Annotated in this window: 80 protein-coding genes and 4 pseudogenes; 19 read left to right on the top strand and 65 right to left on the bottom strand. The window is 60.7% G+C overall.

The genetic code is table 11. The features are described 5' to 3' along the window. The 5 genes from FXB40_RS42315 to FXB40_RS42295 all read right to left on the bottom strand — a co-directional run. Window positions 1–384: electron transfer flavoprotein subunit beta/FixA family protein (locus FXB40_RS42315; protein ID WP_148778177.1), on the bottom strand; the 384-nt coding region annotated here is incomplete at its 3' end. A 269-nt stretch (window positions 385–653) separates the two neighbouring features. Continuing rightward, window positions 654–1,973: an MFS transporter gene (locus FXB40_RS42310; RefSeq protein WP_148778176.1), complete on the bottom strand. Its 1,320-nt coding sequence runs from the start codon at window positions 1,971–1,973 to the stop codon at window positions 654–656. 73 nt (window positions 1,974–2,046) lie between these two features. Beyond that, on the bottom strand, window positions 2,047–2,709 hold the full coding sequence (locus FXB40_RS42305) for a ribbon-helix-helix domain-containing protein (RefSeq protein ID WP_148778175.1): 663 nt from the start codon (window positions 2,707–2,709) through the stop codon (window positions 2,047–2,049). 388 nt (window positions 2,710–3,097) lie between these two features. Next, window positions 3,098–3,520: a CopG family transcriptional regulator gene (locus FXB40_RS42300; protein WP_148778174.1), complete on the bottom strand. Its 423-nt coding sequence runs from the start codon at window positions 3,518–3,520 to the stop codon at window positions 3,098–3,100. Between the two features lie 10 nt (window positions 3,521–3,530). Continuing rightward, a complete protein-coding gene (locus FXB40_RS42295; RefSeq protein ID WP_148778173.1) occupies window positions 3,531–5,507 on the bottom strand; it encodes a conjugal transfer protein TraG in 1,977 nt (658 codons plus the stop codon). A gap of 657 nt (window positions 5,508–6,164) precedes the next feature. Here FXB40_RS42295 and FXB40_RS42290 point away from each other — a divergent pair. Next, window positions 6,165–6,434 (top strand): hypothetical protein, encoded by a 270-nt coding sequence (locus FXB40_RS42290; protein WP_148778172.1) that lies wholly within the window; start codon window positions 6,165–6,167, stop codon window positions 6,432–6,434. Between the two features lie 43 nt (window positions 6,435–6,477). On the opposite strand, the gene FXB40_RS42285 is transcribed toward FXB40_RS42290, so the two are convergent. From FXB40_RS42285 to FXB40_RS42270, 4 genes are all read right to left on the bottom strand, one after another. Then, window positions 6,478–8,205, bottom strand: a complete 1,728-nt coding sequence (locus tag FXB40_RS42285) for a relaxase/mobilization nuclease domain-containing protein (protein ID WP_148778171.1) — start codon at window positions 8,203–8,205, stop codon at window positions 6,478–6,480. A gap of 241 nt (window positions 8,206–8,446) precedes the next feature. Next, window positions 8,447–9,040, bottom strand: coding sequence for a lytic transglycosylase domain-containing protein (locus FXB40_RS42280; protein WP_246208298.1), 594 nt, complete (start codon window positions 9,038–9,040; stop codon window positions 8,447–8,449). Window positions 9,041–9,346: 306 nt separating this feature from the next. Next, the gene (locus FXB40_RS42275; protein ID WP_148778169.1) at window positions 9,347–9,853 is read right to left on the bottom strand and encodes a S26 family signal peptidase; all 507 of its coding nucleotides are present in this window, start codon (window positions 9,851–9,853) and stop codon (window positions 9,347–9,349) included. Beyond that, window positions 9,853–10,317 (bottom strand): DUF2840 domain-containing protein, encoded by a 465-nt coding sequence (locus FXB40_RS42270; RefSeq protein WP_148778184.1) that lies wholly within the window; start codon window positions 10,315–10,317, stop codon window positions 9,853–9,855. The genes FXB40_RS42275 and FXB40_RS42270 overlap by 1 nt, the downstream gene beginning before the upstream one ends. A 543-nt stretch (window positions 10,318–10,860) precedes the next feature. On the opposite strand from FXB40_RS42270, the gene FXB40_RS42265 reads away from it, so the two are divergent. Continuing rightward, window positions 10,861–11,619, top strand: a complete 759-nt coding sequence (locus FXB40_RS42265; RefSeq protein ID WP_246208296.1) for a transposase — start codon at window positions 10,861–10,863, stop codon at window positions 11,617–11,619. A gap of 482 nt (window positions 11,620–12,101) precedes the next feature. On the opposite strand, the gene FXB40_RS42260 is transcribed toward FXB40_RS42265, so the two are convergent. The 5 genes from FXB40_RS42260 to FXB40_RS42240 all read right to left on the bottom strand — a co-directional run bounded on the left by FXB40_RS42260 (window position 12,102) and on the right by FXB40_RS42240 (window position 14,610). Beyond that, window positions 12,102–13,004 (bottom strand): replication initiator protein A, encoded by a 903-nt coding sequence (locus FXB40_RS42260; protein WP_148778168.1) that lies wholly within the window; start codon window positions 13,002–13,004, stop codon window positions 12,102–12,104. A gap of 3 nt (window positions 13,005–13,007) precedes the next feature. Next, a complete protein-coding gene (locus FXB40_RS42255) occupies window positions 13,008–13,286 on the bottom strand; it encodes a helix-turn-helix transcriptional regulator (protein WP_007605953.1) in 279 nt (92 codons plus the stop codon). Window positions 13,287–13,410: 124 nt separating this feature from the next. After that, window positions 13,411–13,932: a DUF2285 domain-containing protein gene (locus FXB40_RS42250; RefSeq protein ID WP_246208295.1), complete on the bottom strand. Its 522-nt coding sequence runs from the start codon at window positions 13,930–13,932 to the stop codon at window positions 13,411–13,413. 58 nt (window positions 13,933–13,990) lie between these two features. Then, a complete protein-coding gene (locus tag FXB40_RS42245) occupies window positions 13,991–14,173 on the bottom strand; it encodes a transcriptional regulator domain-containing protein (protein ID WP_007605951.1) in 183 nt (60 codons plus the stop codon). 158 nt (window positions 14,174–14,331) lie between these two features. Next, on the bottom strand, window positions 14,332–14,610 hold the full coding sequence (locus tag FXB40_RS42240; RefSeq protein WP_148778166.1) for a DNA -binding domain-containing protein: 279 nt from the start codon (window positions 14,608–14,610) through the stop codon (window positions 14,332–14,334). A gap of 107 nt (window positions 14,611–14,717) precedes the next feature. Between FXB40_RS42240 and FXB40_RS42235 the strand changes: the two genes are divergently transcribed. Continuing rightward, window positions 14,718–14,999: a helix-turn-helix domain-containing protein gene (locus tag FXB40_RS42235; RefSeq protein WP_148778165.1), complete on the top strand. Its 282-nt coding sequence runs from the start codon at window positions 14,718–14,720 to the stop codon at window positions 14,997–14,999. Window positions 15,000–15,161: 162 nt separating this feature from the next. On the opposite strand, the gene FXB40_RS42230 is transcribed toward FXB40_RS42235, so the two are convergent. After that, a complete protein-coding gene (locus tag FXB40_RS42230) occupies window positions 15,162–15,482 on the bottom strand; it encodes a DUF736 domain-containing protein (RefSeq protein WP_148778164.1) in 321 nt (106 codons plus the stop codon). A 395-nt stretch (window positions 15,483–15,877) separates the two neighbouring features. Between FXB40_RS42230 and FXB40_RS49635 the strand changes: the two are divergent. Next, a pseudogene (locus tag FXB40_RS49635) lies at window positions 15,878–16,021 on the top strand (DUF736 family protein); the annotation flags it as partial. A 12-nt stretch (window positions 16,022–16,033) separates the two neighbouring features. On the opposite strand, the gene FXB40_RS49630 reads toward FXB40_RS49635, so the two are convergent. The 15 genes and pseudogenes from FXB40_RS49630 to FXB40_RS42155 form a co-directional block, all read right to left on the bottom strand. After that, window positions 16,034–16,516, bottom strand: coding sequence for a hypothetical protein (locus tag FXB40_RS49630; protein WP_246208294.1), 483 nt, complete (start codon window positions 16,514–16,516; stop codon window positions 16,034–16,036). A gap of 136 nt (window positions 16,517–16,652) precedes the next feature. Next, window positions 16,653–17,576 carry a DUF2493 domain-containing protein gene (locus FXB40_RS42215; protein WP_148778162.1) on the bottom strand — a complete coding sequence of 308 codons (924 nt, stop codon included), beginning with the start codon at window positions 17,574–17,576 and terminating at the stop codon, window positions 16,653–16,655. Between the two features lie 330 nt (window positions 17,577–17,906). Beyond that, complete coding sequence (locus FXB40_RS42210; RefSeq protein WP_148778161.1) at window positions 17,907–18,968, bottom strand: DUF7146 domain-containing protein; 1,062 nt, start codon at window positions 18,966–18,968, stop codon at window positions 17,907–17,909. Continuing rightward, window positions 18,968–23,290, bottom strand: a complete 4,323-nt coding sequence (locus FXB40_RS42205; protein ID WP_148778160.1) for a strawberry notch-like NTP hydrolase domain-containing protein — start codon at window positions 23,288–23,290, stop codon at window positions 18,968–18,970. Before FXB40_RS42205 ends, FXB40_RS42210 begins: the two co-directional genes overlap by 1 nt. A 184-nt stretch (window positions 23,291–23,474) precedes the next feature. Continuing rightward, window positions 23,475–25,199: a ParB/RepB/Spo0J family partition protein gene (locus tag FXB40_RS42200; RefSeq protein ID WP_148778159.1), complete on the bottom strand. Its 1,725-nt coding sequence runs from the start codon at window positions 25,197–25,199 to the stop codon at window positions 23,475–23,477. A 151-nt stretch (window positions 25,200–25,350) separates the two neighbouring features. Beyond that, window positions 25,351–26,001 (bottom strand): IS1096 element passenger TnpR family protein, encoded by a 651-nt coding sequence (locus FXB40_RS42195; RefSeq protein WP_187437511.1) that lies wholly within the window; start codon window positions 25,999–26,001, stop codon window positions 25,351–25,353. Window positions 26,002–26,088: 87 nt separating this feature from the next. Continuing rightward, a complete protein-coding gene (locus tag FXB40_RS42190) occupies window positions 26,089–26,571 on the bottom strand; it encodes a hypothetical protein (protein WP_148778157.1) in 483 nt (160 codons plus the stop codon). Further along, complete coding sequence (locus tag FXB40_RS42185) at window positions 26,568–28,118, bottom strand: site-specific integrase (RefSeq protein ID WP_210352236.1); 1,551 nt, start codon at window positions 28,116–28,118, stop codon at window positions 26,568–26,570. The genes FXB40_RS42190 and FXB40_RS42185 overlap by 4 nt, the downstream gene beginning before the upstream one ends. Then, window positions 28,119–28,436: a hypothetical protein gene (locus tag FXB40_RS48815; RefSeq protein ID WP_210352235.1), complete on the bottom strand. Its 318-nt coding sequence runs from the start codon at window positions 28,434–28,436 to the stop codon at window positions 28,119–28,121. It abuts the gene before it with no gap. 3 nt (window positions 28,437–28,439) lie between these two features. Further along, complete coding sequence (locus FXB40_RS42180) at window positions 28,440–30,197, bottom strand: hypothetical protein (RefSeq protein WP_246208293.1); 1,758 nt, start codon at window positions 30,195–30,197, stop codon at window positions 28,440–28,442. A gap of 43 nt (window positions 30,198–30,240) precedes the next feature. Beyond that, window positions 30,241–31,323 carry a tyrosine-type recombinase/integrase gene (locus FXB40_RS42175; RefSeq protein ID WP_246208292.1) on the bottom strand — a complete coding sequence of 361 codons (1,083 nt, stop codon included), beginning with the start codon at window positions 31,321–31,323 and terminating at the stop codon, window positions 30,241–30,243. A 450-nt stretch (window positions 31,324–31,773) separates the two neighbouring features. Then, window positions 31,774–32,133, bottom strand: a pseudogene (locus tag FXB40_RS42170) (ParB/Srx family N-terminal domain-containing protein); the annotation flags it as partial. 107 nt (window positions 32,134–32,240) lie between these two features. Beyond that, the gene (locus FXB40_RS42165; protein ID WP_148778153.1) at window positions 32,241–33,197 is read right to left on the bottom strand and encodes an ArdC family protein; all 957 of its coding nucleotides are present in this window, start codon (window positions 33,195–33,197) and stop codon (window positions 32,241–32,243) included. Window positions 33,198–33,697: 500 nt separating this feature from the next. Continuing rightward, window positions 33,698–33,880: a hypothetical protein gene (locus FXB40_RS42160; RefSeq protein WP_148778152.1), complete on the bottom strand. Its 183-nt coding sequence runs from the start codon at window positions 33,878–33,880 to the stop codon at window positions 33,698–33,700. 134 nt (window positions 33,881–34,014) lie between these two features. After that, window positions 34,015–34,536, bottom strand: coding sequence for a thermonuclease family protein (locus FXB40_RS42155; protein WP_148778151.1), 522 nt, complete (start codon window positions 34,534–34,536; stop codon window positions 34,015–34,017). Between the two features lie 502 nt (window positions 34,537–35,038). Between FXB40_RS42155 and FXB40_RS42150 the strand changes: the two genes are divergently transcribed. Next, the gene (locus FXB40_RS42150) at window positions 35,039–35,305 is read left to right on the top strand and encodes a hypothetical protein (protein ID WP_148778150.1); all 267 of its coding nucleotides are present in this window, start codon (window positions 35,039–35,041) and stop codon (window positions 35,303–35,305) included. 135 nt (window positions 35,306–35,440) lie between these two features. Here FXB40_RS42150 and FXB40_RS42140 read toward each other — a convergent pair whose 3' ends face one another. Further along, window positions 35,441–35,629 (bottom strand): DUF3606 domain-containing protein, encoded by a 189-nt coding sequence (locus FXB40_RS42140; protein WP_148778148.1) that lies wholly within the window; start codon window positions 35,627–35,629, stop codon window positions 35,441–35,443. Between the two features lie 108 nt (window positions 35,630–35,737). Here FXB40_RS42140 and ligD (FXB40_RS42135) point away from each other — a divergent pair, with 108 nt between their 5' ends. Beyond that, a complete protein-coding gene (gene ligD, locus FXB40_RS42135) occupies window positions 35,738–36,658 on the top strand; it encodes a non-homologous end-joining DNA ligase (protein ID WP_148778147.1) in 921 nt (306 codons plus the stop codon). Window positions 36,659–36,833: 175 nt separating this feature from the next. Here ligD (FXB40_RS42135) and FXB40_RS42125 read toward each other — a convergent pair whose 3' ends face one another. Further along, window positions 36,834–38,042 carry a sensor histidine kinase gene (locus FXB40_RS42125; RefSeq protein ID WP_148778145.1) on the bottom strand — a complete coding sequence of 403 codons (1,209 nt, stop codon included), beginning with the start codon at window positions 38,040–38,042 and terminating at the stop codon, window positions 36,834–36,836. 171 nt (window positions 38,043–38,213) lie between these two features. On the opposite strand from FXB40_RS42125, the pseudogene FXB40_RS49625 reads away from it, so the two are divergent. Both FXB40_RS49625 and FXB40_RS42115 read left to right on the top strand, forming a co-directional pair. Further along, a pseudogene (locus FXB40_RS49625) lies at window positions 38,214–38,589 on the top strand (response regulator). A gap of 295 nt (window positions 38,590–38,884) precedes the next feature. Further along, window positions 38,885–39,733 carry a hypothetical protein gene (locus FXB40_RS42115; RefSeq protein WP_148778144.1) on the top strand — a complete coding sequence of 283 codons (849 nt, stop codon included), beginning with the start codon at window positions 38,885–38,887 and terminating at the stop codon, window positions 39,731–39,733. A gap of 1,260 nt (window positions 39,734–40,993) precedes the next feature. On the opposite strand, the gene FXB40_RS42100 is transcribed toward FXB40_RS42115, so the two are convergent. The 3 genes from FXB40_RS42100 to FXB40_RS42090 all read right to left on the bottom strand — a co-directional run bounded on the left by FXB40_RS42100 (window position 40,994) and on the right by FXB40_RS42090 (window position 42,699). Beyond that, entirely contained in the window at window positions 40,994–41,317 is a 324-nt protein-coding gene (locus FXB40_RS42100) for a hypothetical protein (RefSeq protein WP_148778143.1), read from the bottom strand. A 71-nt stretch (window positions 41,318–41,388) separates the two neighbouring features. Continuing rightward, window positions 41,389–41,847, bottom strand: coding sequence for a small heat shock protein HspD (hspD, locus tag FXB40_RS42095; protein WP_148778142.1), 459 nt, complete (start codon window positions 41,845–41,847; stop codon window positions 41,389–41,391). A gap of 276 nt (window positions 41,848–42,123) precedes the next feature. Beyond that, window positions 42,124–42,699, bottom strand: coding sequence for a cell envelope biogenesis protein TolA (locus tag FXB40_RS42090; protein ID WP_148778141.1), 576 nt, complete (start codon window positions 42,697–42,699; stop codon window positions 42,124–42,126). Window positions 42,700–42,842: 143 nt separating this feature from the next. Here FXB40_RS42090 and ligD (FXB40_RS42085) point away from each other — a divergent pair, with 143 nt between their 5' ends. The 4 genes from ligD (FXB40_RS42085) (at window position 42,843) to FXB40_RS42075 (ending at window position 44,761) form a co-directional block, all read left to right on the top strand. Beyond that, a complete protein-coding gene (gene ligD, locus FXB40_RS42085; protein WP_148778140.1) occupies window positions 42,843–43,790 on the top strand; it encodes a non-homologous end-joining DNA ligase in 948 nt (315 codons plus the stop codon). 330 nt (window positions 43,791–44,120) lie between these two features. Next, complete coding sequence (locus FXB40_RS48465; RefSeq protein ID WP_187437507.1) at window positions 44,121–44,285, top strand: hypothetical protein; 165 nt, start codon at window positions 44,121–44,123, stop codon at window positions 44,283–44,285. A 67-nt stretch (window positions 44,286–44,352) separates the two neighbouring features. Then, a complete protein-coding gene (locus FXB40_RS42080; protein WP_007605915.1) occupies window positions 44,353–44,541 on the top strand; it encodes a hypothetical protein in 189 nt (62 codons plus the stop codon). Beyond that, window positions 44,528–44,761 (top strand): hypothetical protein, encoded by a 234-nt coding sequence (locus FXB40_RS42075; protein WP_092117218.1) that lies wholly within the window; start codon window positions 44,528–44,530, stop codon window positions 44,759–44,761. The genes FXB40_RS42080 and FXB40_RS42075 overlap by 14 nt, the downstream gene beginning before the upstream one ends. Before the next feature lie 226 nt (window positions 44,762–44,987). On the opposite strand, the gene FXB40_RS42070 is transcribed toward FXB40_RS42075, so the two are convergent. From FXB40_RS42070 to ku, 3 genes are all read right to left on the bottom strand, one after another. Next, window positions 44,988–45,452, bottom strand: coding sequence for a metallophosphoesterase family protein (locus tag FXB40_RS42070; protein WP_148778139.1), 465 nt, complete (start codon window positions 45,450–45,452; stop codon window positions 44,988–44,990). Further along, window positions 45,449–45,952, bottom strand: a complete 504-nt coding sequence (locus FXB40_RS42065) for an NUDIX hydrolase (RefSeq protein WP_148778138.1) — start codon at window positions 45,950–45,952, stop codon at window positions 45,449–45,451. The genes FXB40_RS42070 and FXB40_RS42065 overlap by 4 nt, the downstream gene beginning before the upstream one ends. Window positions 45,953–46,016: 64 nt before the next feature. Next, window positions 46,017–46,949, bottom strand: a complete 933-nt coding sequence (gene ku / locus FXB40_RS42060) for a non-homologous end joining protein Ku (protein ID WP_148778137.1) — start codon at window positions 46,947–46,949, stop codon at window positions 46,017–46,019. Between the two features lie 145 nt (window positions 46,950–47,094). Between ku and FXB40_RS42055 the strand changes: the two genes are divergently transcribed. From FXB40_RS42055 to FXB40_RS42040, 4 genes are all read left to right on the top strand, one after another. Continuing rightward, window positions 47,095–47,490 carry a hypothetical protein gene (locus FXB40_RS42055; protein ID WP_187437510.1) on the top strand — a complete coding sequence of 132 codons (396 nt, stop codon included), beginning with the start codon at window positions 47,095–47,097 and terminating at the stop codon, window positions 47,488–47,490. 47 nt (window positions 47,491–47,537) lie between these two features. Further along, entirely contained in the window at window positions 47,538–47,987 is a 450-nt protein-coding gene (locus FXB40_RS42050) for a hypothetical protein (protein ID WP_148778182.1), read from the top strand. An 83-nt stretch (window positions 47,988–48,070) separates the two neighbouring features. Then, window positions 48,071–49,099: an IS110 family RNA-guided transposase gene (locus FXB40_RS42045; RefSeq protein WP_148778135.1), complete on the top strand. Its 1,029-nt coding sequence runs from the start codon at window positions 48,071–48,073 to the stop codon at window positions 49,097–49,099. Between the two features lie 271 nt (window positions 49,100–49,370). Then, on the top strand, window positions 49,371–50,096 hold the full coding sequence (locus FXB40_RS42040) for an SOS response-associated peptidase (RefSeq protein WP_148778134.1): 726 nt from the start codon (window positions 49,371–49,373) through the stop codon (window positions 50,094–50,096). A gap of 129 nt (window positions 50,097–50,225) precedes the next feature. Here the strand turns inward: FXB40_RS42040 and FXB40_RS42035 are convergent, their stop codons facing one another. The 11 genes from FXB40_RS42035 to FXB40_RS41985 all read right to left on the bottom strand — a co-directional run bounded on the left by FXB40_RS42035 (window position 50,226) and on the right by FXB40_RS41985 (window position 70,861). Further along, the gene (locus tag FXB40_RS42035) at window positions 50,226–50,771 is read right to left on the bottom strand and encodes a hypothetical protein (RefSeq protein ID WP_148778133.1); all 546 of its coding nucleotides are present in this window, start codon (window positions 50,769–50,771) and stop codon (window positions 50,226–50,228) included. A 231-nt stretch (window positions 50,772–51,002) separates the two neighbouring features. Beyond that, a complete protein-coding gene (locus FXB40_RS42030; RefSeq protein WP_148778132.1) occupies window positions 51,003–52,076 on the bottom strand; it encodes a hypothetical protein in 1,074 nt (357 codons plus the stop codon). A gap of 165 nt (window positions 52,077–52,241) precedes the next feature. After that, complete coding sequence (locus tag FXB40_RS42025) at window positions 52,242–54,581, bottom strand: S8 family peptidase (protein ID WP_246208291.1); 2,340 nt, start codon at window positions 54,579–54,581, stop codon at window positions 52,242–52,244. A gap of 6 nt (window positions 54,582–54,587) precedes the next feature. Continuing rightward, on the bottom strand, window positions 54,588–55,562 hold the full coding sequence (locus FXB40_RS42020) for an AAA family ATPase (protein ID WP_246208290.1): 975 nt from the start codon (window positions 55,560–55,562) through the stop codon (window positions 54,588–54,590). 975 nt (window positions 55,563–56,537) lie between these two features. Continuing rightward, complete coding sequence (locus FXB40_RS42015; protein ID WP_148778131.1) at window positions 56,538–61,541, bottom strand: AAA domain-containing protein; 5,004 nt, start codon at window positions 61,539–61,541, stop codon at window positions 56,538–56,540. A gap of 190 nt (window positions 61,542–61,731) precedes the next feature. Beyond that, entirely contained in the window at window positions 61,732–64,407 is a 2,676-nt protein-coding gene (locus FXB40_RS42010; protein ID WP_148778130.1) for an AAA family ATPase, read from the bottom strand. Beyond that, complete coding sequence (locus tag FXB40_RS42005; protein ID WP_148778129.1) at window positions 64,404–65,570, bottom strand: metallophosphoesterase family protein; 1,167 nt, start codon at window positions 65,568–65,570, stop codon at window positions 64,404–64,406. Before FXB40_RS42005 ends, FXB40_RS42010 begins: the two co-directional genes overlap by 4 nt. A gap of 149 nt (window positions 65,571–65,719) precedes the next feature. Then, window positions 65,720–65,905, bottom strand: coding sequence for a hypothetical protein (locus tag FXB40_RS42000; protein WP_085401592.1), 186 nt, complete (start codon window positions 65,903–65,905; stop codon window positions 65,720–65,722). A gap of 151 nt (window positions 65,906–66,056) precedes the next feature. Continuing rightward, complete coding sequence (locus FXB40_RS41995; RefSeq protein ID WP_148778128.1) at window positions 66,057–69,473, bottom strand: ATP-dependent helicase; 3,417 nt, start codon at window positions 69,471–69,473, stop codon at window positions 66,057–66,059. Beyond that, a complete protein-coding gene (locus FXB40_RS41990; protein ID WP_148778127.1) occupies window positions 69,474–70,064 on the bottom strand; it encodes a hypothetical protein in 591 nt (196 codons plus the stop codon). Further along, on the bottom strand, window positions 70,061–70,861 hold the full coding sequence (locus FXB40_RS41985) for an RNA polymerase sigma factor (protein WP_148778126.1): 801 nt from the start codon (window positions 70,859–70,861) through the stop codon (window positions 70,061–70,063). The genes FXB40_RS41990 and FXB40_RS41985 overlap by 4 nt, the downstream gene beginning before the upstream one ends. Before the next feature lie 569 nt (window positions 70,862–71,430). On the opposite strand from FXB40_RS41985, the gene FXB40_RS41980 reads away from it, so the two are divergent. Continuing rightward, the gene (locus tag FXB40_RS41980) at window positions 71,431–71,991 is read left to right on the top strand and encodes a hypothetical protein (protein WP_148778125.1); all 561 of its coding nucleotides are present in this window, start codon (window positions 71,431–71,433) and stop codon (window positions 71,989–71,991) included. A gap of 655 nt (window positions 71,992–72,646) precedes the next feature. Here the strand turns inward: FXB40_RS41980 and FXB40_RS41975 are convergent. The 3 genes from FXB40_RS41975 to FXB40_RS41965 all read right to left on the bottom strand — a co-directional run bounded on the left by FXB40_RS41975 (window position 72,647) and on the right by FXB40_RS41965 (window position 74,086). Continuing rightward, on the bottom strand, window positions 72,647–73,300 hold the full coding sequence (locus tag FXB40_RS41975) for a hypothetical protein (RefSeq protein ID WP_148778124.1): 654 nt from the start codon (window positions 73,298–73,300) through the stop codon (window positions 72,647–72,649). 276 nt (window positions 73,301–73,576) lie between these two features. Next, window positions 73,577–73,819 carry a hypothetical protein gene (locus FXB40_RS41970; RefSeq protein WP_148778123.1) on the bottom strand — a complete coding sequence of 81 codons (243 nt, stop codon included), beginning with the start codon at window positions 73,817–73,819 and terminating at the stop codon, window positions 73,577–73,579. An 18-nt stretch (window positions 73,820–73,837) separates the two neighbouring features. Then, a complete protein-coding gene (locus FXB40_RS41965) occupies window positions 73,838–74,086 on the bottom strand; it encodes a hypothetical protein (protein ID WP_148778122.1) in 249 nt (82 codons plus the stop codon). A 332-nt stretch (window positions 74,087–74,418) separates the two neighbouring features. Between FXB40_RS41965 and FXB40_RS41960 the strand changes: the two genes are divergently transcribed. Beyond that, window positions 74,419–76,272: a patatin-like phospholipase family protein gene (locus tag FXB40_RS41960; RefSeq protein WP_148778121.1), complete on the top strand. Its 1,854-nt coding sequence runs from the start codon at window positions 74,419–74,421 to the stop codon at window positions 76,270–76,272. A 437-nt stretch (window positions 76,273–76,709) separates the two neighbouring features. Here FXB40_RS41960 and FXB40_RS41955 read toward each other — a convergent pair whose 3' ends face one another. Both FXB40_RS41955 and FXB40_RS50620 read right to left on the bottom strand, forming a co-directional pair. Then, window positions 76,710–76,910 carry a hypothetical protein gene (locus FXB40_RS41955; protein ID WP_148778120.1) on the bottom strand — a complete coding sequence of 67 codons (201 nt, stop codon included), beginning with the start codon at window positions 76,908–76,910 and terminating at the stop codon, window positions 76,710–76,712. A 270-nt stretch (window positions 76,911–77,180) separates the two neighbouring features. Then, a complete protein-coding gene (locus tag FXB40_RS50620; protein WP_148778179.1) occupies window positions 77,181–77,363 on the bottom strand; it encodes a helix-turn-helix domain-containing protein in 183 nt (60 codons plus the stop codon). Window positions 77,364–77,809: 446 nt separating this feature from the next. Here FXB40_RS50620 and FXB40_RS41945 point away from each other — a divergent pair, with 446 nt between their 5' ends. Further along, window positions 77,810–78,709, top strand: a complete 900-nt coding sequence (locus FXB40_RS41945; protein WP_148778119.1) for a hypothetical protein — start codon at window positions 77,810–77,812, stop codon at window positions 78,707–78,709. On the opposite strand, the gene FXB40_RS41940 is transcribed toward FXB40_RS41945, so the two are convergent. From FXB40_RS41940 to FXB40_RS41890, 11 genes and pseudogenes are all read right to left on the bottom strand, one after another. Continuing rightward, complete coding sequence (locus tag FXB40_RS41940) at window positions 78,703–79,500, bottom strand: hypothetical protein (RefSeq protein ID WP_148778118.1); 798 nt, start codon at window positions 79,498–79,500, stop codon at window positions 78,703–78,705. The two genes, FXB40_RS41945 and FXB40_RS41940, sit on opposite strands and share 7 nt — an antisense overlap. Window positions 79,501–79,543: 43 nt before the next feature. Continuing rightward, a complete protein-coding gene (locus tag FXB40_RS41935) occupies window positions 79,544–80,020 on the bottom strand; it encodes a hypothetical protein (protein WP_148778117.1) in 477 nt (158 codons plus the stop codon). Between the two features lie 22 nt (window positions 80,021–80,042). After that, window positions 80,043–80,540, bottom strand: coding sequence for a hypothetical protein (locus FXB40_RS41930; protein ID WP_148778116.1), 498 nt, complete (start codon window positions 80,538–80,540; stop codon window positions 80,043–80,045). Continuing rightward, window positions 80,537–81,214 (bottom strand): AbiU2 domain-containing protein, encoded by a 678-nt coding sequence (locus tag FXB40_RS41925; RefSeq protein WP_148778115.1) that lies wholly within the window; start codon window positions 81,212–81,214, stop codon window positions 80,537–80,539. The genes FXB40_RS41930 and FXB40_RS41925 overlap by 4 nt, the downstream gene beginning before the upstream one ends. Before the next feature lie 54 nt (window positions 81,215–81,268). Further along, window positions 81,269–81,544 (bottom strand): hypothetical protein, encoded by a 276-nt coding sequence (locus tag FXB40_RS41920; protein ID WP_148778114.1) that lies wholly within the window; start codon window positions 81,542–81,544, stop codon window positions 81,269–81,271. A 564-nt stretch (window positions 81,545–82,108) separates the two neighbouring features. Beyond that, complete coding sequence (locus tag FXB40_RS41915; protein ID WP_148778113.1) at window positions 82,109–83,440, bottom strand: LLM class flavin-dependent oxidoreductase; 1,332 nt, start codon at window positions 83,438–83,440, stop codon at window positions 82,109–82,111. A 3-nt stretch (window positions 83,441–83,443) separates the two neighbouring features. Further along, complete coding sequence (locus FXB40_RS41910; protein ID WP_246208289.1) at window positions 83,444–83,872, bottom strand: OsmC family protein; 429 nt, start codon at window positions 83,870–83,872, stop codon at window positions 83,444–83,446. Between the two features lie 32 nt (window positions 83,873–83,904). Further along, window positions 83,905–84,987 (bottom strand): ABC transporter substrate-binding protein, encoded by a 1,083-nt coding sequence (locus tag FXB40_RS41905; protein ID WP_148778112.1) that lies wholly within the window; start codon window positions 84,985–84,987, stop codon window positions 83,905–83,907. Between the two features lie 20 nt (window positions 84,988–85,007). Continuing rightward, the gene (locus tag FXB40_RS41900; RefSeq protein ID WP_148778111.1) at window positions 85,008–85,736 is read right to left on the bottom strand and encodes an ABC transporter ATP-binding protein; all 729 of its coding nucleotides are present in this window, start codon (window positions 85,734–85,736) and stop codon (window positions 85,008–85,010) included. Beyond that, window positions 85,733–86,422, bottom strand: coding sequence for an ABC transporter permease subunit (locus tag FXB40_RS41895; RefSeq protein ID WP_246208287.1), 690 nt, complete (start codon window positions 86,420–86,422; stop codon window positions 85,733–85,735). The genes FXB40_RS41900 and FXB40_RS41895 overlap by 4 nt, the downstream gene beginning before the upstream one ends. A 468-nt stretch (window positions 86,423–86,890) precedes the next feature. Continuing rightward, window positions 86,891–87,106 (bottom strand): annotated as a pseudogene (locus FXB40_RS41890) (ParB/RepB/Spo0J family partition protein); the annotation flags it as partial. Between the last annotated feature and the right edge of the window lie 10 nt (window positions 87,107–87,116).

The raw sequence follows: 87,116 nt of genomic DNA, 5'->3' as shown, positions 1-87,116 counted from the left end.
GCCGGTCTGATTGCTGTCGTCGTCGATCGCCTGCTTGCCGAGAATGATCAGACCGGGCTGCTCTTCTTCAGCGATCTTCTTCAGGATCTTGGCGACCGCGAGCGGCTCGACGATGCCGTCGGCCTTCACCAGGATGCCGCGATCGGCGCCCATGGCGAGACCGGTGCGGATCGTCTCCGACGCCTGCGCCGGTCCGATGGAGACCACCACGACTTCGGTGGCCTTGCCGGCTTCCTTCAGGCGCAGCGCTTCCTCGACCGCGATTTCGTCGAACGGGTTCATCGACATCTTGACGTTGGCGAGTTCAACGCCCGATCCATCGCTCTTGACGCGGACCTTGACGTTGTAATCGACCACCCGCTTTACCGGCACTAAGACCTTCATCGATCCTCTTTCACTCAATTTGGGGAGGAGTTATCACGAAAGGATTGAGCCAATTCGTATGGATCGCGACCAACGTGCAGGATTTATGCACGAGAGATGATTCGGACGCCGCAAAGCGCCTACACCCATATAAACATTCCATTGAGGGTGGCTGTGCGGAGGTGCGCAGACGGATCGTAGTCTGGCGTGGAAGAAGAAAGATTAGGGACGATCGCTTCTGACGCGCCGAACATCATGAACCGGGACATCAGCCCGGCGACAGGCTGGCTTCACCACTCCGCATGGTCGTCCGCCTCCAGGATGGCGAGCTCGGCTGGTGGAATAACGACCTCAACCGAGTTCCAGCCTCCCGCCGGTTGACGTGTGACCGGACCGCCGGCCTTCCGTTTCCGGCGCTCGAGCCAGGGGACGGCGGCGAACCAGACCAACGCTGCCACCTGCAGCAAAACGTTCACACCGAACGCGGTCTGATAGGCCGTTAAAGGATAATGCCCCGCCTCCAGAGGCCATTGCTCCAGAATCAGTCCCGTCCCGTACTGCACGACGAAAGCCCAGCCAAACTGCAGGACATTCAGACCGCCATTGGCGCGCGCAACCAGCTCGGCCGGGAAATAATCCGCTATGATGGCGTAGGTCAGAGCAGTGGCTGATCCGGCCATCGACAGCACGCACCACGGCAGGAGTGATGGCCAGGGCGGATGCAGGATCAGCACAAGCTCCGCCACAATCAACATCGCCGCGACCAAGCCAAACAGAGCCTCGCTCTTCTTAGCCCGGCGGCGCACCCAGTTGGCAAGGACGCCCAGGACCAGAGCGCCGAGACTCAGAGCGACCGCCATCACGAACAATTCGTTGACGAGCCTCGTTCGATCCAGCCGCTCCACATCGGAAAGCCAGGGCGCCGCCCATAAGGATTGCAGTGCCCAAGCGGACCCGATGCAGGTCGCCGATAAGGGCGCCATTCTCCAGAACCGCGCATCCGAGTAGACGGTTTTCAGAGTGGCGGGTGTCCTGGTGCCCTGTGGCCCAGTGGTTCGTTCGGGAACCACGAGATAGATCAAAATGGCAGCAAGCGCGCTTGCGGCGGCCAGCACGCCGAATAGACCCCGCCATCCGATCCAGTCCAGCAGCACCTCGGCAGGAGCCGTTGCCGTAACGGCCCCCAATGAGCCCAGCATAATCATGTAGCCATTGATCAGCGCCATTCGTTCTCTTGGAAACCACAGGACAATGATTTTCAGCCCGGACATCAGGGCTGCTGCACTCCCAAGTCCGACAATCGCGCGAGCAAAAAGAAGCGACAGGAATCCCGTCGATAGCCCAAAGAGCGCGGCACCCCCTGCAGCAACAGCCAAGAGCACGCTCTGGACCCGGCGCGGCCCAAAGCGATCAAGCAACATGCCGATCGGAATCTGGGCCGCCATAACGACCAGAAAATAGATTGACGTGAGCAGCCCGATATCGGCAGCGCCAAGCCCGAGATCAGAGGCGAGGCGGCCAGCAATGAGTGTATTGATGGTCCGGAACAGGTACGAAAGGTAGTACCCGGCCGCGAAGGGAAGAAACACGCACGCGATCAGCCGCCACACAGGAACTGGCTCAACTCGTGCCACCGGCAATATTTGCGGCCCAAGCTCCTTCCGCACGCTTGTGGCGGCCGGCCTAACAAAAGGAGTTGGGCAGGTTTCGAAAGTTTGGAGCGCTGCCGCCCTCCACGGCGGCAGCGTTCGGCTCGGAGTTTCCATCCGCCGCGACTGCTGACAGACCTTCCTGACTCGACTGTTGCTCTGCCGCGCGCTGTGACGCGCCGCCAAGAGCTTCACCGCCCGGTCGACTGCCTTTGCCCAGCCGATCAATCGTCTCCCGGATCAATGGCTGACCGAGCCGTACCCGCCGTTCGACCTGCTCCGCCAATACCTTGAAACGCTGCTGCCCAAGCAGGCACGCCTCCCGCTGCCCGGATGGCAGCATGGGCGGCGTCACGGTGAGGTGATAGCGCGCATGCAGGGCTACGGTCTCGGCGATGATCGCGATCTCGTGCTCGAGCCTGGCCATCTGGCCACTTATCCGGTCCAGAGCCTCATGAACGCGCCCCTCGATGGGCGGTGCAGGATTCAGGAATCGTTCAAGCGCCGTCTCGACGACCATGCTCTTGCCGACCCCCGGGCGTTCGGTCGCAACTTCAAGCCGCTGAAACATGCTCTCGGAGAGCTGAACGGTAACCTTTTTGGTTCGCGCTCCTTCGTTCGGGCTCGGCTGCGCATCGCTGTCGGCTTGATTCACAATCGAGTTGGGCTGGCCTCCAAGCTCTCCATCGACTTGCACTGCTTGTTCACTCCCAATTTGCGGCCGCGACCTGTCCGCGCACCGCGGCCCGCGCGGCGTCGATTTCGGAATCGAAACGGCTGTATCGCCCCCAGCGATGATGGACTTGACACAAGGGCCAATCCGAACGTCACTTCAACCGCACCGACATCTGCGTCGTAGTCTGGCGTAGCCAAAGAAAGACAAGGCGGTCTCAAGAAGAGCGGGATTTGTAAGCCTGTGTCATTCGCGGGCAGCTAACGGTCTGTTGCAGCGGGCCGGGCGCCTTGAGTGACGCGCCCATCGCTTGTTGCTTCGTGGCGTACTGCCGACCTGCAGTCTGCTTATCTGATTCAGCGCCGCACCCATCGCCAGGGGCTGCCAGGGCGCATTGGGGCGCCCGCACTGATTACTCGGGCTTCTCAGAGGCGTGCATGTCGATGCTCACCTCTTTCAGGACGGTGGATCCGCTTGCAAGCCGCCGTCCGAGCGCCTCAACAAAGCGATCGTAACGTTCCGCGCCCTTGGCGCGCGCGGCGGGCGTCGAATGTTCGGGGAGCGCCGGCGTTGAGGTCAGCCAGAAACGGATGAAGAGCGCGATGGTCTCAAGCGTGATGCCATCATTGCGCTCGAGACGCTCAAGCAGGCGCGCGACCCGGTCCAGCCGCTTGGCGATCGCGGCCTCGCGCCGATCGGAATCATCGGGAGAAAGAAAGGCGGCAATCGCGGCCTCGGCGACCAGGGACTTGGGCTGACCCCGGCGTTGTGCGAAGGCCTCGAGGGTTTTGAAGGTTTCCGGATCGAGATAGATACTGAGCTGAATCTTTTTCACGCTGCCCCGATCATAGGTCCATCCCATCGTCCGCGTCGAGGCTGACGGTCCGCGCAACGCCCTGCATCGAGCGGCTTAGAGCTTGTGCCTGGACGGCATCGGCATCACCCTCATCGAGGTCGGCGTCGAACTCGTGTTCGCCGAGCGGCGCCTTGACCTCGATCTCCTCATGTTTCGGCAATTCCGGCTCGCGACGCAAACCACCGTTCGCCTCATCACTCCTGCGCTTGCGTCTGGTCAGCAGCTCGACTGATGGCGGAATTGGAGCGCCGGCCGACCAGTCATCCGGTCCTGCGGACAAGGTACGCGGTTCGAAGCGGGGCGGCTTCAACACACGTCGCTGGAACTGCGGATCCTCATAGTAGCGGACTTTGGTGGCGCGGACCGGGTGCACCCCGGAAATCATCACCACTGCGTCTTTCGGCGAAAGTTGCATGACCTCGCCTGGCGTCAGCAGCGGCCGGGAGGTCTCCTGACGGCTCACCATGAGATGTCCAAGCCAGGGGCTTAAACGGTGCCCGGCATAGTTCTTCATGGCGCGCAACTCGGTCGCGGTTCCGAGCGCGTCGGATACGCGCTTGGCGGTACGCTCATCATTGGTCGAGAAGGCGATCCGGACGTGGCAATTGTCGAGGATGGCATGGTTCGGCCCATAGGCGCGTTCGAGCTGATTGAGGCTCTGGGTGATCAGAAAGCTGCGGATGCCGTAGCCTGCCATGAAGGCGAGCTGGCTCTCGAAGAAGTCGAGCCGGCCGAGTGCTGCAAACTCATCGAGCATCAGAAGGAGTTTTCGCCGGCGCCGGTCTGGATCCAGGCTTTCGGTCAACCGCCGCCCGATCTGGTTGAGGATGAGCCGCATCAAGGGTTTGGTGCGAACGATGTCGGATGGAGGCACCACGAGATAGAGCGAGACGGGCTCGGCACCGTCGACAAGATCGCGGATGCGCCAATCGCTTCGCGCGGTGATCTTGGCAACCACCGGATCGCGATAGAGCCCCAGGAAGCTCATCGCGGTTGAGAGCACACCGGAGCGCTCGTTCTCGCTCTTGTTGAGAAGCTCGCGCGCGGCCGAAGCGACAACGGGATGAACGCTGCCTCCAAGATGCGGGGTTGCGAGCATTGCGTTGAGCGTAGCGTCGATCGGGCGGGAGGGATCGGACAGGAAATTGGCGACGCCCGCGAGGGTCTTGTCGGCCTCGGCGTACAGGACATGCAGGATTGCGCCGACCAGGAGAGAGTGGCTGGTCTTTTCCCAGTGGTTACGGCGTTCGAGTGCCCCTTCCGGGTCGACAAGGATGTCGGCGATATTTTGGGCATCTCGCACCTCGCAATCACCACGACGGATCTCGAGAAGCGGGTTGTAGGCAGCGCTGGCCGGATTGGTCGGGTCGAATAAGAGCACTGGCCCAAATCGCGCGCGCCAGCCGGAAGTCAACTGGAAGTTCTCGCCCTTGATGTCATGAACAATCGTGGAGGCCGGCCAGGTCAGAAGAGTCGGGATGACAAGGCCCACGCCCTTGCCAGAGCGCGTCGGAGCAAAGCAGAGCACATGCTCCGGTCCGTCATGCCGTAGATAACGCCCCTCAAAACGTCCGAGCACGACGCCATTAGGCCCCAACAGCCCTGCGCGCCTGACCTCGCGCGAATCGGCCCAGCGCGCTGAGCCGTAGGTGGTGACGTCCCTCGCCTCATGGGCCCGGAGCACCGAGAGCATCATTGCCAGCGCGATTGCCGCAATTCCGCCGCTTGCGGCGATGGCGCCGCCCTCAAGGAAGATCACAGGCGCGTAAGCATCGAATTTGAACCACCAGGCGAAGAAGGCAGCCGGCTGATAGATCGGCCAACCCCCGAGGCTGAACCAGGCGGGTCCAAGCTGCGGCTGGAAGGCAAGCCGCCAAGCCGTCCATTCGGTCGCCGCCCACAGGAAGGCGAGCACGACCAGACAGACCAGGATGACCTGATGCCAAATGATCTTTGTCGCGGACATGGTGGAGATCTGGACGGCATCCACGAGCTGCGCGCAACCACAGCGCCGGGATGTCGCAGTCCCGCGCATAAACTGTGGCGATCGGCGAGTCGGGGTGAAACGTGTTCGGAGCTGACCTCTGGGCGAGCGACTGGGAGGACACAAGTCCAGACCAGAAGCTAAGAAACGTGATCGAGCGGCTAGAGTCTGCAAGAACGTCATTCTGTTGCACGATGCCCAGGCCTGGACCGCCGCTTTGATACGGCGCTTCCTGCGTCACCTGCATGGCAAGGGCTCTCGGGTTGTGCATTTGGCACCGGTGGCCTCGGCCGGGACGAACGCCGAGATGGCTCGTTGGTCGCGGCCCCGGGGTCGCGGTGGCGCGCACACCGCGCCACCGAATTAGCGCGTCAAAGTGAAAAGGCCGCTCCTGCCTGAGCTGGCGATCGCCATCTCTGCACGATCGTTTGTTGATCTTGGTGTCCTCGCTCGATGCGACGACGGCTCTCGCTCTGGCGGAGCAGAAGCAGCGGCTCCAGCCGACGTTCCTGGTGCGTGCTTTGTGCCGCAGCAGGAGTTCCAAAAATGGCCCGCATCTTGCTTCGACCGCATATGAAACGGGACTCGTGAAGGCGACCACCGCACCCAAAGCGCATGTCTTGCAGCACGGAGACGATAATGAATGATGCAATGGCCGATCTGTTGTTTTTGGCCGCGTCGCGCGAAGACGAGGTGGCTAACCCGATTCCGGACAAAAATCTGAATCGTCTTGCTGCCAAGGAGCGCGCGCTGAGGAAAGGCTGGATCGTGCTCAAGAGCAAGATGAGAGATCCGGCTTGTGGTGGGCAGGTTGAGGTCTTCCGCGTGACCGACGCCGGCAGAGCGCGCCTGGAGGAGCTTGGTGCTCGCACTGGTGCCATCGAGCGCTTCAAAGCGATGTTAAACTGAGCGATTGGCCGCCAGATCGCGGATCCCCGCAGAGATCGACGGATCAAATCGAAAGTCCGCGCTTCCGACCAAAGCTCCAGTCCACCCCTCCGGGACCAGCGATACCGTTTACCTGGCGACCTAGTTCGCGCTCTAGCGTGGGCACCCAGGGCACGAGCTGAAAGCCGAGGCCGTTGTCGATCATGGCAAAGCGGCCCGACGCAAGCGATAACCTCCGGCGATAGATTCCCGAAACGGATTCGCCTGCCTCCGCAGGCAAGTGCGGCAGCCCCGTCTCGGAGGCCAAACGCCGGCCTGCCCCATCGAGTTCGCGGCGGCGGAGTGTCTCGATCAAGTTGCGGCCGAGCGTCACCTTGTCTCCCGCCCGGCGTGCCAGCCCCTGTCCTGCCAGCACGTCGATGCGCCGATCAAGCGCATGCCGCACCTCGGCACCAAAACCGGCGCGCGAGAAATCGGCAGATTGGCGCGCCACAAGCTGCCGGTCGAGCCACGTCGCGCCTTCCGCTGCGACCTGCTGGTTAATGGCGAGTTCGGAGCGTACCGCGAGCGCGATCCGTGTTCGGCCACGCGCGTCCTCGAACCGCCGAAGCTCCACAATCCCACCGATTGGCCCATCGCCGGCCGCCTCGATCTCCGAAAGCTTCAGGTGATGCACGCGACCGTCGACACCGTCGACGATGGCAAACGCTGAGCCCTTCAGCTCGTCGTCGTGGCCGCGTGCGAGGAGACGGCCGACAATGGGCTCGCCGTGGCGTTCGGCTTCAAGTGCCCAGGATGATGGTGCGCGCGCGGCGCCGTCTTTCGCGAGGCTCTTGTGAAGCCGCTTGATGATATCGCCGCGCTCGCCCAGATTACGCAAACGCGGTTCCACGTCCCCGGGGAGTACCCAGCGTGCAGGCCCCGCAGGCTCCGCCAAGCCGAGCCGCTCGAGTGTCCGCAACCGCCCGATCCGAATCTCCCGTAACGGGTCGCCCCCGGCATCCCGGTCTGGCCTCAAATCAATCACTCCGTCCGCCGCGCCAGCTTCCCGAGCCAGCGCCCGGTCGAGCCTGGTCCAGCGTTCGGCCGTCACCTCCGCTTCAAGGACTTGGCGGATCTCGAGCTCCGATCGCGGGCCAAGCTCGCGCGTGACGAGATCGCCAGCGCGGGCGCGCAAGCCGGTTGCGATATAGTCGCGGCTGATCACGAGGTCTTCTCCATCATCGGCGCGTCCGCGTACGAGAAGATGGATGTGCGGATGCTCGGTGTTCCAATGATCGACCGCAACCCAATCAAGGCCAGTACCGAGGTCGCGAGAGGCCTGATCCATGAGCTCACGCGTGAAGCTGCGCAAATTGGCGAGCTCGCCCGCATCGTCGGGCGAGACGATGAACCGGAAGTGATGCCGGTCGCCCTCGCAGCGCTCGGCGAACGCGCGGCCATCGGCGTCATCGCCCGCTGCGTCAAAGAGCTTGCCCGGTGTCCCATCGCGGGTGACCCCGTCGCGCTGGAGATAACCGATATGCGCGCGCAGCGCGCCCGGCGAACGCATCCGGCGCACGACCCGCGCCTTGACCATGGCGGATCGCGCACGGTTGTTGAGGAGCCGCGTCGCGGTAACGCTCGCCGCGCGACCACGCCCAAACTTGCTGCCACGGCTGGGGCTACCCCGCGACAGACCGCCGGCCTTCTGAGCAGCCTTGAGCGCCTGCGCCAAGAACGGCTTTGTCCGAGGCGCGCGCGTCGAACGGATGCGGCCTGGGCGGATGCGGAAATCGTCGTGACCAGTCATCTTGCCCGCCGGAACGTGTCGAAAACCGAACGAGAGCAGGGAGTTGCCGCAAATCGCAAGTTGTGTCGGCCATTCGCAATGTTTTCCGGATCATTGAAATCGATGCAGTTTCGCCCACAACCGACCGGCCGCACCTTGCGGCTTTTATCCTGCCCTCCCCGGTCGCTCACTCCCGGCTCTCTGCCGACCACTCTCAAAGTTGCGACTAGCTTCGACATCATGCGACGAAATGCGATTGCGATCATGGGGACTGCACCTCGTCTGATCGCCGCACAAACAGGCCCGTCGCGCGAGGGACGAGTGCAGTTGCTCCCGCCCTAGGCGCTGCTTTCGACGAATTCATTGAGCGGATACCGGATGCCGAGTCGGTGTCAGCTGATAAGCTCTTGGACCGCTCAACAAGGAGTGGCGCTTGCTGCCACGCGGCGAAGGGTCTGGCAGCCGAACCTCCGCTGTTGCGCTGCTCAATACCGATCAATGGTGCCAGTGTAGCGATGTAGATCTGTGTTTCATCCGGAAGCGCTCGACCGGTGGCCAGGTGCTCCTCGTACCGTTTTGGTCCGGCATTGTAGGCTGCGAGAAGCCCTTCCGATCCGAAACGATCGAGCATCTCGCGAAGGTACGCTGCCCCAGCCATAATGTTATCGTGAGGATCAAACGGATCGATACCGAGATCGTAACGAACGCTAAGCTCGACCCAGGTCGCGGGCATGATTTGCATCAACCCGAGCGCTCCGCGAGGTGATATGGAGTGCGCATTACCACCGCTTTCGGCCTGCATGACAGCACGGATCCAACGCTCCGGGATCTCGAACCGATGTGAGGCTTTGGTCACGAACGCGGCATATGCACGGCCTGGAAGCAGGTTTGAAGAGCGCGCAGCTTGTGCGCGCGATCCAACCTCCGCTGTGCCGGCCGATGGCGCTCCGAACGTCAGTAGAATTGCCAAAAAGCAAGCAGCGGCTCGAGATAGCAATGTGCGTACAGCCGCCAAGGACAGAGCTCTTCCCGGCCGGCACTGAGCCGGCGCGAGACGGCGACGACGCCAGCCGATTGCCGACAATTCGGCCGGGATGGAGGAATGACGGTGCGATCGGTCGAATAGAGAAACCGCACCCCAGTGGAGCAATACCGGCATTTGTCAGTCCTCCCTGGTCCACACCGGTACCGCTTGCCCTAAGACGGAGGATGTCGGGAGCGGTCCGAAATATCTGCCGTCCAAGGACTCCGCCGACTGCCAGTTCATGAGAAACACTTGGTCCTCAGCGACGACCCGGCAGCCCTGCCAGGCCGGCAACGGCCTGCCACGGCGGTCGCGCTCACGTGCCTGGCCCATTTCGATGCCGTCGACGACGATTGTGAGTCCCGTTCTGCAGACGGTTTGTCCGGGCAACGCCAGCACGCGCTTGAGCATCGGAAGACCGCTCGGCAAATAGCCGTTGAAGTCGAGGAAGCTCGCAAGCGGCTCTGGTGGCCGAACGGCCACGAGCTCAGTGATGTGCAATCGTGCGGTCCCTTGCAAACGGTAGAGGCCGATCGGCACACTTTCGGAAGCGTTCCAGATGTACGACAGTGAGGTGTCGGTGACCGGCCAAAGCGCGAGCGTTGTGGCCCCACATATCGCAAGGATGATCCTTAGCCGTCCCATCAGAACACCATCCTGCGCCGGCGGAGCCACGCCTGGTGGCGCGCACGCGTATAAGGTCGTGGCGTTTCGTTGACGGAAAGACGGTTGTGGACGTGATGCCAGTATTCGGGGGCTGCATCGGCAGGATCGATGCCGAGTGACTCCACGGCGTCGATCAACTGGAGAACGCGCTCGACCCTTGGCCAGCCAGCTAGCCGCAGCAGGCTTTCGCCGCCGGGGCTAACCCAAGGCACGGTCGAATACCGCTGCCCCGGCGTGATCGCGCGCAGAATGTCGATGCGAGACAGGATGGTTCCGAAATCATTGGACGTCCAGCGCACGAACGCAAAGATGCTGCCGGGCACAAACGAGAGAATGCGCCGGTGCTGGTCAATGATCTTCTCCGATACAGGCTTGCCAAAGCGGATTCGGTTCTCGATCCGCTTCTCGAGCCACAAGAGTTCAACAGTTGTGAGGTCGCTCACCTGGCCACTCCATAGTTCTGAGAGGAATTTTGGACATGCCAACGGGTGCGCTGTCGCCTGCGCATCGACGTCAGAGCCTTGGTTTCGGCAGAACGGTTGTGATGATGCGCCGATGATCGGCTTGTCCAAGCGTTGCAGCGCTCCTGCTGCTGTCAAGGATCGGAGCCGAGTGCTCCAATTCGTTAGAAGGAATCCGAAGGATTCCAGGTTTGCCGGGGTACTGACCGGTGCCCCATCGCCGGTCGCATTGCGACGATGATGCCTCGCGACGGTTCGCGAACGGAACGCACGGTGCCTTCCGGCGGTCGGCAATGGAGGCGCATGATGGACTTCTATGCAGAGCTGGACGTGTCGCTGGAGGCGACGAACATTTGTGTGGTCGACGGCGACGGCAATGTCGCCTGAGAGGCGAAGCTGGACACCGATCCGGACGCGATCGAACTGTTGCTGGCGGAATGAGGAATTCATCTCAAGCGCGTCGGCCTGGAAGCGTTCGCGTTCGGCACCTGGCTGTTCACGGCACCTGCCGAAAAGGAGCTCCCGATGATCTGCATCGAGAACCGGCACGCCAAGGCGGCGATGAACGCGATGCTGAACAAGACCGCCCGCAACGACGCAAACGGCATTGCGCAGATGATGCGCACTGGCTGGTTCCGCGCAGTTCATGTCAAGTCGGAGAGCGCACAGACGTCGCGGCCGCTGCTGGTTGCGCGCAAGGCGATGCTCGGCAAGGTGCTGGACATGGAGAACATGATCCGCGGCCTGTTGCGCCCGTTCGGCTTCAAAGTCCGCGAGATCTCGGTCGGTCGTTTTGACGCGCGGGTGCGCGATCTCTTGGCCGGGAAGAAGGAATTGAAAGCGATCGTCGCGCCGCTGTTGGACGCCCGCAGCGCCATGCGGCAGCAGTTGGCAAAACTGCACCGCGTGGCGCTGACTTTTCGCGCCGACGTCGATGATCCGGCACGATTCAAGAAATCGACCAATGTCGGCGCCCGTTTCGGGCTGACGCCGCGGCGCTATCAATCCGGCCAGACCAACCGGATCGGCAGCATCTCCAAATGCGGCGACGAGCTGACGCGGGCAATGCTGTACGAGGCGGCGATCGCGATCCTCACGCGCATTCCGAAGAACTTTAAGCTGCGGCTGTGGGACGTGCGGCTGGCCAGGAAGAACGGTCTGATGCGCGCGGCGACCGCAGTGGCGCGCGCGCTCGCCGTGCAGCCGCACAAGATCTGGACCAGTGGCACCACCTTCCGGTTTGGCGCCGGCGGCAAGCGCGACCGGGTCGCTGCGGCGGCTTAAGGGCCTCCGCGATCGTGCCGCTTCCACGCGCGCATGCACGACGCTGGTTAGCCTGACCGCCCATTCTCCAGATTCCGGGATGTGGTGGCCGTCGGGCCAACCAGGGACGCTAGCGATTTCTCCTCGACGAGCGAGCTGCCGCAAAGGAAGGCGACGAGCGTGATGCGGTGCTGCCGATGCTGGTGATCGCGTGATTTTGCGCGCGATCGCGCACGCGCGCGCATCTTGGAGAACGGATTCGCATTGCAGGAAGGTCTTGCGCGTGACAGAGTAAGCGCATGAGGCATCCTCGTTGCACGCACGACCGACTTGTTCACAACGCCCTGATTCACAACAAGAAGTTAGTGTCAGTACGTTAGTAAAGTTACGGGAGCAGGAAGTCTTGGCACCGCAGAACCTTAGCTCTGATTCCGGTCCTCGATAGCACGAGCATCGCGTCCCCGATGGCACGAGCGTTCTGGTCCCTGATAGCACGAGCGAATTCACAGCTTATCCCCAGCAGGAAGGACGAGGCCGCGCTTGAGCAGTCGCTTGCTCAACGGGCCGATGGGGACTGGTGCGAAATTCAATCGCTCTGCGCCATTCGGATGATGCGTGATGATGAGCCGATAGCCTGGCAATGTCTGACGACGGACGATCTGACGCAGGTCGTAGGCAAAGTGTTTAAACGGCGACAGGCTCCCGGACTTCGCATGCAAGTGCACGAGATCGAAGCTCCAGCCGCCATTCTGACGGCCGCCGTGCTTGCGGACGAGGCGATAGAGCCAACGCTCCAATCCACCGGTCAGATCGAAATAGGCGCGGTCAATCGTCAGCACGAGCGCTTCATCGAGAACGCCCGTGTAGAACCAATCGGGCAGGATCAGCTCGATTCCACGGGCATGCCCGTGCAGATCGGCTGTCTCTTTCCATTCGTTGATCCAGGAGAAGCGATGCCGCCGCCGTTCGCTCGGCTGCCGGATCGATGTCATCACAGTGGTCGATTGCAGCCGGTCGAGCGCAGCCTTCAGGCGGTCGTAGTCGCGCACGCTGGTGCCGCGGCCGACGAAGGTCAGGATCTCGTAAGGGGTCGCTGCCATCAGCCGGGACGTTTTCAGGCCGGCATCACGGGCTTCGACAATTTGCGAGGCAGCCCAGATCAGAACGTCCGCGTCCCAGATCGTCGCCATGCCGTGTTCCGGCACGGCTTCGACACGAATGGTGATGGTGCCTGCGCGGAAATCGATGGGAACAATGCGCCTCGACTTTGCCAGCGAAAAGAACGGATACGCCATCAGGTCTTGCGCGTCCCGTGTCGCCAGATCGCCCGGGAGGGCGCGAAACAGATCGAGTTGGTCGCGCTCTGATCGCCGCATCCTGCTTGTAGTGGAGTTGCTGTCCGGCATGGGTCAGCGCCGCTCCTTGCCGGCATACGGAATGGGTGTGTGCCGCTTCGCGGGCAGGACCGTGCCTGTGCCGGGATCGCTGGTGGACGTTTTGGCGCCACGGTCAACCCACGCCTTCAGGTCCTCGATCGCATACACAACGCGACCCCCGAGCTTGCGGTAGGTCGGGCCTGTCCCATAGGTGCGGTGCTTTTCCAGGGTTCGGCCGGAAAGTCCGAGAAAGCGCGCCGCTTCGGGCGTGCGCAGGTATCGCGGCGGCAGGCCGGCGTTCGGATCGGGCATTTGCGAGGCTCCGTGGTCGTCTGGAGCGCGGCCGGCTCGGCCCGCGCGTCGACGGTCACGATGGCGCAGTCAGCGTGCTTAGAGGGATGCCGAAGATCGAGCGACGATTTTCGGCACCCCTGCTCTACTCCTTGCGAGATGAAGGACGTAGCAATGCGCGATAGCCGCCGCGCATCAGAGCCAAGCCAGCCTGCACGAGGCGGATGGTCCGGCTGCGCAATTCGTGGGTTTTCCAGGCGCGCTCAGGGATGCGTTTTCGGCCGAACAGCACCTCGGCGATGACGCGATAGGAAACACCCTCCATGTGTCCATCGAGCGCTCGCAGCACCAAGACGAGTCGTTCGCGCCGCTGCGCCGAAAGCTGATGAAGGGGAGGTCCCGGCGGGCGGCCGTTGATTGCGCGCCACAGCCGATGTGAGGCGTGGGCGCGGATCTCAAAGTCCGCATCGAGCGGCAGTTCGGCCGCATAAGAGACACCAAACTGCGGCGCCTCTTTTAGCCAAAGATGATGTTGTGCCCCTTGAAGGCGCAATACGGCATGCCAGCCGTCAGATGCCTGTCTGATGGCGCCCGATGAAAGGTCGGCAAGCAGTAGCCCCGCGCCGACCGCTTTTGAGCCGGACGCGCTGCGAACGACCGGCACCACCGTCGGCAACGCCTCAGGAGCCCAGAAGATAGTCTGTTGGTGAAAGGACCCCTGCGGGTCATGGGCGAAAGCAGATGCCCCATCTCCTTCGGAATTCGGAAGTCATCTGCGATCGATTTTCACGATAGGAAGCCCGATAGTTGGAGCTGCGCCGCAGTGACTCCCAGGCGAAATCCGCCATCTCGCCCGACTTGATAGCGTGCTGATACGCCTCTGGTGAGCGCCAGTCGAACTCGGACATTGCTGTGATCCCCTGCTGTAAGACGATTGCGGCGCAATGTCTATGAAGCTTGGGATTGTTGTGGAAGTCGCCAATTATGCATTGCGTGATGCCTGCAGGCGATCACGCGTCAGCGGGGAAATCTGTTCTCGGGTGCGAATTCTTCATGACAGATTTTGCTATTTAGGCGCGCCGCCGCGAAGCAAGTCGCGGTAGCCGTGGTCTGCCATCCATTTTGCGCGGGCCAGATGACTATCAAACGCATTGCGAGCGCGATCCGGTTCACGATCGGGATCGATGTGCAACACGATCCGGGTCACTTCTTTCCAGTCCGCGCCATCGGCTTCGGCATCAAGAAGTCGCCAATACGTCACGAGGTGCTGCTCATCATAGGTCGTCAGCACCGGCTCATGCGGCGCGACATCGGCGACATCAGGATCTAACGGTGGCTTCGTCATGTAGGCTTATGCGCGCACTTCGCTAATCTGCATTGTAAGCGAAACTTACCAAAATAGTTCGGTTATAGCCAGTGGTTTGATGGTCTGCCTAATGGCTGTTTGAGCGCATGAAAGCTCGCGCGCTCGTGGCCTGGAATGTGCGCCGGATCCGCGTGGATCGCGGTATTCCGCAAGAGCAACTGGCCTACGATGCCGGGATTGACCGATCATATATGAGCGGCCTTGAGCGGCAATCTGAGAATCCGACAATTGATCTTCTCGACCGACTCGCCGAGACGCTGGGTGTTCATTTATCTGAATTCTTTGTTCAGCCACCCAAGGGAGCGGCGACACCCAAGACGTTGCCTAAGGGTCGCAAGTCAGCGCGTCCACGTTCCAAGAAGCAATAGCATTGGGCGAGTTCGCCACGCGGACAAGCGCCACGTAAGTGCGTGTCTTAAACTTGAAAATCAACTGACCAAGCCGGTCTAGCTGCAGCTTTGGTCAGTCGACTTTCCTCCAAGAGGAAGCCCCGCCCGAGCAGTTCGGGCGGGGCTTGGCGCTAATGAGTCTCACTCTCCGTTCTTGCGCGGCCGCGACCAGAGCAAGGTGTAGCCTTCGCCGCCTTCCTCATCGAACAGGTTCGCGTAGATCGGCGCGTTGAACGAGGGGTCGTCGAGCTTGAGCGAGAGGTAGTCGCGTCCCTCTTCGGAGCGCTTCGACCACGCTGCCCCGATCTCCGCCCGGCCCACATAGATGCGGTGGCTGGGAGCGTTGTCGTTGGAGCGGTTGGTCTCGGCGACGATGCGGACGCCCTTGGCCTGCAAGCTCAGGGTGATGATCTCGCCCTGCAAATCGTTGCCGACTTTCTTGAAAGAACCGATGTTAGCCATGTCACTTCTCCTGTTGTGTTTCGAGCCCGCGACCACCGCGGCCTCGATGGCGATCTAAAGGCCGAAGACGATCGGCGACGCACCCGCTCGCGGGCCGAAGCGCAGCGGAGGACGTCGTTGTGGCGACTTTCTTGTCTCGCGAGGAATGGGCGAAGCCCAGGGGAAGAAAGTCGCATCAACGGCGTTGCGGCTCAGACGATCGAGGCGCAGCCGGTCTTCGGCCAGATCAAGCCATCAAAGAGGCCACGTGGTCCGCGTGCTGAACCGCAATCTTAAGGAGAAGTCTGGCGAATCTCGGTTCTGCTGAACAAGGGGTTGGTACGGTTCGGCGCAGAAAGAGAAACAATCTGCCGCAAAGGGCGGTATCGTCCTGAAAGGAAATGATCGAGCGTGGCGCGCCGCTCCACCGCAGCTATGTGGGCCAGACAGAGATCGGTAGGGCTTGCTTAAAGCGCTCCGAGGAGGAGCGCTGTTACTTCTCGCTCAAGCTCGACGACCCCTCGTTCAACGTGGCGCGCTGTGCGGTCTTGCTCGATGATTGCGACGAAGCCTCATCGTTCGTGCGTGGCGGCTGTAAGAACGGGTTGAGGGATATTCTCCACCAGCCCGCCCGACTCCAACGGGCGGGTCTCCACGAAAACGGTCAAGCGCGCCCATGCCGTGCAGCCGATGCAAACCGCACCTCCGCAAGCGAAGGCCTCGCGCCAAGCCAGCGAAGGCACCCCGATCTGCGAGAGGGCAAACACCACATGATAGCCAGCGATTGCCGCGGGGATCGCGAATGCGGTTGCGATCGCGACGCGCAAGGTCAAGGACCGACTAACGGCGACGATGACCTGACCAGCGGCAAGCGTCAGCGCGCCAGATGCAATTCCGATAAGCAGTGCGCCGAAGACGCCCGCGCCATCACGAAATGCCAACATTCCGACGCTGATTGCGACGAAAAACGGCAGGGCATACACAGCGAGCGCAAAGATCGCCCAACAGAACAAGCCAATGCCGAGTGTGTTGAGAACAAGCCCAAGCGCGAGCATGGTGGTGGCTCCATATGCATAGATATGCCAGTCGCGCCTTCCACCACCACCACGGCGCAGTTTTGGATGTAAAAACGAAACGAGGCGGAGTTGCGGCGTGCAACTCCCCTTGTCTTCGAGGCGAGCACGACGGCGTTCACGCGCCGCCGAAGCTCCAGACGGGGATGCCGAGCCGCTTCGCCTTGTCGGCGAGGTTGTCCTGGATTCCCGTGCCCGGGAAATGCATGACGCCGATCGGCAGAAGCTCGAGCAGGGCATCGTTGCGCTTGAACGGCGCCGCCTTGGCGTGTTTCGTCCAGTCGGGCTTGAAGGCGATCTGCGGCACCTTGCGGCTGGTCGCCCATTTCGAAGCGATCAGTTCAGCGCCCTTCGGGGAGCCGCCATGGAGGAGGACCATGTCGGGGTGCTTGGCATGAACCTTGTCGAGACGATCCCAGATTAGGTTGTGGTCATTGAAGTCGAGGCCACCGGTGAGTGCGATTTTCGATCCTGATGGCAACAAGACCTCGGTCTCGGCGCGACGCTTGGCGGCGATGAAGTCACGGGAGTCAATCATTGCCGCGGTGAGCGTTCGGTGATTGACCAATGATCCCGACCGCGGGCGCCAGGACGAGCCGGTATGGACATCAAATCGTTCAATCGCTTGCTCGCGGAAGAGCTCCAGGCAGTTGCGGCGCTCGATCAGCGTGATGCCTTCGGCCGTCAGGCGCTCGAGTTCGACCGATCGCACTTCGGAGCCGTTCTGCTCGCGCTGGCTCTTGTGCTGAGCCTGCTCGTTGTCGTCGAGGTGGCGTTCGATGCGTTCGAGGGCCCGATGGAACAAGTTGACGGTCGACCAGAGCAGATCGTCAAGGTCCGGTTCAAGCCGCGTGTCGTTCAGGGTCGCAACAAGGGCGTCAAAGATATCCACCACGGCGCCGGCGATCATCTTGCCCTCCGGGAGCGGCCGTGGATCGGGCTGGTCGTCGAAGGGACGGTAGCCGAAGAGTTGCAATTCGGTGAGGACGTGGTCGGTTGGGGAAGAGGCATGCGGCGGTTCGATGTCGTCATGGTCGGTCATGGGAAGAGGTCCTTTGCCGGATCGGCCGCGACCATCGCGGCCTTCGTGGCGATCCTCTGACGGCAGGAGGAACGGGCCAGAACCCGAAAGGGCCGCAGCGACAGCGGAGGATGGCGGAGGCCGGCTATTTTGCTTCGCGATGCAAAGCGCGCCGCCAAACGCATGATGTGTCTTCTCATCGCCGGCGCGCGGCGGAAAATAGCCGGACGCAGCCATTGCCGGCCCGGGCCGCTTGCCGTCCGATCGCCCTCTAGAAGGCCGAGGTCGCGTCCTCTTCCGGTATTGGCCTCGCCTATGACCGGCTTATCAACGTCGATCGAAGACCGGGAGCTATTCCGCGACCACCGTCGACGAATGCAGGAAGCGAACGACGTCCTCCGGCACAAGCTGAAGCCGCAAGGCTGCCCGTAGGGAATCGAGGCCGAAAACGTGCAGATCTTCGTTGAAGTCGCCCAGCCGCGGCGACAGCGCGATGGCTTCAATGCCGGCGTCTGCTGCGCGCTGGGTGAGAATAGCCTGTACGGCATCGCCGGCAGCATCAGCGTCGCGCGCAATATAGAGACGACGCAGACCAGACGGCAGCAGCATGGCCGAGAGGTGATTGGCCGAAAGCGCAGCTGCCATCGGCATGCTCGGCAGCACGTAACGCAACGACAGCATGGTTTCGATACCCTCGCCGGCAGCGAGCACGTCGTCCACCACGCCGAAGCGAACAGCGTTGCCGAGAAGGTCGCCCATGGCCCGTCGTGGCGTATCGATCGGAGCCTTGCCGAGCCGAACACGATCGAATCCGTCCGGATCGAGCCAGGTCCGGTGCACGCCAGTGACCTGTCCGTCGAGGTCCGTGACGCGGGCAATCATCGCCGGCCACGTTTCAGTCGGCAAATGGTCGTCGGGCCGATAGTAGCAGCGTGGGTGGAAGCGCAGGCTGCCACCATGGTGGATACGGGTTATACCGCGGCGATGCAAATATGCTTCGGCTATGGTCCCATCGATCGGACTGGATATCGCAAAGAGCCGACTAGCGGCTTGCTGCGATCCGGGCGCTACGACTGAGGGAATAGGTCTCGGTGCGGGTTGCTGCTCAGAACGTGGAAGTTTGAGAAAGCGCCTCGCCTCTTCGGCAACGTCACGAAAGTCTCGCAAGGCCAGACTTTCGCGGATGATGTCGAGGAGATCGCCATGGCCTCCTGTTGCGGCATCGGTCCACTTGCCCGCCGGCCCCCTCGGCGAGTCCTGGAGCCGCACAAATAACGAGCGACCCGGGGTGTTGTGGACGTCGCCGACCAGCCAGTACCGCCCCGCCCGCTTGCCATTGGAGAGATAATGTCGGCACACCGCCTCCGTCTCGCGCGCGAGGCGGCGTGCCAATTCGGAAGCATCGCGGGACATCACGCGGCCTCTCGCTCACCGATGCGCGCAACCGGATAGGTGTCGAGCACCTTCGACAGGATCTCGACGCCGCTTGCGTCCGTGGGCACAAACATGCGCAGCTTCCAGGAAATGATCTCTCCAAAGAGGCCGTAAGCCCGCAAGCGATCGCGCATCGTGTCGACGAAGCCCGACAGCTCGATTCGGTACGCGCCCATTACCCGGGCGCGGCGAAGCTGGAGCCCCTCCGCAAGCTCGAGGACGGTCCGTCCCTCCATGAGCGCGGCGAAGGCAGCGTCCGGCGTCAACGTCGGCGCGTCCGCCGCAAGGGCGTTCGCCACCCAGGTAGTCGAGACCTTGCGGCCGATGACCCGCTCGCCCGTGTCGGTCTGCAGCCGATAGACGCGGGTCGATTCGTTCGGCAGACGTTTCCAGATCGGCAGCAGCAAGCCGGCCACGATGTGGATCGTGCTTTCCGTGAATTCGGGCACGTCGGCAAGCTCCGCCAGCCAAGCCGCGGCGAAGCGTTCGCGGTCGGCCTCGACCCAATGGCTTTCCACCATCATGTTGAGGGGGATGCTGTGCTGCTCCATCGGCCGGATCAGGCGGACGCGCCGCTCGATCTCGCCGTCATCAAGCATGAAGCTCGGAGCTGGGATCTGTACGGCGGCACGGCCCGAGCGCTCATTGATCAGTCGGACGGCGGCACGATCGGAAAGACGACCAAGAGCATCATCCAAGCTGACTGGATGATTACGCTGGCGCTGGGTGATCGTGAGAAGCCGGGATTCGGCGCCAGTGCCGGGATGAACGTAAATCGTGCGCCGGTCGGTGACGACAAAGCTCTCGGCGCGGAGCGTTTCCAGCCCGACGTCATAGGTGCCCGAGGCAACCGCGCCTTCGATCCGAGCCGTCAGGAGCTGCTCGAAGACGGTGAACAGGATGTTCTGAAGCTCGATCGTGAGCGCCAGCAACCGGTTCAGGAACGTCGTGATCGGCGGCAGGTCATCCCTGAGACCATTGGCATCCGTCAGCTTCAGGCCGGTCGCATCCTCAAACCGCTCCAGCGAGCAGCCCTCGACCTTGCCGCGGGCGAGCAGCGTGTAGAGCTGGCGCAAAGCGTCGCGGCCGTACTGGCTTTCCAAATTGTCCTCGGGCCGGAACAGACCCTGCCCTCCGGTCTGGCGCTGGCCGCGCGTGATGGCCCCCAATGTGTCGAGCCGGCGGGCAATGGTGCTCAAAAAACGCTTTTCGGCCTTCACATCGGTTGCGATCGGGCGAAACAGCGGCGGTTGCGCCTGGTTGGTCCGGTTGGTGCGGCCGAGCCCCTGGATCGCGGCGTCCGCCTTCCAGCCGGGCTCGAGCAGGTAATGGACACGGAGGCGACGATTCCGCGCCGACAGTTCGGCATGGTAGCTCCTGCCCGTGCCGCCGGCGTCGGAGAACACGAGGATCCGCTTGATGTCGTCCATGAAGGCCGACGTCTCGGCGAGGTTGGCCGAACCGGCCCGGTTTTCGACGACCATCCGGTCGCCCTTGCGAACGATGCGGCGCGAGCGCCCGGTCACCTCGGCGACCATGTCGGTGCCGAAGCGCTGGACGACCTGGTCCAGCGCCCCAGGCACCGGCGGCAGCGAGGCGAGCTTCTCGATGAGGCGGTCGCGGCGAGCGACTGCCTCCCGGCTCTCGACCGGTTGGCCGTCGCGATAGACAGGCCGGGAGCAGAGATTGCCCTCCGAATCCGTGAACGGCTCGTAGAGCTGGACCGGAAAGGAATGGGCGAGATAATCGAGGACATACTCGCGTGGGGTAATGTCGACCTGGACGTCACCCCACTCCTCGGTCGGGATCTCGGCGAGCCGACGCTCCATCAACGCTTCGCCCGTCGAGACAATCTGGATGACGGCGGCATGGCCGGAGTCGAGATCACGCTCGATCGAGCGGATCAACGACGGCGTTTTCGTTGAGGTCAGGAGGTGGCCAAAAAAGCGCTGCTTGGCGCTCTCGAAGGCTGATCGCGCGGCCGATTTGGCCTGGCCGTTCAGCGTACCGGTCTCGCCCGTGATATTCGCGGCGCGCATCGCGGCATCGAGATTGTTATGGATGACGCTGAACGCGCGGGCGTAGGCGTCGTAGATGCGAACCTGCTCTGGCGTGAGCTGGTGCTCGATGAGCTCGTACGCGACGCCCCCGTAAGATAGAGACCTCGCCGCGTAGAGACCGAGCGCCTTGAGGTCGCGCGCGAGCACCTCCATCGCCGCGACGCCGCCCTCCTCGATCGCCTCGACGAACTCGGCGCGGGTAGCGAACGGGAAGTCGGCGCCGCCCCACAATCCCAACCGCTGGGCGTAGGCGAGATTGTGGACCGTCGTGGCACCGGTCGCCGAGACGTAGACGACGCGGGCATTCGGCAAGGCGTGCTGGAGCCTGAGCCCCGCACGCCCCTGCTGGGACGCCGCCTGATCACCGCGCTCGCCCTTCTGGCCTGCCGCGTTCTGCATGGCGTGGCTCTCGTCGAAGACCATCACTCCGTCGAAGTCGGAGCCCAACCATTGGACGATCTGCCGCACGCGCGAAAGCTTCTCGCCACGCTCGTCGGTGCGCAGCGTAGCGTAGGTGGTGAATAGGACGCCTTCCGCGAGCCGGATCGGTGTGCCCTGCCGGAACCGGGAGAGCGGCGTCACGAGCAGGCGCTCCATGCCGAGCGCGGACCAATCGCGCTGCGCGTCTTCGATCAGCTTGTCGGACTTGCTGATCCAGACCGCGCGGCGGCAGCCCTTGAGCCAATTGTCGACAAGGATGCCTGCGACCTGCCGACCCTTGCCCGCGCCGGTGCCGTCGCCCAAGAACCAGCCGCGGCGAAAGCGCACGGCATTTTCTGCATCATCGCGTGCGGCCGTCACAACATCAAAGGTCGCATCCACTGTCCAGGAGCCCGCAAGAAACTCGGAATGCGCCTCGCCGGCATAGACGACGCTCTCGAGTTGGGCGTCGGACAGGATGCCATCCGCCACGACATTGGCCGACAGATGTGGCTGATATGACGGCTTCGGCGGCGCGACCGACGCCATCGCGGCGGACTGCACGAGTTTGGTCGGATGCGCATGCGCGCCCGGAATACGGATCGCCTGCAGCACGTATTCCTCATAAAGCGCATCGGTGAGCCGGATACCTTCCGGCGGCGACCATTCGACTGTCTCGTAAGAAAGTTCTACGCCTTCTGGCGCTGCGCCGCTCGAAGTAGACGATGCGCGTGGCGCAGAAGCGCCGACGGATCGTGATATCGCAGGGCGCCTGATGACGTCGACCACGACCGGTGCGACAACAGGCAGCCTCGGAGGCACATGTTGGGTCACCCAGTCAAGCAAGGTGGCGACATCGCCGGCCATGCCAAGTGAAGCGGGAAGGACGTTCGGGTCTGCGGCAGGCTGCTTGTCGATCACGAGCAGCCTGGTGTCGGTGTGCGTTCCGTGTTTCGCATAGACCGCGCCATCGATGGCGGCAGAAAACACCACCCGCCCGCGTTGCTGGAGGCGAACGAAGGCATCTCGCCATGCCGGGTTATCCGGCGCAAGGCTCGCGCCGGTTATGGCAACCAGACGCCCACCGTCGCAAAGACGCGCCAAGGCTGAGGCGATATGCCGGAAAGCCGCGTCCGGCATCCGTCGATCGACGTTCGCCAATGCCGAGAACGGCGGGTTCATCAAGACGACGCTCGGTACGACATCGGCATCGAGGTGATCATCGATCTGGGCCGCGTCGAACCGCGTGACTTTGACTTTGGCAAACAATTGATCGAGCAACGCCGCGCGGCTCTCGGCCAGCTCGTTCAACACAAAGGCGCCGCCGGCGAGCTCGGCAAAGATGGCGAGCAAGCCGGTCCCAGCGGAGGGCTCCAAGACCCGGTCGGATGGCGCGATGCCGGCCGCGGTGCATGCGGCAAGCCCAAGCGGGATCGGCGTCGAGAATTGTTGAAGGGCCTGGCTGTCCTGGGACCGCCGCGTGTGGGTCGGCAGACAGCGCGTGATTTTCGCGAGCATCGGCAGCATCGCGGCCGTCGAGCCGGCCTTGACACGGATAGCCGGGCCAAACTTGCGAAGGAACAGAACGGTTGCCGCCTCGCAAACATCACAGGCTGTCTTCCAGTTCCAGACGCCGGTAGCGTCGGAAGCGCCGAAAGCAGCTTCCATGGCGCCGCGCAGGACAGCGGCATCGATGCGACGGCCGCGCTCGAGATCAATCGCGAGCTGTCGCGCGGCCCTGACGGTAGCGGAGGTGAGAGTTGCAGCGGCGCGCATCGAGAGCGGCACGGCGGCAGCGCCGCCGGCGAGAGATTCGGTCATGACAGGGTTCTTTCGGAGAGCAGGAAACGGGTCGAACCATCCGGCGCTCTCCTTAAGACCCGACGGCTCAAACCCTTCCCGGCCCGGCTCTCCCTCTCATTCCTCGCCCATAAGAATGGGGACCGGTGCGGCACACCAGTCCCCAAGCAATTGCCGGACGGCCGGAGCCGTCCCTTCTACGATGTCACTCAGCTGCGTCGAGCTGTTGCGGATCATCTTCGCCGGCGTTCTCCCGATCCTCATCGTCGGCGAGGAATTCGGGCAGCGGGCCTGCTTCACTCTCCTGCTCCCCTGACGCCGCATTGGGATCGACGAGACGCAGCGGCTCCGGCAACCAGCCCGAACCATCGAGCAGACGCTCAGCCTCCTTGGCCATGTCCGCCTCCTTCAGGTGGTCGATCAACTGCGCAGACGACTCGCCCTTGGCTTCCCGCACTGCCTCCAGAATGCGAGGCTTGGTGACCCGGCCGAGATAGTTGTCGACGGAGGGCTTCCAGCCCGCTCGAACCATGTCGAGGCCGACGGCACGTGCCAGGACTTCGGCCTGGTCCAGTCGGGTGCGAACGCCGTGGGCGGAGACGCGGCCCTGATTATAGCGGTTGGCCGGCTCATGGACGGCGTTGACCGCGAATGATGCACAGTGAGCGAACAGGGACGCCTGCGCGGCGCCATCAAGGGCCGTGAGCGCGTCCCAAAGATCGCTCTCACTGTTCGGCAACCGTGCCTTCCAGGATTCATGCCGCGCCTCGACGGCCTTCGCGGACGCGCTTTCCCTCAAGCCAGGCGCTTGAGCCGGAAAGGTCGGCGTGCGAAGCCCGATCTCAAGGCAGCTTCCGGACGATGCAAAGCGGTAAAAGGCCGTCAGCACGAAGTTATGCAGCACCGCCTGGAACGCGATCGGAGGATCTTGTGCCAGCGCATCCCGCAACGCCAGCGTGCGATGCGCCGTCAGCTCGGTGATGAGGCGATCCGGCAGAGGTTTTGTTCCGTCCTCATCATCTTCTTCGGAATCAGTAGCGCCGCCAGCCACCGCGATGACCGAGCGCTGGACGGAAGTACCAGCCGCCTTCCCCTCGATCGACTGGGTGTCATCGGCATGTCCGACCTCAGGATCGTCTGCCGACAAATCGTCCTCCGGCCGGACGTAACCCCGATCCACCGAGAGGCGCCCCTCGGAATCGATGCTGACGAAGACGCCAGCGCGGGCGATCTCGGCCGGATCGTAAATCATCGGCCGGTTTTCGAACGCGATCAGTGCCGCCTCGATTTCGCCGAGACGCTGATCGACCTCATCGGGCAGCTCGTCGGCATCCTGATAGTCGGATTCAAGCTTGGCCTGCTCGGCGCTGAGGGCGTCGATGGTGGCCTGCTCCTCTGGGGAGAGATCAATAGATTTGCCCTCGATTTCGCGAAGGCCCCCGGTGTGGCCGTAGGGGAATTCGACGGCGAGCGAAATCCACTTCCAGCCCTGCGCAGCGATCGTCTCGGCCTCGGCCTTGAGCTTTTCTGTCACGAGACGATCAAGCAAAGCAACGTCCTGCAGCCAGCCGCCATCATCGTGCTCGAACAGATCCCGCAAAACGCCGCCACCAGCCTGCTCGTAAGCATCCAGCCCAATGAACTGAACGCGGCGATCGGACGCGCGCACGGTATTTTCCGTGAGCATTCGCCGGATCTGATAGGGCTCGTCATAGCCCGACCGGCTGACGTTCTCCCAGACCTGCTCCTGGCGCGCGTGGTCGGCTGTCACAGAGAAGGCCATGAGTTGCTCGAGAGCCATGCCGTCTTCGGCGTAGACGTCGTGCAGCTTTGGCGAAACGGACGCCAGCCGGAGTCGTTGCTTCACGACAGCCGGTGTCACGAAGTGCCGGGCAGCGATATCCTCGTCGGATAATCCGGCGCCACTCAAGGTCTGGAATGCCCGGAACTGATCGAGCGGATGGAGCGCTTAGGTTATGCGTCAACTGTCCTGTTAGCTGTATGGCGTTGATTCTTTTACCTTTCTGGTTACGCCTTGGATTTTGGGTGTATCTTTGGCGCTGAAGCGTTGCCGTTTGGCGTCAATCACGATGGCTTTCTCGACGGAAGCGATAGTCGCCCTTTGATAAGCGTAGTGCTTTGGCGATAGCCTTGTTGATGTCGTCGAGATTGCAGGACTCCGGGTGGAACTTGCCGCCAGCCCATCGATGCATGGCTTTGTGTTCTTCATGGTCGGGGGCGAGCCAGGCCTCGAGGAAGTTGGCATAGCCGGAAGGCCCACCAGCGTCTTCGGGAGGTCCTGAGCGTGCGGCGGCGATACAGCGAGGATATTTGGCGCTCTCCTCGCGTGCGACGCGCTCCAAGCGCAGCAGATGACGCCAATTATCGCCAAAGTCGTATTCGTAGAGGATCGTGAGAGGGTTTTCCTCGGCATCGTAGGGAAAGTGAAGGTCGATCATCCTGACCTCGGTTGCCTCGAAGGTCCGGCTGTCGGACAGACCGTCCTCATCGAACTCCGGGGCTCCATAGATAAGACCGCCAATATTGAAGTGATGCAAATGGCTGTCGGTCCAGCCAAAGGCGGCCTGCAGCACCTCGTGGAGTTGGGCGAGGTTGAGAGTGATTGGCAATTCGAGAGTGCGGCTGATCTTGGGCTCGATGCCAAGGATATGAACCTCGGCGCGCACAATGAAGCTATCTGGATCGAAGGGGTCAAGCATGCCGCAGATCATGCCGCGCATGATTGTCGCAGGCAATGGATGGGGCGACAATTGTCCTTCGACGAGCGCAGCGACACGAACCGGCAATCGTAAACGACGTCAGGATTTTGGCCCACGCGGGAGGGCCACCGGCTTCATGGCGCGATCGCGCTCAGTGATCAGGCGGGCATTGTGACGCTTCTGCCGCTCAACCTCCGTTTCGGCTTCGAGGATGCGCTTCAGCAGGACGGCATTTTCCGTCACCATACGCCGCTCCTCGATCTGCAAGACCTGGATCAGAGCGCGCTGCTGGGCGAGTTTGTCTTCCCAGGCCGCCAGCTTCTCGGGGACGATCCTGCGATCGCTGGCGCGACGCAACTCGTCGATCATCGAACGATGATTGGTGTAGATCGCGTTGCGGCCGACACGCGCCTCACGTGCGAGCGTGGCAACGGTCAGACGGTAGGACCGCTTTTGTAGGTCGGGGTGTGTGGGCAGTCCCTTCACCAGGCGCTCCAGAGCCTCCCGCAGCTTGCGGTCCGTGTTGCGCAGCCGTTTTTCGTGCGGCGTCAGCGCTAGCATTTTGCCGGTTTTACGCGTCATCGCGTGCATCCTTTCCATGATCGAGATCGCCGAGGATGCGGTCGCATTCGGCAATCCGTGTCTCGGCAAGCTCGCGACTGACCGGGTCGAGGCCAGGATGAGCGAGAAGATCGGCATTGCGATCGCGGCGCGCCTGCCAGACCGGTCGGTTGCTTGGCCGTAACGGCAAAGTTGGCGCAGGTGAGACACGTGCTTTCAGTCCTCAGCACGGGGTTCGGCCCTTTTTCATCGCCGAAGCAGGCCGCCGTTTCGACGCGATAGACGCAATAGCCCCAGTCGCAGACCCCGAGGCGGAGATCAGTCTCTTCCATCAGGAAGCGAACGTAGGCCTGGGCATCGCCGTCACGCGTGCGTCCCCGGAACTGCGAGCGAGCGGCAATCATCCGCCCGCTCTTGCCGCCAAGCGCTGTCGCCGTCAGCACCTCTTCGAGGGCGGCGCGCGTTTCCTCCTGAGCATGGCGATCGATAAGGTCGTCGAGAGCGAAGTCGGTCCCAACATAACCGCGATCGGTCATCGCACGGGTGACATGACCGAAGTGCGCCTGAAGCGCATGCAGGCCGGTCCGGTCGCGCTTGCCGACGAAGCGGGCGAAGGTCTTTCGGCCCTGATGCGTGTTCAGATGCCAGGGCTCACCCTGATGATGCGGCAGAGCGATGAACGGCGCGAACTGGTTGTTCAACCGCGATATGATCGTGGAGACGACGGGCAAATTAATCCGGGCCGCGGGACCAATAAGGCCGTTGCTGGCCATCGCCAGAAAGAGATCGGGCCGCCCGCTTTGGGCGCGCAAGCGGGCCGACAGCCGTTCCATGACCAGGATGGCGCGTTCGACCGGCGGCGGCGCGACCCAGCGATGGGCCTCGCCGTCAGCGCCGCGTGCTGTCTTGTAGATCCGGCCGACGAGATAGGCGAAGCGTTCGCTGCCATCACCTGAGGGATGCTGTTCGATGCAGCCGACTTGAAGCCCGATAATCTCCGAGACCCGAGCGCCGATCAGATAGGCAATGACGACGAAGCAGGCGTCGTAGATACGATCGATAAGATACCGCACTTGCTTGGTGCTGCTGACAGGTGCGGCATGCCATGGCGCGTCCTCGCTGGGTAACGTCGAGAATGTGAACGCGGCGATCGCGTCGGTCACGATGAAGCCAGCCTTCGTCTGGCTGATCCCCTGCGCAAGCGCATCGTCATAAACGGTCTGCGCCAGCGTCTGCAACACGATGACATCGTCAGCCGGGGCTCCGATCAGTCGCAACGCCGCCGCGACCAGCGGGACGGCGATTTCATCGGGCGTATAGGGCAGCCAACCGCGATCGTGATGGAGCACAGGCTTCCCAATGCCCGGGAACGGATCAGCGATCGCCACGTCCGGCAACTTCGCCCCCTGCAGGTAAAGACGTGTCAGCAGGTTGGCGTATTTTTGCAACGTCCCGGACTTCAGGGGCTTATCCGTCTCTTTGCCCGGGCGCGTCGCCATCGATGCTAAGAACCGCTCGCAAGCGTCGCGACCGAGATCGACGAAGCGCCGATATCCTTGCGCTGCCATCTAGCGGATCAGTATCCGCAAATCCTTGAAGACGGAGACGATGGTTGCCTCATGGACATTGCGACGGCCGGGCGGCGGGTCCAGCTTCAGGCTCCACAGGAACAGCTTTGCCGCCTCTCGCCAATCTGTCCATTGCGGATCGCTGAACCGGCTGTCATCAGCAAGGATAAAGCCCCAGTCGAGCGAGAAGTCACTTCGGTTGCTGCCAGGGCGATGCCCGTCGAGATGCCAGATCTGATCCGACCACAGCGAGCGTGTCGAGATCCGAGGCGGCGAACGTGTCGCGGCGGGAAGAGCGAATGCCGTGGAAGTCGCCATCGTTCACTCCAGCGCCGGAAGTGTTGGCAGCGTCATCATTCGACTTTCGGCCTTCGCGCGCAGGGATTGCGGGAAGTCCGGCAGGATGTCGTCGACCAGAATGCGCAAGCTCGATGCGTACAGAAGCTCGAAGCGGCGCGGATCGAGGCGTTCACGCGCACGCTCCAGTTCGCTCTTCGCCTGAAGAATGCGCGCCATGTGTTCCGCGTCGATCGGGATGACCAGTCCAGGGCAGCGCAGACATCCGCCGAAGTGCCGGCAGACCCTGCCAGCCGTCGAACCGGATGCCGTCCCCGCAATCGGATTGAGACAATCATGGCTGAACGGGGCTATCGCGTTGGCGCCCAGGGCAATCCGCTCTCGCGCCGTATGATCCCCAGCGTCGATCTCCGTACCGATAATCCAGCCGAGCATCAGGTCCTGCAATCTGGCGATGGCCTCGCGCTGCACACGGCGCGTCTGCGGCCCCTTGATGTAAAGTTCGGTCGTGTCGACGCGAGCGTGATTGAGCACGTCCTGTGTCACGACGATATCGCCGCCGGACGCCTTGTAATATTCGGTGGCGACGCTGCCTCGCAGCAGCACGGCGGCAAAATCCGGCAGCAAAGGCCGTGCCCGTTCGGGTGCCGCCTTATTCCAGATGGCGATCCGAACGTTCGAACGGCTGACGAACGGTTTCAGGGCATGCGACAATGTCGCCTCGGGAATGAGCGCGACTGTATCCTTCTTCTCGCTCTTCACCAGGAATAAACGGTTTCGATCCTGTCGGCTGCCTCGAGATACAAGTGGCGCCGTCATCGCCAACAGCCTGTCGATCAGGTTCGGCGCGGCATACCGGCGACGGCGATCGAAGGATCGTCTTTGCGCGCGCTTGATCATCCGTCCGGCCCGGGGCTTGGCCCACTCGATGATGACGCGATGCTCATCGAGTGGATGCGCCACCTGGCAATCGCGTGTGATCAACCGCAGCGCGTCCGGATTGCCTGCGGTCTGGATCGCAAGGGCAATGAAGAAGGCAACGACCGTTTCTCCGGTCAGGTGAAGATAGCCTCCGAGATGACGCAGCCCCCCATGACGTGCGACTGCCGATATGTTGACCTGGCTCCGGATCGCGAGAGTGCGCGAAGGCAGGACCCCGTCATTCACCCCGGCGAGCGCCCGGATCAGGTCGCAAAGTTCGGGATCGACACCATCAACCGGTCCGCTCGTGGCGAGGATCCTTCGCCCCGTTTCGAAGCGCTCCCAAGCCTCGTCGATCTCCTCGTAACAGGCCCGAAGGATGGCTTTGAGGTCGTCTCCGCCGAGGCGCGTGCGGGGATCGGCATGGCGGTTCGGCCAGGACCGCCAGGGGAAGTCGATACGCGCGGGCAACCGGGATGGATGCCGACGCTTGGTCCAGTCGATCATCTGACGCAGCTGCATCAGCACATTCGCCCGCGACCCCTTCGACCAGGGCTTGTTCGTCTGTCCCGCGATCTGTTGATCCAGCCAGCCGACATAGCGCCCGACCATTGCGGTGGTCAGATCCCCTGCAGAAAGAACATGCCTGTCCTCCACCGCAAAGCGCGCGAAGACGCGCAGCGCCATCCAGCAATGACGCAGCGTGTCGGAGCTCGATGCGGCATGATGATTGCGGAAGGCGTCTGCCAGAAGCATCGCAATGTCTGTCGGCAAACCAAGCTTGCCGAGATCGTAGCGCCTTGCGACCTCGCCCCAACCGTCACGAAAGACGGCGACGGTATCGACCAGCTGGTCCAGCACGATCGGTGACGCAGCCGATAGACGCCGGTCGATACGCTCACGCTTACCGACCATCGGGGATCAACTCGCCATAGAGATAGTCGATGCTGTCGGCGAGTACCCGGGCATTGAGCTCGACGCAGCGCAGGTAGATCGCCGTGCTCTGGATCGAACTGTGCCCGAGCAGGACCTGGACGATCTTCAGCGGATTGAGGTCAGGCGTGATTGATGCCTGTCGCTGCAATCGCACCAGCATGGTCATCGCAAAGGTATGGCGCAACCAATGCAGCGAACCCGCCACGCCGGCGGCTCGGAAAGCTTCCGCAAACACCGCCGTCAATCGTTTCTTGCTGACCGCATTCCCCTGCAGATTGAGGAAGAGCGCCGATGGTGGCCGATAATCCGACCGTTGGCGACGCAATGCCCGGACCTGCGGCGTGCGCACTTCGTCGATATAGCGTTGCGCGCGATCGACCAGGCCGATCGGTGGGTAGATCGTGCGAGGCTTGTCGCCCTTGGTGATCGTCAAGGGCACGCCGACCAGCGGACGATCCTCGTCATCAAGATGTGCTGTCTCCGGGACCTGGAAGACGGCTAAGCCGCAAAGCTCCTTGCGCCGTAATCCCGTTGCGAGCGCCCATTCCGCCATCAGGCGGTAGGGCATCTCCAACTGGGCGAAGACCCGGCGCAACTGATCGACCCGCAACGGTCGCGGCAAGCGCTCATGCTCGGCAACAGTCAGGATGTTCGCCGCCACGACACCGGGGCGCGCGTTGACATGCGCAAGGAACGATTGTCGGCGGCCAGGGCCCACCCGCACGTCGACAAAGTGGAACGGCAAGGCCTCGATCCAGCCGCGTCCCTGCGCCCAGACATAAAACCGGCAGACCGTGCGAACCCGATCATTCACCGTCGACCGCGCGTATGGCCGCTTCGTATGTGGGCTCGGCTGCGACAGCATGCGATTGCGCCAGGCCGCAATCTCCGCCTCGCTCACCGCGCGCCAGTCGAGACCAGATTGCTCCAGACTGTCGAACCAATCATGCAGGTGCTCGCAGTAGGTCCGTATCGTTTCAGCCGCATGGCTGCGGCCCGGTATGGTCGCCAACTCCATCAGCCAGGCAAACGCCGGCTCGATGATCGCCATCCGCTCCGCCACCAGAATCGGAAAGCCTGCCGGGATTGCGGCATAGCCCATCGCCGCCTTGATGATCCGCGCCATACTGTCCTCTTTGGTCCTCGCCGTCCGAAACGGCAAAAGACGCCGAGCTCGGCGCAACTCCCTGTACGGCAACAAAGAAGACAGCTTCCCGAACCGGCTTTTATTAAGCGGAGCGCCTGCGGCGCACTCTTTTGTTTAGGATGCGAGGGGTTCCCCTCGCGCTCTCCCGCTCGCCACGTGGCAGGGTTGCAGGACTTCGCCTGCAACCATTTGACTAGTTTGTGGTGTCGCCGCCGCGTCAAGCGTTGTCCTCGCTACGCTGCGGGAACGCTTGACTCGGACGTCTGTGTGCCCTCCTCGAAATGCCCCACGGATATGAACCATCACGATGACAGCCAAACGACTCTAACAGGACAGTTCGAACACAGAACCTAAAAGCCCCATCCGCTCGTCATTCTCTGCAAGGGAGTCGTCTTCAGCGATGCCCCCTTCGCGCACGACACAAGGAACTGCCTGCGTCTTTGCCATCCGCTTCTGCTTGACGAGAAGCTCGAGCGCGCGATAGCGGCGGCCGCCGGCCGGCACCTCGAACATGCCGGTCTCATTGCCTTCGGCGTCCACAACCGCCCGCACGTTGAGACTTTGCAGGAGCGTACGCTGCGCGATGCTTTCGGCGAGCTGCTCGATGGAAACGCCCGCCTTCACATGCCGGACGTTGGACTGGCTGAGGACCAGTTTGTTGAACGGAATATCACGCGAGGGGGACAGCGTGATCTTTTGGACAGCCTTCGTCATATCGATTCTCCACGACGGGCGGTCGGGAGCCTCTCTCTCGACCTCCAACCCGTCGCGGAAACGCCCCTGCCCTCTTACTCTTGTGCTCGCGGTGACGGAGGAGAACCTCACGCCGCTTCCTGCTCCGCTCCCTCCGCCATCATGTCGACAGCGGGTTCGGGTAAGAATCCTAGGAGATAGTCCGCGACCTTGCTGGCCTGGGATGCGGCCCGGATAATTGCACGATTATCCTCTCGCAGCACCTCCAGCCAGGAGCCGATATAGTCGGCGTGCCGCACCGTCGGCACGATACCGAGTGACGCGCAACCGAACGCAGACGCGATTTCCGCAACCAACTCCTCAAAGGCATACTTCCTGGTACCAAAGCTGCCTGACAAGTCGCGGTTGAGACGTGACGGATGGCCGCTCGCATGGGCCAATTCGTGCAGGGCCGTTCGATGCCAATTGATCGGTTCGAAATAGGCTTGCGGCGGCGGCACCTGCACATAATCTTCCGTCGGCGCATAGAAGGCGCGGTTGCCGCCGATGCGGAAATCGATGCCGGTCGCCTTGATCAGAGCATCGACCGTCGGCTCGATCATGCCGGGTGGCGGTGGTGGCGCAGCGGTTACGATGTCCGAAGCCAGCCCGTCGCATTGATCGAGGTTGAAAACGGTGAAGCGCTTCAAAAATGGAACAGCTTGTGCCTCCTCGCCGGTCTCGTGCGCGCGGCGCTTTTCGTCGACCGGCACAAAGCGGTCGGCGTAAACGACGGTCGTGCCGCGCTCGCCCTTGCGGACATGACCACCGAGCGACAGCGCTTGGCGGAATGTGAGCCAGCTCTGACCGGTGAATCCGCGTTCCGTGGCGGCCCCCCAGAGAATTAAAATGTTTATGCCGCTGTATTGGCGGCCGGACGCGGCGCTTTTCGGCATGGCCAAAGACGCCTGCGCCGCCGCGGTACCCCAAGGCTGCACCCACGGCACGCGGCCAGCCTCCAGTTCGGCGATGATCTTGCTGGTGATGTCGTCATAAAGGTTTGCCCGGTCCTCACCGGTGCGCGCCCGAGGATGATGTCTGGACATCGCGGATCTCCGCGACGGGCGCCGCGAGCCTCTCTCGCAGCCTGTAACCCGTCACGGCAAAACCGCGCGACACTCTGACTCTCGCCTTGACCTGAGAGAATGCGAAATCTGCGACGCAGCCCGCCTTCCATCGGGTGTTCATGGAATTGCGTTGAGCTACCTAGGGCCGCAGGCCCGACCAGGCTGCGCCGGGGGCGCATCGCCTCAAGGGAAATGGCACCCGGAGAGCGTGAGCATAGCGACCCGAAGGGGCACGCGGGTCCGAGTGCAGCGACGAGACCGGTTAAGAGGGCACCCGGGAACGGGGCAGTGATAGCGATCGCCGCAGGCGAGCCCCTTTTCCGAGTGCCCCCGGCGAGGAGCTCCGCATCCCCTGCGCGAGGGATCGACGCCGCACGGCCGAGACGCAAAGCGGCTCGGTTCAACGAGAGCCCGGTGCGGCGAAAGCCGCACGCGCGCAAGCGGAAGAACTCCTCCCCCAAAGCTTGAGTCGGAGAACCTTAGATTTCCTCGCGCGCATTCGTCTGCGCGTCATAGATCCTGATCTGAAGCATGGGAAAGCGCCTCTTTAGTTCTTCGCCACCTGCCCTCGCGCCGTCTCTGGTTGTAAATTCGGCTTTGAGCCGGCCGTCGACTTCAAGCGCATAACCAGAGGCCGGCAATTCACGGGTGGCAGCAACCATTTCATTCCCATTCTGCAGTGAGGTGATTGGGAATGATGGGTAGCGTGAGTCGCCCAAACCGCGCCAGAGCCACCGGCGCCAAGTGCGGTGATTGGCCAACGCACGTTGTGGATTGGCGCGTTGCTGGGATCGCATCAAGGATGGGCATTTGCATCGTCCGAACAGGCGGACGGCTTTCCACGTGCGCGGATGCATGCACGATAGAGCCACGGCTCCACGTAACTACCCTTCCAGAGTCCCTGGCCGGTGCGCTCAGCCTCGCGCTGAGCTTCGCGATATCTGCCCCTCGAGTATTGGGGCCAATCCAACGCAAGACCGTTGTGCACAAGCCATTCGCCGAGGTCCGTACCACCAACCGAGCAGGTCGCGACCGTGCGGCCATACGGGTCGAGGCTGACTGGGACACAATTGACGGGACGGCGGGCAACGAAGGCGTCAAGGTCGTTCGCGGCCTGCGCGCCGCAACGATATTGCAAGCTGTCTTCGCCGCGGCACAGCTGGCTGCTCTCCGGTGCATCGATACCCCAAAGCCGAATGCGCACTCCATGCATTTCCAACGTGTCGCCGTCGATCACGCTGGCCTGTCCGACAAAATCATCGGCCAAGGCCCCGCTCGACAGAATGGCGAGAATCAATGCGACAGAGGTTCGACGCATTCCAATGACCTTGTAGCTACCGCAAATCTCGCGGATCGGATTTCGGCCAGCTCTCAAGTGACTTCAGCGCCGGCAGGTTCTCTGGCCGCTCGGATCATGAAACTCCGTGCTCCCGCCCAGTGGCCCTCGAAATGAGCCCAGAACAGAATTACGTCGATCTGCCAAGCGAATTCATGAACCTTCCAGACGCCGTCATTCTTTATATCTTGGCCGGTCGCGTTGAATGCCAGGCCGCTCAGCCGGCAAAAGCGCGTAAATTTCGTCCCGGCGCGCCCATTGGGATGAGGCAAAGGCGCTGCAGCGCCCTTACCAGACCTGGCGCTGAAAGCCCTCATGCGCGACGCGGACAAGGACGACAAGATTGCTGCGTGGCTGGTTTGCACAGGGCGGCGGAACACGTGGAAAAGCACCTGCCCCGACGATTTGGAATCCCTGCTCTGTGTTAGCAGCCGGAACGAATCGAGGGCTGCAAGGATTCGTCCCACGCGGAGGAGCGATCTTGATGCTGATGACCAAGGAGAGACGGACGGCGATCCGCACGGTACGGGGGTGGGCGATATCCGTGCTGCAGGAAGCAGGCGCGATCCGCGAATGTGAGTACCACGGCTGGATGCAGGACCGCGCAGACCCGCACGCCCGTGAGCGGGCGTTCGAAATCGCCCGCCTGGATCCGCCACCGGGGCTTTCGCCCGAGGCGGCCGCCGTCGCGGTCAATGAAGTCCTGGACTCGATCGGCGACACCTGTCCCGAATGCCCGCCCGAGGCCTAGAGCCCTTTCCGTTCCGATGGAATCGGAACGGGGCTCTCAAGTCCTGTTTTGACGCGTTTTCTTTACGCGAACCGGTACCCACTTCGCTCGAAAACGCTCTACGCAACGTGCTGGACAATCGGCGCGAGCAAAGACCTAGCGCGCGAGACGCTTCTCGACCCGCTTCCGGCTGTTGCCGACCTTCTTGACAGCTTTCTTGACCGCTGACGCCGACCGTCCTGTCTTCTTGGACTCGTATCCCACTTCATAGTTTTGCCCGCCGGCCACACGGGCCCGGTCCTGCTTGCGCCCGCGCGCCGTCTTCTTCTTCTTCGCTGCCGCCATCGGCTCCTCCTGATGGTTTGATGACGAAGCAACGCAGCAAGGGATTCACGGGTTCCGGAACGATTCGAACTGTGTCAGTTTGAATCAGCTGTTGCGTGGAGTGCTTCAGTGGCGTTTCAGCGTAACAGACCCGCGGCCCTTGGCGTGAAGGCGCCGTTGCCTGGCTTCATCGAACCGGCCTTGGCTACCTCGATTGAGAGGGTACCCTCTGGTAGCCGATGGATTCACGAAATCAAGTTTGACGGCTACCGGGTCCAGGTCCACGTGGCCAACGAGTCGGCGAAGATCTTCACCCGGCGTGGCCACGATTGGACGCATCGCTTCAAGAAGGTCGCCCATGACGCCTGGCAGATCAAGGCGGCCTCCGCCATCGTCGACGGCGAGATCGTCGTTCCCGCCGCCGACGGCACGACCGATTTCTCGGTGCTGCAGAACGAGCTCAAGGGAAAGTCCACCAGGATCGTGCTGGTGGCGTTCGATCTGCTCTATCTGAACGGCCGCGATCTTCGGAAGCTGCCGCTGATCCAAAGGAAAGCCGAGCTCAGAAAGATCGTCGAGGGCACCGACGTCCAGTTCAGCGAAAGCTTCGAGATCGAGGGACGCGAGATGTTCGCGCACGCCTGCAAAATCGGTCTGGAAGGTGTCGTCTCGAAGGTGCGAGACAGTCCCTATCCGAAGGGCCGTACCAGCGACTGGGTAAAGAAAACCTGCGTCCAGCGCGAGACGCTGACCATCGCCGGCTTCTCCCTCGACGAGGGAAAATGGGACGGCATCTATGTCGGCCGCCTCAAGGGCGACGATCTGATCTATGCGGGCAAGGTTGACAACGGCTTTGATAAGACTTCCGCCGCTGAACTCCAGAAGAAACTGAAGCCGCTGATCCGGAAGACGCAGCCGTATACCAAGCGCATTGCACACAAAGGCATCTGGGTCGAACCAAAGTTGCTCGCCGAGATCGAGTACCGCGCGAAGTCGGCCGAGGGAAAGGTCCGGCACCCGTTCTTCCGGGGCCTGCGCGAGGATTTGTGATGGATGCCTTCGATCGCTTCTGGCAGTGGGCGAACAAGCCGCTAGAAAGTCTAGTGACGCTGCCAGCTGACCTGCATCGGGCGGTCATAGAGCTCGCGCCCGAGGACAGGCGGGACCGGGGAAAAGTGAACCAGGCCGCAGCGCGTTCGATCGCCGATTATGAATGCTTGGCGCGTCAGGTGGTGCTCGCCTCCAGCGGCAGATCAAGCCGGACGGTCACGCCCGCTGGCACGTTGGAGGCCACATCAATGCGTCCGTCGAGTTGAGCGAGCAGGCTCTTGATCACCTTGAAGCCCAGGCTTGCCCGGGGCTCGTCGATATCGAAATCCTTCGGAAGGCCTATTCCCTGGTCCGACACCTCCACATGGAAGTCGGCGCCACGCCGTTCGCCCGAGACGTGGATTTCGCCGGATCCGTCGGGATAGGCATGCTTGGCGGAATTCGTCACAAGCTCGTTGATCAGAAGGCCCAGCGGAATCGCCTTGTCTGCTGAAATCATCAGGTGGCCGAAGGTACAGCGAACCGTGTGGGGAATCGTCTCGTGCAGCTTCCGGCAAAGCTCGCCGGCGAAATCGGCGATATCGACGTATCCGATCTTCGCGCTGCGCCATAGGTGATCATGGACCTGCGCGATCGTGGTGATGCGCGAAGCCGCGTCCTTGAGGGCATCCCGGACTTCCTCCGACTGCGCGCTGCGGCCCTGTACGCGCAGCAGCCCCACGACGGACGCCAGGCTGTTCTTGACGCGATGGCTCATCTCCCGCGTCAGCATGGCCTGGTGATCGAGGGCCTGGCGGAGATCGGCGTCGGCACGCTGGCGCTCGATGGCGATGCCGAGCAGTCCGGCGAAGCCGGCGAGGAAGTTCGCATCGGCAGGGTCGAATTGCCCGGGTTCGGGACTGTCGACCTCAAGGACTCCGAACGGCAGACGACCTTCGCCGCCGCGCGCGATCAGCACGTTAATGGCGCGCCGGATCCCATGATCCGATAGGAGCTTCGGCGTCCGAAACCGGGTTTCCTCCTGGAGGTGATTGGAAATCACCATCTGTCCGGTTTGGAACGCGTAGCCGGCGGGGGATTCGAGATCGACGCCAAGCGACACCTGGCCGATCACATCCGATTCCCACCCGACGCCGGCACGCACCAGCAGCCGTTCGTCGTCGGGCATATACTCCAGGACCTTCGCGAACGGGGTTTCGAGGCCTTGGGCGCAGAGTTCAGTTGCGCGCTGCAGGATCTGCTCGATGTCCCGGGTCTGCAACGCGGAACGGCCGAACTCTCCCAACAGGGATTGCTGTCGCAGGCGATACGGAAGCTCCTGCCTGGTCGCGTCGGTCGCTTCGGCAGGGGCCGATATCGACTCTTTCCCAGATGGAGCTGGCATGAAAATCCCTCAGGCAATCGGGGGCGAGCACTCGGCGTTCCGAAACGTAGCACGATGCCGATGCGATCGCAGGGATTTCGGGTTCTGGACCGATCCTGCGCGGCCTTCCCGCGGCCCATGGAACGATGCACCGCCGGCGCGCTTAAGCTCGGCAAAAGGAAGGTGCTTTGGATGGCGTCAGCAGTCGGGCGGCCGGTCGTTCTCATCGTGGAAGACGAGTCGCTGCTCCGGAGCAGCGGCGCGGAGATGGTCGCTGACGCGGGCTTCGAGGTGGTCGAAGCCGGCAACGCCGACGAGGCGATCGCCATCCTCGAAGCCCGAACCGATATTCAATATCGTCTTCACCGACATCCAGATGCCGGGATCGATGGACGGCCTCAGGTTTGCACGGTTCGTGCGCGACAGATGGCCCCCGATCAAGCTCGTCGCCACATCGGGACGCGTGACCATCAGCGAGGGTGACCTCCCGGAAGGCGGAGTGTTCGTCCCCAAGCCCTACACCGCCGCAACGATCGCCGAGGTCCTCGGGAGCCTGGCCGCGCCTTGACCGTCAATCCTGAGGGTCCACGGAGCCTTCATGTCCACAGTTCGACGTCGCGTCCGGCCTCGCATGGAGGGGCTCTCTTTAACCTCGGTCTGAGAACGGTCCTCGCAGGGTCCCGGATTTTCCTCGCCATGTCCTCTTCGTGGCGACGCGCCGCCCCTCGGTCGCGAGGGCCGACGTAGCCAAATTGGCGACCAATCAGAAGCGGAGGCCGCCGCGGTCCTGGCAGCGTGCAGAGTTGGAACCTTCGTTCCTTCTGAGTATTTGCTAGGCATCCGGGCTGTCGAGGAGTGAATTGATGGAACAGGTATTTCGCCAAAACGCTGCGAGCGATCTTGCGGAGCCTGCTGTCGCGGGCGTTTCGTGGGCCGCGGTTCTGGCGGGGACGATCGCTTCCTTGGCCTTGACGTTGGTCCTGCTCTCCTTTGGCGCTGGTATGGGATTCGCCGTCATTTCGCCGTGGGGCAATTCCGGAGCTTCGGCGACAACTTTCGAGATTGGCACGGGCCTTTACTTCATCGTCATGGCAATGATTTCTTCAGCCGTGGGCGGGTATCTCGCCGGGCGCCTGCGCAGCAAATGGATCGGTATCCACACCACCGAGGTGCTGTTTCGTGATACCGCGCATGGGTTTCTGGCCTGGGCTGCGGCGTCCGTCCTTGGCGCCGTTCTGCTCGCCTCTCCCGCGAGTTCGCTGATTGGCGGAGCAACACACGTGGCTGCCAATTCGGTCCAATCGTCTCCGATGGACGGGTACGTCGACACGTTGCTGAGACCGGACAATCCATCCTCCCAAGGTCAGCAGAATCCGTCGGACGCGCGCGCAGAGATGGTTCGTCTCTTCTCGACCAGCTTCCATAATGGCAACGACCTGAGCACCGGCGATCGCAGCTACGTGGCCAAAGTGGTCTCCGCCCGGACCGGACTGAGCCAGCAAGATGCTGAAAAGCGCGTCAATGACGTTGCCGTGCAGATAAAGTCCGACTTGGACAAGGCGAGAAAGGCAGCGATGCAGCTTGCGATCTGGCTCACGTTGTCATTGTTCATCGGCGCATTCTCCGCCGCACTGGCCGCCACCGAAGGCGGCGGTCTTCGCGACGGCACCTGGAGCAAACACCCGTTCCGTGCCGGCACTATCAACCGTTAAGAACCGAGAAAGGGAAGTCACCATGCCCATCCTGCTTTGGCTACTCGGCATTCCGATTCCACTGATCATCCTGATCATGCTCCTGCACCACTGATGACATGATCAGGACCGCAATGACGAGATGGGTGTGGGTCCGTCGCTTCATCGAGGGCCTCGGACCCTATCAGTCGTTGATCCTGCTCCTGGTGCCTGCGAGCATCGTAGAACCGCTTAAGCTGCTTGCTGTGGCTATTGCGGGGGATGGTCATTGGATCACAGGCACCGTGATGATCGTGATCGCGTATTGCGCAAGCCTACTGCTCGTCGAACGAATATTCAGGATCGTAAAGCCGAAGCTGTTGACGCTGCCGTGGTTCGCTCGCGTTTGGAGTTGGCTTGTCGTCGTGCGTGCGAAGGCCGTTACTACGTTCAGACGCAATAGCGGCCAGTCCCGCGTGCGCGAGCTCCGGTGAGGACTCAAGGGGAAAAGGCGCATTCATTTTGTTTGCGGGCACCTTGCCGTCCCTACCGTGTTCTCCGCTGCGCCGCATCCAGCGGCAAGGAGGAAGTCATGAAGAAACTGCTGCTGATGTCCGCAGCGGCTGCCTCCACGGGCGCCATGGCCCAGAGCACGGTCACCACGACCGGCACTGCGCGCGCCGGCGTCGTGCAGATCGAGCCGGATTGACGCACGAAGATCCGGACCTCCGTCACCGAGCACAAGATCCGTCCGGTCGAGAGCCAGGAGAAAATCGTCCTCGGCTCGCCCGTGCCACGTGACGTCGAGCTCGAAGCGGTGCCGACCGAATAGCCCTCGCTCACCAAATATCGCCATGTCTATTCCGGCGAGCCCGTCATGCTGGTGGATCCCGCGAGCCGCACCGTCGTCCAGGAAGTGGAATGAGTCCACCGCGGGCGGACCGCGGAGTAGGCGGCCCGCCCGCGTCGTCACGCTGGCCGGCCCAAAATCGACCCGAGCTTCACGTCACAAGGCGCCGCGGATTCGCTCGCTTGGCGACCTTCATCGATCGGCTCGGTGAAGCTGGCCACAGTCAGCACGGTTAAACTCCAGTGTTCTATCCGCCTTGGGCGGGCGCAAGGATCCCTCCAGCAGCCGCCGGACCTGCGGCGATCGGAGAGGATCGTCGTTTCCGGGCCAGCACCGTGCAACCGGCTGCGGCCGGCCGCCCGGCATCTGCGCGAACCTGGCCGTCCATCGGCGCTCGAACCGGTTCACCAGGTGATGCGGCAATTTGATTTCGTCCATAGCATCCCTCCTGACTAGGCGGCCAAGGCCCTCGACGTCGAACATAGACGGTTCGGCTTGCCGCCCGGCGGATTGCGGGGACCGCCGTCCAGTTGGCACAAGGCTTCAAGAATCTCGTCGATGGTGACGGGCGCCTTAAGGGCGGCTGGTGCCCGCAAGGCGGGACATGAAGCGATCGCCGATGCGTCCGATGCCCAGGATGCCAGAATCGCGCGCTTCTCCGAAACCGACAGTGAGGGATCCGCCAGGATATCCTTCGGATGATCGAAGACCGTGCTGGGATGCAGCAGCACGTTGATGTCGAAGACGTTGTCGTGGAAAGCGGTCGTCGGCCGCATGTTCTCCTCCATTCCTAGACGATGTCCGCCGCGCGTCGGACGACGCGCGGCACACTCCTGCAGTGGATGAATCAGGCCGCCTTGGCCTCGATCTGACGGACGTCCTCGGCTGTCGATGCGCCGTTGATGGCGATCCGCCGCGGCTTCATGGCCTCGGGGATTTCCCGGACCAGATCGATCTTGAGCAAGCCGTTGTCGAAGCTCGCGCCCTTCACCTGGACATAATCCGCCAGGTTGAACTGCCGCTTGAAGTGGCGGGTCGAGATGCCTCGGTAGAGGAACTCACGCTCGGTTCTTTCGGTTTTGCCGCCTTCGATCGTCACCACGTTCTGCTCGGCCGTGATCGAAACCTCGTCGGGCGAGAAACCCGCCACCGCCAGCGTGATCTGGTAGCGGTCTTCAGCCAGGCGTTCGATATTGTAGGGCGGGTAACCTTCTTCCGTGGCCCGCTGGGCCGTCTCGGCGAGGTCGAACAGGCGATCGAAACCGATGGTCGATCGGAACAGAGGAGAGAAGTCGTAAGTGCGCATAGCCAAATCCTCCAAGGAGCAAGATGGGTATGAGGCACCCGACACGACCGGTGCCCGTCTCGATCCCGTGGCCCCGCGGGAGCCACCTCCGAGGTGGCGCCAAATGAATTAGCAAAACCGTTTTTTGTTTCAAGTACGGGAATGAAAAAATTTCGAAGATGCGGGTCGGGCCGGCGCCGGGGTGGTTAGGCAGTCGGGTCGTCTCCTCCAGCGGCTTCAACGTGGGACGCAGACAATCACAGCCGAAGCTTGCCCACCAACCGTTGCTCGCCTCCATCAGTCTCGGGCTCGCCGCAGCTCGTCCTGCGATCTTCTTTCGAGAGCCTCCATCTGGGCTCGGATACTCGCCGCCTTCTCGGCGTGCTCCCGCGCGGCTCGGTCCAATGCCGCCTGTGCCTTGTCGACGGAGGCCTGCCGTCGTTCACGCTCTTTTTCCCTGGCGGCCTCTTCCTTTTCCCGTTCGCGATCGCGGCGCTTCTGCTCGCGTGCGTACGCGAGTGCCGCCTTTCGCTCCGCCGCTTTGTCGGCGGGCCGCGATGTACTCTTCTTCGGTTTGACGGCTTTCGACTTGCGGGTGACTTTGGCCGGTTTGTCGGCGTCGTCCAGATCGGTGGGTAGGTCGGCATGCTCTCCGAAGGGGCCATCGGATCCAACGGGGCGCTTGAGAACGACGCCCGGCTTCGCCATGGTGGCGGCAACGACATCCGGATCGTGGCTTTCCCTGGCCGCGCCCTGATGGAAGAGGTTGCTTTCGGCGCCCCACGCCTGCAGCGCCGCCTTCATCGAAGGAGCGGCGATCGCCAGATCGAAGAAGCCCAGCGAAGTCTGGTAGGTCTTCAGTTTTCTGGCCATCGGTTTGATCCGCCCTTCCCCGATCGATCGTCAACGTCGCGCACGCCACGGCGCCCGCGGAACACGACAAGGCCTCGAAGCGTTCCCTCATCCTTGAAGGACGTCCATGCATTTCGCAACGCGCTCTGAAGGATTGGCCTCGAATGAGCCGGACGTCGACCCTGCCCAAGCGCCTGCAGCCGATGCTCGCTACGCTCACCGACGCGCCGTTCGACGACCCCGGCTGGGTTTTCGAGGACAAATACGACGGCTTCCGGATGATCGCGGAAATCCGGCGGGGCAAGGTTGCGCTCTACAGCCGCAACGGCAAGATCATCAGCCGCAGCTATATCGAGGTCGCCAAAGCGTTGGAGGGCGTGAAGGGCGATGCCGTGATCGATGGCGAGCTCGTCGCGATCGGAAGGGACGGCGTCTCACATTTCCAGCTGCTCCAAAACGCACTGCGCCATGAAGCGAAGCTCAAGTATTGCGTCTTCGATCTCATGTTTGAGAATGCAGTGGTCTTGCGCAAGCAGCCTCTCCTCGAGCGCAAGAAGCGGCTGAAGGCAATTCTGCCGCGCGACAAGCTGATCGCCTTTAGCGCTCACCGTAAAGGGAACGGCACGAAATTCTTCGCCGAGGCCGAGCGGAAGGGCCTCGAAGGCATCATGGCGAAGCGCGCCGACAGCGCGTATGCGTCCGGAAGTCGGACGGCGGATTGGCTGAAGATCAAGACGGCAAAGCGACAGGAAGTGGTGATCGCCGGCTTCACGGCGCCCAGGCGCACCAGGCCGTTCTTCGGCGCCCTGGTCCTCGCCGTGCGCGAAGATGACGCTTGGCGCTACATCGGTCATGTCGGCACTGGCTTCAGCCACAAGGTCCTGGAAGACCTCCATGCCAAGCTCATGAAGCTGACGGCCTCAAAATCACCATTCCCTGCCAAAGTGAAGGATGAGGCCGCGACGACCTGGGTCAGGCCCTCGTTGGTCGCCGAGGTCAAATTTGCGGAATGGACGAGCAAGGGCGAACTGCGCCAGCCCGTCTACCTCGGGCTCAGGTCCGACAAGCGGGCGAAGGATGTCGTGCGCGAACGAGAACGTTCTCGAAAATAGCGCTTCCCTTCGTGCCCAACCGGCGAACGGAATTGAACCGGCGTCGCGTGAGCCGCCGCGAATCCGCCATTAATCGGGCGGACACAGAAGTCCGCATCAGAGCATAGTCAGACCCACAGCCCGGTGGCGACGATTGCTCGCACCTCGGATCGTAATACGGGGAGAATAGGGACTAGCGATCCCAGCAACGGCTACCGGCACGCCGCCGGCTCTAGAATGATCTTCCTGGTGCGCACGCTGTGCATCACGCGCAATGGGCCTCGATTGCGCAGGGATGATCCCAACACGTAACTCGCCTCGGCGAAAGCCTGGGCACGTGGGGATTGTCCTATGAAGACCATCGGCTGGGCTGCAATTATTTACACCATTCATGATGCCTACACCTTCGGAGCGCTCGTCCTTTTGGTCGCGGGCGAGCTTGCTGCTGCCTACGTGTCAGGCAAGCGGCTGAAGCCGGATGTTCGCAAGAAATTAAGTTCTCGGCGTTTAAGTTGAATTTAACCATCTGCCCGTATGGTGATGGTGCCGAAATCCCTTTTTATCTGTAGTTTCAGAGGTATCGATGAGCGAATCACCAAAAAATGTCCAAAAAATTGACGTCCAAACATTGGACGTCATTCGCAAGGCGATGGCCAGCGGCCTGCACCGCCTGGTCGTGCGCACTCGTAAGGTCAAGCTGAATTGGTGGAGCGGCCATGTCGCCGCCGAGGAAACCGTCACGACGGTGGAGCCGACCGATGCTCGGCACTGAGCTCCCGGAATGGCGCAGCCGTAACCGATTCACCCAGGACACGTTGCGGATGGCGCTGGGCGTCAAATCGCGTCAGACCATCATCACCTGGGAGAAATCGACCGAGCCGCTGCCTCGCCTCGTTGAGCTGGCGTTGATGACGCTGGAGCGGTTTCCTGAGGAGCGGAAAGTGACGACGTTGGCGACGGTTCACCGAACCCCCATCCCGGCGTCGTTTTAGCCTTTCTTGTTCGCGGCGACCTTGGCTTCGGTAGCGATCACGATGAAGCCGCCGCAATGGCGCCAGCGGAATTCAAGAAGTACGACATCCGCCCTTCCGAGCCGGCGTCATGGCGGTCGTATCCGAAGGAGGCGAAATATCACCAGGCGCCTCCATCCGCGCGATCCTTCGCGACCGCCCTCACCTGTCTCTTCCTCCGCTGTGAATTCCCTCCGCGGTCGTATGTTCAGTCCCCTCCGAGGTCGTGGATTTCCGGTCGCATGCCCTCAGACGTGACTTCGAGCGTCGCAAGCGTGATCGGCAGCTTGAAGCGCCGCGGTCCCGCGCTCCCAGGATTCAGGTAGAGAACGCCACCGACCGTGTCGATCTTCGGCATGTGTGAATGCCCGGAGACGATGACATCGATGCCGGCACCAAGATCGGCCTGCACGGTCTTCAAGTCGTGCAAGACGTAGATCGACTTTCCCGCCAAGCGCAAGAGTTTCGTGTCGGGATATTCACGGGCCCACCCGCCACTGTCCACGTTTCCACGGATGGCGGTGACGGGCGCGATCCGGCGAAGCGCGTCGACGATCTCGGGCCTCCCAATGTCGCCGGCATGGATGATGTGATCGACACCCGTCAGGCCTCGTTCCGCCTCGGGCCTCAACAGGCCGTGCGTGTCCGAAATGATTCCGATCCTGAACGTCATTTCCCGTCGCTCTCCGCCGCGCTCGCCAAAAGACGATCGAGAAGTTCTACCTGAGCAGACAGCATCTTGGTCCGTGCGAACTCGATATCAAACCATTCCGCGCGGTCGACTTCGGGAAAGCTCTGCCGTCGACCGCTTCGGGGCGGCCATTCGATATCGAAGGAATTGCTGGTCAGCGCCGCCGGTTCAAAATGGCCCTCGCCGGCGAATGCGATAACGCGCTTCCCTCCTCGCTGTCGAATCTCCCCCAGCGTCCGGAGTGGACCAATCGAAGCACCCGGGCCGAGTTCTTCGGCAAACTCGCGCCGGGCGACCTGCTCCGGAGCATCCGCGGCATCGATTTCGCCCTTGGGAATGGACCAAGCGCCATCATCCTTCTTGCGCCAGAACGGACCGCCGGGATGAACGAGCAGAACCTCGAGCCCGCGAGCGCCCTTGCGGTAGGCGAGAATGCCCGCACTCAACATTGATCTCCTGGAAGGCTTTTTCAGCGCAGCCATATCGCTCCCTGCCGCGGACGACGAAGTAACGGCCGTCTGGGGTCACTGGATGCTTAACGACACGCTAGGCCGACTTCCGCTGCGGTTTGGCCGCCGGCTTCTTCGCCACGCCCTCCTTGGCGGGCTTCTTGCCGGCAATCGGCATCAGCATTTCCTTCTGCCCGGCCGCCGCCTTGCGCGCCTTCTTGGCCGGCTTCTTCTGCACCTCTGTCGCTGCCGACGCGTCTCTTCCGATGCTCTTGCGCAGCGCATCCATCAGGTCCACGACGTTCTCACCGCGGGGACGCGCTTTCGCAGTGATGGGTTTACCGGCGCGCTTCTGGTTGATGAGATCGATGAGGGCGGTTTCGTACTGGTCTTCGAACTTGTCCGGGTCGAAGTGTCCCGCCTTCTGATTGACGATGTGCCTGGCGAGATCGAGCATGTCCTTGGTGACTTTGACGTCCTGGATGTCGTCGAAATACTCATCCGCGGAACGGACTTCGTAGGGATAACGCAGCAGCGTCCCCATCAGCCCCTTGTCGAGCGGCTCGAGCGCGATGATGTGTTCGCGATTGGTCAGCACCACCCGACCGATCGCGACCTTGTTCATCTCGCGGATCGTTTCGCGAATGACCGCGAAGGCATCGTGCCCAACTTTGCCGTCAGGGCGCAGATAATAAGGACGGATGAGATATCGCGGATCGATCTCGCTGCGGTCGACGAATTCGTCGATCTCGATGGTTCGCGTGGATTCCAGCGCGACGTTCTCGAGCTCCTCCTTGGTCACCTCGATGAATGTGTCGGTATCGACCTTGTAGCCTTTGACGATGTCTTCGTTGTCGACCTCCTCGCCGGTGTCGGCATCCACCTTGGCGTATTTGATGCGATGGCCGGTCTTCCTATTGAGCTGGTTGAACGAGACTTTTTCGGATTCCGATGTGGCCGGATAGAGCGCTACCGGACAGGTGACGAGCGAAAGGCGCAGGAAGCCTTTCCAGTTAGCGCGAGGGGCCATGGCGGGGAACTCCGATACTGATGCCGGATTCAAGACGATCCACCCAGCTTGGTTCCGACATCGCGCCCCTTCCACCATGATGATTTTTTCTCGGCACGGGCCGGAGCGGACTCGACTTTTGTTCCCTTTGTGTTCTAATTCGAAAATGATCGATCGACCCGCGAGCTGGCGCATGCCGACCCCGAAGCAGATGGAAAAACTGGCCGCTCAAGCCGTCGGCAGGCCGGCTCCGCGCGCTGCGGCTCCAGATGCGCCGCTCCCGGCCGAATACTGGGAATCGGTCCTCAAAGACCCGCGCGCCGAGGCGACCGGAGCCCAGATGCGGCAGCGGCATCTTTCGGAAATTCAGCGCCACGTCCTGCGCATCTCCTGCCGCCGCTGCGAGCGGACCGTGGAAATCCAGACCGCCGATGCAGTCCGATTGTATGGCGGCAACGCGATCTGGAAGGACGTCGCGCAGCGGCTGCTCGACAACACCTGCCAGCAGCGCACCGGCAGGCATGAAGAAGACGGGTGCTGGCCGGCGTTCGAGACGCCGTAGCCCGCTTCCATATCGCCGATCCGATCTCTTTGCGCCTGGATGTCCGGATGGCCCCGAAGTATCACCCAACGCCCCTGTCGGGCGGCGACCGCAAGGCCCTGGCGAAAGAGCTCGGCAAGTCACGCGCGATGGCCAACATCCTGGCCGCCCAATCGGCGGAGATGCGGGCCAAGGGCGAGGCGATGATCCAGCAAGCTGACCGGCTGCTTTGCGAAAGCTGGAACGAGCGGATGTGGTCAGACGGCGAACCGATCGATCCGTCGCCCACCATCGACCAGGCCGTGAATGGAGGCTTCTCCTGGCTGGAGATCAGGTGCGCGCGCTGCAAGACCCCGAGCGACGTCGACCTCGCGGCAATGAAGCACCCGCCGACCACCTTCGTGCACGATCTCGCCAGCCGGCTGCGCTGCCGCAAATGCGCCAAGGCGGGCCGGCATCCATCCGCGACTCTGCTACAACTAGCTTGGCAGCCTCGCCACCCTCGAACCGAAGCCTGACCGATGTGCTGGTGTGGACGGCCTCTCATCCCCACGTTTTTATGGCGCTCTAGGCGTCACAGAGAGATGAGAGGAAAGTCCCAATGAATGTTCCCGTTCGTATCGGCATGGATACCTCGAAGTCGGTGTTCCAGCTTCACGGTGTTGATGAGAATGAGGTAGTGGTTGTCCGGCGCCAATTTCGGCGAGCCGAGATGATCCGCTACTTCGAGCGGCTTCCGCCGGTTCTCGTCGCCATAGAGTCTTGCGGCAGCTCGCACCATTGGGGGCGCCTGCTCCAATCGTTCGGGCACGAGGTAAAGCTAATTCCTCCTCAATACGTGAAGGCCTACGTGAAGCGCGGCAAGAACGACGCGGCCGACGCCGAGGCACTGTGCGAGGCGGTCACCCGGCCCAGCATGCGATTCGTACCGGTGAAGTCGAAGGAACGGCAAGCGGCTTGCATGTTGATGACTGTGCGGGAACGTCTGGTCAGCGTGAAGTCGCAGCTCTCCAATGCTTTCAGGAGCTATGCCGCTGAGTTTGGTATCGTCGGCCCCGCCGGCCGGCAGAACGTCGCGGCACTCATCAAACGTGTGCTCGAAGACGATAGCCTGCCGGAAATGGCGCGGGATCTCTTCCGCCTTCAGGCGGACGAGTATGCCGCGGTCCAAGCTCGCCTGGCGAAGATCGAGGCCAAGCTGCTGAAGTGGCATCGCGAGGATGACATCAGCAGGCGTATTGCGACAATTCCTGGCGTCGGTCCGATTGGGTCGTCGATGCTCAGCATGAAGGCGCCGCCGCCCGAGACGTTCAGATCGGGTCGCGACTTTGCGGCATGGCTCGGGCTGACACCCAAGGATCATTCAACTGGCGGCCGGCAAAGGCTCGGCGGCATCACAAAGGCCGGAGATTCTATACTGCGATCGACGTTGATCGTCGGTGCGACCGCACTGCTGAGGCATGTCCGAAAGGGCCGTCATAAGCCCACACCATGGCTCGCTTCGCTGCTGGAGCGAAAGCCTCCAAAGTTGGTCGCGGTGGCCTTGGCCAACAAGTTTGCCCGGATCGCTTGGCGCTTGATGATATCGGGCGGCGTGTACAAGCAGCCGGTAGCCACCATGCCGACTTGATCTGAAATCGGCCCGCGAGCAAGATTGCTCGGCGGATTGCCCACGTGCCCACGAACTTGCAGGACGCAGTAGATGGAAGGACCGATCGGTCGATACGCGCGAGCTTCCGAAGATTACACTGGCACCAAGAATGTCGCCCATGTGCTTGGAGCGTGCGTAGCGAACACCATCTCGGCCAGCGGGCTTTGCCCGCGCAAACAGGCCGGACATCTGATAGCAAGCGATCTGGCCAAAAGTCTGCTACAATCCTGACAAGTGGGGGGCCGTCCACATCTGCAACCTCTATTCGATCACGACAAACCAGGCCGCGATCATCGCGCTGTTTCGCGTCGTGAACCGATACGTTGGCAATCTGGCGCCGATGCCGGGGGTGTTTCCGGATTACAAGGCGCCGATCGTTCGCAACGGAGCCGAAGGTCGCGAGCTCGTCACTGCGCGCTGGGGGATGCCATCGTCGTCGAAGGCACTGATGGACGCCACCAAGAAGCGGGCCGAAAAACTGCAGGCCAAGGGCAAGCCCGTCGACTTCAAGGAACTTCTGCGGATGGAGCCGGACGGCGGCACGACAAACATCCGCAACGTGAAGAGCAAGCACTGGACGCGATGGCTGGGGACCGGAAACCGCTGCGTGGTGCCGTTCAACTCGTTCAGCGAGTTCAACAAGGCCGAGGGCGGTGATATCTGGTTCGCGCTCGATGAGACCCGTCCCCTCGCCTGCTTCGCCGGCATCTGGACCAACTGGACGTCTGTTCGGAAGGTCAAGGAAGGCGAGACGACTAACGACCTCTACGCGTTCCTCACGACAGAGCCGAATGCCGACGTTGGTGCCATCCACCCCAAGGCGATGCCCGTAATCCTGACGACGCCGGACGAAGTCGAGACCTGGATGACGGCCCCTCTGGACGAGGCCCTCGAGCTGCAACGGCCGCTTCCGGAAGGGTCGCTCCGGATCGTTGCCCGCGGCGTCAAGGAAGATCCGGCCGGGCCGGCGGCGTGACCGACGAAGACGACGATCAGAGGACGGCCCGTCGCGCCAGCGTAAGATCATCCACGTCGACGACATGCATGCCTTGAGAATGTCCGCCGCGATCTGATCCGGACCTAAGCGGGTGCCTGACCCCGCAAGTCAGGGGCTGGGCACTGTTATGCTATGCGCGAACTGCGCCAGATCTGCGGGGCGCGCAAAGTTTTCGGTCAGGAACTTGAGTACCCTCACATTGAGCCTCAGCGCCCAGTCACGCACCGGATCGGTAAAGGCCTTGTCCTCGTCGCGCGGCACACCCTCCAGCTTCACATCGAGCTGGATATGCACTTTGTTGCGGTACTCACGCAATTTATCCAACTCGTCGTAGATGTCGGCACCGGCCTTATCGAGAATCTTGTATTTCTTCATCACGTCGATGATCGCCTTGAAGCGTTCGACCTTCTTACCCTCGATTTCCGCTCGGTCCTCCTCGGAAATGTTCGGCACACCCTCGCGGTTGAAATTCTGTGCACGGTAAATGATCTCCCAGAGCGCCGCTTCGGCAATTGCACCCGCCTGCAAGAGCATCAGCTTGTTGAACGTGCTGCCCGACTCCGCGAGCTTGCAGAGTAGGCCGGCGTTGTAGACCATGTTGTCGCCGACCTTGAAGTCACCAATAAAGCGGCAGCTGATTGTCTGGGTTTTCATGGATATCTCCTTAGCACAGGATGCGTCAGCTTTGTAGCCAGCCGGGCTCTACTCGGTTGCGCTCACTGCGCAAGCCGTTGCCGGCCACGCCGGAACGTTGTCGCGGCCATAAGGTGACGATCCCTCGCGCCAGGCTTAGCAAGGAGCCAGTCGAGATGGGGCGGTTCTACGGGCCTCCACCGCGAGCATGCGCGCGCCTGCTATATAGTGATGCTAGCGCGGCGATCCAAGCTATTCGTAGGGCAATTCGCCGAAGAGACCGATCATGAGGTCACCGTCGAGTTGCGCAAACGGAATATCGACGTAGTGATCGGGGTGCCGTGGTTTGGCTCTGCCGTCATTCGGTCCGTTCCTGGTGTGCCCGCGCACCTGCTCGCCGCTTTCCTTGATATAAGGCAAAATGACCAATCGCCCGTGGTTGATCGAGCGGATTGTGCCTTCCTTCCACAAGGTGCTTCCCTCGGACTCTTTAGTGGACGTGGTCTGTTTGACCTGCCAACCGATGCCGCCATCTTCTTCGTACCAGAAGACGATGCCGTTCGAGACCAGCACCTTTTGACCATTGGCCAACGCTTCCGCCAGCATACGCTGCACGCTTGCGAGTTGCAGCAGCAGGTTGGCGCGGGGCAACAAGATCTGACGAATCTTGGCCTTGGTCTTTCCCCAATGGTCGTCGGCGCCGTAGCCGAAGCCGTTGGCGATTCGTGCTCGCATGGCCTTTGCCGCGGATCGCTCACCGGCGATGTAAGGCTTGGACCATTTATTGTCGTGCGAGAGGTAAAGAATGGAACGGTGCCAGCTGCGATTCGTCTCCCGGACCGTCACGATCACGACCGTCAGATAGGGCATGTCGGAAAGCTGTTCGCTCAATTGCTGACGGAAAGGAGCCGACTCCGCAGGCAGCACGATTGCGGAAGGGTCTGGTCGCGGATCATTGGCGTGCCGGCGGCGTGCCTCGGCGAGCATAAGCTCCTCTTCGTCGCGAAGGCGCTCTTCGGATTGCAGGTTCTTCGCGACCTTAAGCTGGAGCGAAAGTTTCCTCACGGAATCCATCTCGCGCGCTGCGAGCGCGTCGTGGAGCGTCTGATTGAGCGTGGCGGCAGCGGATAGTGCGGTCTCGCGATCCGGATAGACGTCGCCGCGCACGCGTCCATTGTCGGTCGGCACCCTGCGGTCACGCCAGACCGGAGCCTTGTCACCGTGCTCCACCAGTTCCTGCATCAGCCAGTTGTCGAACAGTGGGCGATAGTACGGCCACACCGCCAGTGCGGCATCAAAATCTCGGGCGTTGTCTCCCCATTTCATCGCATGCCCTCGAGATCAATCAGCTTTAGTTCGCCCGGCTCGGTCGGGTCTGCGACACGGCGTTGGTGGAAGTGAAGCGCGGCGCGGCGAAACAGGATCGAACCGACGTCGGTATCGCATAAGGATCCGTGACGAAGGTGGCAAACGACTCATTCCACTCGCTGCTCAACCTTGGAGCCGGACACGAGCGCGCAGCCGCTCATACAATTGCACTTCTGCTTGATGGGTCAGCTCCACCACGATTGCAAAGCGTTGTTGCGTTTCAAACGTTCCCGCCCAGCCGCCATCGCAACGCACGATTAGATAATAATTGTCGCCATAGGCTTCGGTGCCCCGCGTAAACGTTACGCTCGCAGTTTGCAGAGTTCCGCGTTCACGCTCCCGCGGGCCCGGCTTCAGGTCGCAGTCGAAACGATTATCGATATCCGGCTGACGCCCCTCCTCCTGGGTTCTCCGTCGGAAGTGCTCGAAGATCAGATCGGGACCACATCCTCGCACGAGACGAAAATTCATGCCAATTCCGGCATAGTCGGCGCGGGTGTGACGAACTGGGGGATCGAAGGCAAGCGTCACGCGGATGCTGCGACGACCGCCACTCTGGAACAGCTCGGGAATCGGCAACTGATAGACCGCAAAGTGGTCGAGCGCCAATTCATCCTCGGCGTACAGCACGACGCGATGATCATCCGAATATGCTGCTCGCCCTGAATCAACTGCGCCATGGCCGCAGATTGAACGCATGGCATCGTCACCGAGGGTTTGAAGCCTGAGCTGGGCCTCATCCGGAATGCGCGCCGCGCCTGCAAGCAACGCACGGACAAGGTTTGCAGATGCGCGGGGAAAGCGCGCAAGAATCTGAGCGGCTTTGTGGGCAACGCGAGGGGCCGCATAGGACGTGCCAGACCCCGCCGTAAACAACCGGTCAAGAAACAGATGATGGAGCGTGAGAACACCGGCGGTCGGCAAGTCTTCGCCCCGCCGCAGCCGCCCTACTGCGGGATCGAATACCATTGTGCCACCGACATCGACTAGATCCGGCTTGATGGAACCGCCGATGCCGGGCCCTATCCTCGTAAAGGGCGCAGGCTCGAACGCACGCGTAATGGGTCGGATATGAACGTGCTCGACAAGATCGGGCCCAAGACCCTCGCCGTGCGCCAACGCGCCGACCGTGAGAACGTTCATGGCGCCCGCAGGCTCACACAGACGGTTGGTCGGCTCGAGCAGATAGCCGGGATACTCCGTGACGGCTTGTTCCAGGCGGTTGCCGCTGCGGGGCGCGCGATTGCCGGCCGACACGATGATGACGGAATCGAGTTCGCGGGCGAGTTCATCGAGCGTCGCGGCCCAAGGCCCAACCTTGCCTCCGTCATAGGTGCGCTTGGGATCACCGAGCGCGACGACAAATAGCCGACAACCGAAACGCTTATTGAGAGTGGTCAGGGCTTCGCGCATCTGGGAGGGAACAAGACGACGCTCGTCGAACTGACCACGTTCGTTCACGACCTTGGCCGAAGCAATGCGCCCCGCACGTACCAACGCACCAACAGCAATCTGATCGCGCAGATCGCCAAATAGCGACACACCGGCAACGCGCGTGCCGTGACCCCAATCGTCGGCCGTGCCGAGCCTTTCCGGCACGCCGATCGCACCGACGATGGCACCCGCCAGCAACGGATGATCGTTGACGCCGCTGTCGATGATACCAATAACCGGCGCGTCGTTGCCAAGATCGTCCATCCCCGGCAAATCGGCGATCGTCAGCTCAAACGCCTCGCCGGTGGCGATATCAGGTTCAGGCGGCAGATCGAGATCGGCGACGTCTTCGACCGTGAGAAGCGTTTGTATCACGCTGCCCGACATGCGCGCGCGCAGCATCGTAATCGATGGGCCAACATAGCGGTCAAGCACTTCGCCGCCCCGCGCATCAATGTACTCGGCAATTTGCTCAAGCTTTCGAGTACGGAGTTCACGCCGGCCAATGTCCCATAGCTCGAGATCGAGGACGAAGATTCGGTCCGCATCGAAGTTCTCGGGCACCGTCAGACCTTCTTCGCGCAATCGCAGCCCAATACGGTCGCGGGGCCCAACGGCGCCGATCTCTTCGATGCGGGTGATGAAGCCGTTGTAGGACGGGGCAGCTTGTCCTGGCGGGGTTCCCTGCGCATAGGCTTGCAGGCGATCACGGAAACTCTGCAGATCGTCATTCGATGCGAAGAGGATCAGGGTTTTGTCTTCATCGCTGGCGAGAAGTGTCAGCCCAAGCCGCTCCCAGTCTTCCTCCATCGTCATTCCGGTCATGCGGACGCGCAAAATGAGCGACGGGTCGATGAACTCCGGGCGGCGACGGCGTTGCTGCTCTGCGATCGCGGTGTCGAGCTCAGCGCGAAGCTTCCGGCTATGTCCGCCGACGTCTCGTTGAGGGGCAGCACCCCCTCCCCCATGCTTCCGCCGTTCGAGACGCTCGGGAAGCCGCAGGAGCTGGAGGTGGTCGTAGCGCGGCACGCCGGATTAGTCTTCCAAATGCTGCAGGCGTGCGGTGCCGGATCGCCGCCGGATCTCATCGGCGACAGCGTGACGGAAGTCCAGTTCACGGACTTCTTTGCGGCGCTCGATCACTGCGGCCTTGATCGCTTGCACACAAATGCGTTCAATCTCGGCGAAAGAATAGCCTTCCAGCGATCCGACGTGGGACGTCGGATCGAAAGCTGTTTTGATATTCTTGAATTTCAGCGCCAAGAAATGCTCGGTCATCTCCCGGTCAGGCTTTTCGAACCAGATGACCTCGTCGAAGCGACGCCAGACCGCAGGGTCGAGAGACTGGTCGAGATTGGTCGCCGCGACCAAAAAGCCCTTCGGCTTGATCCGGTCGATGAAGATCAAAAGGCTGTTGACCACGCGCCGCAGCTCGTTGTGCTCGCTCGTATCGTCACGCGAGCGCGCCAGGGCATCGAATTCGTCGAGAAAAAGGACGCAGGGCTGCTTGCGCGCGAACTCGAAAATCTTGCGAACGTTGGTCGCGGTTTCGCCGAGATAAGACGAGATCAGGCGGTCGATCTTGACCACGAACAACGGAAGCCCGAGCTCACCTGCGAAGATCTGGGTACAAAGAGTCTTTCCGCAGCCCGGAGGTCCACAGAACAGGAGCTTCGATCGCACCGGCAGTCCGCTGCGGCGGATGTCATCGGCGCGGCGAAATTCCTGGATCAGTCCGGAAAAAATCCGGATGTTGGCCTTGCTGAGAACGATGTCGCTCTTGGTATGCTCCGGCTCGACGCGCTCGACAAAATCGTTGGCCGCATCCGGGAACGGAATGAGTGGCGCCAGCGCCCGCGGGGGTGGCGCGCGATTCGAGGCATGGTCGAGGGTCTGGCGGAGCGACCGCGCCAGAACGCGGTTGTTCTTCTGCTCCTCCTCCAGAATGATCTGTTCGGCGATCGCCCGGAACTCGTCGTCCCGGCCGTAACTCGCCAACAGCTTTTTCATCAACTCGCCGCGAGCCATTAGCGGTCCACTCATCTATTCTGGCGACAAACATAGTTTGGATCGTCGGTGCCCACCATGCCTTTCAGCCGTTAAAGTCACGTCAACCACAGCCAGGTGCAGGCACCAACGGCGGCGGTTCGGCCGGGTGGCCCTAGCGAGCCCCGACGATCCGAGCCCTGACGCGGCAAGTACAGATGCTTATACAGTGAGTCCGCGCCAATTGCGAACAAAACAGGAATGAACGATCGTCAGCTCGGGCCGTCGGGGATTGGAATTCGTGTGCCCGCCTCCCCTTGATTGGGCGCGGAGCTGGATTGGGCTGGGTGAAGGCTGCCATAGACCTCGTTCAGTTTTCGCGACACGATCACTAATTGCTTCGCGAGGTCCGGAGCTTGGCGCGGCTGGCTAAAGCCAGTGAACCATTGCCTCGTACCGGCGAACAGCTTTGCCGCGTACCTGACGCAGTGAAGATCGTCATGCGCGGGCCCGAAGACAAGGCGGCGGATAGGCGGCCTTGGTACACGTCCAGCCAACGCCAAATGACGGCCGAAGCGCAGCGGAAGCGGAAAGGATGGCACCCGCTTTCGGGGCAGTGATAGCGACGCCGGAACGGCGGGCCACGACAGCGAGTGCAGTTGCGAGACCGGTTAACAAGGCACCCGCGCGACGGGCAGTGATAGCGATCGCCGCGAAACGACGAGCCCTTCGCGCGAGTGCCTCCTGCGAGCAACACTTAAATGAGCGCGAGGATTGAATCCGAAAGGCCGAGACTCTCCGGGCTCGGTTCACGAAAGCCGGTTCGGTTCGCCGGATGAGCGCAGACCAGAACGTAGTCTACTCCGGACTCGCCGCGTAGCAAGGATCGACAAACATCCGGTGATGCTTGCCCTTAATCTCATCGAGAGAATAGCCGCCTCGACCGGGAATTCGCTGGGTCTCGCTTTAATACGACAAGACCGACGCGAGAAATGTCCGCTAAGCTGCCTGAGCCGACACGGTCTCCAATGAAACAAACAGGACACCGCGTTCTTTTTCGCCTGCCTGATAGGTTAACTCATCTCCTGGCGAGCCCTGCGACAGCGCCTGTCCAAGTGGCGAGGACAACATCAGATAGCCATTGATCGGATCATCCGCGATATCGCTTATTGTGAGAAATTCCGGGCGCGACGGTTCCACGTCGAGATACCGGATGACGACGCGGTCGCCCGGAGCTAATCGGTACTCCGGTTCGGCGTCATTCGATGTGGGACCGAGTTCATCTCGCAAGGCTGCTACCGAGATCGTCCCGTCTACCTGCGTCGCTGCAAAATCGCCTGACCTTTCTGCAGCAGGCGAAATGACGCGATGCTCGGAATAGCTTCGATTGACCGGTTCGAGTCCGATCGGCCTAATCTGCATACGATCGAGCGTCTGAATTAGATCGTCCATAACGCCTTGCTGATCGATCTGGAAATTGGAACCGAAGCAGCGCCAAAAGCTCCAACCTACGCGCTCCAGGATGCGCTGCCGGCGCATGTCGTCCGCCCAACGCTCCGGGCCGTGATACCTGTCGCCGTCGCATTCGACGGCAAGGCGCCTTCCCCCTTCTCCCTCGACTACCATATCGATGGAAAACCCCACAGAACCCACTTGCGGAATAACGCGGTATCCCCGTTCGACAAGTGCCATAAACACAGTCCGCTCGAATTCAGACTGGCAGAGATCAATGAGGTCCAAGCTAGGATTAACGACGTTTGGCATCGGCTCGCGGAAGTGTCCGATCACCTTTGATTTCAGATCTTTTGGATTTAGCTCTTCCTCTTTCACGGACCGCACAAGCACCATCCGATCCCGTGCCCGCGACAATGCTACATTGAATCGCTGTTGATACTGAATGGATGTCTGCGACTGTTTGCGGGCACGATCGGCAATCATTGAAATGAAGACGATGTCGCGCTCGTCTCCCTGGAGGGATGCACTGTCGCCGCACACAACGCGATGACGCATCATGGCGGTTTCGCCGATGCGCTCCATCAAAAGTTTCTGAACATGCAGAGCCTGATCGGCACCGACAAGGGATATCACTCCGATTGACCGCGCCGGACCTTCGACCCTCGACGCTTGCTCGACGATCGTGGCAATCTCCTCGACAATGACCTCTGCCTCGCGCGGGTTAACCTTGGACTTTCCTCGACGCTGCCCATCCTCAACGTAGATATCGACCAACGGCGGGTCCAACCGCTCGCTCGGCTTTGGAATACGAAGCGGCACCAAGTCTTGATTATAAAACTGCATCGAAAAACGTATGATGGGCTCCACGCATCGAAAATGCTCCTTAAGCATCACGAACTTCGCCGGAAACATCACGCGTGCAAGATCATAAATCGAAGCCCCTGGTTCAACTTCTGCGCGGAAAGGAAATTCGCTAAGGAAGTTCTGTCGCAGACGCGCGATGTTCGCGATCGACAGGAAAGCCGAGCTGGGACTGATCTGGCGGTCGTCACCGACAACGAGCACCTTTTTGCCACGTAAGAGCGCTGGCAATTCGCGCGCATCGGACTGCGACGCTTCATCCAGGATCACGAGATCAAAACTGGCGAGCGTGGCGGGCAGCTGCTCGGAGACGCGCCAGGTAGGCATAATCCAGCAAGGTACCGCCTCGTAGCAATTTTCCATCGCCAGACGTGCGTTCTGACGATGCAGTACGGCCCTTTGCCCGGTCCCGGCCCCCAAACGCCGGATAATGTTGGCAAAACCTTGAAGGGCGGATTTGGCGGATCCCTTCATTGTAGCGGCAAGATTGAAGAAGGTTCTTTCCTTCACGAGCGTCGCGAACCCGTCGCGAAGAGCCTTTTCTATTTCCAACCGCTCCTGGTGCAACTGGGCCAGATGACTGCTGGCCCCGATCTTTTCGAGGTAGGTCAGCCGTGCCGCCCACTCCCATGCTTCCCGCCAGTCGCTGGGGGCCGCTGGATCTGTCGCTTCGCTGGCAGGCTCGCTTCTTAGGCGTTCAGCCCATGCTGGCACTCCCGCTTTCGAAAGCTCGCCACAGGTGTAAGTTATGCGATCGAAGAAAGGCGCCAACGCGCGAACATGTCCCAACTTGGAGAGGATACCTTGCCATACGCGGGTCAGTCGCTCGATATCCGCGTTCGGCTTTCCAACCAGTTCGGTCAAGATTTGCCGTGCGAAGCCCGCAAGATCGGTATTGCTGCCGTCGAATTGTGCGACGGCTTCTGCCACGTTTTTCGCGACAGCCGCCAGCCTTACCGACGATACGTGACGTGATAATGCTTGAGAGAAGGCAGCAGTTGCGGCGGGATGCCGCAAAATCGCGCTGGCCTCGTCGCGATTTCCGAGGGCCGCCGATAATTGCTCCGACATTTCGGCTATTTGGCTTGGTACGCCGGTCAGGCAGGCATGGAGCGTGTCGGAGAGGGCATCGAGTAGGAATACCGATTCCACCGCAAACGAAAGATGGCTTGGCGCTGATAGCTCCACCTTGAGCGTCTCCCAACGCGCCGAAAGGCTTGTCACCGCACCGCAGAACTCAATAAATAGTTGGACGTGCTGCCAATCGTTCGGCGTATTAGGTCGCAGGCCTGCAACTTTCATCGCTTCAATAGCGGGTTGATGGCTCTTAGTGCCGAAGGCCATCAGTCCAAACGGGTTCTTTCCGACCCTGAGGGTTGCCAAAATTTGAGACAACTGCTTTGCAGGCGGCAATTCCTTCGGGAGATGGACCGGCCTTGCAATAAATGGCGCGCGCTGCGCCACTAAATCGCGCGCATCGGCTAAAAATGCATGGGCGAGAGGTTCGAGTCGACCGGCCATTGCCGTCTGCCCGAGGATCGCCTCGGTCAACGCCCATGCCCAGGCTTGGTCCTGGAGAGAGGATATGCTCGATGCGAGGCGTTGCAGCCGCTCGCCAAGTTCGGCAGCCTTGTCGATGCCAAGCGTCGCAATTACGCGCCGGGTTAAAGGTTCGGAAGCAATATTTTCGGCTGTAAGGTCTTGTGCCGCAATCAAATCGAGATGCCAGGCACGCAAGGTATCGGGATCTGGTAAGTTGGCGGGGCTAGGAAATTGTTCTCCCAAGTATTTGAGATCGCCTTTGAGCGTTTTGCGCGCCGTGAAAAGCGCGTCGATCTCGGCCAGGGTCACACCCCCTTCCGAAAACGAGCGCACAGGCCGATCCGAGAACCATGTATAACGCGCCTTGTCCTCAATCACCCGTTTGGCGACCTCAAATGGCAGTTCGGCAGAGCCAGGTATCGGCGAGAGATGTTGGGTCGCAATTTTTGCAAGTCGTACATCGATTTCGGTAAGGTGATTTCTATCCGCAACAATTTTTGCCTCAAGGTCTCGAATAATCTTCACCTGCCGCGAGCGGTTCATGTCGATCGTGTTGACTACCCCGAGCATAAGGCCGATAGCCTTCTCGACCTGCTTCATCCCCTCGCGTTCGGATGTTGTCACACTGATCGCAAGGTCGCGTACACCCTCGGGCAATTGATCTTGGATTACCCGTAGCGCCGTCTCCCCATGCGAAACGACAAGGACACGCCGCCCTGTCGCCAGCATGTGGCTAATGATGTTCGCGATGGTGTGCGTTTTTCCGGTGCCTGGCGGCCCCTGAACCACGAGCCCATCCGACTTCTCCAGGCGGCGAATGATTTCAACTTGCTCGTCGTTGAAAGGCTTGGGAAAGAACAAGTCGCCGTGATCCGGGTCAACCGGCCCCTCGTCCGCATCCAGTTGAACATCGCCAGCCGCGCCCAAGCGGTCTCCCAACGGCTTGAACGTGTCGTCAATACCGTCGGTCGGACCCAAGACCAGCGTCCGAACCGCACCTTCAATCCTAATCGGATTACCGTCCTCCGAAGACACTTCCTTTTTGAGACGTTCGATATCACGCAGTACCGAATTGTTCGACCGGCGGCGCGCGTACAGCACGTATCGGTCGCTCACTGTCAGATATTCTCCCTCGGGCTCCGGAACCGGCTCAGATGCCGGCAGCGGACGGTGATCGGGAAGAAACCGGCCTTCGGGGTCAAGCTGGCCTCCGCATATCTTTAGAATGGGCTCAAAGGTTTCCGCGCGGAACGGCGAGATACCTTCACTATCTGGTCCTTCTAACGAGCGAAGGCAGCGCCGCGCCGCATCTTCCGCCAGCACAAATCGCGCACCGGCGAGCTTTTCGAACGGCCGGAGTTCGACACGCGTCACGCCGCTGCGTGGGCGAACGGTGATGTCGGCATTGCCGGTCTCGGCGATTTCAATTTCAACTCCGCATTCAATCATCGGAAGGTCGATAAGCTCGGCAAGGTGTTTCCACCGCGCGAGGCCAATCCCCCACACCAACTCGATCGATTCACTGCCGCCAGACTGGAGCAATCGCTGTGCGATCTCGAAGAGCCGCTGATAAACGGCGATGGATCGCCTTCGCGGCTTCTCTACCTCGGACCAAAGCGACCAGGGGCCGGCACAATATTGTTCAAGAGCGTCGCGAAGCGCGGGCCGATCCTCCAGGCGCAACATAACATCGTAGAATTTCTGGTTGGGAGTGTCAGATTTCTCCGTTTTTAGTGATGGAACGCAATCTTCGGGGCGTGCTTCGCCGATCGCTATTAGCCGCTGCTGTTCAGCCTCAGGCACGCGGACATGGAGTGGATCATGTATAACCGGAACGCGAAGCGGATCGTTAGAAACCTCGATCCACTCCTTGCCGTCGCCGTCGAACGCCGGCGGCGTCGTGCGTTGCAGGCGTTGAACCCGCAACCAGATCGGGCCATCGGCGTCACTGGAATCGCACTGAATTGCAGGAAGTCCTGCGATTTCGTGCTGGTGAAGGGCGAACTGGGATCCATCGGCGAGTTTGTGCTGCGACAGTCGCGTTGCAACACGCTCATCCAGCTTGACGAGCGCCTCGACGTAATCAAGCAGGCCCGTCAACCGCCGTGCGGCCAGTTCGTCTTCTACATTTACTTGGGCGGGCACGTCGAGCGAGACCCCTAAAAGTTAACGACAACGTCAAGGCGAATGGTTGCGGATTTTGGGGACCTCTTCAACTGGTATAATCGTAGCACCGCAACTCTCGCGAGGTGATCTTGTCCGTTAACCATCCACTTTCCGCGTATCTCCCACAAACACTCGACGCCATTCAGTTAGCAGCCGGCACAGCCCAACCTCACGCCGCCTCCCGAATTTCCAACGGGGCAGCACCAAGCCGGGTGAAAAGCCGCTTTCGGCAGGTCAGAACGATAATCTGCACTTTGTCGCCAGCACGCATCAGGACATCGAACATGCTTTCAATGCGGTCGTCGTCTGAGAACGCGAGCGCGTCATCGAGGATGACCGTGGCCGGCCGGCCCTGCCCAAGCAGCAGCTCGGCGAACGCCAACCGCGTGAGGACGGCAAGCTGCTCCTTCGTACCGCCGCTCAGTACATCGAAATCCTCGCGTTGTCCGGCACGTTGAATCGCAGCGATACGCAAATCCTCGTCGAGAACAATATTGGCTCCTGGCAGGAGCATTTTCAGATAAGGCTCTACACGGCTGATAACCGGCGTGAGATAGCGGGTCTTTGCCTCACCTTCGGCTGCTTCTAATGTCTCCGAAAGGAGTTTTAGGACAGCCGCCTCCTTCTCAAATTCGGCTATGGCGTTCGTGAGGCGATCACGTTCAGCCTCGGCGGCAAGAAGCATTTCTTCGACGCCAGCGCCTTCGTTAGCCTCGATCAGCGCGGTAAGGCGTGTCACCTCAATCCCGAGATTTGCGACCGACCGCTGGTGGTTGGCGGCGGCGCCTTCGAGCCGCTTAATTCGGGCGTCGATAGCCTCCACTGTTTCGCCTTGACCGCGCAGCTTTTCTGCCAACTGCTCATCCCTCGCAACGGCATCACGTTCAAGGCTCTCCGCGCTTGCGGTGAGCTGCTCGTCACTGGCGCCGGCGCGTCCAGCTGCTAGGTCCGCCTTCTTGGTCTCGATCGTGCCGTTCAACCCGGCAAGGCGTTCGCGCGCGCTCAGGAGTTTTTTGTCGGCCTGGGCGAGAGCGTCCTGAGGCCCTGCCAATTCAGCCTCAGCTGTCTCGATCTCGGCAGCAAACCGCGCGCCTTCTGCATGATTATTGGCAATGTCGCTTGTCAAATCGTCTTCGCCGGGAATTTCCGCAAGTCCGCACTTCTCCATCTCAACTCTGAGTCGGCCGCGCAATTCTCCCAAATGGCCCTTGAGAGCTTCCAGCCCGGCCGCCAGCTTCTTGGTCCGATTTCCGGGAGCAAGATTTGCCAGCTCCTTGCCGACGTCTGCCGAACGCCGCAGATATTCCTTGCGCTGGGCCGCCGCCGTGCGCGCGGCGGCCAGATCCATGACGCCTGCAGTCTCCAAAGCGGCTTTCACTTCCTCATGGGCCGCGTCCCGGCGTGCGACCAAGGCGGCGCGATCTTTGATTTGAGGCTCTACCGTGATCGCGCCCACGTCTTGAATGGTGATTACTGTCTTGCCAAGGATTGGGAGCGATGTTGCGAATGCATCGAGCGCTTTGCCGTCTAAGGCAACGCTCGGCAGCGCGCTTTCCTCCAGGGCAAATGAAACGGTGGTCGCAACTGCGTTTGCGGCTGCATCCGCGGCCGATAGCTCCGTAACGGCCTCCTCGATCCTCGTTACGGCGGCATCGGTCGTCGCAATGGCGCCGATCAATTCCGAAAGCTTTCCCGCCTCGCACTCAAGCGAAGCAGCCTTATCGAGGGTCAGCTGGTGCTGGATGATTTCCCCATTCAGCGAGACAATGGCACGGATACGCTCAAGATTCCGCGCTCGTTCGGCGTTCCGGCTTGTTTTACTGCGAAGATCGGAGAGCTTGGCTTCGCCGGTATCGACGGAGGCCTGGGCGTCGGCCTTCGCGGCAACTGCGCCGGCGCTTGCCGTACTCAGATCGCTGAGTTGCAATTCGAGCGATTCTAGTTCTGCAACGGCTTTGGCGCGATCATCAACCGATTTCCGGGCTTGTGTTGCGCGTTCGCACGCGAGCTTGGCCGCGTCCGTCGCACTTCGAAGTTCGGCAGCGTGCGTCGCGGCAACCGTGCGCTTGGTCCGTTCTGCCTCGACCTCCCTGCGGTGCGCCGCGTCGTCCCAGCTATCCGTTTCCTGCTTAAGCTCGCGCTTATTTCGCGCAAGATCTTCCATCAACTGAAACACGGACTGCCGCTTCGCTTCAAGGTCGGTCGTCTCCTGCTTGCTCTCGGCAAGCCGATCCATTGCGTCCTTGAACTTCCCGCGCGGTCCTTTCGAACTCCGTAGCGTTTCAAGGGCGTCTTTGATGGCTTTCGGAATTTTCTGGCCTCGCGTTCCGCCTGTCACAAGGCCGACCTGCGCCTCCAGGCAGCCTTGCATGGTGCGCTGGCCATGCTCGTCAAGTGCCGCATCGCCGAAGGATTGCCCCTGCTGAACCCAAAGCGTTCCCCAGATACCAGGCTCGCCGCCGCTGCGACTGCCGGCAAAGCCGAGAAGGCGCTGCAATTCCGCCTCTGCTGCGTCGTCCTCGAATAGCCGGCCATCCGAACAGGTCAAGGTTGACTTGCCAGCTTGTCCCGCGAAGCGCTTGTGAATGGTCCAGCTCTTGCCGTCGATGTCGAAGGCGAGCTTCACTTCGGGCACGGTGCCGTTGACGAAGTGGCGAAACGCCTTGACGTGCGCAGCCGTCGACTTGGCCTTTTCGAAGATGGCGCCGTTGATAGCTTTCAGCAGGGTCGATTTGCCCAACTCGTTTCGCCCCACCAAGACATTGACGTTGTCACCAATGTTGTCGACGCGGAAGGTTCCGACAAATTTGCAGAAGTTGGTAAGCTCAATCGATCGGATCTTCATGACCGTGTCCCCTGACGAAGGTGCTCGATGTAAAGACGCTTGAGAGCAAGGGCGGCAAGCGACGCCTGGCCTTGATCCGACAAGACCGCCGCCATGGCCTTGAGGCGGTCTGCTGCCACACGTACAAAGCCGGCGTGATCGATCTCATCGAGATCCTGGTCGGTCGGATTGAGAACAAGGCCGGCTTCATCAAAGCGCAGGCCGCGAAGCGCAGCCCCGACGCTCTGTAGGATTTGTTCATCAAATTTCTTACGGCCGGCGAGAGACACCGCGCCCGTAACACGGAGATCGACGACAATTTTGCTGAGGTCTGAATCGAGCGCACGAAGGTCGCCTTCGAGCAAATCCACTTGTGCATCTTCGGTCAGCACCTTCTCGATCCTGTGCCATTGGTAACGGCCTGTCGGGATCGGCGCGACCACCGGCAATGCATTTGAACCGTTGACTTCGACAAGAAGCGCCGAACCGCCGTTGCAGTGCGAGGATACGGGATTTGGCGGAAGCTTGAACTGGTCGGCCTCGGGCGTGCCGCTATACCAGCAACGGTCGTTCACCCGCATCTGCCGATGCCAGTCACCCATCGCAAGGTAGGAGAGGCCCGCGCTGTCCGCGCGGCTTGGCGCCACGTAATTGCTGGCTTCATCCTCTGATCCAAAGCCTTGAATGGAGCCGTGCGCCATGCCGATACGGATCGCGCCTTCCGGCGTGGCCTCCTTATCCATATAGGCCGTGAGATCGTCCGCGCTCGATGTGAAACGAAGGGGCGCAGGCAACACAAAGACAGGAGCGTCACCTTCGTCCACGATCCGGACCGCACCCGCCTGCGTATGCACGGTCACATTCGAGGGGAGCTGCATGCGGACAATCCGATCCCATAGTCCGTTTTCACGGAAGTGATCGTGGTTTCCCGGCATGAGATGCCATTGAACGCTTTTGAACGCGCGCATGTTCTCAATGGCCCGCGCCAGGGTCTGTTGAGACATCTGTTGTTTTTCGTAAACGTCGCCGGAAATGAGGACCGTCGTCGCGCCGGATTTAACCGCAGCCTCCCCGAGGGTCCGAACGACGGCCTGACGCGCATCCTGCAGGGCGCTCGCAACCTCCGGCTCGAAATAGCCAAAAACCTTGCCGATCTGGAGATCGGATGAATGGATGAATTTCATAGTGGACGCCCTTCCCCTTAATTCCAAAGTAGAGAGCAATGCGCTCCTCGCCTAGCGGGAAGCCCAGTTATGCCCATTTCGTTTTGGTGTTCTGCGAACCGGCTCTTCTCAGTGAAAGGGTGAACGCCCGCCGAAGCGGGCATCCAGGCTTAGGCGTATTGGCTGAGCACCCAGGTGACGGCTTTGCCGTCGTAGGGTGGCATCCGGTTGCCCTTCGCGATGGGTGCGGTCGTGCTCGGCGAGCCGTCGACCTTCCAAACACCGCTCTCCGGGCATACTTCTCCGGTGCGGGCCTTCGTGCCAATCGGGGCACGTTTTGCTGTAGCAGTACTCATGTCTTACATTCCTCATAGGTTGGCAGGTCGTCCCGGCTAGGCACGCCTTGACAGGCCCGGCGACCACTAAATCCGCCGCAAGGCATGGTCCTGCGCCTGCCTTCAAAGGGTCAATCGATGGGAAGAAGGCTGACCGGTAAGTCCGTCGGGGCTACAAGGAAAAGTTTTTTTCGAGTACGCCGTCGGGCACGGGGCCACAGATGAAAAAAGCAGGACACCGGGGACAGGTACGCGCGGTTTCCTTCCGTGGAAGCAGCCCGGCGCGGATTTCAGCGATAAACTCCTCGGCGGTCGCACGCCGATTGTTTAAGACCCGGTCCGTCATGGTTACGGCGCCAATCGTGCCGTCACCGAGATGGACGAACTCAACGGTACATCCCGGAAACGCCTCGTACGCTGCGAGCGTAAAGACGCCCGCCGAAATGTTCTCAAAATCCTTGGAGCCGGCATGGCCGGTCCGGATCGCCCGAATATGCTTCCGGCCGTTCTGTGCCGTAAGCACCTCGTCGGGACGAACAATGACCTCACTGGCGCCAACGCGAAAGCGCATCTCGGCGGGTATGGCGCGGGCGTAGCCAGTGCGGGAAGATACAAAGAAATCAATCAATTGCTTGGCAATTCGGCGATAATCTTCTGAATAGCCATGGTCCGTGAGTCGCAGCGAATCCCATGCCTCAGTAAGGCGAGCATCAAGCTCAGCGGCGGACCGCGTGAGGGTTGGATCCGCAGTCAACCATTCGACGAGCGACCGAACGGCATTGTGCATCTGCATGAACGGGGTTTCGGTTCGCCTTCCACCGATCTCAAGAATATGCGTATAGAAGAAGCGGCGAGGACACCGCTGGAACAGGGCGAGCTGGTGATCCGTGAGTACAATCCCAGCTGGGAAACTGAGGTGAACGGGAGCGGCATCTGCATCTGGGGGAACTGCCTGGCGCGGGTGAACGTGCCCGCTGACGATTGTCGACCCGAGCCGAGCCAGAAACTCGGAAGGATCGCGCCGCCGCCCGTTCTTAGCCTTGGTCGGCGAATACAGAAGAAGGCGGTCTCTCGCCCGGGACATCGCAACAAAGAATAAGCACTCTTGTTCTTCGACGTGACCCTTCCTCAGAATATCGACGGCGGTGCCCGACAAACCTTCAATCATGCCATCCGGAGGTATGCACCCGCGCATCTGGTTTGGCGAACGTGGAATTGTATCAGCATTCATACCCGGAAGGTGGACAGCGCGAAACTCCAGGCCCTTGCTCCCGTGAATCGTCATGACACGGAGAGCATCGATGCTTTGTGCAGCCGCCGGCAGCTCCCGGAGATCCCGCTCATCAGCGAGCAAAACAAGTCGGCGTATCCTGTCGAGAAGACGCGAAATCGGAAGCCCGGCTGCCGTCGGCTGTGCCCGGACAAAATTCATGAATTGCCAGATCGCTACACCCCGCGCACGGACCGCGACATCGTCAGAATTCGCAATAGCAGCCGCAAACCGCGTGCGATCGAGGAGAATCGTCGATACCACCTGCCAAGGGGGCGACGCACGGCCGAACCCGTTCAGAACATCTCGCAGCCGCGTCAACGCAGGCGTCGCATCTGCGGAGACGCTGCTCAACGGTGCACCTTCCCTCAGCCAAGCGAGCGGCTCACCCTCATATTCCCTTAAGTGGGCGATAACCGCTGCGGTAGCCGCCAACGAAAGCCGGAATTCCGGTATTGTTCCCACGCGCGCAAGGCCCATCGCCCGTCGGTCGATCAGCAACGAAAGTAGAGAGAGCAGCTGTTGGATTTCGTCTCGCTCAAAGAGACTGCCAAGAAACAGCAACGGGATTCCCATGCTCTCCAGCTCGGCCGCCATTCGTCCAAGGCGCTCATTTCCTGAACAGAGCAGGGCTTGGTCTCGATAGGAAATCCCTGCAGCCCGCTGAGTTTCGATGGCTTCGGCAATGGCCGCGACTTCGTCCGGAGCCATGTCGACGGCGGAGTACTTCGGTTTCACACCGGACGGACCGCGTTCCGCCTTCAATTTCACGTCTGCGTCCGCCGCCGCCTTCATGCCATGTTCCGCAAACGTGACAAACGCGCTCACGATCTCTTCGGTCGACCGGTAGTTCACTTTGAGGCGGCCGGTTTGACCACCTGGGAAATCCTTAGTGGCAAACCGCGCAATATTGACAGATGACGCGCCCCGGAAGCGATAAATGGACTGCTTGGCATCGCCGACGACCCAGAGGTTTGTCCCGTCCCCGCACAGAGCTTTAAGAAGGCGGACACTGGCCCGATTCACGTCTTGGAATTCATCAACCAGAACATAGCGATGGCGAGCGCGGAGTTGCGCACGCACCTCCTCATCCGTTTCAATCAGTCCTACCGGCAGCGCGACGAGATCGCCGAAATCAAGGCACTGACGGTCAATTTTCAACGCTTCGTATGCTGCATAAACCTTGGCGACCTCCTGACATTTTTCAGCCGCCTCTCTTGTCTGGCCCGGCGCTGCAGTTTTCCACATGGCATCGGCAAGCTCAGCGTAACGCTCCGGTGATGTTACCTCATCTTTCGCACGCGAAATCGCAGCGAGGATGTCGCTTAGCGCAAGCGACGGGTCCCATACATCGCGATAGTGTTTCAGATCCAAGCGCGGAAACTGATCGGCCAGCTCGTCGATGGCTTCCGTGCGATCCATCAGCCTAGGATTCGCGTGAAGCTTAAGGCGCTCGTGAAAACGACGGATAATGTCTAGGCCGAATGAGTGAAATGTACCGATCCACATTGCGGCGGCGGCTGCAGGGATTCGGGCCGCCAAACGATCTGAGAGTTCACCGGCCGCTTTGTTGGAGAAGGTCAGCACAAGGATCTGGTCTGCAGGAATCTTCTTGTGCTTGAGTAGCCATTCCACCCGACCTACTAGGGTTTGCGTCTTTCCCGTACCAGGACCGGCCTCAAGCAAGTAAGGTGAACCCCAATGTTCGGCCGCAAAACGTTGCTCGGGGTTTAGCGACTTCTCCGCATGGACGTCCGTATCTAAGCGAACGGGAGGAAGTAGAAGGGCATCTAGTAACTGCTGTGCCACAACATCGAAGGGCGCACCGAGCCGCTGCGCAATGGCCGTTGCCGTCAACTTTTCGTCGAGATGAAGTTTGCGCACAACGGATCGGGGCAAGAGCAGCTCTCGCCCGAACAGGTCCATTTGGACCTCGCGGCGTTCGCGGCGGCCATAGTCAATAACCCGATCGACACCAATGGGCGCCGCCTCCGCCGGGCGCATCGGGCTCACCTCATAAGAGAGCGTGCTCTCTCCAGCCCCGCCGAATTCAACGTGCCCGATCTCATGCGCGACAAGAAACGCATTCATAAAATCATTGCCGGCATCTTCGTGCAGAATGGTCAGTCCGCCAGGGTCGTATGAAGCACGCGCGCCGCGCAAGCGCGCATCCCCCGTCGGAAGCTTCTCGACGGCAATCGACCGGCGAAGAGCTTCGGCACAGGCGAAGGCGTAAGGCTGCCAGGGATTGGCTCCCTTTTGCGCGGCCGCAAGATGCAGCCGTTCGGCTGTCTGGCGTGTGATTTCGATCGTGTCCATCTAGGTAGACGACATGAAAATATCGTCTTTCTCCTCGGAGGTGACACCTGAGTTAATGAGGAGTCGCTCGAATTCGATCTTGGCGGGAGCTTCGGGCTTCCCGTCCGACTTATAACTCGCCCCAGGAGCCACGGTCGTGGGTTGATCGAGATATTCAAGAAGGACTTCGGTCGTTGAACGGGTCGCTATGGCTAGCCGCTTTAGGAAGGGTTTGGGAATTGATGTCGCAATGACGATCCGGTCCCTTAGTGCAATCAGGATAGAACGGCGAATACGAAGCTCGGTCGCTAAGGCAACAAAGGAAGGCCCCTGAAACAGTGTAAAGGGATTCTCGACTAAGCGGGGACGTTCGGCGCGGGGCGGCGTGGCAGTAAATGCATCCCATGCCTTTTGTGCTGCAGATTCATCACCTGCGGTATGAACGATCGCTTCGGAAGAGAGCCTAAGCTCGCTCAAGAGATCAACCAAATCGGTCGCGTATTGCGGATAACGCGAAAGATAGCGCTCAAGAGTTGCTTTATCGTGAGAAGGCTCGACGGCAAACGCCAACAACACATGCTCAAGAAGGGAGTCTGTATCTGCTGTGCTCATGCGTCTTCCTCCATTTCGAGAGCCTTCCGAATCGCTGCATACGCTCGGTCGCGGCGGTTCCGGGCAGTCTTTTCCGTGCAACCGAGGAATCGGACGATCGTAGGAATGTTGGGTTCCTGAGAATCTATCTGGATTCCGCGTAGCAATAGCTCGATCACGCGGCGCTGATTGTCCGGTAATGATTCAATCGCGGCGTAAAGCCGTGACCGGTAAACAGGATCGTCAAGTTTTGACTCGGATACTGGATTCTGGGCTGCCGCTGCTTTCTCCACCTCAGCATTGAGTTCACTGGTTTCATCGTCATAGCCAATGGATTCCGAGCGCTTTTCTTCTCTCAAGGCCTTTTTTCGACCGTCCAGACGAAGGGTAGCCAAAGCGGCATCAAAGTTTACTTCGTAATAATCGAGCCGCTCATCATACCCGGCCCGGTCCTGGACAAGCATCGCCTGAAATCGATCGACCACATACTCTTTGATCGCTATGTTCCGCTGCGAAACCAATGACTTACCCTCACCGCCCCCCTTTATGGCCGGGTTCGGTAATCGAGTGAGGACTCGTCGCCTTAGTGTGCGGAATATCATTGCAAAGAAATGGTCGGAGTTGTCGGAGCGACACCCGCGGATCAAATGAAGTAGGCACTCCGACGGAATATAACCGGGATCAGATGGGTCGGCGATCTTACAGCGATCTGCTTGATCCGAACGCGACACCTTCATGAGATCATCAATCGCGTTCTCAACCAGCAGCCTGCGCTGATACAAGACCCCGTCTTTCAACTTGCGAAGTGGGACGGCCATGTGGGTCCAAACGACGTGATTGGGAAAGGATCAGTCGGTACTAGTCATTGCTTCCTTGCTACCGGAAGCTGTAGCTCAATTGGGGCAAGCCGTCGAGACAGAGCTCGTGCGGAAGGCTAACATCTCTTATATACATTGGCTTAGCGGCGGTTGTTCGCCGGAATTCCGCGCCTTCACCCCTCAACGTATCGATATGCGAATCCGGCGTGTACATGTCGCGCGGCTGGATGATGAGATGCTTGGCCTAGCGCTGTCAAAGCCGCTGTCGCCATGCTTGGCTTCGCCCCTTCATAGTCACACGCTGCATTCCGTGTTCGGAACGGCCCTTCGACCGATTGAGAACCTACGAACGGAACGTGCAGATCGGCGACGTTGACAGCGACGCATCCACGTGGTGGCCTCTGGTCCGCTCACACCTCGAAAGCAGATATAGCGGCGGCCTGCCCACGGTGATCGTGTTGCTTTTTCAGCGGTAGTCGTCCCGCCGCTTGGCGACAAGCTTGTAGATAGATTCCACGAAAGCAGTATAGCATCCGCCCGGCTGTCAACCGGCAGCGAGGGGAAAACGATTGGACATCAAGCCACTCATCGCGGCTTCATTCTCGCCTGAAGAAGCTGAGGCATATGCCGCGTATTCGCTGAGTGATGCTGATCGTGCTGCGCTCGCCGCGACCGGCGCCGATCTGCTGAAGCATTTCCCGCCGATCCCCGCCGCATGCCTGCCCATGAGCTCCCTCCATTCCGTTTTGCTGGAGAAGCACGTGAAGCAGAAAGCGTATGTCGTGGTCGGATCGGTATACGCCGACCGTGTCCGCGTTTTCGGAGAAGATGGCGAGCTTGATGGCAAGCGCTTCAGCCAATCAGACCCATCGTGGGACGGACACGGCTGGATCGTGCTCGGCGATCAGCTGGCCGATGCCTCCCTCTTCCGCACGGCACGGTCAGGCAAGGGACACCCGGCGCTCGCAGCGTTGGTCAAGCGGGAAGTCTCGCCGCAGGCCGCGATGATGATTTGCGATGCGTCCGACACTGAGAAGAGCGGCCTCCGGTATGAGGCGCGCTACGTCCTCACACAGGATCAGGTCGATGACCTGGCGCGGGGTGCCGGAAGGCTGATGGGCGCTCTTTGATCGAAGCGCGCAACGCGCCGCCGACGGGGACAACTGTCCATTCGGCTTCGTGAAATGAGCCAAGCGTTTTTCCAGTTGATGCCCGTGAACTTGTAGCCGGTCATGAACGCGATCCGCTGCATGATGCGCTCCACATCACCCTTCGTCTCTCGACGGCGAGCGAGGAATGACTGAAGTCGGATTACCGGATGCTAGTCGCGGACCGACGGAATGGTCTGCCGATAGGAGTTTGGAGCCACATGGAAACAGTATAGCATCCGGGTCGATGTCAACGCGGAGTGTGGGGACAATGGATTTCATTTATTTCAGAACCGACGATGCCGTTGCAGCGCAACGAGCGGCGGAATTTCTGCCCGAGGCCGGCAATACCCAATAGACAACAAGTGGAGCGTACGGGTCGATAATCCGCATACGACGGGGATGCAGAAGCACAGCCACATCCAACTTAAAGGGCACGAGATCGCAGTCGTTAATCAAGACGGTACGCCCAGCCACGGTTCCGACCTATCAAAGGTCCCAAGCTGGGTGGTGGACAGGGCAAAGGGGGCAATCACCGAAAGCTTCGTGGTCGTCGAGCGAGTGCCCGCAGCGGTCATTGCCGAGGCTCTACGACATGAACTGACGGTGCAGCAGGCAGTTGAGAACTTGTCCAAGACTAGCGAGAAGCAGTAGAAACCTTTTTCTTCGAGCCTTTCGACTTCTCGATGATCTCGTACTTCCGACTATCTCCGGGGAACTGGACGTATTCCTTCTTGCCGTCGTGCCAGCGCAGATATCGGAAGTTCTTGTGTGCGGTAACGTAGATGGCGCGCAACGCTTCCCGCGCAACATCCCTGTCAACACCTTCCTGTGAGAATACGTTGTACAGGATCGTCCAGGCTACGGCGTATTCGTTGTAACACCGGTCATCAGTCGCGCCGAAGATGATGTCCGGCTTGAACCTCACCTTCTCAAACTCGTCGGCTATCTCGTCGACCGCACCCCAGCATGAAGACATAACAAGCGCTTTCGGACTGTACCGGTTGTCTGTGAATATCTGGACGAAGTCGGGCCAGTCAATCAATGTGTCGTCGGTGAGGCTGATCCCCTCTTCACGCCCATGACAGGAAACGTGCAGCACATTGCACTGCAGCTTGGCGGCGCGAGCTACCGCTTTCTTGAAATGCTTCTCGTCGACCGCATAGACGAGCCGGGCGTTGATGCTGAGCAGCTTGGTCAGGTTATAGATGAGCGGGCCATCCAGCTCCTCGGAATAGAAATCCTGCGGCCCGCTCGATTCGACAATGAGTACCTTCGCTTTCTCAATCAATGTTCGTTCCCTGTCCGGCCAGCGCGACCGCCGGCTCTCATACGTAGTTTTCTGTATGCACCGCCCCCTGTCGCCGCTCGATGTCCGAGCAATTCCGGCACTCTGCGTTCACTTGCTGGTGCCGCTCGTCAGAGCCGTAGATGACCTCGGTAAGCTGGGGTCGGTAATGCCGGGGCTGGCGACGAACGATGTTAATAATCACTTCGCGTAATTTAGTCATGTAAGCCTCCGTTATGGGGGCTTCCTAGGTATCGGCACAAAAATAGAAAAGATAGTTCACTTCTCGGATTTATTTTCTGTTCGTTGCTTGGCTCCGGCCAGCTCCAGATCACCCAGCCTGGCGATGAGCATACCGATCACCACGCTCGCTGCGTTCTGCGCATCCTCGGTCTCAAGTTCGTGCTTCCAGTCCGGCACCCAGTAAACGATGCGGCCCAGCAGCTGCTTCGTATCGGTCGGCTCAATGCGGTGAGCGAGCTTGTTTCGGAGCGTATTCCACGCCTCCAGCACGTCCCACATTGACTTGGGCTCGCCGTGCTAGTCGTCCGTAACAACGCCAAAGACCGCCCGGGCTACACAGAGGAGATTGAAAAAGGTGAGATGGCTTTTACGGAGCTGGGCCGGGTCCTGCAGCGCAGCGTCGAGCTTTGCCCGGATCAGCTCTTCCAGCACCAATTGCCCCTTGAGCACGAGCAGTGTCCCGTCCTCCGTGCGGTTCTCGATTTTGTGCAGTGCCGTTCTGATCTGCACGTAGGCGGCCGCGTGGGCCGGTATGTCGTCAACCATAGGGCCTACCTTGCGCTGTTCTTACTGAGCTTCCGGCGCGTGATCGTCACCTCAAGGCGCTCCCGGTCTTTCTGATGAGGCGTCGTAATGCGAGCCAACGCCTGCAAGCCTGGTCAAGCCATAGCGGGCCACTTACATACCGCGGTTGACCTTCTTCGAATCCTCGGTGCAGATCGTCTCCCCGTCCTTGGAAGCGGATAATCTTGTCGAGATGCGGCCTATTCGCCGGATGGTAGAACAGCCGCGCTATCTCGACTTGAAGGAAAGCAACAGCTTCGGTAAAGTTCTGATGGGGCGTGGCCCCGCGGCTGTCATTGTGGTGGGGCTCAACCATGAGCGATGTGGACGACCGGATCGGGCTAGCCCTATCCGGCGGGGGATTCCGGGCAACTTTATTTCACCTTGGCGTAACGAAGCTTCTCTCCGAAGCTGGCCTACTGAAGCAAGTGAAGCTGATAAGTGCGGTCTCCGGGGGCAGCATTTTGGCGGCGCATCTCATCCTCAATTGGGAGAGGTACACCGGTTCAAAAGAAGATTTCGACTCCGCGGCACGCGAAGTCTTGGATTTTGTTAAAACCGATGTTCGCGGGCGGGTACTTCGGCGTTGGCTTCTCGGCTGCTCCACCGTGGTGCCCCGTTTCGTCATTCCGAAGGATGGGCGGTGGTCGCTTGTCAATTTGTTGCAACGTCAATATGCGGGCCTGTTTCGCTCGGCGGTGACAAATCGTGAAGCAACTATTGGCGATCTTCGACGCGCGGGCCGACCCGCAATCAGGTTCAATTGCACAAGTCTTACGACGGGAGACCCATGCTATTTCGATCAAGCCGGTTTCGGCTGGTACAGGAATGGGGTTCTGGTAAAACCGATAGCTGCGTTCGGCTTGCCGGTGGCTTATGCCGTCACCGCGTCTTCGGCATTCCCGCCTTTGTTTCCTCCGGTCGAGATCTCACATTCGACGCTGCCGTGTGATCGAAATGTTTTCGGTGCCGATCAGCGGCTCACAGACGGGGGAGTGTACGATAACTTAGGCATTGAGGGTCTCCTCGCGAAATATGAGAAGGGTACGTCGGGTCCCGAACAAGACATACCGCTCGGCTCCTTCATCATTAGCGATGCCGAGGGCAATTTCGATTCGGATTTTGAGGCGAAATACTCATTTCCTGTGAACCGCAACGTTAGAGCCAGCGATCTTCTTATGAAGCGGGTAAGCGTTTTGCAGCTTGAAGAATTACAAAGGCACTCGGCAGGGAGCGCCGGTCAGGCGGGAATTCGGTTCGTTCGAGTTAAGATAAGGGAGTCAATCAGCGATCTAAATGACAAGACGGTTCTAAAACCTGAGACTCAGGGGGCACTGATCAACGTAAGAACCGATTTGGATCGCTTTACACCAGAAGAGGCCACTGCGCTCATCGCTCATGGATATAGCAAGGCCCGCGAAGCTTTGATTGAGAGGAAGCTGATAAAGCCTGATGCGCCCCAATTTTCTTGGGATCCATTAGCAAATTGGAGTGCGGTGAAGGTTTTGGCTGCAAAAGAGGTCCAACGCTCAGCCGAGAGAAACTGGAGATTGTGGTCGTCAGATGATCCGGTAAGCTGGGCTACTGCGCTGTACGCCGTTTTCGTATGCCTTCTCCTCGCGACTCCTACTCTCCTCTTCGCATTGCAATCCTCGATCTCCGCCCAAAGGGCTGCCGAATCTGCGAAAGTCGCGGTTGCAGCCCAGGCGGCCAAGGAAGCAGCGCAAGCGCAGGCAGCAGAGGCGCAGGCTGAAGCTGCGAAAGCCGGGGTTGCAGCCCGGGCGGTTCGGGATACTGCACAAGTGCAGGTGCTTGGCGCTGCCGTCTTGCAGATTCAATCTTTAATGGGGTCGGCAAGTAGCGGCTGCTCAGGTGGGCCGCACGGGGTGCCACCTGAACCTGGCTGGCCTGGTTTGCAGGCGCACGGAAACAGTGCTGTGAATGCACTGAACGAAGCGAGATTGTCTTTGGCAAAGCGCGACATATCCGGGGCGGCGCAACAGATCAATACTGCTCAGGTTGAGTTAGACGCGTTAGTCAACGGATTGCATAATAGTTGCTCTGGTGGCGCTCATGGAGAGGATCCGAATAGCTATGGTAGTTATCTGGCAGCCAGGACTAGAATACAGGAGGGCCTTAACCAGTTGAAGGGTTCATTGGCAAACTAGCGCAAACGCAGCGCAAGTACCGCACCGGTCTCGCACCAGAAACGACCTGACGAACCGCAACGAACGAGATTAGATCCAGACGAAAACCCCGCAAAATCAACAAAGCTGACCGATACTCTCCCGCTCATAACGGTCTGGTTGCAGGTTCGAGTCCTGCCGCACAGCCCGCGCTGAGTTTTAACTCGTCTCCTTCGCCCTGCGGCTCTAAAGGCGCCATTACTTCGCACGCCTGAACGCCGCGTGATAGCTCGTCACTAGGGGTGCTTCTTTTCCGCTCAACCTGCCAAGGTGTTCTTCTAGTCAACTGCGGCTGCCCAGCTGAAGTCATAATGAGCGCCCAACAACATCATTGCGACAACAGCGCCAAGAACGCAGATGATTTACAACAACGGTTTGGTCGAGAACACTCTATTGAAGAGCGTCATGATACCCGCCTTCTAGCGCTGGTGACCGAGCCGGATTCCAAGCTTGAGCGCCTTTTGGCGGAGTGAGCCTTCGGAGCGCTTTGTGAGCTTCGCAATTTTTGCAACCGGAGTCTTCGCTTTCGAATGAGCGCGCAGTTCTTTCACGTCAGCCTTTGTGTATTCGCGACGCACAGGTTTCTTCTTCGTCGCGGTCTTCTTTACCTTCTTCGCCACTTTTAGCTCCTCAATTCGAGAGCGGGCGTACTAGCACAGCCGCATTGAAGCGCAACTCTCCATCAGTTGGCTCTATATGCCGGTCCGATGTGTGCCTCTCTCAGCAGATGCGGTCGATATTTCCGTGCCGCCGAATTCTGACAGGATCGCGATGATGCGGTGGTGGGCGGACGAGTTCGACCAGCTGAGGGAGCACTGTCGTCATCCAAAAATGAGCGCCTGAGGAAAAGCGCGTTCAAGGTGGGGTTGCTTCCTTAAGTCGCACAACCATTAGTTCGACAGGTTTGTGTCAAGGAGCGCCAGAAGTGAGCGCACCACTACTATTCGCCGACGTCCGATCGTTGTAGTGACGATACGCCCAGCTCCTATCAACTCGTAAAGCTTCGTGCGTCCCAAGCCGGTCACTTCGCACGCATCGTCAATCGTGCAGGTGAGCCGCTGGGCAAATGGCATTGTACTCGGTTCTGCGGCTTTCGGAGCGGTTAGACTGACTTGTGACTGTTGTCCGCCAGTTTTCTCTCCTCGATTGTATCTCACGTGGCCCTCCAATTCGCACAAAGCTCGACAGGACGAGAATTGATTGTGCGACGAGCAACGTCAATGCGAACATCCGAGGGCGCTCGCGTACGACAGCGCATGTCAGCGGCGGTTTGAATATTTCGGGGCACTAAGGGCGACGAGAAAATTTTTCGCGAATGCGCCGGCCACAGTGAGCATCGCGCCGAGGCGAGTCTGCAAATCTCGGCAGTAAATTCTTCAAGCGTTCGCCGCTGTTCACCAGCGTCTTATTCAACCAAATTCAACTGATGCGGCTGAAGGCTACCTAAGTGCCTGAGGTTAATGCATGTTGCTGCCGTTGAATTGCGGGTGTGGGTTGAAGCTTACCGGGAAGGAAGCGAATGAGTGAGGACGTATCAGACGACGCACTGCTATTGCTGGTGGTAAGGGCAGATGAAAGCCTATTCGCTGCGGGAGAAGACATAAGGCAGCGTCAATTCAACGTGCCACGAGTTGTGATGAAACAACTCGGATACGTGGGCTACGGCTTGTTTGGACCCTACACACCGCCGATACTGGTCCGCATCCGGGCGCAATTCGCGCGGCTCTATAATGCTCATGACCTTGCCGTGGGCGGTCATATTGGCGTGTTCATGTTCCGAGATATTTTCGCGCGTGTGGGAATTCCGCAGATCTACGGGCGCACAGCGATAGCGCCCATGGAGCACGTTGAACTGACTGACATTCAAAAGCGAATTTTGGCGAACGAGCCGGACACCTTCAACGCATATCACGACCAATTCGCGGACCTGTTCGACCTTGAATATGGAATTCGTGAGCTTCGAGCGCCCTATGCTCAGATGGAGCTAGTAGAAAGGCTCCTCAACCTGTCTCGCTTGCACCTCCATGCTGCTGCTGCAATTCTCACGGGCGGATACGATTTCAGAGGAGCCGTACAAAGCGGACTGCTCGCCACCGAACTTGCACTAAAGGCTCTGGCCGCTGCCACTGGGTTGGAAGAGGATGATATCAGAGACAAATATGGACACCATATCGACCGCCTCATCAATTACCTAGAGCCAAAGTGGCCCGCGTTCGATGCTGCACGAGCGCGCAGAGTTACGGAGGCGCAGCCGCGCTATGTTCGCAACCGCTATGCCAAGGATCAGCCCAAGCGCGTGGAAGTCGGTCACACGGTCATGGGAGCGCAATACCTGGCCGGGGAGGTAACGCGCCAACTATCCGATAGGGACTTCAGAAAGGGTGCGGGACAACCGTCGCCCCGCAAGTACCCTCAGTAGCCCGATGGACCTTGACGGCACTTAACAGTCAGATTGTGCGCGAACGTAAACACGTTGGTAGCCAGACCTTCAAAGCTACCGCCACTGAGCACGGCCAACAATTCTACGCACGCTCCCGGGCTTCCTTCGTCTGGTTGAGGACGCCCGTGTAGTGCGCCTTCTATAATGTCCTGCGAGCGTTTCTGTTGCGCTTTCGGTGGGTGGGTTTTGGCCCACTCATCTGCGTGACGAAAGCCATTCGCACCAGCCTCAATGATCACGCCAACCGAATGACCGTTGAAGAACGGCCCCACAGCGGTCCATTGCTCTTTCCCTTGGTTATCGTCCCGAAGGCGAAGAAGGATAGCGCTCAGCATCAGCATCAACGAACCTGCGTAAATACCCGCGCCAAAGGCCGCCGCCGCCTGCCGATCCAACACATCGTGGAAGGCCGCGCCAAACGAGCCAGATGGCATCCCGTGCCCGCGCATCATAACTTCATGCGCTCTGTCCCCAACGGCGTTTAGGGCGTCATCCAGCACGGTGCGCTGCGTTAGCGTACTGTACAGGGTAGCAAACAGGTGCCGAAGGTGCGGCTCGCTGTAGCGCCACATCTGCACGAGCCGGAACAACCCATTGTAGGCAATGTCTCCGTGTTGAGGGTCGCCGTCCTTCGTCATAACGATGTCGCCGGTGTCGTCCTGCGACCAATCACCCACCTCCTTCAGGATGGTGAGGTCGTAGGCGTCAACCACATCGTCGTAAGGAGTGATGCGCGCGTCGAAAGGCTGCTGCGTGGTCGCGTCCGTCATTCTGAGGTATCCAAAGAACTCGGTTAACTATAACGGCGTCACCCTAAGGCTGACCCAACTTTGCTATTTCGCGATTTGCAAGCCGAATGACAGCAGTCGTTCTCCTCAGCAACCTATGCCGGCCGATTGACTTTGGATCGATGAAAATGTCTGGAAGACCATTATATCTGAGCAGGTTTCCTTTATAGAAGACATTCAGGGTTCTCACTTCCTGCGCGAGCGCCGGACGCATGGGATGGAGGCCAAAGACCCTTAGAGCCTCTGCTGCAACGCCTTCTAAATCGTGCCCGTATCTCCTAATCGGCTTAGCGAACTTCTTGTAGTCCAGAAGCAGCAGAAGCGCCTTCACAATGACTTCCGTGCCCTGGCTGGTCAGGTGGAGCACTACGTATTCGTCGCCCCCGTGGCGTTGCAGTAAAATGGACGCGCCAAGGAAACTTTGGCCCTTTGCATAGAGGGCGAGCGCCATGCGCCGCCGAGCATAGTCCGTCAAATCGCCGCTGCCGAAGGTGGCTTCCATGAGTACCGTTCTGCCGTGGCCGTTAGATGAAGCCAAGTTTTCCCTTACCCACCGCAGTCGCGACTTTAACAGGATTCTCCAATACTACCCTGATGTACTCGTGAATCTCCTCGCAGACCCGTTCAACGTCCTCTTCGCTGAAGTCGGGTGGAATGCCTCGCACCGCTCGCGGGCTATCGCCAATCCTGACCGTTATGGCGTCACCGATCATCTCAAATTCTAGCACCACGCGAGGCCAGAACTTGCCCTTGCCGCTTGTACGCGGAATCCCCACAGCAACACCCATCTGAATGGGGGCCAACGTCAAGGTACCTTTGTCATGAGTGCTGAATTTTGCACCCCGGTAGTCGCCAGCCTCCTCTCGATACTCGCCTTCAGGCGGCACGCCACGCGCTTCAGAGCCTTCGCCTAGATAGATCGGCAGACGTTGCACGATAGCATCTCCAAGCGCTTCAATGGTGCGGAAGCTCTTGACCGTCATGTCGCTGTAAGCGGACATTGCATCTTGCAAAATCTTCATTCGTCGCGATGTAACGAACGCACCAACGTCCTACCGCAGGCCTTGCCATCCTCTGAATGATCCAGATAGTTCCAGTCGTCGCGCTCCAACAATAGCCGGATGTATTTGGCGACGCTCAACGCCAATCGAGACAGGCGCCAGATATCGCGAATGAGAACCCTTTGGCTTGGATCAAGCCCGGTGGTGGCGTGGGCGAGAACTTTGTTCCGGTAGTGCTTTATCCTCGTTAGAGCGTCCTGCTCTGCCTTTAGGATGGACCATCGCGCCTTCAGCACCCTTATCAACCTTGGTATGTCTCTTGTCGTTCCCGCCCTGTGGCCAACGGCACGCTGCCATTGCGTCTCCTTGTCGATCAAGAATTGCTGGAAGCTGGGAACGCTCACGCCACTCACAAGCTGTCCGAGCGAGGCGTCATCATTTCTGGTGCCGTTGTCGCATAACGCGCTCAGTCTGATCACCATGATCTGCAACTGGTCAAACAAGATGGTGCTTAGAGCGCCCGTCGCTTCTCCTTCGAGCCGAAGCGCCTTTCCTGTGCTGTTAACTCCATGGAACACACCGAGCGTCTGCGCGAGGTTCTCTGCGAAGCGATGGATGATTTCGCCCTTCTTGCAGTACTCCAGATAGAGTTCACTCTGAGTTGTATCGGACGGCCCTGGTGCTTTCGCGCTCATATCAGAGGCTCACTGCGCCTTCACGAGTGGAACAGGATAGAAAGGGATGACGGCTCAGAGCGGCACGGGCTTGCTAATCTCGGCGGCTCTGGGGTTGCGCATCAAGATATCACGCCGCTCTTGCTCATATTTGCGTTTATCTCTCTCACAATCTTCATCGCCACAGTTCCAATGGTGACACAGCGCGCGGTTGGTAAGGCTTAGTCCGCTGGGCCCTTTGTGTAGTCGAACGACAAAGCAGAACTTCGTTGAGCGCTCCGCCGACTCGGCAAACGGGTCGCTATATCGGGCGATGCCGGAGACGAAGAAATCCACGCGCTGATCTGCCATGTCCTCCAAGGTCTTTGAGAGGAGCGAAACCCCATCGATCACGACCTTGCCGTGAGGTCCAATGAAATGGTCAGTTACAATAGGATAGACTAGCCAAAAGATCAGTGGTCTAGCAGCGCTGCAAAATCGTGACGTCGATGATGCCGCGCACAGCGGGCCCCTGATCACAATTGAGTCATTACGCGGCGCGCAACCCCGCCGATCTTACGCTGCGACTTTCCTTCTGCCGCTTCCACGATGCTTCCACGAACGAAATTCCCAACCAAATTTGGAGCATCATAAAGCCCTTGAAAACGTTTGTTTTCAAGGACTTGTTGTCTCGCGGAGGCGCAACACCCGATTATTGCGATTGATTGAACAAGAGAATTCCTAAGCTTGTTGCATGAATGGACACCGACCGGGCCACTGTCGAGAGTCTGCGCGCCGAGCACTATCAATGACTTACTAGTCGTGCCCGGGGTTTTTCAGGCCGTGAATGGACATTCGTGCACGATCACAACGGTGGGCTGCGTATTATGGAAGTGTCTGAAACTGAAGAACATTGCGTCGCGGCCACCGGCGACCTCAGCCCGCCGGCCGGGGCAAGCCGAGCGAATCGCGCAAGGTCGAGCCGTCGTACTCAGTGCGGAACAGCCCTCGATGTTGCAGCTCCGGCACGAGGCCGTGGACCAGCTGCTCCAAGCCCCCTGGCAGATATGGGACCTGCAACATGAAGCCGTCGCAAGCACCCGCCTCGAACCACTCCTGCATGCGATCAGCCACCGTGCCGGGCGTGCCGGCGAAGCCGCTGGTGGTTCTCCCCGCGCCGTATCGCTGTCCTAGCTCAGCAAGGCTCAAGCCTGAGCGCCGCGTCAGCTCGGCGACCTCACGGTAGTGCCCTTCGACGCCGGGAACGTCGAGATTCTCAGGCAGGACCTCGTCCTGCGGGAAGCGCGAGAGATCAACGCCGAGATGATAGGACAAAGTCGAGAGACCGGACTCGGGATGCGACAATTCGTGGAGCTGGTCGTGTACCGCCTTGGCCTGCTTCTCCGTGTCGCCAATGATCGGGACGATGCCGGGCAAGACCTTGACTGTATCAGGGTCGCGACCGAAACGGACCGCGCGGGCGCGCAAGTCGTTGCGGAATTCGACGGCGACATCGACCAGGCCCGGCGTCACGAAGATGATCTCGGCCCATCGCGCAGCGAAATCGCGGCCACGATCCGAAGCGCCGGCCTGGATGAAGACCGGGCGCCCCTGTGGGGGCCGGCTGACATTGAGGGGGCCCCGCACGTTGAACCATTTGCCGGAATGATCGATCCGGTGCACCCGCGCAGGGTCGGCGAACAGCGGCGTCTGGCGATCCCGGACCAGCGCACCATCCTCCCACGAATTCCACAGCTTGGTCACGACCTCCAGAAATTCGTCGGCGCGCTCGTAGCGCTCCTCGCGTGAGAGCTGCTCGGTCAGGCCGAAATTGCGCGCCTCCGCCTCCTGGAACGAGGTGACGATATTCCAGGCGGCGCGGCCACCGCTGAGATGATCAAGCGTCGCGAGCGCCCGCGCCAGGGCGTAGGGCTGGGCGTAGGTTGTCGAAATGGTCGCGCCAAGACCGAGATGCTTGGTCGCACCCGCGATGATCGAGAGCACCACCAGCGGATCGAGCCGCAGCGCGCCCAGCGCGCCGTAGCGAAGCTGGCTGTCCAGGCTGCCGCCCAGCGTGTCCGGGATCGCGAGGATGTCCGCGATGAACAGAAGATCGAACCGCCCCTGCTCCAGCAGCCGACCGATATTCTGGTAGTAAGCCGCGGACAGCAAGTCGCCGTCCGCTTCCGGATGCCGCCACCCGGCATGGCTGCCGGAAACGGGACCTGCGGAGACAAAGGCGGCAAGATGCAGTTTCTTGTCAGGCATAGATCAGCTCACATTCCATGAGATCTCGACGGGACCGCCACGTTTCAGCGTGTTGTAGATCGGGCAGTTGGCCGTGAGGCCGGCAACCAGCGTCTCGGCTTCGCCGGCCGTCACACCGGACAGGCGCACCACGATGCGGATCCACTCGTATTGCGTCGGATCGGTCGCATGACGCCGGAACGACACTTCGGTTCCGGCCTCACGCAGGACGATCCCCTCTTCTTTCGCCGTCTTCTGGATCAGGCCAAGCGAGCAACTGCCGAGCGACGACAGCAGCAACTCGCCGGCGGTGATCGCTTCGCCGGGACCGCCGACGGCGACACGCTGATCAGAGATGAAATGGTTCGTCCTTGCACTGAGCAAATAGCGGCCAAACTGGCCAATCGCGGCAGAGGTGATCGACACCGTCTCGGCGGTCTGAGCGTTCATCATGATTTCTCTGTTGTTGGTTTAGGCGTGGCCGCTTATGCGCCGAGCTCCAGCGCGACGGCCTTCTTCGCGGCATCGAACTGCGTGCCAAGCAGGAACGATCGAACATCGACCTTGTTCGGCAGGACACCGAGCGCTTGGAAATTGTCGGCAAGATCCTGAGTCGACGCGGCCGCCGCTTCATCGATCGGCTTCAGTACGACAGCGGTCGATTCGGACAATCTGGCGTCGCGGACGAGCTTCTCGTAGACGACCTGTTCGGTCCCGTTCGGCGGAAAGCCGCCTTGCGAGGCCCAGAGCGCGACGGATTCGGCCGGATGCGCGAAGATATAGGCCTGGGTTTCCCGGATGATCTTCACGAATTTCGCGAAGAGCTGCGGATACTTCACCGCGACTTCACTCCGCGCAACGTAGAAGGCATAGTCATAGGTCTTCACGTCGGGCAGCAGGCGCGCCTTGCCAGTGAGCTTTGTCAACGCGAGCGCCGTGGCTGGCTGCCAGTGAATCCAGCCGTCGATGCTTCCTTGCGCGAATGCCGTGAACGCATCTGCCCCGCTCAGGCTGACGGCTGCGACATCAGACAATCTGAGGCCGGCGGTCTCCAAATATTTGATCAGACTGTAGGTGCCCGTCGTGCCGTTCTGATGGGCGATCTTCTTGCCCTTCAGATCGGCCGCCATCTTGATCGGGGAATTGGCCTGCACCAAGAGATCAACTTCGTCGACGGGCAACGGATAGGCCGCGAGCGGCACGATCGGGACACGCGCCGGAACCGCATTCACGACCGCGGTCGCGGTTGCGAACGTGAAATCGACCGAGCCTGCCTTGATCGCCTCCATCACCGGAAGCGATGCCGTGAAGCCTGGTTGCCAGACGATCTTGGTGCCGAGCTCCTGCTCAAGATTACGGCCACCCACGCCCGCCCGCAGCGAGGCCCAGACGCCTGTGCGGCCGTCCCCGATGACCGCGACGGTCAGTTGCGGCGGCGCCGCATCGGCAGCATTCGCGCGCGGCAATCCGCCCACACCTGTCGAGGCTACGGCAAGTCCCGCGCCAACCGACAACAGCGTTCGTCGCGAGATGCCAGCGCGATCGCTCGTCGAGCCCCCAAAAGTCATATCGTGTTCCTTTCGTTTGTTCATGCAACGGAAGCCAAGTCGCGCTCGGCCGTGAGCAGACCGTCGAGCAGCTCTTCCTTCAGGATCGCCAGCGCCGGATCGCCGCGATGCCGTGGACGCGGCTGATCGAAGATCAGGTCGCGCGCGATGCCGCCATCCTTGACCAGGAGCACACGATCGGAGAGCAGCAACGCCTCCTCGACATCGTGCGTGACCAGCACGACGGTGCGGGGCCGTGCAACCAGTAACTGCCCCAGCAGCAACTGCATCGCGGCTCGGGTGATGGCATCGAGCGCGCCGAACGGCTCGTCGAGCAGCAACAGGTCCGGCTCGTGGATCAGCGCCCTCGCCAGCGCTACACGCTGGCGCTGGCCGCCCGACAGCCCGACCGGAAACTCGCTTTCGCGTCCCTGCAACCCGACCGCGTCGAGGATGCGCCCCGCGTCCTGCTTCCTGCCCTTGATGCCCAGCAGCACATTGCCGAGGACGCTCCGCCACGGCAGCAGACGATCCTCCTGGAACATCAGGCGCACGTCAGCCTTACGGCCCGTCGCGCGAAGCTCGATGCGGCCGCGCGAGGGCGCGTCCAAACCTGCCACGAGGCGCAGCAGCGTCGATTTGCCGGCTCCGCTTGGTCCGATGATCGAGACGAACTGGCCGGAGGCGATGTCGAGATCGACGCCGTTCAAGACCATGCGGCCGGCGAACGATTTGTCCACCGAACGCAGGCTGACGCTGGCTCCGCTCATGCCTTCACCCGATCCGCATAATTCGGATGCCAGCGCAGCAGCCGGCGTTCGATCAAGCGCGTGATGAGATCCGACAGCCAGCCTGCGATGGCGTAAAGGATGATGGCGAGCACGATGATGTCGATGCGCAGGAGCTCACGTGCGTTCTGCACGAGGTATCCCACCCCGTCCCGTGAGGCGATCGTTTCTCCCACGACGAGCGTGAGCCAGGCCACGCCGAGCGCATAGCGCATGCCGACCAGGATGGGCTGCAGCGCCGCTGGCAGAATGATCGACCAGACCAGCTCGGCGCGGCCAAGGCCGTAGGACTTTCCGAGTTCGGTCAGCTTGGGATCGACGTTGCGGATGCCCCCGACCGTGTTGATGTAGACCGGGAAGAGCGACCCCATCGCGACCAGAATGAGCCGCGGCTCCTCCCCGATACCGAACCAGAGGATCATCAGCGGCACCAACGCCAGGTGCGGAATGGTCCGGATCATCTGCAGCGACCGATCGAAAAGATCGTGCAGCGGCTCGAACAGCCCAACGGCCAGGCCGAACAGCAGCCCGCCGAGGGCGCCAATGCTGAAGCCGATCGCAACCCGGCGGAGGCTGACAAGGATGTCGTGCTGCAATTCGCCGCGCTCGGCAAGCTGCCGCCCAGCGTCCCAGATATCAGACGGAGCCGGCACGATTGCCGTAGACACAATCCCCGTCGTCGAGAGGAATTGCCAGACCAAGAGCAGGCCGAACGGCAGAAGCCAGGGTAGAATAAATGAGCGCCATGTCAGACCGCGCGCGCGCGATGCAAATGTCTCCGGCGGACGCGCAACGTCGGCAACGACCGTCACCACGGGTCCGCTGGCACTGGGGAGGGGTTCCGTGCGACCGGCCGCAGGCGACGCTGTCGCATCGACAGGCCTGGAAAGTAGCGACGCATCCGTCATGAAATCGATTTTGCTCCGTCTCACCTGAGACGGCGCCACCTTCGCAAACTCCGGCGCGCAATTCGATGGTATTAAAATTCATTTTTCGCTGTTCGGCATCGATGCCGTTCTACTGCGCGCCGGATTTTGCAGAATGTCTTTTCAAAAGAATGTCTTTTCAAGATGTGCGATGCGAATGCATCTACTGGTTCAGAAGGTCGACATCGCTGGAGCGGAAGCGCTCATAGCACGGCCAGGATCCGGCGTGACGGTGAAGGCCATCAACTGCTCGAGTGACATGCCGTCGTCGGCATAGACCTCGAGCAGCGCGGGCGAGACCGAGGCGAACCGCAGGCGCTGCTTCACGACGTTGACCGAGATGAAGAAGACACCGGCGATGTCCTCCTCGCTCCGGCCCTTCTCGCGCGGAGCCTGGAAGGCGCGGAACTGGTCAAGCGGATGGAGCGCTTAGGTT

Origin of the sequence: Bradyrhizobium rifense (genome assembly GCF_008123425.1) — a bacterium.
In the GTDB taxonomy this organism is placed as follows: domain Bacteria; phylum Pseudomonadota; class Alphaproteobacteria; order Rhizobiales; family Xanthobacteraceae; genus Bradyrhizobium; species Bradyrhizobium rifense.
Note: the sequence above shows the minus strand (reverse complement) of the source record. Positions and strands in the feature narration are given on the sequence as shown.

What these genes read in the sequence shown, in the direction of transcription:
- FXB40_RS42295 (WP_148778173.1), bottom strand. Translation starts at nt 5,507, where the DNA reads ATGTCCGCGACAAAGATCATTTGGCATCAGGTCATCCTGGTCTGTCTG.
- FXB40_RS42290 (WP_148778172.1), top strand. Translation starts at nt 6,165, where the DNA reads ATGAATGATGCAATGGCCGATCTGTTGTTTTTGGCCGCGTCGCGCGAA.
- FXB40_RS42285 (WP_148778171.1), bottom strand. Translation starts at nt 8,205, where the DNA reads ATGACTGGTCACGACGATTTCCGCATCCGCCCAGGCCGCATCCGTTCG.
- FXB40_RS42275 (WP_148778169.1), bottom strand. Translation starts at nt 9,853, where the DNA reads ATGGGACGGCTAAGGATCATCCTTGCGATATGTGGGGCCACAACGCTC.
- FXB40_RS42265 (WP_246208296.1), top strand. Translation starts at nt 10,861, where the DNA reads ATGATCTGCATCGAGAACCGGCACGCCAAGGCGGCGATGAACGCGATG.
- FXB40_RS42260 (WP_148778168.1), bottom strand. Translation starts at nt 13,004, where the DNA reads ATGCCGGACAGCAACTCCACTACAAGCAGGATGCGGCGATCAGAGCGC.
- FXB40_RS42255 (WP_007605953.1), bottom strand. Translation starts at nt 13,286, where the DNA reads ATGCCCGATCCGAACGCCGGCCTGCCGCCGCGATACCTGCGCACGCCC.
- FXB40_RS42245 (WP_007605951.1), bottom strand. Translation starts at nt 14,173, where the DNA reads ATGTCCGAGTTCGACTGGCGCTCACCAGAGGCGTATCAGCACGCTATC.
- FXB40_RS42240 (WP_148778166.1), bottom strand. Translation starts at nt 14,610, where the DNA reads ATGACGAAGCCACCGTTAGATCCTGATGTCGCCGATGTCGCGCCGCAT.
- FXB40_RS42235 (WP_148778165.1), top strand. Translation starts at nt 14,718, where the DNA reads ATGAAAGCTCGCGCGCTCGTGGCCTGGAATGTGCGCCGGATCCGCGTG.
- FXB40_RS42230 (WP_148778164.1), bottom strand. Translation starts at nt 15,482, where the DNA reads ATGGCTAACATCGGTTCTTTCAAGAAAGTCGGCAACGATTTGCAGGGC.
- FXB40_RS49630 (WP_246208294.1), bottom strand. Translation starts at nt 16,516, where the DNA reads ATGCTCGCGCTTGGGCTTGTTCTCAACACACTCGGCATTGGCTTGTTC.
- FXB40_RS42215 (WP_148778162.1), bottom strand. Translation starts at nt 17,576, where the DNA reads ATGACCGACCATGACGACATCGAACCGCCGCATGCCTCTTCCCCAACC.
- FXB40_RS42210 (WP_148778161.1), bottom strand. Translation starts at nt 18,968, where the DNA reads ATGTCCCGCGATGCTTCCGAATTGGCACGCCGCCTCGCGCGCGAGACG.
- FXB40_RS42205 (WP_148778160.1), bottom strand. Translation starts at nt 23,290, where the DNA reads ATGACCGAATCTCTCGCCGGCGGCGCTGCCGCCGTGCCGCTCTCGATG.
- FXB40_RS42195 (WP_187437511.1), bottom strand. Translation starts at nt 26,001, where the DNA reads ATGATCTGCGGCATGCTTGACCCCTTCGATCCAGATAGCTTCATTGTG.
- FXB40_RS42190 (WP_148778157.1), bottom strand. Translation starts at nt 26,571, where the DNA reads ATGACGCGTAAAACCGGCAAAATGCTAGCGCTGACGCCGCACGAAAAA.
- FXB40_RS42185 (WP_210352236.1), bottom strand. Translation starts at nt 28,118, where the DNA reads ATGGCAGCGCAAGGATATCGGCGCTTCGTCGATCTCGGTCGCGACGCT.
- FXB40_RS48815 (WP_210352235.1), bottom strand. Translation starts at nt 28,436, where the DNA reads ATGGCGACTTCCACGGCATTCGCTCTTCCCGCCGCGACACGTTCGCCG.
- FXB40_RS42175 (WP_246208292.1), bottom strand. Translation starts at nt 31,323, where the DNA reads ATGGCGATCATCGAGCCGGCGTTTGCCTGGCTGATGGAGTTGGCGACC.
- FXB40_RS42165 (WP_148778153.1), bottom strand. Translation starts at nt 33,197, where the DNA reads ATGTCCAGACATCATCCTCGGGCGCGCACCGGTGAGGACCGGGCAAAC.
- FXB40_RS42160 (WP_148778152.1), bottom strand. Translation starts at nt 33,880, where the DNA reads ATGGTTGCTGCCACCCGTGAATTGCCGGCCTCTGGTTATGCGCTTGAA.
- FXB40_RS42155 (WP_148778151.1), bottom strand. Translation starts at nt 34,536, where the DNA reads ATGCGTCGAACCTCTGTCGCATTGATTCTCGCCATTCTGTCGAGCGGG.
- FXB40_RS42150 (WP_148778150.1), top strand. Translation starts at nt 35,039, where the DNA reads ATGCTGATGACCAAGGAGAGACGGACGGCGATCCGCACGGTACGGGGG.
- FXB40_RS42140 (WP_148778148.1), bottom strand. Translation starts at nt 35,629, where the DNA reads ATGGCGGCAGCGAAGAAGAAGAAGACGGCGCGCGGGCGCAAGCAGGAC.
- FXB40_RS42125 (WP_148778145.1), bottom strand. Translation starts at nt 38,042, where the DNA reads ATGCCAGCTCCATCTGGGAAAGAGTCGATATCGGCCCCTGCCGAAGCG.
- FXB40_RS42115 (WP_148778144.1), top strand. Translation starts at nt 38,885, where the DNA reads ATGGAACAGGTATTTCGCCAAAACGCTGCGAGCGATCTTGCGGAGCCT.
- FXB40_RS42100 (WP_148778143.1), bottom strand. Translation starts at nt 41,317, where the DNA reads ATGCGGCCGACGACCGCTTTCCACGACAACGTCTTCGACATCAACGTG.
- hspD (WP_148778142.1), bottom strand. Translation starts at nt 41,847, where the DNA reads ATGCGCACTTACGACTTCTCTCCTCTGTTCCGATCGACCATCGGTTTC.
- FXB40_RS42090 (WP_148778141.1), bottom strand. Translation starts at nt 42,699, where the DNA reads ATGGCCAGAAAACTGAAGACCTACCAGACTTCGCTGGGCTTCTTCGAT.
- ligD (WP_148778140.1), top strand. Translation starts at nt 42,843, where the DNA reads ATGAGCCGGACGTCGACCCTGCCCAAGCGCCTGCAGCCGATGCTCGCT.
- FXB40_RS48465 (WP_187437507.1), top strand. Translation starts at nt 44,121, where the DNA reads ATGAAGACCATCGGCTGGGCTGCAATTATTTACACCATTCATGATGCC.
- FXB40_RS42080 (WP_007605915.1), top strand. Translation starts at nt 44,353, where the DNA reads ATGAGCGAATCACCAAAAAATGTCCAAAAAATTGACGTCCAAACATTG.
- FXB40_RS42075 (WP_092117218.1), top strand. Translation starts at nt 44,528, where the DNA reads ATGCTCGGCACTGAGCTCCCGGAATGGCGCAGCCGTAACCGATTCACC.
- FXB40_RS42070 (WP_148778139.1), bottom strand. Translation starts at nt 45,452, where the DNA reads ATGACGTTCAGGATCGGAATCATTTCGGACACGCACGGCCTGTTGAGG.
- FXB40_RS42065 (WP_148778138.1), bottom strand. Translation starts at nt 45,952, where the DNA reads ATGGCTGCGCTGAAAAAGCCTTCCAGGAGATCAATGTTGAGTGCGGGC.
- ku (WP_148778137.1), bottom strand. Translation starts at nt 46,949, where the DNA reads ATGGCCCCTCGCGCTAACTGGAAAGGCTTCCTGCGCCTTTCGCTCGTC.
- FXB40_RS42055 (WP_187437510.1), top strand. Translation starts at nt 47,095, where the DNA reads ATGATCGATCGACCCGCGAGCTGGCGCATGCCGACCCCGAAGCAGATG.
- FXB40_RS42050 (WP_148778182.1), top strand. Translation starts at nt 47,538, where the DNA reads ATGGCCCCGAAGTATCACCCAACGCCCCTGTCGGGCGGCGACCGCAAG.
- FXB40_RS42045 (WP_148778135.1), top strand. Translation starts at nt 48,071, where the DNA reads ATGAATGTTCCCGTTCGTATCGGCATGGATACCTCGAAGTCGGTGTTC.
- FXB40_RS42035 (WP_148778133.1), bottom strand. Translation starts at nt 50,771, where the DNA reads ATGAAAACCCAGACAATCAGCTGCCGCTTTATTGGTGACTTCAAGGTC.
- FXB40_RS42030 (WP_148778132.1), bottom strand. Translation starts at nt 52,076, where the DNA reads ATGAAATGGGGAGACAACGCCCGAGATTTTGATGCCGCACTGGCGGTG.
- FXB40_RS42020 (WP_246208290.1), bottom strand. Translation starts at nt 55,562, where the DNA reads ATGAAAAAGCTGTTGGCGAGTTACGGCCGGGACGACGAGTTCCGGGCG.
- FXB40_RS42010 (WP_148778130.1), bottom strand. Translation starts at nt 64,407, where the DNA reads ATGAAGATCCGATCGATTGAGCTTACCAACTTCTGCAAATTTGTCGGA.
- FXB40_RS42005 (WP_148778129.1), bottom strand. Translation starts at nt 65,570, where the DNA reads ATGAAATTCATCCATTCATCCGATCTCCAGATCGGCAAGGTTTTTGGC.
- FXB40_RS42000 (WP_085401592.1), bottom strand. Translation starts at nt 65,905, where the DNA reads ATGAGTACTGCTACAGCAAAACGTGCCCCGATTGGCACGAAGGCCCGC.
- FXB40_RS41995 (WP_148778128.1), bottom strand. Translation starts at nt 69,473, where the DNA reads ATGGACACGATCGAAATCACACGCCAGACAGCCGAACGGCTGCATCTT.
- FXB40_RS41990 (WP_148778127.1), bottom strand. Translation starts at nt 70,064, where the DNA reads ATGAGCACAGCAGATACAGACTCCCTTCTTGAGCATGTGTTGTTGGCG.
- FXB40_RS41985 (WP_148778126.1), bottom strand. Translation starts at nt 70,861, where the DNA reads ATGGCCGTCCCACTTCGCAAGTTGAAAGACGGGGTCTTGTATCAGCGC.
- FXB40_RS41970 (WP_148778123.1), bottom strand. Translation starts at nt 73,819, where the DNA reads ATGTGGGACGTGCTGGAGGCGTGGAATACGCTCCGAAACAAGCTCGCT.
- FXB40_RS41965 (WP_148778122.1), bottom strand. Translation starts at nt 74,086, where the DNA reads ATGGTTGACGACATACCGGCCCACGCGGCCGCCTACGTGCAGATCAGA.
- FXB40_RS41960 (WP_148778121.1), top strand. Translation starts at nt 74,419, where the DNA reads ATGAGCGATGTGGACGACCGGATCGGGCTAGCCCTATCCGGCGGGGGA.
- FXB40_RS50620 (WP_148778179.1), bottom strand. Translation starts at nt 77,363, where the DNA reads ATGCCATTTGCCCAGCGGCTCACCTGCACGATTGACGATGCGTGCGAA.
- FXB40_RS41945 (WP_148778119.1), top strand. Translation starts at nt 77,810, where the DNA reads ATGAGTGAGGACGTATCAGACGACGCACTGCTATTGCTGGTGGTAAGG.
- FXB40_RS41940 (WP_148778118.1), bottom strand. Translation starts at nt 79,500, where the DNA reads ATGACGGACGCGACCACGCAGCAGCCTTTCGACGCGCGCATCACTCCT.
- FXB40_RS41935 (WP_148778117.1), bottom strand. Translation starts at nt 80,020, where the DNA reads ATGGAAGCCACCTTCGGCAGCGGCGATTTGACGGACTATGCTCGGCGG.
- FXB40_RS41930 (WP_148778116.1), bottom strand. Translation starts at nt 80,540, where the DNA reads ATGAAGATTTTGCAAGATGCAATGTCCGCTTACAGCGACATGACGGTC.
- FXB40_RS41925 (WP_148778115.1), bottom strand. Translation starts at nt 81,214, where the DNA reads ATGAGCGCGAAAGCACCAGGGCCGTCCGATACAACTCAGAGTGAACTC.
- FXB40_RS41920 (WP_148778114.1), bottom strand. Translation starts at nt 81,544, where the DNA reads ATGGCAGATCAGCGCGTGGATTTCTTCGTCTCCGGCATCGCCCGATAT.
- FXB40_RS41915 (WP_148778113.1), bottom strand. Translation starts at nt 83,440, where the DNA reads ATGCCTGACAAGAAACTGCATCTTGCCGCCTTTGTCTCCGCAGGTCCC.
- FXB40_RS41910 (WP_246208289.1), bottom strand. Translation starts at nt 83,872, where the DNA reads ATGATGAACGCTCAGACCGCCGAGACGGTGTCGATCACCTCTGCCGCG.
- FXB40_RS41905 (WP_148778112.1), bottom strand. Translation starts at nt 84,987, where the DNA reads ATGACTTTTGGGGGCTCGACGAGCGATCGCGCTGGCATCTCGCGACGA.
- FXB40_RS41900 (WP_148778111.1), bottom strand. Translation starts at nt 85,736, where the DNA reads ATGAGCGGAGCCAGCGTCAGCCTGCGTTCGGTGGACAAATCGTTCGCC.